Here is a 115343-nt window from a genome sequence, read left to right as displayed (position 1 = left end):
ACACAGGCTCTGCCAGATTGGCGGTGCGGTGGAATCGGTGCTGGGTTCTACGATTGAGGAAGAAGATATCCCGAAGCTGATTGGCTTCTTAAAAAGGCAGGAAGCAAACGGAAAGTTTTTCTCAAAGGCAATGCAGAAAGAGCCAGTTGCAAATACGGAGGAAGTGTAATGCCGGAGGGAGTGGGTTTTCCATTCCCTTCATTGTTTTTTTATGAAGGGCGCATTTATGGACAACCAGAGGTCGTCCGTATAAGTTTGCCACAGGTGGCAACCGGTCTGCGCTTATGCTTGCCGGGCTCGTTCCGTCGGCGGGCATTTCATGCAGACCTGATCATGCCGCAGGAGGCACTCTTCGCCAGAGGGGCGCATTCCATTCAGGCTGTTATGCACAGGGCACTCTTACGCAGAGGGCGTTCCGGCAGATACCATTTTCTTTTAGGAAAACGTTACTTGCCGGAAATCAAAGCCGGATACGGCAGAAAAGGGGAAACGGATCATGGCAATTTTTCATTATACAGTAAAGATTGTTGGACGCAGCAAAGGAAAATCCATCATATCGGCATCTGCTTATCTCAATGGAGATGTGATGAAAAATGAAGAAATAGGCAGAATCAGTTATTACACTTCCAAAAGAGAAGTTGTTTATACCAGCCTGATGATGTGTGAAAATGCACCACAGGAATGGCTGAATGTACCTGCTGAAAATATCAGACGGTTCCAGAAATCTGTCCGATATAAAAGAGCAGATAACAAAGATGCTGCACTGGAAAAATTTAAACTCACTTTTCAGAAACAGCGTTTGTGGAATGAAGTTTTGAAGATTGAGAAGACCTCGGATGCACAACTCGGCAGGTCATTTGAATTTTCACTTCCGAAAGAATGGAGCCGACAGGAACAGATTGAATATACAACGGATTATATTCAGAAAAACTTTATAGACAAAGGCATGTGTGCAGATTGGAGCATTCACGATAAGGGCGATGGAAACCCACATGTGCATTTACTTGTGACGATGCGGCCATTCAATCCAGACCATTCATGGGGAAACAAAGAAGTCAAGGACTGGGATTTTGTCAGAGATGAAAATGGAAATATTGTGGTGGATGAATCCCATTCGGACTGGTGGCAGGATAAAAAGAACCCTGACCGTCATGGAATCCGAATCCCGGTATTGGACGAAAATGGCAATCAGAAAGTCGGTGCAAGGAACCGTAAACAGTGGAAACGTGTATTAACCGATGCTACCGGGTGGAATGATCCAAAGAACTGTGAATTGTGGCGGAGCGAATGGGCGAAAGTCTGTAATGCACATTTATCAGTAGAGCAACGGGTTGACCACCGTTCCTATGCAAGACAGGGGAAATTAGAAATTCCTACAATTCATGAGGGTGCAGATGCAAGAAAAATTGATGAGAAGTTTCAAAATGGACAGGTACAGACAGCTTCATGGAAAGTAGAGGAAAACCAGATCATAAAAAGACAAAATGCACTGTTGAAAAAGATACAGACCAGTTTCGGAAAAGTGTCTGGTGCATTATTACAATGGAAGGAGCGATTGAATGACCTTAGAAGAAAGCCGGGAAGTCATTCCCATGATGGAGTCAATGATAAACCGGATAGAGGAACAGCAGAAGCTTATGGCAGAGATGGTACAGGAATTGCAGGAACGGGACAGACAGCTTCTGTCCTTCCGGGAGCAGAACCAGAGTTTGCAGATATTAAACAGCGAGTTATCCGGGCTGTTGAATCTTTTGCCAGATACAGAAGAACTGCTTTCCCAGATCGAGCAGCTGAAAAACAGAATCGAACAGTTGGAAAACGAGAATCAGCAATGGCAGAAATTAACGCAGAAGCTGAACAGCGAGAACAGCTTATTACTGAAACAGAACAGCGAATTGCTGACCTTAAACAACAGATAGAGAAAGCGAGGGATATAGATGAGAGAATACGTAAACTCAGAGAACGTCGGACAGGTGGAAGAACTTCTGCTGATGACGGAACAGATGCAGGACGAACTGGATCAGAAAGACGAGACGATTATGGAACTGAACAGGCAGCTAAGCAGATCGCTGAGCTTGAACGAGAAATTGAACAGCGAAAACAGAGCCGAGAATATCGAAGCATTGCGGACAAGATTAAGGCAAACAGAGCAACAATTAACCAGCGAGACAGACAGCAGGAAAAGAGCCGACGCAGAAGTCGTGACATGGAAATTTAAGTACGAAAAAGTGGAACAGGAGAAACTTTATGCACAGACATACCAAAAGACGGTAGAGGTAGCTGTTGAGAAAAAAGTGCCTTATGAGAAATGTGAAAAATGTGATCGCACTGCTTACCGGAAAGCAAAAGAGAAATGCGATAACCGAAAAATTCAGTTGGAGAAAAAATATAAAAATATGACGACAGGTTATGAAAGTATCCTGTTCCTGCTGACATGGTACAGCATAGCAACTACACTGTTCGTTGCTATCCTTTCTCCTGCTTTCCTTAACGACTGCATCACTTTTTTCGTTACGATAGGAAAAGGAATTGTAAGCCTGCTTCAAGAGTTTGTGACAGGTGCAGATTCTTTCGGACAATTAAACAATGGAATCTCAAATAGTATCATTTCCGAGATTCTGTACTGGTTGATCATAGCCATTATTATGGGAATTTTATTCCTCATAACGGGATTCCTGATAATCGGGATTGGTTATCAGGTGGGGAAAATCTACCGGAAATATTGCTGGGATATCATCAGTATCATGATGGCAATAATGAGTACAGCTATCGTGATCTATTTCGGTGAATGGATAAAATCTGTTATTCCGATAAACCTTATTGTGCTATTACTTCTTGTGCATGTGGTCTATATCGGAATCCGATGTTATGTGAAAGACTGGCAGGAAGAACGGGGATATTATTAACTAAGACTTCCCATATCTAAAATGGGATTCGCACCTTGAAAATTCAATATTTCAGCTAACAAAATAGTGATTTATGCTGCTACAGACTTAGGATGGAGTGCATTTCGCAGATATTCCGGCAGTCTTGCTTCAAAATCAGCGGTAAAAGCAGTCAGTTGTTCATTGCTGAGCTTTAAAATTTCCTGAAGGCTTGCCATTAAGGCATCACTTTCTGCATTTAACAGGAGTGGAGACAAGACTTTCGGCCAAGGATTTTTATAATAATGCAAAAAAATCTATTCTTACAAAAAATCAGTTCTATTTTGACGCAAGACATGTATATGCAAATGCCAAAAGGAAACTTCCGTGTTTAAAACGCTTGCCGGAATTAACGAATGAAATGATATGTGTTCTAAAAAATATGGAAACCATGACAATTACATATAAACTCAGCGTTACAAATTTGGAATTTACAGGAAGTGTGACAAGAAAGCCAAAACGGTATACTGGGAAAAAAGATTAAGAAAGGAATAAAGAGCTGGTTTCAATTGTAAAATTTATGGGGAACTAACATCAGCTTATTGACATGAATTTAAAAATAAGTATAATAATAGTTGAGTAATTGTTCAACTATTATTATTTGGAGGTGAATATATGCCAAAAACGTCTTATATTTGTAATTGCGATGTAATTCATGAGGATATTGTGAATGATGTGAAATCCAAGATGCAACCCAAAGATGATTATATCCAGTTAGCATCTTTATTTAAGCTATTTGGAGATGGTACCAGAGTACAAATCTTACACGCTCTGGAACAGAGTGAGATGTGTGTATGTGATCTTGCTGTGCTACTGGGGGTAACGAAATCCGCAATCTCACACCAGTTAAAGGCATTGCGTCTTGCGAATCTGGTAAAATTCCGTAAAGAAGCACAGATAGTTTACTACTCGCTGGCAGATGATCATGTGAAAGAGATTATTGACAAGGGATTTGAGCATCTTTGGCAGAAATAATATTTTTTAATATTATAGTTGAGTAATTGAACAATTAAACAAATTATAGAGTAGGGATGCGCTGATTGCTGCAGGTTATGATCCGTGTAAAAAATGCAATCCGTAAAAATGTGTCAGATATTTAAAAAATATGGAAGAGGAAGGTTGTAGTTCTATATTGCAATACTTCTTCTTTGCGCATATTGGATATGTTGTTGAGGGCGACTGTTGCACGCAGAAGATAAGTTGCGCCGGTCTGCGATAATGTGCTGTTTGTATAAGGAAAAGGACAAGGAGTTATGATGAATTTTAGTGGTATATTGATTGGTGTGCTTACCTTTTTTCTGATTGGATTGTTCCATCCTATTGTTATATATGCGGAGTATTACTTTGGAAGCCGCTGTTGGCCGGTATTTTTGCTGGTGGGCATTTTGTGTATGATTCTATCCGTAAGAATGCAGGAAATACTTTGGTCGGTTTCCCTGGGTGTTTTGGGCGTCAGTTGCTTTTGGAGCATTAAGGAACTGAAAGAACAGGAAAAAAGAGTGGCAAAAGGATGGTTCCCGAAGCGGAAGGTGGATAAGCACTAAAGAAGAAAGCGGGGAGATGAGAAGATGGCGGTATGGAGATTACAGGTGAATACTGGAGGAGCGAACGTTGCGGATTATTGCTTGCAAAACCATGTTGCAGCACTTGGGGGCTGGCAAGGTACTTGCTATGGAGCGTTTATCAAGGCAATCTTACACGTTTCTGACGAGCTGATTGAAAAAATCTATATCGACTTCTTCAACAGACTGCCAGAATTCATGCAGAACGCCCTAAGTGAAGACTTCCGGGTGGCGTAAGTGGTATTTTTAGGATCTGAAATATAGAGTTTTCAAGGTACAAATCCCACTATTTATGTGGGAAGTTTAAGTGAGTAATTGAACAATTAAACAAATTATAAGGAGATTATCATGAAACGCATATTTCTATTAAAAGGGTTGGACTGTCCAAATTGTTCTGCAAAAATTGAAAAAGAAGTCGGAGAGTTGGATGGAGTGCAATCCTCAGTGGTAAATCTGATGAAGCAGACGCTTACAATCAATGTTACTCAGATAGCCGCAGATACGATAGCCAGTCAGATTGAAACGATTGTTTATAGTCATGAGCCAGATGTGGAAGTTCAGGAAGAAACCATTATGAATGTTACAAAGAGTTATTCGTTAAAAGGGTTGGACTGTCCGAATTGTTCCGCAAAAATTGAAAAAGAAGTCGGAGAGTTGGATGGAGTGCAATCCTCAGTGGTAAATCTGATGAAGCAGACGCTTACAATCAATGTTACTCAGACAGCCGCAGATACGATAGCCAGTCAGGTTGAAACGATTGTCCACAGCCATGAGCCGGGTGTGGAGGTTCAGGAAGAAACAATTATCCCTGTTACAAAGAGTTATTTGTTAAAGGGCTTGGACTGTCCGAACTGCTCCGCAAAAATTGAAAAAGAAGTCGGAGAATTGGATGGAGTACAATCCTCAGTTGTAAATTTGATGAAGCAGACGCTGACAATCAATGTTGCTCCAGCTGTCGCAAATACAATAGCCAGTCAGATTGAAACGATTGTCCACAGCCATGAGCCAGATGTAGAAGTTTCCAAAATTGCACAGGAATACTATATACCTGCAAAAAAACAGGATACCAATACATCCTATAACAATGAGGATAAGAAGTTGACAGTTCGTTTAGCGACTGGTGCAGCAATCTATGCCATTGGTATGGCATTGACTGTTTTTGCGAAAGTGCCACTGCCTATCGAGTTAGCTTTTCTCATTGTTTCTTATGTTATTCTTGGTGGAGATGTTGTATGGCAGGCTGTGAGGAACATTTCAAAGGGGCGTGTATTTGATGAACATTTTTTGATGAGTGTTTCTACGATTGGGGCTTTTGTCATTGGTGAATATCCAGAAGCAGTTGCTGTTATGCTATTCTATCAGGTAGGTGAATTTTTTCAGTCATTGGCTGTTAAGCGTTCCAGAAAATCTATATCAGACTTAATGGATATACGTCCGGATTGTGCTACAGTCAGAAGGAACGGAGAATTGATTACCATATCTCCTGAAAGTGTTGCCATTGGTGAGATTATTATTGTAAAGCCTGGTGAAAAAATCCCATTAGACGGTGTGGTATTGGATGGAGATTCTATGCTGGATACGAGGGCTTTAACTGGAGAATCGGTTCCGAGAAGCGTTCATAAAGGAGACGAAGCACTTTCCGGTTGTATGAATCAGACGGGTGTCTTAATGATTAAGACAACAAAAGCATTTGGTGAATCTACGGCTTCAAAGATTATTGATCTTGTGGAAAATGCGTCAAGCCGAAAAGCACCAACAGAAAATTTTATTACTACATTTGCACGTTATTATACACCTGTGGTTGTAATCTTAGCAGCTTTTCTGGCGATTCTGCCACCGATCATTCTTGGCGGAGGCTGGACAGAGTGGATTCGCAGAGGATTTGTTTTCCTTGTGGTATCTTGTCCATGTGCATTGGTTATTTCAATCCCGCTGACTTTCTTCGGCGGCATTGGTGCAGCATCTAAACGAGGTGTTCTTGTAAAAGGAAGCAATTATTTAGAGGCACTTAATAATGTCAGCGTTATTGTGTTCGATAAAACCGGAACACTTACAAAAGGTGTTTTCAATGTGACGGATATTCTGCCTGCAAATGGATTTTCAAAAGAACAGGTTCTGGAGCATGCGGCAGAGGCAGAGAGTTTTTCTAACCATCCTATTGCAAAATCCATTCTTGCTGCTTATGGAAAAGAAATTGATCAGTCAGTGATTTCTGATTATAAGGAAATTTCAGGATATGGAATCAGTGTAATGGCAGGGGAAAAGAAAGTTTTTGCTGGCAATACGAAACTTATGGATACAGAATGTATAGAGTACACAACCTGTGAAAACGCAGGTACAAAAGTTTATTTGGCTGTAGATGGTCAATATGCAGGATGTATTTTGATAACAGATGAAGTGAAGCCGGACAGTAAAAAAGCAATTTCTGACCTGAAACATATCGGCGTGGAAAAAACAGTCATGCTTACCGGTGATGATGAAAAAATTGGGAAGTCCGTTGCAGAAGAATTGCAGTTGGATGAATATTATGCACAGCTGCTTCCTGACCAAAAAGTGGAAAAGGTTGAGCTTTTAGATAGTAAAAAGAGACCGGGAAGCAAATTGGCTTTTGTTGGTGATGGTATCAATGACGCTCCTGTCCTTGCCCGTGCAGATGTTGGTATTGCAATGGGTGGGCTTGGTTCGGATGCGGCCATTGAAGCAGCAGATGTAGTTCTGATGACAGATGAACCGTCTAAGCTGGTGGACGCGATTGAAGTAGCAAAAGCGACAAAACAGATTGTCATGCAGAATATAGTGATTGCTCTTGGGATTAAGAGTGTGTTCCTGATTCTTGGCGCTCTTGGTATTGCGGGAATGTGGGAAGCTGTATTTGGTGATGTAGGCGTTACCATAATTGCTGTTTTAAACGCAATGAGAATTTTGAAAAAATAGGAAATGAGGTGGGAATGTGAAACGAAAACTGATTCTGTTAGTTGTTACGATTGTTTTTCTTGCAGGTTTCGGTGCACTTTTGCACTCACCGCCCTCTATGATTGATGCAGTCACAGGAGCAACACCGAAGTCAAAAAAGGCGGCTCAAGCCTCCGCACAGTTGGAAGGCTCTTATGTTCTCGGTATTAATATGATGTCAGATGGTCTCGACAACGAGAACACCCGGAATAAATTAAAAGAATTGGCACTGGACGATTCGGAAACAAATGAAACAGATCTCATGAAAACGGACATTAGTTTTCGGTTATATGTATCTGAGACGGATTATCCGCTTGTCAGTTATGCTAAGAAACTCTGTGACAGGTTGAAACAGGCCGGTTTCTCCGTAGATCTGAAAGAGTACAGTAACACAATGATGCTATCAAGAGTGGTAAGTGGAAAGTATGATGTATTCCTGGCATCGGATGATTTTATTGACGTTACAACGCTAACACAGATGGACTATATGATCATGGACAGCGAAGAAATGAGGTGAGCGGGAATTTATGAGAAAATGGAATACGATTTTGTCTGTTTTAATGCTTCTCATTTTTATGATTCATGGAATCATGGGCAGCTTTATGCTGAACGGAGTTGGAAGTAGTGCAGGGAAACTTCTTGCATGGATTGGTGTTGGTATTCTTGTTGTGCATACGGTGATTGGTGTCATCCTGACAGTTCAGAGTTTACAGACAGCGAAGCAATCAGGAAAAATGTATCTGAAACAAAACGTCATATTCTGGGCGAGACGAGCCAGTGGGATGGCAATACTGATTCTGCTGTTATTCCATATTGGCTTGTTTGGAAAGGTGCAGAATGGGACATATATTTTGTTCCCTTTTACAACTGTAAAGATGGTAACTCAGCTTTTGTTCGTGGCGGCAATCTTTGTTCATATTTTTATCAATATCCGCCCATTGCTCGTATCGCTAGGAATCATCAGTTATAAAGAACGAAGGGGTGATATTTATTTGATTCTTTCGGTGCTCCTTCTGTTTATAGCGGGCGCAGTTATTTTCTATTATATTGGGTGGCAATATCTATGAGTAAGACAATTATTATTATAGGTGCTGGACTGGCAGGACTTTCAGCGGCTTTGCAGGCAGCGGAAAATGGATGCAATGTAAAACTGGTTTCCTCCCTTCCGTCAGAGAGGGCACAGTCTGTTATGGCGGAGGGCGGTATCAACGCAGCTTTGAATACAAAAGATGAAAACGATAGTCCCGAAGAACATTTTACAGATACAATAAAGGCAGCATGTGGTCTGGCAGATCCAAATGCAGTTTGGGGAATGACACAGGCAGCACCGGAGCTGGTGCACTGGCTGTTAAAACTTGGAGTTCAATTTAACATGAGCGGCTATGATGATGTGGATCTGCGGAATTTTGGCGGGCAGAAAAAGAAAAGGACTGCTTTTGCGCAGAGCGATACCGGGAAGCAGATCATGACAGCTATGATAGACGCTGTTCGCAGGAAAGAAGCATCTGGTATGGTAGAACGGTTCAGCCATCATTCTTTCCTAACACTTCGTCTGTGTGACAATATTTGTTGTGGCTGCGTAATCAGGGATGAATACAGTCAGGAGACTGTGGAATTACCGGGGGATGCGGTTATTGTTGCCACCGGTGGTATGCACGGATTGTTTGGAAATACAACGGGTTCGCTGAGCAATACAGGAGAAGTCACCGCAGAATTGTTCCGGCTTGGTGTTCCTCTGGCAAATGGCGAGATGATCCAGTATCATCCGACAACTGTGAAATGTGGTGGAAAACGCATGCTCATCAGCGAGGCGGCCAGAGGGGAAGGTGGCAGGTTGTTTGCCATGAAAGATGGAAAACAATGGTATTTCATGGAGGAAAAATACCCGGAGCTTGGAAATCTGATGCCACGAGATATTACCGCCAGAGAGATATGGAAGGTCAGCCATGAATCAGAGGTATTTCTTGACATGACGGAAATATCGGAGGAGATTATTTCAAATAAGCTATCTGGTCTGGCAGACGATTGTATGACCTATTTGCATAAAGATATACGAAAGGAACCGGTGTCTGTTTTACCGGGAATTCACTATTTTATGGGAGGTATTCTGGTGGATGAGCAGCACAGAACGCCGGTTCAGAATCTTTACGCTGCCGGAGAATGCTGTGCCCAATATCATGGTGCCAACCGTCTTGGTGGAAATTCTCTGTTAGGAGCGTTATACGGAGGACGTGTTGCGGCAAAATCAGCATGCGAACAGGCAGATGTAGTAGATCTATCTTGTGCGACACAGATAGATTTTCCACCAGCGTCTCAAATTTCAGAAATAAAGCAATTAAACAAAGTGATGCAGGAGACTATGGGCGTTGTCAGAAATGAGAATACGTTGTTAAATGGGATTCAAACGGTACAAGCGCTGACAGGAAATCTTCCATTGCTTGGCATGGCAGTTCTAAAGAGTGCTCTTGCAAGAAAAGAAAGCCGTGGTGCACACTGGCGGGAGGATTATCCGAAGAGCAATGACAATGATTACCTTAAAACAACGGTAGCCAGATTTGATGGAAAGCAGATACAGATTTCCTTTGTACCTGTTCCAGAAAGGCGGTGATTCACTTGGTATATAAAATAAAAATCAGGCGGCAGGAGAGTCAGAAATCAGACAGTTATTGGCAGGAATTTGAGTTTGACGGAAGCAAAAACAGCTCTGTTGCCACTGTTCTAAAGGAATTGAACAGTAGAACTCCTTTGAAAGATAACTCAGGAACTATAGTTACTCCCATCAGCTGGGAATGTAGCTGTATGGTGCGAAAATGTGGGGCTTGCGCCATGCTGATTAACGAACGTCCGAGGCTGGCATGCTCTACATTTCTACATATGTTAAAAGGTTCTACAATCACCTTGGAACCTTTAAGCAAATTTCCGCTTGTAAGAGATTTGATCGTTGACCGGTCAAATCTGTTTGAAAATTTGAAAAAACTGAACCTTTGGCTTGAAAGTGAAGCTTATATGAGTTCGTGGACACATGAACCGAGATACCAGTCGGCACGCTGTCTGATGTGTGGCTGCTGCCTTGAAGTGTGTCCTAACTTCTCTGCAAATGGGACTTTTGCAGGCGCTGTTGCTGCAGTCAACGCATTTCGGATTCTGAATGAAGAACAGGAAAGCACTCATTTGAATGAGATTTCTGCTGAATATAAGAAGAAATATTTTGAGGGATGCGGGAAGTCGTTATCTTGTCATGATATTTGTCCGATTGGTCTGCCTGTGGAAGAACTGCTTGTAAGGTCGAATGCAGCGGCTGTTTGGGGCAAATAAAATGGATGATAAAAGCTATAATGAATGTATGAAGAGAATCAAAAACTTGATTCTCTTTTTTAAAACACATACATTGGCAAATATCTATGTATATAGTATATTGAACATAGACAATGATCAATGTGAGGTGTCAATATGAATGCAATGGATGTGGCTTTGATATGCAAGGCTTTGGGCGATGCGAACCGGCTGGAAATTGTACAGATGCTGTCGGATGGAGAAAAGTGCGGGTGTAAACTTTTGGAAAGATTTGAAATTACCCAGCCAACTTTATCCCATGATGAATGTTCCGGAAATATTGTAGCTAATAGTTATTTAAACTGTTGTATTTGTTTAAAAATTAAAAAATATCTAATGAGTCTTCCGCATCTACCCACATCTGCAAATTTCCATCAAGATATAATCTTGCATATTCAAGAGGATCATCAATGGCGAGTGCGTTTAATGCACAGTCTGATCCTGATGTGGTTTTTAAGTCCTTTTCAGCTTCCCAACAGTCAATGCGGAGCATATAGCCAACAGAGGTATAAACATCAATGCTGTTTCGTCCGGGATTGTATTCTGCAAATATTGTTCTCATCGTATCTTATCTCCTTATCGTTCAATCAATTATTTGCTACAAAAATCAGAAGCATTTCAATCAGTTCACCATGTCACTTTTATTTTATGTTATACTATTTTATATAATTTTTTTGCCCTTGTATTTTCCCTTATCAGAGTTCGTAAACACTGGTGGGACGATATAACACAAGGGAAACAATAAGGGAAAGCTCGCCTGTGATAAATTCAGTGTTTTCAAGGGTTTGCGGAGAATTTAATAACAAAATATAACAGTTGTTAAATTGCTTAAAACAGGTGAAATCTCAATCGGAATTTGAAAGGATGATGATATGATGGATAAATTAAAAAAGAACATGGTTTTCTACCTACTGTTGCTGATAGATTTTTATATCGTTCCTTGGTTTATAAAAAACACAGGAAGTGCAATGATTGTTATGTTAGTAATTATTCCTCTAATATGTTTAATAACCTCTGTTTTTTATGGGGTTAGGAATGGTTTTAACTTCTGGTATATTTTGATTGTAGCAATAATGTTTGCGCCATCTATATTTATATTTTATAACTCAAGTGCATGGGTTTATGTAGTTGGATATGCTGTTATTGCATTATTGGGAAATTTAATAGCATTGCCATTAAGAAAAAGATAACTTCCAGTTTGTCAAGCTGAATCCATTTTACAGAGCAGTCCTGCACTACGGCATGCGGCTACCTTTTGGGTGCATTGATTCCCACGCAAAAAGCCGAGAATCATTTGATTCTCGGCTTTTCTTATATTCTCGTTTGTTTTTTATTTCAATTTTTATTCTTTCCCGTTCCAGCAATAGGTACATACCTTTTCTTTAGGCAGACCGATTGCCTCCAGAAGACCATCCAGAGACTGGAATCCAAGGGAAGCGAAGCCAAGCTTTTCACAGATGCGCTTCAGCATGCACTGCCCTCTTTCCGTGGAGGCATCCGCATATTCTTCCAGATACGCATCCCCCTGCAGGCCTTCCAGTTCATGAATGATGCGGCGTGCAAGCAAATCATCCTCACTGCTCTTGCTTGTGAAATTCAGATATTTGCAGCCATACATGATGGGAGGACAGGCAGAACGCATGTGAACCTCCTTTGCATGGGTGCTATAAAGGAATTCAACGGTTTCGCCAAGCTGCGTACCGCGAACGATGGAGTCATCCACAAAGAGCAGCTTCTTGCCTTCAATCAGCTCGGGTACGGGAATCTGTTTCATCTTCGCCACACGGTTTCTGATTTTCTGGCTCGCAGGTGTGAAGGAACGAGGCCATGTCGGGGTATATTTTACGAAGGGGCGCGCATAGGTGTAGCCGCTTTCCTGCGCATAGCCCATGGCATGAGGCACGCCGGAATCGGGGATACCTGCGACATAATCAACCTCAGGGAGTGTTCCTCTTGCCGCTTCATCCCGCGCCATAATCTCACCGTTTTTATAACGCATCACTTCTACATTAACGCCCTCGTAATTGGAGTTAGGGTAGCCGTAATAGCTCCAGAGAAAGGCACAGATTTTCATATCCTCGCCGGCAGGCTGTAAGGTTTTGTAGCCTTCGGGGGTAATTTTCACGATTTCGCCGGGGCCAAGCTCATAATCCTTTTCATAGCCCAGCTTCTGATATGCGAAGGATTCAAAGGAAACGGCATAGCCATCCTCATCCTTCCCGATGAGAACAGGGAGTCTGCCCAGTTTATCTCTTGCGGCAATGATTGCATCATCCTCCGTCAGAATCAGAAGGGTAACAGAGCCTTCGATCGCCTCCTGTGCATATTTGATGCCGCTGATGAGATCGCTCCTCTGGTTAATCAGGCTTGCAACCAGCTCCGTTTCGTTTACGTTGCCTGTGGAACGGGACATAAACTGATGCCCTTTATCAAATTCCGCCTGCAGCAGCTCCTCTGCATTGTTAATCGCACCGATGGTGGTAATCGCGTAGGTGCCCAGATGGGAGCGCACAAGCAGGGGCTGAGGGTCGTTATCGCTGATACAGCCGATGCCGGAAACGCAGCCCTCAAATTCATACAAATCATCCTCGAATTTTGTACGGAAGGGTGTGTTTTCAATGTTATGGATTTCTCTCTGAAATCCCTTTTCCTTACTATGAAGTGCCATACCGCCTTTTTTTGTGCCTAGATGGGAGTGATAATCTACGCCAAAGAAAATATCCAGAACGCAGTCATTTTTACTTGTTACGCCAAAAAAGCCGCCCATGATGTGCCTCCTTATGTATAAAAAACAAACCGTATTATTTTGTAGTCCGCAGAATTTTTCCGCTAGTTTTATTTTAAACGAAAAAAAAAGGTAATACAACCAAAACAACGGCATAGAAACAGAGAAAAATAAAGAGGATTTTTGCCGTATGATAGCAGATTTTCCAAAAAAGATAAGGATTTTTTATCAGTATGATAAGTTTTCCTGATTATGGCTGTTATACGGCGGCGGAAGGATGGTTTTTCCTTGCAAAGCGGCGGCAGATTTGTTATCCTTCTAGGTAGTGACCGAACGAAGGGTTCGGCGTATTCTTTGGATACCGTTTTATGAAAATAAGGAGGAAAAAATTATGGAAAATCGCATTTCCGTTATCAGCATTATCATTGAGGACACAGCGCAAGCGGCAGCAGTGAACGATCTTCTGCATGAATACGGCAGCTACATCGTGGGGCGCATGGGGATTCCCTACAGAGAACGCAAGGTTTCCATCATCTGCATTGTGATGGATGCCCCCGGCAGCGTGACAAGCGCACTTTCCGGCAAGCTGGGGATGCTTGACGGCGTTTCCACGAAAACCGTTACCACAAAGGCAAGCGAAGCCTGAGCAGCTTCAGAAACTATCACAAAAGAGGAATGAAACATGCTTCACCTGATTATTTCAACGCAAAGCTTCGTTTTTCTGATGCTTGCAAGCTTTCTGGCAGGCTTTCTGGATGCCATTGCAGGGGGCGGCGGTCTGATTACCATTCCCGCCTACCTCATCAGCGGCCTGCCCGTTCACATGGTCTATGCCTGCAATAAATTTGCATCCTCCTGCGGCACGGCAATCGCCACCCTGCGGTATTACCGCAACAAAATGGTGGATATCCCCGTGGGGCTGCTGGCGGCGGCAGGGGCGTTTGTCTGCTCCGCGATAGCGGCAAAAATCGTACTGGTGCTGGATGCACATACGCTCAAAACCATGCTCCTCTTGATTCTGCCTGTTGCGGCAGTGATTACGCTCATCAACAAAAACATGGGTAACGATAACCATTCCGACCGATTCGGCAAACGGAAAAAATATGCCCTTTCCGTGCTGATTGGCGGCTTGATTGGGCTGTATGACGGTCTATTCGGACCGGGGACAGGCACTTTTGCACTGATTGCCTTCTGCCTGATTCTGAAATACGATATGCGGACAGCGACAGGAAACGCAAAGTTTCTGAACCTTGCGTCCAACTGTGCTTCTCTGGCAGTGTATATTCTGGCAGGAACGGTATATTGGAAGGTTGCGATTCCCGCGGCAGTGCTGAATATCTGCGGCAATTATGCAGGCGCAGGGGTTGCCATAAAAAAAGGCGCGGCAGTTATCCGCAAGATGCTGATTGTGGTAATCGTACTGCTGTTTATTAAAGTAATTTATGATATGTTTTTTTAAAGAAAAAAGAGATGTGAAACTCACATCTCTTTTTTTCGTGCAAGTCGAAATCCTGATTTCGACTTATAAGTCTTTTTTATTGACGATGGAAAGATAAAATCCACTACAGCAGCCAAGCACCGCCGTGCGGCAGGTGAACTGCTCCCAGCCATTCTCTGTCCATTCGGCTGCGCCCTGCTCCAGATAGGCATTGATTTGCTCGCTGCCCTCCTCTATGGACTGCTCCGAAAAAATATGGATACAATCCTTCAGACTGCCGTCAAATACAAGCTGTTCAGGCAAAGCCTCACCGATGGCAAGCCGCCCCCTGAGCTGATTGGCGGAGAAAACCAGTGCCGGCTCTCCCCCGCCTGCAAGCCACGCCTGCTTGCCTGCGTCATTGCCTAAGCAAATCAGTCTGCATTTTTCAAACATTCCTCTCACCCCTTTGAAGCCTTTACCTTAATCCAAAGCTCGGCAATCTTCTTTTTCAGAATGGGATTATCCTGGAATACCTCATCCTTTTCGTAGCCGGAACGAGGGATATAGGCTTCGTATGCGCCGTACATGCCCTCCTCGCCGCTCAGCTCCAGCATAACCTCCTCATTGGGAGAGCTATAGCCGACATATTCGGAATTCCCCAGTGCCGCTTCATAGGTCAGTGTATAATTGATGAATTCCTGCGCCAGAAGGGGATTCTGTGCGTTTTTGGGAACCACCATGGCATCATACCAGAGGTTTGTGCCTTCCTTGGGCATCCAGTAGCTCATGTCCTCATTTTCGGACTGGACATAGGTTGCGTCGCCGCTGTATACAATCGCGATGTCCTTATTGCCATTCGCCATGCCATCAATAACCTCATCTGTGACGTAGGTCGGGTTCATGGTGTTATTCATATCCAGCAGCCACTCATACGCCGCTTGAATTTCATCAGCGTCGCTTGTATTCATGGAATAGCCAAGCGCCTTGAGCGCTACCATGAAGGCATCACGCTCGGAATCGTACATATAGATATGCCCCTTATATTTCGGGTTGCGCAGGATATCGAAGCCCTGCGCCTCCACCTCGGCAGGGTCTACGTTGTTATGGTTATAGATAATGCCGACGCTGCCCCAGAAATACGGTACAGAATAGGTATTATCGGGGTCATAGGGGAGATTCTTCACCTCAGGGGTCAGGTTATCCAGATTGGGAATCAGGTCTTTATCCAATTCCTGTAGGGCATCATCTGCAAGCATACGCTGAATCATATAATCAGAGGGAACGACAACGTCATAGGAATCCCCTGCCTGCAGCTTCGTATACATCATCTCGTTGGAATCGAAAAGTTCCACAATTACCTTTACCCCATATTCCTTTTCAAAGTTTGGAATCAGCTCCTCGCTCATGTATTCCCCGGGGATATACAGCTTTAAGGTATCAGAGCCATATTTCGCAATGGCATCCTGCGGAGAAGCACCGCCGCCCTTTCTGAGCATGGCAATGCTCACGCCTGTGATGGCAACCACAACCGCCATGCAAACCGCCATGCCGCGCTTGCCGAGGGCTGCACCGCTTTTGCCCTGCTTTTCGCGGATAACGGGAATGACATTCACAACCGTCAGCGCAGCGGTAATCAGCACAATCACCAGAGTGGACAGCGCATTGATGGACGGGTTGACACGCTTAGACATGGTATATACCAGAATAGAGATATTCTGGACACCGTTGCCCGTTACGAAATAAGAAATGATGAAATCATCAAAGCTCATGGTAAAGGCGACCAATGCGCCGGAGATAATACCCGGCAAAATCTGCGGCACAATAACCTTTGTCAGTGCCTGAAAGGGCGTTGCGCCCAAGTCCATGGCTGCATCCGCAAGGTTCGGGTCAAGGGAGCGCAGCTTCGGCATAACAGACAGTATCACATAGGGGATACAGAACATAATATGCGCCAGAAGCAGCGTCACAAAGCCCTTTTTCACGCCAAGGGCGCTGAAAAACATCAGCAGCCCGATAGCGGTTACAATCTCAGGGTTGAGAATCGGCAGATTATTCACCTGATCTACCAGATTGCGCAGAATTTTTTTGGAACGGGACATCCCGATTGCCGCCAGAGTGCCTGCAATCGTAGAAATCACCGTTGCCAGCACCGCAATCACGATGGTATAGACAACAGCTTCCATCATATTGCTGTCCGCGAACATCTTTTCATACCAACGGAGAGAGAACCCCTCCAGATGTGTCAGCGAACGGGAGCCGTTGAAGGAAAATACAATGATATACAGAATCGGCAGATAGAAAAAAATCATGGTCAATGCCAGAAGGACTTTCCCACCGATGCCTGTTTTTCGGTTATCCTGCATCCCTTACGCCCCCTTTCCGTTTGCCGCAGGGTCTGTATCGACCTTGCGCGTCAGCCACATGGAAAGCATAATGATCACTGCCATAATCAAGGAAATGGCAGAGCCGAAGTTCCAGTCGCCGCTGGTTAAGAACTGTGTTTCAATGACATTGCCGACCAGTACATACTGTCCGCCGCCCAGAAGCTTCGGAATAAAGAAGCTGGACACCGCAGGCAGGAACACCAGCGTAATCCCGCTCAGCACACCGGGCAGGGAAAGGGGCAGTGTCACCTTCAGAAAGCTCTGCATGGGCGTTGCGCCAAGGTCGCTCGCCGCCTCCAGCAGGCTTTTATCCATCTTCGCAAGGGAGGAATGAATCTGCAATATCATAAAGGGAATGAAGTTATAGACCATCCCCAGAACAACTGCAAAGGTGGTATAGAGCATGTGGAAGGAGCCAATACCGAGCATCCCCAGAAAACGGTTCACCAGACCATCATCTTGCAAAATACCCACCCACGCATAGGTACGCACCAGCATGTTAATCCATGTCGGCAGAGTAATCAGCATAATCCAAAAGAAGCCGCTGCGTTCAGGTCCCTTGGCAATCGTATAGGCGATGGGGTAGCCTAAAAGCACGCAGACCACCGTTGTCACAACTGCAATCAGCAGGGAGCGCTTCAGTACATCCAGAAAAACCGTATCCGTCAGAAAACGGGAGAAGTTCTCCAGCGTAAAGCGGAAGGTGGTTACCTCATTGCCTGCGGTTGTGAAGGCATATAATAAAATCATCAGCATGGGGACTAAGACCATGATAAACAGCCAGACCACATACGGATAGAGCATATTACGAAATTGTTTCACTTATCACGCCCCCTTTCTTAATAATTGTTCTTCGACATGATATGGATATCTTCGGGTTGGAAGGTCAGCCCAACCTCATCGCCCACCTCGAACTTGTCCGTGGTGTCAATCTTATATTCATACCCCTTTGTGGCAAAGGTCACATCATAAATGCCGGGGGTAATGGTTTCGGGGTCAAAATCATATTTGACATCCGTAATTTCAACAGCTGTGTCATCCTCAAGGCTCCATGCGGAAGCATTCGCCCATGTTTTCAGGTCGGTATCCAGTGCAACCGCTTCCTGAATTTCATCCACCTTCTTAAAGAAGTTCATGGCATAGATTTCTTCCTCGTTTTCGGTGCTTGTCACGCGGTTTTCATCCTTTACAATCATATTGACCGTAACGGAGGTGCCTGCGGCTGTGGAGAAGGTAACGGGATATTTGCCGTTTTCCTTTTTGATATCATAATCCACCTCCTTGATGGAGATAAATTCATCCTCATCGGGATTCCATGCCTGCGCGTCCGCACGGGCAATGATGGTTGCTTCGTCCAGCTCCTCTACGTCCTCCATATCCAGATAGAAATCGTTGGCGGACATTTTTTCGTTTGCCGCTTCATTATAAACGGGGCTGTCGTTGGAAACTGCCATTTTTACGGTGATTTCCGTACCGACCTTTGTTTCCACCATGGTTTCATAATGCACGCCCTTAAACAAAACGGATTTCACAACGCCCTTCAGCTTGCCCTCTCCCCTCGGAACAATATCCAAATCCTCCGGACGGATGACAACATCAACCACCTCATTTTTACCAAAGCCGTTATCCACGCAGTCAAAGCGTCTGCCCTCGAACACAACCTTGTAATCATCCACCATCATGCCTTCAATGATATTGGATTCGCCGATGAAGTTCGCAACGAATTCATTGACAGGCTCGTTATAAATATCGGTGGGACTGCCAATCTGCTGAATTTCGCCCTCTCGCATGACAACGATTTTATCGGACATGGTCAGCGCTTCTTCCTGATCATGCGTCACATAAATAAAGGTAATGCCGACCTCCTGCTGGATTTTTTTCAGCTCCTGCTGCATTTCCTTTCTGAGCTTTAAGTCAAGCGCACCCAGAGGCTCATCCAGAAGCAGCACGCTCGGCTCATTGACAAGCGCACGCGCAATGGCGATTCGCTGCTGCTGCCCGCCGGACATTGCCGTGACGCTTCTGTCCGCAAATTCCTCCAGATTTACCAGCTTGAGCATACGCTTTACCTTCTGCTCAATGATGTCCTTCGGCTCCTTTTTCAGCTTCAAGCCGAAGGCAATGTTATCATACACATTCATGTGGGGGAAAAGGGCATATTTCTGGAATACGGTATTGACCTCTCTTTTATAGGGGGGGAGCTTGGAAATTTCCTGCCCGTCAAACAGAACCTCGCCCTGATCTGCCTGCAAAAAGCCGCCCAAAATACGCAAAAGCGTTGTTTTCCCGCAGCCGGAAGGGCCGAGGAGCGTCACAAATTCATTTTCGTAAATATCAAGGTCAATTCCCTTCAGAACGACCTTGCCGTCCTCATAGCTCTTGACGATATTTTTGAACTGAATCAGCTTTTTCTTCATTTCATATCCTCCTTGTACTCAATACTTAAAACAAAGGCGGCGTGGAAACCCAAAGCACCTTTGCGGTTGTTTTCTTCTCATTTTTCAAATAATGGCGGCTTTTGCCCGAAAGATAGAAGGTTTCGCCCTTATGGACGATATGCTTTTCCTCCCCGACCATAAGGATAATCGCTCCCTCCAGGACATAGCCGAATTCCTCGCCGCTGTGGGGGTCCATCACGAAGGAATCTCCGCCCTGCGGCAGCTCTATCAGAATGGGCTCCATGGCGTTTTTCTGCGTATTCGGCACAATCCAGTTGATGGTGTAGATTTCGCGCTCATCCACAAAAAAATCCTTTTTATGAAAGACAAGCTGCTCCTGCTCCTCCTCCTTGAAAAACTCCGCTAAGGAGCTGCCCAACGCCTCTACAATATCGTTCAGGGTTGCGATGGAGGGCGAGGTCAGCTCTCGCTCCAGCTGAGAAAGAAAGCCCTTTGTCAGCTCGCTGCGGCTGGCAAGCTCCTCCAGCGTCAGCCCCTTCTGTATGCGTAATTGCTTAATTTTCCTGCCAATTTCCACAGCAGTCATCTTCCTTTCCTGTTTTAGTATTGCTAAACTTTCAGAATATTTTTACTAAACCCAGACTATTATATCGAAAATAGGAAAAAAATCAAGAGAAAATAAACAAAAAGTTTAATATTTTAAACTTTTATAGAAAACAGCGAGAACAGAAAGAGGGGTTCGGGGAATTCTTCCCCGAATTAACTCCGCAGGCGGAATTTAGTTCCGCCGAGGAAAACGATGGGTTTCCAGGCTCCGCCGCCGGAACCCATTCGTTTATTCCTCTGTCCCCCAAGTCAAAAACCTGTTTTTGACTTAGCCGCAGGCAAAAAAATACCCCTGAACGGTACTTCAGGGGGGAAGGTAAGTAAATTGTATATATGGAAGCTATTACTTTTAACGTCTACAAGTATAACTAAAATATATTTTAGTGTCAACCAAATAAATGCATAAATTTTCATTGTTAAATAAACTATTTTTTATTGTCAATCAACAACAAGACTGACAAATCTTTCATTTTTCATAAAAAAAAGTGAAAAACCGTTCATTTTTTGACAAAAAGCATCCGCTTCAATTCCTGATAGACTCTGCCAATCGGCAGACCCACCACATTATAGTAATCTCCTGCGATGCGCTTCACATAAATCGCGAAATCGCCCTGTATGCCATACGCACCTGCCTTATCCATCGGGTCGCCGCTTGCAATATAGGCATCCAGCTCCGCATCGGAAATCGGATAGAGGAATACGTCTGTTTTTTCCTGAAAGGTGACGCTTTGGGGATGCGCACCCGTGCGGATAAGCGTGACACCCGTATAGACCTGATGGCAGTCATCGGCAATGCTTCTGAGCATCTGCTTCGCATCCGCCGCGTCCTTCGGCTTGCCCATGATTTTATCGCCTCTGGCAACCACCGTATCCGCCCCGATGATAATGCAATCCTCTGTCTGCGCTGCTGCGATTTCCTCTGCCTTCTGTCGGGATAATTCCATAACAACCGCCGCAGGGCTTTTCTGCGTGATGCGCTCCTCGCCTTTGGCAGGCTGTACCGTAAAGGGCAGCCCGATTTTTTCCAGTAATTCCTTCCTGCGCGGTGAGGCCGAAGCCAATATCAGTTCCATAATATCCTCCTTTTTGCATTGTATCGTAAAGGAGAGAAACGGCTTAAGCCAAGGGATAACAAATCAATTCCTCTCCGTCCAGATTTTCCTTGTGCAGTTCCACTGCCGTAATGCTGTGATTGTCATAGGTCTTATAATAATAAATCCCCTTCTCCAGATTACAGCAGGAGCTGTATATGGTAATCTCATATTTTCCATCGCCCAGATAGCAGCATCCTCTCTGCTGCTCCACTGCGCCGAGAATATGGAAAAACTGGCTGACACTCTCCTTTTCGCCTTCTGCGGAACGAGAGTTTAATTTCACAAAGGCCGCACGCACAAACCGAGAGGCAGAGCTAAGGTCGCCCGGCAGTCCAAACCCACCCATGCCGCGGCTGAAGGGGGAAAGCAGCTCCTGTCCACTAAAGCGATCCTGCGCCGGCTCTGCGGTAACATTCAGATATTGCCTGATATTTTCTCTGTGAAAGGGAAAGGGCGGATTATTCGCCAAAACGCCAATCGGGTTATCATAAAGATGCAGTCCGTCTGCCATTTGTTCTATCACAAGGCATTGCGCCGCATCCGCAAGCATCCAGTGCATCGGGCTGGGCTGTAAGGCCTCGCTGAACGGCTCATCTGTCACTGCAATCCGCTCCAAAAGCTCCCTTGCCTCTGCTACGGTTTCGCATTGCCCCAAAATCCAAGGCAGCAGCGCCCACGAGGGAATGTTGTCCTTCCCCTCCTGCCGCTTCTGATAGACTGCATTGCCCGCGAACAGCAGGCCTGCCATGGCAAGCCCCTTTTCGTTGACCACATCATAATATAACGGCGTTCCCTCGGCAACGTGCGCCATGCCAATCATGGCATACTTTGTCCGAAATTCCGCCCCTTCGGGAAGGCTAAACAAAAAGCGTCTGGGGGTAATCGTCACGCTCTCCCCATAGGAACACTCAAAATCCAGATTTCTGCCGAAATAATGGTCTTTGGTATGATAGCTTACTGCGGTACACATCCGCACTCCCTCCTTTTCTCTTTTGTTTCTCTATTTTTCGTAAAAAATCCTATTTTATGCCTTCTCTTTAAATCTGATATGCAATTTCAAAGGACACCGCACCCGTTGCCGCAGGGGCAATGATGCCGGGGGAGAGATAGAAAACAATGCTGCTATCTGTCAGGTAGAACTGCACCTGATTCAGACTTCTTGCCAATCTGCTTTCCGCATCGCTGTAGAACGCATCCTCGTCCGCTTCAATCAGCGCTGTAAAGGATGCCTTCCAGAGTGCCTGCAAATCTGCCTGACTATCGGAAACCAGTTCACTCAGGGCGCACTCCCTGCCACTGCTCATGGCATAGGTATGAGAGGTATACTGCGCCTGCTCTGTGCCGCCTGCATAGGAGGAAACCGTTCCCAAGAAGGAAGCATAGCCGTTTGTGCTGCGTGTTACGTTATACGCACCCACGCAGTAATAGGGCTGGAAGCCGTTGGGATCATTGGCGTATGCCTGCAGCGCCTGTGCCTTATAGGTCTGCAAAAAGGCTTTGCCTTCGTTGAAGGTAGCCTGTGCCATGGCAGTATTGACTGCCGCCTGCCCCGCAACCTCGTCACATTTCAGCTCCACATGCAGCACCTCTGTGCCGTCCGCCGCAAGGACAGAGGACGTATAGCCGCCAACCTGCGGTGCTTGCTGCTCACTGCCCGTAGGCTTTTTGGAGGTGCCGTCCGAATGGATATCAATGACATATTTCACGCCATCCCACGCAACGGATGCGCCAAGGCTTTCCGCAACGGCGCGCAGAGGCACCAGTGTGCGGTCATTGATAATCTGCGCAGGGACAGACATGGTATAAACCAATTCGCCGTTTTTATACAGACCTGCTTCGCCAATCTGCAGCATAATGATATCCTCATTGTGCATTGCCATAACCGTCTGGTCTGCTTCATCCCAGATTACCTGTGCATCCAGTGCCTCGAAGATTTTCCGCATGGGTACCAGTGTGCGGTCATCCTGAATGATGGGCGGCTGGTCGAAGCTTAACTGTTCTCCATCTACATAAACCGTAATCAACGGATGGGCAAAGGCAGGCACGGTAAGCATCAGTGCTGCCAGAAGCCCCAAAAATACTTTTTTCATCTCAATCACCAAATCTTATGTTCGTTATTACAATATTCCTTTTATATTACGTTATAATTGCTTTTTATTTCTGCGCTTCTTCTGCATATTTCGCCGCCAGATTTGCGCAGTGCATAATCATAGTCATGCAGTTTTTCTTTCTTTCCTTGCATGCGAAATCACCGAAGGGATTAGAAAGCTCAGAGCAGATCAGTGTGCCGTATTCATCCTTGATTTCATTTACCATTTTGCCGACAATGGGATAAATGCCCTGCTGCAATTCGGTAATTCTCTCGCCTACCGTTTCCTTTGCCGCAGGATTTTCTCTGCCCACAATGGCACTCAGCGCCATAACCGCACCCGTAATCGCGCCGCAGGTATTTTTTGTATGCCCCATGCCGCCGCCGAAGCCGGTTGCAAGCTTTACAACCTCCTTGGGCAGCCCTGTGTCAAAATGATTCAGAAATGCCGTCATCACACATTCCGAACAGTTCAGACCCTGCTTGAAACATTCCTTTGCATCCTGCTCCACAATCTCCGCTCTTGTCAATTCTCTATTTTCCTCCATTTGCAAAACCTCCTTAAAATTCCTAAAAAACCCCATAACTCATTTTTTTCATCATACCACAAGCACCGAAAAAAAGAAAGAAATCGTGCAATTTGTCATAAATCTGTTGTAAATCTGTTAAGCATTTGTAACGGATATAACAGATTTGTTTCGTTGCTTTTCGGCATAGAGAAAGGACGCCCCGATTGGAGCGTCCTAACGTGCAAAGCCAATGCTTAACTCAATTTATGTAGCTTGAATTATTTGCCGCCTTTTGCTTTGTATGCTTCGATACCTTTGCCCAGCAGTTCAATACCTCTAGCCATATCTTCAGCTTTCAGGATGTAAGCGATACGCAGTTCGTCTCTGCCCAGACCGGGTGTTGCGTAGAAGCCTTCAGCGGGAGCGTACATAACTGTTTCATTGTTTTCTCTGAATTCGTTCAGCAGGAACAGCAGCAGATCTTCTGTATTTTCAACAGGCAGTTTGCATGTGATGTAGAAAGCACCGCCGGGTTTCTGGCAAACAACGCCGGGGATCTTCATCAGTGCATCATAAGCAACGTCTCTTCTGTGCTCATATTCTGCTCTTACGCTATTGAAGAAGTCAGCAGGCAGTTTGTACATTGCTGTTGCGCCAACCATGTCCAGTGTAGGAACACACAGACGGCCCATAGCAATCTTGAATACCTGTGCCATGAATTCTTTGTTTTTGCAAACCATGCAACCGATACGAGCGCCGCAAGCGGAGAATCTCTTGGAAACGGAGTCGATGATGATAACTCTGTCTTCGATGTCAGCCAGCTGACCGAAGGATGTCATTTCTCTGCCGTCATAAGCGAATTCTCTGTAAACTTCGTCAGCCAGAATCCACAGATCATGTTCTTTAGCGAAGTCAGCGATAACTCTCATGTCTTCTCTGGACAGGATGCAGCCTGTAGGGTTACCGGGGTTAACGATGGAAATCATTTTTGTCTTATCTGTAACAACTGCTTCCAGTCTTTCCTTGATTGCATATTTGTAGCCTTCTTCAGCGTATGTTGTAACGGGTTTTACAACACCGTCAGCAGCCTGAATGAATGTCAGGTAGTTTGTGTAGTAGGGTTCAGCTACGATAACTTCATCACCGGGGTTGATGATGGACAGGAATGTCAGTGTCAGCGCTTCGGAACCACCTGCTGTAATCAGAACGTCGTTTCTTTCCAGATTCATGTCGAATCTCTTGAAGTAATCAACGATTGCGTCCTGCAGCTCGGGCAGACCCCAAGAACCAGCGTAAGCCAGTACCTTCTGGTCAAAGCCTTTCACTGCTTCCCAGAATACGGAAGGTGTTTCGATATCGGGCTGACCGATGTTCAGGTGATAAATCTTAACGCCTGCTGCTTCAGCTGCGTCAGCCATAGGGTTAAATTTTCTAATAGGGGAGTTCTGCATTGCCTGCACTCTGTCGGAAATTCTCATGTTTTTCACTTCTCCTTTTGATATAGATATTTTGTATTTGAAGAACTGCGTACTCTTCTCGGAGGATCTTCGGCTCATTCTGCCGATACGCGCAAACCACATCCTGAAAAAAAGTTCAGCGTGTATCTAATCGCACAATGAATTCCTGAAAATCCCTACCCGAATACAGTATCAGTATACCACTTTTCCTGAGAAAGGCAAGGGGTACTGTGAAATTTTCTACAAACTCAGGTATTTTTGTATAGTTTTTCGTACATTTTTTTGAACGATGTGAAAAAATGTCCAACCGCATCCTGTGAAAAATAGGAAAATAGACTGAAAAATAGTTCATTTTCTCTTTTTTGGGTAAAGTAAAATACGCTTTTATTGGCAAAAATGAAAACTGAACAATATCAGATGAAAAATTTTCCTGCTCTTTGTTTCCTTCGCACAGGAAAAATAAAAAATCGTACTGTTATATTTTTATTCAATTAAACAAAAAATCCCTTTCGTCCGAAAGGGATAAAATTCTGATATAAAATTGTTTTATTTATGCAGTAGGCTTGTCTGCTAAGACCGGTGCCTTTCCCCTGCTGCCGACCGCTAAGCCTAAAATTTCCGCAATATCTCTGGTCTTCAGGTATGTTACGCCGTCCTTGCGGATGAGGCTGACGGTGTATGCCTTATCATTATAAAAAATCGTTTCCTTTGTAACCATTTCGTCCTCCTTTCTTTCATAGGCAATATCCTTCAAGCGGAACCAATGCGTAAAGCCGCTGCCCGCAACAGTGCCGATTCGCACACCGTAGGCACTGCCGTCCGCCGCGATGTATTTTCCGCCGCCGATGTAAATGCCGATATGTCCCTTGCGCCAGACCGCCGCCCCAATGGGTGCCTGCCCGATGGTCGCGATGGGAAATACCGCATCCGCTGTGTCATGATAGCCCTGCGAATTGCGGAGGATGCCTGTCCCCCACGAAATCAGACCGCTGCAATCTACACAAACCTGCCCGATTTTCGCCGCGTCGCTCTCCCAGACCAGCGGCCCAAAAAGGATTCTCAGCCGGTCATACGTCTTTTGCGTCAGCACCTTGCCCTTCATGCCATAAACATAAGGCGTGCCAATCTTTCCTCTCGCAAATGCAACCAATTCATGCCCCGTCATTCCGCATCCCCCTTTTCCTGTGTCACTTCCTGTGTCATGCTTTTCCTGTGCTGTGTGCCGAAATAAAATGCAATCACAATCGAAAAAATATTCAGAAATTGCCCGCCGTCAATACGGCTTGTGACTGCCAGAACGGAAAATACCAGCGTCAGCACCAATGTTACAATACTTTTCACCGTCAGCAGATTTCCGACAGCTTCTTTCCAAATTTCCTTCATTCCATTTCCCCCTTTCATTCATGCGCCGATTGATTCAGATGCTTTTCCAGTCTCTGATAGGCATCACTGACATTGCCGTTTGCGCCAAGCTGCTTGAGCCCGTCCAGTGTTGCCAAAAGCCCGTAGCATATAACGCACTGCTCCTTTTTGATGTTCTCGATTTCCGCCTGCTGCGCCTTCTGCTGCTCCATCCAGCGAAAACTGCGGTAAAGCAGGGCTCCAAGCGTGCCTAATGCTCCCAGAACGGTCGCAAAGCGGATAATCGTGTCCCCTGTAACATACATTTTGCTCTCCTCCTTTCTGTCATGGAGAATAGCAGATGCCAAGTCTCAGGGAGTCTCAAGGTATAAAAAAAGACGTTTCGGGGAATCGAAACGCCAAAAAGCTTCCTATTAATATGATTTGCATTGCGCCACAAAAAAGGGTTCAATTTTGCAAAATAAAAGAGACTATCCTTCGATAGTCTCTTTTCTACGGAGATGGAGGGATTTGAACCCTCGCGCCACGTTAATGACCTATACCCTTAGCAGGGGCACCTCTTCAGCCTCTTGAGTACATCTCCACAAAACGCCTACTGCAATAGTTAGTATACCAAAAACGCCCCCTGTTGTCAAATACTTTTTCGCAAACGGGACAAAAAAATGGCGTTCACCATTTCTGATGAACGCCGAATTGCCTTATCGAGCGGTTTTGATTGTCACTGTTTTGGTTGCATCGTCCCAAGCGACGTTTGCGCCAAGCTCATCTGCCACGAAGCGCACGGGTACGAAGGTACGTCCGTCGATGATAACAGGTGCAACGCCATATTTTTCAAGCGTCTTGCCGATAGTCATCTTGATTTCCTTATCGTTGATGGAGAGCGTAACCTCTTTGGTCGCGCCGTTCCAATCCACCTTGCCGCCCAGAGCCTCGGTGATAATTCTGATAGGCACCAGAGTTCTGTCATTGCGGATGACGGGTGCAGCATCGTAAATCACTGCTTCGTTATCCACGTTAACGATACGGCTGCCGATTTGCAGCTTAATGGTCTTGCCTGCTTCAGCCGCGTTGCTGTCATCTGCCGCATCCTTCTGCACGAATGTCGCATCCACGGAAACCTTGCCGACGGGCATGGTAAATGTGTATTCGTTATTGTTCACCTTTTTCAGCTTTACGGCGCTGTTGTTTTTGTCCTTTACCGTCATCTTGTCCAGCTGATAGCCGCTGTCGGGGGTTGCCTTGATGGTCACTGTTTCGCCGGCTTCTGCCTTCGCGGGGGTAACGGAGATTTCGCCGTTTTCCGTCTTGCCTGTGCTTACGCCGTAGGTCGGGGCAGAAGTGTCAGAGGAGGAAGACGAGGATTTTCTGCGTGTTACGGAAACAACACAGCTTGCAGGTTCATAATTGCCGCCCATGTCTGTTGTAAATGTATACTCCATGGTTGCATTCGGCAAAGAAGCCTTTAAGCCCTCTACCTTAATACTGTCAACGTTGCATACAACCTTTGCTACATCTCCTTCACAAACGCCGTCAACCGTAAATGTAACACTGCCTGCGCCTTTCAATGTGCTATTATCTACAGTTAATTCTACCTTCTTGGGTGCAACTGTAAAAGGAATCGTTTTTGCAGCTTCTTCGCTGTCAGCCCACTTATAATTATCTGCATCCTTCAAGGTTAAAATAACGTCATACACACCGGCATTCTTTCCGCCTCCATTCTTTGTAACATCATAATCAGCTGTTGCGGTTACATCTGCTTTCAATACTGTGCCGTTATAAGTTTGGCTTTCCACCGTAGGCACTGCCACTTCTTTCTTTGTAATGGAAATTGCTGTCGCATTGCTTACGGCTGTTTTCTTTTCTGTATCCGTAATCTTAACGGTATAGCTTCCGCTGTCCGCAACATTTTTCACGGTATATGTGGCATTTGTTGCACCATCAATATTTACGCCGTCCCTCTGCCACTGATATGTAACACCAGAAACAGACGTTGCCGCTGTGAGAGTAACATTCCCGCCGTCATACTGCTTTGTCGCATTGCCTGTTACGGAAACTGTAGGTGCATTCAGCTTCCACTGCGCATAAACGGTAATATCCGCGGTCGTGGGAATAATATCACTAACCGCATAGGCAGTGCCTTTGCCATCTTTCGCTGTGTTCCATCCGGTAAATGTATAACCGGTACGGCTAAAGTTGTTTGCTTTTGCAAGATGCTCATTGCCTTTAATTTCAGCATACGTTTTTGCCGTTACACCACTGATATTCGCATCATAAGTAACTTCAATCGTATTTGTAGAATCATTCAAAGTCCATTTTGCATAATAATTTTCGCTGTCCTTAGGCTTACCTGTATATGCCGTATCGGAAAAATCTGCTTTTTTATGCCATTCCACAGTGTAACCCGGGCGAGAAACAGCCTCAAAACCTGTCTTCGCTGTATCTACCTTCCCACCATTTGTCACAAAAACAGCATGTTTACAGACATTGGTATTTGCCTTTACAGAATCCGCGGCACCACTGTTGCTTATATAAATATATTTAAAATCATCTTTCCAGACCGGTTTTTTCTCTTCTGCAGAGTACCAGTTGTTAATCACATTCTGACCAACCGTCATATTTTCAGTAAGCACATCACTCATATCAAATACAGTGATAGGTGTTCTGTAGAATGCACATTCACCAATAGATGTAACATCTTGGGGGATGTACATTTTTGTTAATGCAGTATTCTGAAATGCATATTCACCAATAGACTGCAAATTGGAATCCTTGGAAATCTTCACCTCTGTAAGTGCCGTACAATCTCTAAAGGCACGATCAGGCACTGCCGTTACTGCGTCAGGTAAAGAAACACTCGTAAGCTTTGCACAACCATCCGCAAATCCTACAGGAATCTCTGTTACGCCATCACCCAAAGTAATCATTTCAATACTTTCTTTCTGGTTATTCAATGCGAACTTTATCTTACCGGCACCAATTTCCAGTGTTTTTAACGGTGCGGCACTGTGCCCTGTCTCCCAAGTGCTGAATGTATTTGATGGATATGTAGTATCAGAAGTCCCTTGGATTTTAACTGCTTCCAAAGCGGAACATCTCGCGAACGTATTCTCTCCCAGAAATTCAACCTGTCCAAGTTCAATTTCCTTCAGACCAAAGCAATCCGCAAAAGCCGCCTTCCCAATGGAAGTTACTGTGGAGGGGATATTGATGCTTTCAAGAGCACTGTTCGAATAAAACGCGTTTTCCCCTATTTCTTTCAGCTGAGCTCCATTTTCAAATTCAATGGTAGTCAGGTTTTCCGTACTTGTGCAGAAAGACGACGGCAGCTTGGTCACTTCTTTCGAAATGATGAGCTTTTCAATACCACCGCCTACAATGACGTTATTCCTTCCTTCCTCATTCGTGCTATAGAAATCGACATTGCCGGGGTAAGTAAATTCTTTCATCTTGGCAAGACCGGATATTGCATAACCGCCAACAGCGCGAATATGCTTTAATCCATCAGAAAAATCAACGGTATCGAAAGCTGTACCACGGAATGCGGCAACGCAAATAGTTTCAATGTTTTCTGGCAACACTAATTTACCGGTATATTTCTCATCATCAATAATGCAGGTATCCAAACTTGTGCATCCGTCAAAAAAGGCATACGGTACTGCACGACTTTCCTCTTGATAATTTTTTGCCCACCCATCCTTGATGTTCTCGGGCTTAAAGTTTGTCCAGTCAACAGCCTGAATCAAGGCATCCTTTGCAAAAACGCCATCACCATAAGAATGAACATTTTCACTAAATGTCACTGTTCCCGTCAAGGCCGTATATGCAAACGCACCGGAACCGATACGAGTAATATCTTTTCCAATCTCAACTTTTGTAATTGGAACAATTTCCTGTGTTGTACGTTCCGCATTTGTATCAGAAAGCAACGCTCTGCGCCAAGGTGCAATGTCACCTTCAAACTCTGCCGCACGCTGCACATTTTGTGCATAATAATCCTTCATATCACCGAAACCCGAAATGGTCAAAGTATAGCCATCCACCTTTTCGTATTCGTCCTCGGGTGTTGTTGCGTAGGAATATCCGTTTTCTTCCGCCTTGCGGTATAATGTATCGTCATTCTTTACCAGTTCCCACGAAACCTCATCTTCTTCGGTTGCACCGCAGTCCCCTTTTGCAAAAACTTCCCCTTCTGCAACGGCAGTTTCTTGGTCATCATCAGAAGCTGCGGAAATTCCATCTTCTATCTTTTCTTCCTTTACGAACTGCTCGGTCTTTTCCTGCTCTTCCTTCGCAGATTTTTCCCCTTTCTGCTCGTCCTGCTCCACCGTTTTCTCCTGTGCCTGAGGGTCGTCCGTCCCCTCCGCCGCGAATGCCGGCACAGAAACCATACTTGCCGCTACGGTCAGCGCAAGTACCTTCGCATAATAATTTTTCTTCATATTTTTTCCTCCCTTTATCTGTACTTTCTTTATACCCAATGCGAATAAATTCCTTTTTTCTTCACAAACAGAAAAAGCACCGCCCCTATCCGGCAATGCTCGTTTTTTTGCAGCTGGCTGCCAGTTGAAAGGCCCTGTAGCTTTGCGTCATAGGCTTTCGCCTACTTTGCCGAATTATGCTTGTTTTCTGCGGAATTTATTATTTTATGCAATTTGAATTACAGCAAAAAGGGATTTCTATTACAACCTTAATTTATAAAAAATATCCTGATTTGTAATATTTTTTCGTAAGAGGGGGGTTTTGTTTCGTTTAAAGGCACTACAATAAAAAAGAAGGCAACCCATTTGGATTGCCTTTTCATGAGAGATATCTTATTTATTTAAGCCTCCTGCAGCAGCTGCTTCAAATCCGCCTCCGGAGTCGTGATTGGTGCAATCCCGAAATTCTCCACAAGGTACTGCAGCACATTGGGCGAAACAAATGCCGGCAGAGTCGGGCCAAGGCGAATGTTCTTGATGCCCAAATACAGCAGGGTCAGCAGGATACACACCGCCTTCTGCTCATACCAGGAAAGCACCATGGACAGCGGCAGATCATTCACGCCGCAGCCGAACGCATCGGCAAGCGCAACGGCAATCTGAATCGCACTGTAAGCATCATTGCACTGCCCGATATCCATCAGACGGGGCAGACCGCCAATGGTGCCAAGGTCAAGGTCATTGAAGCGGTATTTGCCACAGGCAAGCGTCAGCACAACCGTATCCGCAGGGGTCTGCTTTACGAACTCCGTATAATAATTGCGCCCGGGACGCGCCCCGTCGCAGCCTGCAACAAGGAAGAAATGTCTGATTGCGCCGGCTTTCACAGCCTCGATGACTTTATCCGCCACCCCAAGCACCGTGCCGCGTGCAAAGCCTGTCATCACTGTATTGCCGCCATTGATGCCTGTAAACATTCTATCCTCGGCATAGCCACCCAGCTCCAGCGCCTTTTCAATCACAGGGGTGAAGTCCTTATCCGCGCCGATATGCGTCATTTCGGGATAGGATACCACCTCTGTGGTAAATACGCGGTCGGCATAGCTTGCCTTCGGCGGCATCAGACAGTTGGTGGTAAACAGCACCGGCGCAGGCAACTCTGCAAATTCCTTCTGCTGATTCTGCCATGCTGTGCCGAAGTTGCCCTTGAGATGCGCATACTTTTTCAATTCGGGATAACCATGTGCGGGCAGCATTTCGCCATGGGTATAAATATGGATGCCCTTCCCCTCGGTCTGCTCCAGCAGCAGCTTGAGATCATGCAGATCGTGACCGGAAATCACAATAAACGGCCCCTTTTCCACAGTCAGCGGAACGGTAACAGGTGTGGGTGTGCCATAGCTTTCGGTATTTGCCTGATCCAGAAGCGCCATGCACTTGAGGTTTTTCTCACCGACCTCCATCACGATGGGCAGCAGCTCCTCCATGCCCCAATCCTCGCCGACAGCAAAAAGCGCCTTTGCGAAGAAATCGTTCACCGCATCATCGGTATAGCCCAGCACCAGGGCATGATGCGCATAGGCCGCCATGCCGCGCACCCCGAACAGAATCAGGGATTTCAGGCTGCGGATATCCTCCTGCGCATTCCAGAGCCTTGCCATATCGTAATCGGCAGCGCGACCGCACGGAGCAGCACAGTCCGAACAGTCAGGCACAAGCCTTGCCTTTTCCGCATGTACGCGGTCAATCAGCTCGCGCAGTGTCTTTTCGTTGAAGCTTACATTTGTAACGGTGGTAAATAATCCCTCAATCATCAGCCGCCATGTGCCGTCATTCACATCGGGGGCATTGTCCGTTGCGCGCGCAAGCCCAATCAGCGCCCCTGTCAGCTCATCCTGCAGCTGTGCCACATCAGCAGTTTTGCCGCAAACGCCTGCATTTCCCATACAGCCGGTACATCCTGCCGTCTGCTCACACTGAAAACAAAACATTTTGTTGCCCATTTGAAACCCTCGCTTTCTTCTTTGTCCTCTTTTTAATCCAGAATTCTGCCGTCTGTGGAGATGGTCACAACCTGCCATGGAATAAATTTCCCACTCTGCTGTAATGCCGTTTTTGCCGCAAATTCCAGACCGCCGCAGCAGGGAACCTCCATGCGGACAATGGTGACGCTTTTGATATCATTCTCACGAATGATTTCGGTCAGCTTCTCGGAATAATCCACACTGTCCAGCTTCGGACAGCCCACAAGGGTGATATGCCCCTTGATGAATTTTTCGTGGAAGGCGGCATAGGCATACGCGGTGCAGTCTGCGGCAATCAGCAGCTTTGCGCCGTCAAAATACGGTGCGCGTGCAGGAACCAGCTTAATCTGCACAGGCCACTGGGACAGGCGGCTGACCGCCTCTGTATTGCAAGCCGCGGCGGATTCTTCGTGTGCGATTGTTCTGGACTGGCTTCCCGGACATCCGCAGGGGAGTGTCATCCCTTCTGTCTGCATTTTTTCCTGTAGCCTTCTACGCTTATTTTCCTCCACAGCCTTTTCATCATACGCTGCCGCTTCGCGCTCCACAAAGGTAATCGCGGCAGTGGGGCAGGTAGGCAGGCAATCGCCCAGACCATCGCAGTAGTCATCGCGCATCAGCTGCGCCTTCCCGTTTACCATAGCGATTGCGCCTTCGTGACAAGCGGCGGCACAAGCACCGCAGCCATTGCATTTATTTTGATCAATTTCAATGATTCTTCTTTTCACAATAAAAACCTCCTTGCTTTTTTGTTTTCATTATAGTATGCTAAATTCAACAAGTCGGTTGAATTTTCAACGAAAAGAGGGTTTTTATGAAAGAATTTTTTCCCATCATCCGTTCCTCTCAGCTTTTTTCGGGCGTTTCCGAGGAGGAGCTGACCGCAATGCTCTCCTGTCTGGAAACAAGAAAGGAAAGCTTTCCCAAGGATGCCCTGCTGCTGCGCATCGGGGATACGGCAGATGCCATCGGTCTTGTGCTGTCGGGCAGTATTCTAATCATACAGGAGGACATCTGGGGCAACCGCAACATCATTTCCAAGGCAGGGGTGGGGCAGACCTTTGCCGCCGCCTATGCCTGCGCGCCCGGCTCTGTGCTGAATGTAAGCGTTGTGGCAGAAACAGCTGTTACGGTGCTGTATTTGAACATAAAGCGTGTGCTGCATGTGTGCTCCTCCGCCTGTGCGCATCATAGCCATATCATCCGAAATCTGCTTGGCGAGCTTGCAGAGAAAAACCTGCGCTTCAGCGAAAAGCTGACGCACATGGGGCAGCGCACAACGCGCGCAAAGCTGATGTCCTATTTTTCCGCAGAGGCACAGCGGCTCGGAAAATATGAATTTGATATTCCCTTTTCCAGACAGCAGCTTGCGGATTACCTCGCGGTGGAGCGCAGCGGACTTTCTCTGGAGCTTGGGAAAATGCGGGATGAGGGTCTGCTGGATTTTCATAAAAACCATTTCGTTTTGAAGGTATAACGCCAATAAAAAAGCAGAAACTCCTTTTTCGCAGGAGCTTCTGCTTTTTGTTTGCTTATTTCATTCCGTTTTCAGCGAAGCGGTGGAACAGCGCCGCAAGCTCGGCACGCGTAGCAGTGCCCTTCGGATAAAGGAGATTGCTGTCGCCCTTTACAAGACCGGTATTCACCGCCCACGCCATAGCGCCCATTGCATAATCGGAAATGCTCTCATAATCGTCGAACTCCCGAATTGCCATGCCGCCCTGTGTGGTATCATAGCCCTTATACTGCGCGTAGCGATAGAAAATCGCCGCAAGCTGTTCACGGGTAATCGGATCATTCGGGGCAAAGCTGCTGTTGTCGTAGCCGCCCATAATGCCGTTTTGCTGTGCCCATGTCACCGCATCATAAAACCATGCCGTACCGGAGCCACGCACAACATCGGTAAAGCTGTTTTCTCCCTCGACAGCAGGGCTGCCCTCCATGCGATAGAAAATTACCGCAATCTGCGCACGGGTGGTGTTCGCATAAGGCGCAAAGGCTGCCGCATCCATGCCGGACATCAGTCCCTTTTCGTAGCTAAACAAAACATCCTGATAAAACCAATCGCCCGCATTGACATCCGCAAAGGGATTCTTCACTGCGTCCGGCTCTCTCTTTTTCCAGTCTGCATAAACCGTTTTGCTGCCGCTCAGCTTGATTTCCGTAATCCTCTGCGTCAAATCCTTGTCGGCATACCAGCCGCCGAAGTCATAGCCGTCACGCATCGGGGTATAGGCGGAAAGGTCAAGCGTTTTGCCGCGGGCGGCGCGGATTGCCTGCATGCTGCCGCCGCCGTTGGTTTCAAAGGTCAGCGTGTAGTAGGTCGTGCCGCCGCCACCACCGCTGCCGCTACTGCTTGAACTGCCGCCACTCGAACTCCCGCCGCTTGGACTGTCGCCGCTGTCTTTTTTCGGAATACTCTCACCTGTCGCAATCTTGGTATTGCACCCCTTACAGTAGGTGTCACCCGTATAGCCGTCCGCACTGGTGGTGGCCTCAACTCTGCCGCGCACCTCAGTGCCGCCCGTATGATTGCTTGCGTTTAATTCGCCGTAGGCTGCATTGCAGATTTCGCAGACAGCCTTCTCCGTACAGGTAGCCGTACCGCCGGAACAGTCGCCCGTTTCGGTGTGACTGCTGTTGTTCGAGCAGGTGCGGGTATGCGTCCCATTGCCGTTGGAAGTCCATTCGCCCCAGTTGTGGATACATACTGTCGGAGGCTCGGGGTCCGGTATCACTATGATCAGTGTCCAGTTGGCGTAAAGCACCACATCCTCCGTAACAGGGAAAACGTCACCCGGGCAGCCCGCTTTCTTTCCGTCAGAACTCTCCAGTGCCCAATATTCAAAAGCAGCCGTATCATATGTAAAGCCACAATCCGGAAGGGTATAATCTCCGGATGTCCCAACCGGTTGCATGTAGCCAGATGCGTTACCGCCGTCAAAAGAAACGGTGTAATTTTCGCCCTGTACATTCCACTCACCCCATGCCCCATTTGGATTGCTTTTAAAATTGTCCTTATACCCGTCAGGAACATATATCACTCGATTCTCGGGCCAGGAATCCCCATACTTATAAAATACGAATAATCCAAAGTTGATTTCATACGAATTCTTCCAATGGGTATGAACCTCCGTAAGTCTTGTGCATCCAATAAATGCGAACGATCCCACAGAATTGACGCTGTCAGGAATATCAATTTGCGTAAGAGCAGTACAGTCCTGAAAAGCAGAAATCCCTATCTTCTTGACTGTTTTGGAAATATGTACCTCGGCAAGTTCCGAGCATCCACGAAATGCGCTTTTACCAATATTGGTCACGCCTTCCTCTATAATTACCTTTTTAATCTTTTGCTTTTCGTTCTCCCACGGGCAAACCGGATCGCCAGTACCTTCAAAATCAGGCATTGCACCCTTACCTGATATGGTAAGCGTCCAGTCCGTAAGCACCCCGTCCTCGTATTGGCTGATCATCCATTCAACATCTGTTCCGGGGATAGGTATAGGGACACCCAAAAACGGCCCATATAGCACAGCAGCAACTTTCCTATAACGTGATGTATCAAGTTTCCTCTGTTCCTCGGCGGTAAGCTGCTGCATTGCATCTACAACGGCTTGAAACTGCGTCCTCACTTCCTCGATATTATCGTCATCGATATCTTTCGCATCCGGCAAAGCGTCAATCATAGCCTGTACGCTTTCCACGGTAACGACTCCCTTTGTATTTAACAGGGCAGTCATTTCCCCCTGCTCCGTTTCTGCCGCCGATACCGGCACAGAAGCCGTAGAAAACAGGAAGCAGGTGCAAAGCAGTGCCGTGTAAATCCGTTTTCTTTGTTTTTTCATTCGTTTTTCCTCCCTCCATTGCTGTCATGTCATTTCCTTTTCCGTGTCCCGCTCCTTCCTTTTTTCTGTGCCATGCAGACACCGCAGAAAGAGCCTTTCACTTATATAGGTACAAAAAAACAGAAAAACTCTCACCTAAAAATCAAATTTTTTTAAAAAAAATAAAAAAATCAGCTTGCCTGCCGCCAGAATCCCCACAGGCAAAAGATACGCGATATACTGCGCTGTGCCGCCGTAGGCAATCAGCAGGTTATAAATTGCGTGAAAGGTAATCGCCGCCCCAAGCAGTCCGCAGGTTCCGGCAATTTTCAGCCACGTCCGCCGCCATACATACGCAAGCCCGCCGCCGACGATGGCTCCGCAAATCACATGCATTGCTCCCGTTCCGATGCCACGGAAGAAAATAAAGGAGAAATGCGCGGCTCCGTTTTGAATCAGATAGCAGATATTTTCAAAGGTCGCAAAGGAAAGCGCAGTAATCACTGCGGCAATCCCAATCTGCCGTGCCTGCGGCTCAAATACCAAAAGATAAAAGAGCAGCGGCAGCAGCTTCATCCCTTCCTCCACCACAGGCGCAATCTCCACAGTGGCGGCAAAGGCATCCGCCCCATACAGCGCCGCAAGAAAGGTATTGAGATATGCAGAAAGCAGGCACATGCCCATTCCCGCAAAGCAGAACAGAAAAGCCCCTGTATGCCGTTTTCCCATGCACAGGGCGGCAATCAGCAGAGGCGATGCCATGCAGATAAAAATATTTTCCATATATGTCATGCCTGCACCGCCCTTCCTGTGGCAGGCAGCAGAGCGAATACGCAGCCCGTCAGCAGAACATCAAACCCGTAATAGAGGAAGGAAGCCAAATCCCCCTGTCGGAAGCAGCCGGAAGTCCAAAGGATATATTCCGCCGCCACATAGCACAGCACCCCGATATGGAAATATCGCAGCTGCCGCGCCGCTCCCGTCTGCGTCCGCGCATAAGCAAGCCCCCGTATCGCATAATAGGAAACAGCAATCATCATGCCGCACCAAAGCAGATTCGAGAGAATATCCCCAAAGGTGCAGTAAAATATACATAAGGGAACGCCTATCAGGAAGGCAATCCGCGCCCTTCGGCACACAAAGCCTCTTTCCTCCGCGGAGGAAAGGGAGTATTGCAAAATAGAAAGAAAAATAACGCTTGCCACCCAGCCAAACTCCGACACATAAAAAACCTGCGGCGTTTTTGAGAACAAAAACAGATGCAGCGTCCAGTACAGGGAGCCGAGCGCAAAACAGCCATAAAAGCAGGTCAGCAGAAAATACGCCTGCTTTCTGCCCTTCAGATATCGCATCCCGCTCAGGCAAAAGCCCAGCAGGGTAACAGAGAATTGCACAAAGTTATCGGCAAGTTCCATTCGCATTGTCCCCCTTTTGCTCCTCCGACTGTTCGTCCTTATGCAGCAGGCAGATACGGAAGCACGCGATTGTCACACATACACCAAGGACAAAGGCGAGCAGTCCGGTCACGATATATCCAAGCGCAGCACTGCCGCCCAGCATTGTTGCCGCTGTTCCAAAGCCGGAGGACATGCCCGGCTCCATTCGATTGACCATATCGGGCATAAAAAGAGAAACCCCAACGATTACCGCAAGGCACGCCGCCACGCCGAAAACGGCGGCAATCCGTTCCTGCTGCTGCCTTCTCCGACGCTCCTTTTCCGCAATCCGCCGTTTTACCTCTGCAATTCGTTCCTCATGACTCCGCATTTGTGATTCCCTCCCGTTCCAGTAATCCGCGCAGACGGCCCTTGCCCCGATACACCATATTGGTAATCTGCTTCTCGCTTTTCCCCATGACCTCAGCAGCCTGCAAATAGCTCATGCCCTCAAAATAGACCAGATAAAGCGCCTCTCGGTAATCCGGATTTAACGCAGCCATGCAGAAATGCAGAATCCGATCCCGCTCCTTTGTGCGGACAACCTCCTCCACCAGTGTCTGTCCGTCCGGCTCCTCGGTCAGATTATCCAGGCTGAAGAAAAGCCGCCGTCTGCTTCTGCCGCGTAAAGCCATGTGCCGTGCCGCTTTATACAGATAGGCCTTTAAGCCGCCGTCTCGAATACGTGGCTTTTTCGTAAATAAATAGGAAAAGACTTCGATCATCAAATCCTCCGCTTCGTGAACGTCATGCAGATAGCCGTTGATATATAAGGTCAGCGGATTGCCGTATTTTTTCATCAATGCCACAAGCCCCGCTTCATCGCCGCAAAGATATTGCCTGTAAAGCTCTTCATCCATCGCCATGCCGTTCACTTCCTTTCCATCGCATCCTCTCAGCACAGAAAGGCATTGCGCCGCAAAAGGATGTCCTCTGTCTGAAATACTATCTCCAGTATATGCGAACATCCGCATAAATTCAAGATTTTCGTCATCAATCGCATCTGCATGCTGTCGGCAGATTTTTCTAAGATGCTCCGATGCGGAAATCTGCATCTTCTCCCCCGATCCCGTCAGAAATCCATAAAACCGCGGACTGACTGCAACCAACTTGCTTTTCTCGCAAAAATCCTCTATGATAAGCTTAAATCAGCCATTTTCTCGCAAAGGAGGAACCTTCTATGGATAAGGATTTCTTGAAATTTATGTCATTCGTTGCCTTTATGGAAGCGAAAAAAGAAGCGGAACGGGATTGTTCTGCCGAAGATACCGGATGGCAGGATACCATCCCTACTATCAGAAGAAAGCCCGACCCTGCTACAGAAGCGCTTCTTCTCAGCCGCATCCGGATGCCCGAAAAGCCGGTAAACAAAATGGGATCCGGCGAAAAGGTTTTTATGGGTATCGGCATCATTGGTCTGTTTGATGCCGCTTTCGGTCTCTTTCTGATGGACGCTTTTTATTTTCTTGTCGGGCTTGTTGTCGGTGTTTCCTTTATCATCATGGCAACCTCAAATGCAAAAAAGAGATATGATGAAAAGCTGGCAGAATATGAGCTGGCACAGAGGGACTTCCCTGCTTATCAGAGAAAAATGCTCGCTAAGCAGAGGCTCGGAAAATAAACGGAATGATTGGAGGGGATCAGATAATGTCACAAAAAAGGAGTACCATTCTTATCTGGGCCGCGGTCATTTTTATTCTCATTGTCACATGCTTGATTACCGACCGCAACAATCTTGCAGAAAGAACGCTTTATTCCTCACAGGAGGAAATGCAGTCCGCCCTACAGGATACCTTTGTATATTACACCGCGAGAGGGGAACGACAGGCATGGAGCATCCATGGCGATACCGCAATACAAACCTATGAAAACGGCGCAGTATTTTCGTATACCATCACGAAATGGCATCCGCACCGCGGTGCGCTGACGCTCACACTGGACACCACAGCACAAAAGGAAACGCTGTTTGTTGCACTTAATGGCTCTCTGTTTGATCAGCATAAGCATGTCTTTCGTCCGGAAGCACAGCTTGCCTCCTCCGACAGAAGCGCGAGGCGCAAGCCTGTTTCCGGGCAGAATCAGCCTGCTGCGCAGAATAAACCCTCCGAGCAGAGTAAATCTTCCGAGCAGAGTAAGCCTGCTGAAACAACTCCCACCCCCGTATATACCGCCCCCAAATCGCAGAAAAAGCCCGAACTGCCCGATTGCGGCGATTATGAAAGCTATGAGGATTTCATGGATGACTGGGATGGCTATATGCCGGATGGCAGTGATGCAGAGGATTACTGGGAGGATTGGTAAGAACGGTATGCAGAAAGGGAGTATGCACATGAATGACAGAAAGATGGTCTTAGATGGCATGATGGGACTGGTGGTCGGGGACGCATTGGGGTGTCCCGTTCAGTTTCTCAACAGAGAGGAGCTTCGGGAGCGTGGAGCCGTCACCGAAATGGAGGGCTACGGCACCTATAACATGCCCCCCGGCACATGGACGGATGACAGCAGTATGGCGCTTGCAACCCTCGCGAGCATCAACGAAAGGAACGGCATCGACCTGCGCGATATCATGGAACGCTTTCTCGATTGGGAATTTCATGGCGCATATACCCCCTTCGGCGAGGCGTTTGATGAGGGGAATACCTGCAGCAACGCCATCTATAAGTATCGTGACAGCCACGACCTCGCAACCTGCGGCGAAACGGGCGAATATTCCAACGGCAACGGCGCATTGATGCGAATTCTCCCTGTCTGCCTGTATTTCATTCAGAAGGAAGATATTTCGGATGCGGATGCCCTTCGGCAAATCCATCTGGCAACAGGGCTTACGCATAATCATCTGCGGTGTCATATCGCAAGCGGATTGTATTATTTTATCGCAAAAGCCATCGTCACAATGGCACCAAAAAATGCCGATTTGAAAACCTGTATCCAATACGGCTTAGAAAAAGGCTTTGCATTTTATCACACGCCCGAAAGCCTTGCGGAGCTGATGTACTTCCAGAGATTACGCGACTTAAATGAATTTTTCTCCCTGCCCGAAGATGAAATCCAAAGTGACGGCTATGTTCTGCATGCTTTGGAGGCGGCAATCTGGTGTCTGCTTCATACCAATCGCTTTCGGGACTGCCTGCTCCGCGCAGTCAATCTCGGCGATGATACCGATACCATAGCCGCAATCGCAGGAGGGCTTGCAGGGCTGTACTATCACTATGAAGCCATGCCGGCAGAATGGCTGGATGCAATTCAGAAAAGGGATTGGATTGAAAATCTGTGTTTAAATAAATAGTGGACTTGCGGATTTGACCTCAATCGGAATCAACTGTCCATCACGCTGAATGATAAAATCAATTTCAGCACCACACACGCTCTGGCATCTCGCCGACCGCCAGATACTAACGGTAAAACTGTTATAACAGATATTCGCGTAAAAATCTGCGAAATTTTATCTGATTTTCGCACTAAACTACACGAATATTTCCGACAATTTCACACTTTTCTGCGCGAATACTGCGATTTCTAACCATAAGCACAAAGAATAGCCCTCTCGATTTCAATCGAGAGGGCTTTCTTATCCAATCCGTTTAAATATTTACAGACTGCGTTTATTTTGTAATCGTCACTGTTTTTGTTGCATCGTCCCAGGCGACAGCCGCACCAAGCTCATCCGCCACAAAGCGAACGGGTACGAAGGTACGTCCATCAATAATGACAGGTGCAACGCCGTATTTTTCAAGCGTCTTGCCGATTGTCATTTTGATTTCCCTGCCGTCAATCGTCAGCGTAACCGTTTTTGTGATGCCGTTCCAGTCAACCTTACCACCCAGAGATTCTGTAATGAATCTGATGGGTACCAGAGTTCTGTCATTTCTGATCACAGGAGCCGCATCTTTTTCATAAACCACGCCGTTCACAGAAAGATTTTTGCTGTCAATCTGCATTTTTACAATCGTCTGCTTTATGCCATCCTCCTGTTTTGTTCCATCTTCCTGCTTTGTGCCGTCATCAGAAGCGTCTGCCTTACCATTATCGGTAGAAGGTGTTTCTAAAACAGTGCTATCACTATCATCGGAGGAAGAAGGACGCTTCCGAATCTGCAACGTACCATTCTCGTAAACAGCCTCATAGTTTGCATTGATGTCTACCACGCTAGGAATAATTTCCGCTGTGCCAACCTTGCCTGTGTCAAGGTCACTGCTGTAGCTTAATGTAATTTTGCCGCCAAGCACATCATCGCCAATCAGACCTGTCACTTCATAATCCGTTCCTTCAACAGGGTTTGATAAATCAGGGGCAGCATTGCCTTTCCGTATGCTCTTATCCAGAGCCTTAATGGTAACCTTCGCTTTATTGATTGTAAAGGTTGTTTCGCCGCTTACAGTGTAGTTTCCGCCTTCGCCATCAACCACAATCACTCTGCCTGTGCCTGCATTTATATTATCTTTGTAGGATAAGGTATACTCATTTTCAGGAATATTCTCTTTTACAACTACTGTGGGCACGATTGCACTGCCTGTATAGGTATAGGTACCCGTAACCTTCAAAGTAGCTGTCACAGGCTTTGGCGTAATGCTCCAATTTACAGTAACCTCACCTGTATAGTTATTGCCGTTTGCCGATACTGTTACCGTATATGTTCCTGCATCAGATCCATATGTAATCTCAGAGCCGTAGTCCGGTCCAAGTACCAATGTTCTTCCATCAAGAACAACACTCTTTATCTCAGGATATTGATTTTTACCGTTGTATACAAAACTGTCATGGTCAAGATTTATCGTTGCACCTGAAATATCCTTACGTGCAATACTTACGGTAATACTGCCTTCTTCCGTATCATTGTGGTTGTTGTCGCCTACGGATTTATAGAATACTGTGTATTCTCCTGCATTTGCAGCCTTTGGAAGTTCTGCCGCATATGTTCCGTTTTCACCGATTTTATACTGCATCTCGCCTGTACTGCTTAATCCTGCATTAACAAGTACCTGTTCATTACCGTTATAAACAATATTTTCTATTGCTGTAGGTGCGGTTGCTTTGCCTTCTGCTTTTTCTATTGTGAATGTTTCTTCAATTCGATTTACTTCATAGTTTCCACCATTATTATCGGTAACGATAATTTTCCCCGTACCTGCGTTTGTATTGCTTTCGTAGGAAACATTATATTCACTTTCAGGAATAACCGTTTCACCGTCTTTTAAAACAACTGTCGGTTCTATTGCAACGCCTGTGTAAGTAAATGTTTTTGTAAATTCAATATTTGCCGAAACATTCTTTCTTGCAATTTCAAATGTCTTTTGGATACTTCCGCTGTAATTGCCTTTGAATGTTATATCCGCATTGGCAGTACCTGCATTCGTGTTGTTTGAATATGCAACATCATAATCTGTACCTTTTACCAATTTTTTACTGCCGTCTTTTATTGTTATTTCAGGTTCTATGTTTTCACCTGTATATACGTTTCCGCCTGCAACCGTTGCGTCGGCGTTTGTCATATCCTTTGCTGTAATGCTCCAAGGGACTTCAACAGTACCTGTATAGTTATGGTCATTTGCCAATACTGTCAATGTATACGCTCCTACATTCATTTCCGTATTGACGGCATATCCGTAATCATCATTAATTCCCTGTGTCAGTGTTACTCCGTCGAGAACTACGCTTATTACTTCCGGCAGCTGTTCTTCACCGTTATATACAAAGCTGTCATGGTTAAGTTTTACTTCTGCACCTTCAATACTCTTAGGATATATTGTAAATGCTTTTGTTCCCTTATAGAGATAATCCTTTGTTTCATAACTTATAGTTACGGTATACTCTCCTGCATCTGTAGGAACACCGTTAAGAGCAGTACCGTCCTTCTTCGCATACGAAACAGCATATGTACTTGGTATCCAATCTTCTGATGCCACAGAAAGCAGAGGTTCTTTCGGTTTTTCGCCATAAGTCCAGCTGTCCATAGTTATATAGTTACTGTTTATAGTTTTTTCAGGCTTACTTTCTGTTTTAAAATAAATATCCGTAGACAGTATTTTATAGTTTGTAGTCTTAAGATTTAATTTAATATTTCCTATTGATGTCGAATCTTTATAATTCTTCATCGGTATAGCGGTAAGTATCAGCTTTCCGTTTTCAATTTTTGCTTCTTTAAAACAGCCTGTGTTTAAAGTTATAGCGTCAAAATAACCAACATATGCTTCAATTTTATCATTTTCCGTTATACCTTTAACATCTTTAAGAAGATCTCTTAAATCAATCTCGTATGTTCTTTCCACACCTGTTATAAAAACAGTTTTATCGAATGTCGGAGCAGTGTCGTTATAACCTTCTGCCGGATTGATTGTAAAGCCAAACTGGCTTGTTGCTTCTTGTATTCCGTCTGTTTCATCAAATACAGCCTCTACAATATAATCTCCCGCATTTACAGGATTGCCTGCCAAAGCTGTTGCACTTGTTTTCTTATAACTTCCGTCAGACTGTTTTTCGGCAGGATAGTAATTAAACTTAATATCCTCAAGTTTATAGTATGTATTGCTGTAATCCGTCTTAACGGTATCGTTTACTTCATTGCTGTACTCTATTGTCAATCCGTTTCCTTCACTCGGACTTTTTATTGCCGTACCGTCATAAGTTTTTCCGTAAGGATAACCTCTCCATCCGGAGCTTGTGACATTCGGTACCAGCTTCACAATTTTAACTTGTATAACATTGTCTGCTGTCTGTGTGTCAGCCATATTTTCATTGCCTGTGTATTTTACTCCAAATTCAAGTTCGCCTATACCCAAATCCGAAGCCGGTAAGGATATACGGAAATTTCCATTGTCGTTTACGGCAAATTTTCCGTAAGTGGTTTCTCCGGCATAAAGTTCCACATAATTAGATGTAAGTGTATCATCTCCGCTGTAAGTGCTTATATTGTTTGTATTTGTACTGGTTGCCGCTGTTCCTGTAGTTTCAACCCTGCCGTCAACATAAATTTGGTCGAAATATGTAACTGCCGAAGAATATGAATCTATACTAATATTCGATTCTGACTGTGAAACAGTAAATGTATATGTCCTGTTTATTGTGTATCCGTCATATGTAGCGGATACAGTAAGGGTATGCTCGCCTGCCGGAAGATTCCACAGTGCTGTTTCCGTAGAAAGGTCAATACCGTTACTTGTTACTTCTTCTGTAACTTCATCATAGTTATCAATTTTATATTTTAAGGTAACACCGCTTTTCGAAAAAGCAAATGTTAATAATCCGCTTTCTGCTGTGCCGTATACAATACTGTCAAGATCATTCTGTGTCGGTTCGCTCGTAATATAAAGCGGTATTTCCACTATTTCCACAGCAGAACCTATTACCGAACTGTTAAGCTGTGCTTCTGTTGCATATGTTCTGTCAACTTTCATTGCCGCACCGAAAACAAGCATTGAACCTATAGGCTGAGTAGCATCAATCTTGCTGTATTTTGTACCTATACCGAGAGTTACTTTCGCCTGTCCATTAAAAATCGTAAGATTTAAAACTTCTCCCGTTGTTTCGGCAGTATTTGTAATATTTACAGTACCGCCGATAATTCCAACACTGTTTATTTTCTTTCCGTTCAAATCCAAATCGAAATTTCCGGAATTTATTGTTAAGCTGTTGCCGTTATCATCTTCAAGAAGTTTCAGTGTACCGCTTGTTCCTGATGTAACGGCAGAATCGGTTAATGCCGTTTTTAAATCCTTGAAATATTTTGTTGTACCGTCTATCGATTTCCATTCTACGGATACATCTAAAGTTTCGTTGCAGTATTTACATACTTTTGTATCTATGTCAATCTCGTTATGGTCGCATTGTACTACATAAAATACAGGATATTGGCTGTTTGACATATACAGCTTCTTTGCAGTTGCATACTCAATCCAGTTGCCTTTTTTATCTTTATAAGCATATCCGTCTGCCAAGAAATCAGTAATTGGTTTATTTGTATTATCAATATTACTTATAACTACCTGACCGCCCGAAAGTGTAATATCACCACCGCTGCTGAAAATATATCCAATGGTTCCTGATGACTCCGGTGCAAAAATCAATGTACCGTTTGTACCTACATAAATAGTACAACTGCCGTTTCCTACACTATCAATAATAGTTACTTTTCCTCTGTTTCCGTTGCTGTTTGCAACCTTTCCCACGTATAAATTACTACCTAATCTTTTTCCGTTTAAATCAAGAGTAATTCCTGTTTCTTCTGTATATATATAATGTGAAACGTAAGCGTCGCTTTCATCCTTTAATACAGTAACAACACTTCCGCCTGCAAGCGGAGTATCTGTAAATATCTCTGCAAGTGTAGCGTAATATGTTGTTGTATCTCCGATTGTCAGCTTTGCCCCTGCCTCGGTAATATTGAGTTTTGCTTCGGCATTGACCATAGTATTATTTATTTCGTGTACGTATACCTTATATTCTCCCGCCTTTACTCCTTCGTCTGTTGTAATCGTAACAGTATATGTATTTTCGCCGCTGTTTTCTATTGTTGCAGTAATATTTACAGTTGCATCATTTTGAACATAAGCTGTCAAATCATCTGTTCCGTCATAGTTTACGGTAAATGTAACGGAGTTTCCCGCAACAACGTTTTTGTTTTCGCTGTCAGCGGCAAAAGAAATGGTACTTTTTACAGGCGGTGTTACCTGTCCGCCAGCTGCATTGGTAATCTTTTTGGCAACTTCTTCGCCTACTTTGTAAGTTCCGTCAGAAAATACTGCCTGTGATACATCACCGTCAACTTCCGTTGAACCGTAGATAATAATTGAAGACGGACTTAATGTCGGTTCTTTTGTCAGCTCTACAGCCTTGTCCGTTCCCGAAATTGTTATGTTATCATCTTCGGTAGAAATATATAATGTACCCTTTACACCGACTTTCGCACCGCTGATATCCGCAGAACCTTTTATAATCTCCAAATCACCTGTAATTGCCGCATCTGCCTCGGAAGGTGCAGTCATAACAAATTTCCCGTTTTCATTGGTAGTTTCTACTCTTACATTGCCTTCAACTGTACCGTTATTTAATGTAAGGTCATAACCTGCGGTAATATCACTTTTAATTGAATGACCGTTCATTTCAATTATTAAAGGAGAATATGTATTTTCATCATCATCAAGAGTTGCGTCCTTTAACAATGTAATTGTAGTTACACTTTCTTCTCCGGAAACATCAGAAATAGCATCATCTAATGTGTCATATTCCGTATCACCGATTTTAGCCACAGCTTCTTCTGTTGCATATACGGCTGTTTCGTTTTCCGCTGTCAAGGTAACTGCTTCCTGTGCAGGCTGTTTTTCTTCTTCCTGCTTGTTGCTTTCGTCAGCAGAAGGTGTTTCGGAGTCTTTTGTTTCGTCCTTAGTTTCCTCCTGCTTTTCCTCAGGCTTGCTTTCTTCTTCCTGTGTATCGCCTTCTGAAGTGCCTTCCTCCTGTTCTTCCGCATCGACCCTTTCGGTTTCCTCGGCTTTGACTTCCTCTGTCGGCGTACTTTCCTCGGAAGCACTTTCCTCTGTCCGTTCTTCGGCTTCAGATACCGCCTTAATGTCCCCCCCCCGAGGACTTTCGCTTTCCGCCAGTGCCGTTGACGGCACAGAATTCAGACACATCGTCAGCGCAACGACCGCACCTGTCACTTTCGCGCCTGTCACCTTTTTCATAGACCTTCCTCCTTTTGTATCTTTTGTCATTCCTGTAAAAATACGTTCTTCTCGCAGGAATAAGTAACGTTCTCCCGAAAATGCCACTACGACAAAATTCTACATAAATTATATCAAACCACACCCGAAATGTAAATCATACCAAAGTATGATAAATATTCCATGAAACACTCTTCTTCCTTCCAAATGCTACCAAAATGAAGAAAGGTGCCAAAAATCTGACACCTCTGCTCTATATAACTTATTTCATCCTGTAATTTCCCCCTGCATTTCCCCCAGCATCCGAATCATCGTCTCCTTCAGTCTTTCGTTATACGGTGAACTGGGGTCAAAGCACAGTTCGATAAACTGCTGTAGTTCCTTATTATCCGCCAAAGATTTCGGCTGATGTGCATACAATTTTCCTTCGGGGTTATCCGTGCGAGCAAAGATGTAATCCATAGACACGTCAAAATAGTCCGCATATTTTCTCAGATTTTCAACCGTTGGTGTTGCTGTTCCCTGCTCATAGCGGTTAATACTGGGCTGTTTCAATCCCAAAATCTCCGCCATTTTCATCTGTGACAGCCCCATGCTCTCTCTTAGCCCCTTGAGCCGCTTTCCCATTTCTTTCACGCGCATCCTCCTCCCCGTATTCCATGACACGAAAGGCGCTCACCGTTTTCCGATGAACGCCCTCGGTTATTCTTTTTCCGATTTATTTTTCAATTTTCGTGATTGTCACTGTCTTTGTTGCATCGTCCCAAGCGACGGTTGCGCCAAGCTCGTCTGCCACAAAGCGAACAGGTACGAAGGTGCGTCCATCAATAATCACAGGTGCAACACCGTATTTCTCCAGTGTTTTGCCAACTGTCATCTTGATTTCCTTGCCGTCGATGTGCAGTGTAACCTCTTTTGTTGCGCCGTTCCAATCAACCTTGCCGCCCAGAGTTTCTGTAACGATTCTGATAGGAACCAGAGTTCTGTCATTGCGAATAACGGGTGCAGCATCGTAAATCACTGCTTCATTATCCACGTTGACAATGCGACTGCCGATTTGCAGCTTGATTACCTTGCTCTTTTCAGCCGCGCTGTTCTGGTTAGCATCTGCCGCATCCTTCTGTACGAATGTCGCATCAACGGAAACCTTACCCTTCGGCATTGTGAAGGTGTATTCATTATCGTTTACCTTCGTCAGCTTCACGTTGCTGTTGTCTTTATCCTTCACAGTTACCTTATCCAGCTGATAGCCGCTGTCAGGTGTTGCTTTGATTGTTACCTTCTCGCCTGCTTCTGCCTTTGCAGGAGTAACGGAAATCTTGCCGTTCTCTGTCTTGCCTGTGTTAACGCCGTAGGTCGGTGCGGAGGTATCAGAAGAGGAGGAAGATGATTTCTTGCGAGAAACGCTTACTGTGCAGGAAGCAGTGCCTTCACCGTAGTTGCTTAAATCCCCATCAATCTGTGCCGTAAAGATATATGTTTTGGTTGCATTAGGCAAAGATACAGAATATGTACCATCTTCATTCTTTGTAGGTTTGATACTGTCATCACTGCATACAATACCTGTTACTTTAATTTCATCAACTGTACTGTCTGCAGTAAGTTTAACTGTGCCTGCACCTCTCATTGTTTCTTTATCGGCAACAACAGATACCGGGTAATCTGCCGCCGTAATTACAAGACCACCTGTAATTGTCTGGCTGAAAGCCTCATAGGTATCATCTTCGGCACGCGTAATAATTACATCATAGGTGCCGACTGCCGTAGGAGCTGCTACTGTTTCTTCGCCTTTCTTATAGCTGATTGTAAATCCTTCAAGCTCGCTGGTTAAAGTATATGCTTTTCCTGTTCCGTCATATTTACTGCTCTGAACAGCATTTTCACCGGAATCAAATGCAGGGATTGTTTCCTTCTTTGTCCATACAGCATATAATGTGACATTGCCGTTATTTTCCGCAGTTAAGTTCTTAACAGAAACCTTATCAGGATATTCAGAAGTTTCCCCTTTTGTCGTAGACCATCCGGCAAAATTATATCCTGTCCTTGTATATTTATTTTCAGAAAGTGCATCAGATGTATCATAGGTCATTGTCTGCACTTTCATAGCGCCGTCTGTGCTGCCATTGCCATCAAATGTTACGGTATATTTATTAGGTATAGCCGCAAGAGATACTGTTTTATTTTCGTCTACATTTTTAATCTCAATACTTGCAGATTTTTTATCTTCGCTGAAAGAAGAATAAGTTGTCCTATCAGGCGCTGTTTCAGGAAGCGTATAGCCTGTGTCTGCTATAATTGTAGCAGTATAATCTTCACCTTGCTTAATTTGCGTTACAGTTGCACCTTCTACTTTTGCATGGGACAGATTCAATGTGACCTTATAATAGTTCTCATCGCTGTAAGCCAATTTCAAATAGTTTCCTGTTTCATCAGCCGCTACAATCGTGTTCTCTGTATCAGGAACAAAATATTTTGCCGAATCTTTATAATATTTTGTATCCGTTTCCGCTGTAGTTATCTGAACGGTACGTCCTTTCTGGAGTTGCGTTTCTGTTGTTACCCCTATGGAAGCACCGTCTTTCAGTTGCCCCAGATGAATTGTCTGACGCTCTGCATACGCATCTCCTAATTCATTTCTATTATTAAGAGATAAATAGATATTATTTTCCGCTGTAGCAGCTGAGGTATCAACAGTGTATACATCACCAGCTACATTCACTTTAGCACCTTTTTTATTATTGGCAATAACAGGAGAACCACTTATGGTAACAGTCTGGTCATAGACAGAATCTCCCTTTTTTCTTGCAGATGTCATATTTATTGCTCCGCCTTCTCCGCCTGTTACATAGTTTCCAACAATTTTGCCACCTGTAATATGAACTGTCCCACGATTATAAGGACCATAATGGAATGCTATTGCACCGCCTCTATGGGAGGTATTATTCGTTATTGTACCTCCATTGATATTTAACGTGCCTCCTAAAACATAAAATGCACCGCCGCCGATTGTACGATTCTCTGCATTTTCTGCTGTACATGTATCAATATTTCCGGAAACTTCGCCACCATTCATTGTAAATGTCCCACTTACAGATGCTGCTGCGCCACCATTCCACGAACCATCTTTTATATTATCGGAAATCTTACCGGAATTAAGTGTGAACGTCCCTCCGACAGCAATACCGCCGCCATTTGTTTGGCTTGTCGGATTGATAACATGGTTGCCAGAGATTTCACCGCCGTCCATCGTAGCAGTAACACCTTTATCCAAATAAATACCACCGCCAGCAACTGTGCCATAATTCTCTTTAATCTGACAGTTCTTTAAAGTTAAAACTCCGGTAGAAGTTTCCTCCTTCCAAGCTCGTGCAGCACAGATACCTGCACCACTTCCGGACTCACTTTTGTTTCCTTGAATCAAAACATTTTCGAGCGAAACATTATATTCGTAATCCTTTGTTCCCGGGATACAGATACCGCCACCATTTGTTGCTGCTGTATTACCTGTAATTTTTAAATTTGAAGCAGTAAAAGAAGATTTTCCATTTGCATAAATACCGCCACCGCTATTGGACTGGTTATTTTCTATCGTACCGCCGGTTATATCAGCTACACTTCCTACTGTTAAATTTAAACCGCCGCCATTACCTGTAGAATCATTTGTACTTACTGCCGTATTTTCCGATATTGTTCCGCCGGACATTCTCAAACAGGAACTATATACATTGATCCCACCACCTGTTGTTGCTGCTGCGTTGTTTTCAAATGTACCACCCTTAACATAAAGTATTGAGTAACCATCTGCACATACAGCGCCACCTGCACCATCAGACTTATTATTTGTAAAATTACCATCGGAAATTGTACAATAAGAAGCATCCGAAGCAGTATAATCTTCTCCTGTATCATTTTTAACGCCGGACAGATAAATTGCTCCGCCATCACCCCAGCCATTTCTTGCATAGTTGCCGCTTATCGTACCACCGGTCATTTCAATCTTGCCATAGCTTGCAATACCTGCACCACGCCAGCCAACATTGTTATTGCGAATTGTACCACCGGAAATTTTCATCAAACCGCCATTTAACACAGCACCGCCAAACCGAACTTTATCCGTAACAGATGGGAATGTATATTCTCCTGTTTCTTCATCTTTCATTGCAATAGCACCACTGGTTGTTGTGTTATCGTTGTTTTCCAGAATTGTGCCACTCTTAACTGTAAGTGTACCAAAATTATAAATCATTGCACTGGTAGCTTCTACGCCGCCGTTTTCTGTTCCTCGACCAAGCGTTGTATCTTCAGAGCCTTCCCATACAGCGCCACCATCAATCTTAACGTCTTTCAGCGTAAGAGAACTTCCTTCAGGAACAACTATCATATAATCTTTAAACGCTTCACCACGCTTGATTGTGCCGCCGGAAATGGTTACATCACCGGAAATGGTCACCTGACCTTTCAGTGTCAAAGTTTTTCCTTCTGCAATCGTTAAATCCTCAGAAAGTGTGGTTGCATCTGTCCATTCTGTATCTTCACTAATTACGCTGTCTTCACTCTGCAGTGCAACGGCTGCCGCTTCGTCCCCTGTTGTGCCATGTGTTTTCGGCGTTTCTGTAGGTTCTTCTTCCTCAGGCTCTGCCACAACCACAGGTTTTTCCTCATCTAACAGCGGCAGTGTCGCAATGCCCTTCTCCGCATCTGCCTGCAATGTTGCCGCGTCATTTTCTTCCGCCGCAAACGCCGGCACGGAAACCATGCTTGCCGCTACGGTCAGCGCAAGCGCCTTCGCGTAATAATTCTTTTTCATAACCATCTTCCTCCTTTTTCATTGCCAAATAAAGCCCCATGTTTTTGTAAAAAACAAAAAGGCACTCCCCTCTCGGCAGCGCACTTGTTGCAGCTGGCTGCCATTTGAAAGGCCCTTTAGCTTTGCGTCACAGGCTTTCGCCTGCTTTGCCATCGTTTTCATTTGCATTTGTTGCCCCTAATTTTTGTAAAACACCCCCGATTTTCTCTCACATAATACGGACTACACATTCTGTCCTTTATCCGCCGTCTTTTCATTGTGAAAAAGAGAAAATTTTTCAAAATGCGACTGCCACTATTGATTCTCTCAGACGCGAGATGGCAGAAAAAAGGAATTTCTGCATAAAAAAGGCACACAAAAGAAGCTGGCAAAAAAGAATCCTTTTACCGGCTTTTTTCGTGTACTGAATTTTGTAAAATTATGTAGGACTTCCTTGAATAATGTTTCTTTTGGTGATATACTGAAAAAAATACATGGCGAATTCATGCTTTTTTCCGAAAAATCAGTGTTGAATTTTCCATATACGAAACAGAATGTGTAGTTTGTCCTAAATATACAACCGCATTCGCTCAATCTGGCGGATATGGCTTTCCGCCGATTCCATCACATAAATACGGGTAGTTTCGATGCTGGCGTGTCCCAAAAGATCCGCCAGCTTTGCTATATCCTTCTCCAGACGGTAAAAACTCACCGCGAACAGATGGCGAAAGTTGTGCGGAAAGACCTTCTTTGCCTCGACACACGCCGCCTTGCATAGCCGCTTCATCTCTCCCCAGACGTTTGTACGGCTGATAGGCTTTCCGGTCCTTGTAATAAACACTGCCCCCGATGTGATGCAGTTCTTCTTACAATAATTCTGCAATTCCTTCCGCAATTTCTGCGGCAGAAGCACCTTTCTCTGTTTTCCCTTGCAATTCACAATCGCTGTCCCCGTCCGCACCGCTTCCGCAGTAATAAACTGCAATTCGGAAATGCGAATTCCCGTATTGCATAAGGTTTCCATGATATAAAATAATCTCTGATTCCCCTTTTGCTTTGCCGCCTTTAATAGAGAAAGATATTCCTTTTCCGACAGCTCCCGCTCCTTATCCCGAAAAATGCATCGTTGCTGTTTGAACGGCTTTACTCTGCAATCGCACCACCCTAAAAACGAAAATAGCCCATTCAACGCCACCAGTATCGCATTTGCCGTGCTTATGGCATACTGCTCCGCAAGGCTTTCCTTATACGCAATCACTCTTTCCTTTGTAAACACTTTCCCCCTCGGCAAATGTTCATAAAACCGCCAGATGTCGTGCAGATATTTCTGTATCGTACTGCTACTCTTCTCTGCCAGCCGCAAGTGCTTTTCGTATTCCCTCATCATTTCCCATGTCAAAATATGCTCCATCCTTTTCGCCTCCCTGATTTTAAAGATAATATCCCCATGATTTTAGAAAAATAATGCGGAAATGGCAAAAAGCACACAAAAAAGCCTGTAGGTCTTTTCACCTACAGGCTTTGCCTTTTATTCTCTATTTGCATCCAGCATCTTTTGCACCTCTTTATCGAAGTCAGAACGCAGTTTCTGTGTTTTATTAAAAATATCATACTCGATGTCTGCTTTTTCCTTTGCCATTTTACTCGAAACACCGCCTCTATCCTTCAGAATTTTATAGCGGCGAAATGCCAGAAACTCATTAACACTGGCAGCAAACTCTTCCATAGTGAATGTATTTTCTCTCTCAATCAGATCTTCGATATAATCGAAATAACCACTGACCACCCTTTCTAACTGGCGAATCTGCTTCTCATCCAGATAGTTTTTTGCAATGCGTGCATCGGACTTCAGAATTCTGCCTTCCGGTGCATGTTTCCATGTTGTCAGCCACATATGTTCCTTTTCATGATCTGCTTTGGTATATACAATCTCTGCTGCCGTCTGCCCCACGATAGCATAATGGAACTTGTTCTGCACCATCGCATAAAAGTCCTTTGTTGTGGGAGATTGTCTGTCATAGTCAATGCTGCATTCTGCAAAAATATCTGTGATTTGCTGCCAGATGCGTCTTTCACTCGCACGAATCGAGCGAACACGCTCCAGCAGTTCTTTAAAATAATCCTTACCAAAGGCTGTCCTGCCCTGCTTCAAACGCTCATCGTCCATAGCAAAGCCTTTGATCATATACTCCTTTAAAACACTGGTTGCCCAGATACGGAACTGTGTTGCTCTGCGGGAATTTACTCTGTAACCAACAGAAATGATGGCATCCAGATTATAAAAATCCATCTTACGTTTGACTTGTCTATTGCCCTCAGTTTGAACTGTTTCCATTTTGGAAACAGTTGCAGCTTGACTTAATTCGCCATCTGCATAAATGTTGGCAAGATGCTTTGAAATTGCAGGAACTTCAACTGCAAATAATTCTGCCATTGCTTTCTGTGTCAGCCAGATGCTTTCATCTTTTACGAGCGCATTCACAGAAAGGTCTTCTTCAGCGGAACGATATATTAAAAAATCTACTTGTCTATTCATATTTTTACCCCCTTTGCACAGAATGGAACTATCCAGAGTATAACGAAAAAAAAGTAGTAATTCAACCATCACCGTATGAAAAACTTCTCCCGTCAGGTGTGTCCCAATAAGAAAACATGAAGATAATAAAATACCCGAAAGCCCACCAGACTTCACTGCATCCTGAAACAATTAAAAAGAATTGAATCGATTCCCTTTTGTATCGGTGCGTTTATCTCCACGCATAAATGCGCCAACCCAAAAAGCACCTGCATTTATCATGCAGGTGCTTCGGATTTCATCTGTGAAATTGGTGGTAAGTTGGTGGTAAATCAGTCATTCCCGAATTTTCCACTATCTCAAAGCCCTTGATTTTCCACCATTTTCCGACTCATCAATCGTTAATGGGCTTCATTGTCGGGATTTCACATCAATTTAATTTACATTGACGCTTTTTCCTTTAATAAAGCCTTTTTCGGTGTTCCAACATTATTATAATAACATATTTATGCTGATTACACCACTCGAATTTGTCGTACTCTTGTCGTATGGCACACATTTTGTCGTACTCTCGTCAGTCCATGCCGGACTCTTTCCTAAAATACATCTAAATTGTGTGCTAAATTTTGAATTGCTTCCTGCTTTTTAGTATCGGTAACTTCCGCATAAATATCCATGGTTGTTTCGATATTTGCGTGTCCCATAATAGACTGAATTACCTTTAAGTTTGTTTCATTTTCGCAAAACCTTGAACAAAAGGTATGTCGCAAATGATGACATGAAAAATGTGGTATTATCACAGGCTCTCTGTGCTGTTTTGCAGCTTTTACCACTTCTTCTGCATTGTGTGCTTCATATATACGCTTGATTGCTCTGTTTACAGCTTGCGGATTATGGATATTGCCAAAACGATTCATAAAGATAAATCCTTTCATCCCATCAATCACTGTTTCATTAAATCCATGTTCCTTCTGGTCATCCAATTCCATCTGGAGTGCATCATAAACCGTATCCATCATCGGAATCGTGCGTATACCAGCTTCTGTCTTTGGAAGAGATACAGCAAATGAACATATCGGATGTTCTTTGAACTCTCTACTGTAATAAACCACGCTATGATTGATACTGATCGTCCTTTTTTCAAAATCAATGTCTTCCCATCGGATACCGATTGCTTCTCCAATTCGACAACCTGTTCCAAGTAGGAACTTAAAAAATGATGCCCAGTGGTAAAATGTAGGACTTTCATCAATATAGCGTATAAAGGCTCTCTGTTGTTCCACTGTCAAAGCGTGTCTCACACCATGATTTTTCCCCGGTTGCTTTTTAATCTGTGCCATTACTCCATCGCTTGGATTAACACGAATGATGTTATCACGCACAGCAAGCTGAAATGTCGGGTGTAAAACAGTATGAATTGTTTCTAGCGTATTTATCTGCATTTCCTTTTCTTTCAACAAATGCTGATAGAACTGCAATACATCAGAATACTTCACAGCGGCAATTTTCTTCTTGCCAAATCCACCTCGTATAAAGCGATCATACATATATTTATAGTTCCGCATTGTTGTTTCCCTCAACTCTGCCTTTGTCGATATATATCTGTCAAAAACAAAATTGATTGTAGATGTTCCGGCTGCATACGCATCCAACCCATCAAGCTGATCTTTCATCAGTTTAACTTCTCTCTCCCGCAATTCCATGATGTCCTTAGAATAGATGCTCCGGCGCTTTCCTTCCGGATCAACATAAGTATATACATACTTACCATCGCAACTGCGTTGAGTTTCGCCTTTTCTTAATACTCTCCCTTTGTTATCCTTTCTTGATTTCGCCATCTCGTCTCCTCTCTCAAGGAAAGAGATTTTGTACTAGCTACTCAGCCGGTTTATCCATTGCATACTGCATATCAATACCTCTTTGTAGCACCTGTGTTATGGTCATGTCATGTTTGGACGCATATCCTTTCAGTCTTGCAGCTTCTTCCTCCGTCAGTTTTAATCCGATAAGAGTTTTTTTAGGATTATCAGACTTCGGTCTACCTGTTCTAGCCACAATATACACCTCCATCCATTTCATAATCATTATACTTTCTGTTTAACCAAAAGTCAAGTGAATTTTGGTTAAACCAAAATCTTTTTCCTTGTCTGCAAAATTTATTTCACCCGAAATGACTCAAGATATTGGTCAAACACATCAAGGTCTACTAACACCATTCTGTCTATCTTCAGAATTGCTCCCGCATCTTTGGCAAGAGTCTGAAATTTATTCATACCCATGCTGTACATTTCTGCCCCTTCCTTATATCTGACCAGTCTTTTTTTATTTATTACCTTTGGCATCCTCTGCATTACTCAAATCCTCCTTAAATTTAACACGCATTTTATCTGCCAATGACAACCTACAATTCACTTGCCGGCTCTCATAGGCAGATAAAAATGCAATACAGGTGACAGATCATTACTCTGCCCACATCGGTCTTGCACCGTCATTCAAATTGACCGGACTGCAAATTTCCTTACAATCCGGAAGTATCATTATCACGGATATGCTTCATCGCCCTGTGTTACTGCCACACATTTTGTCAGATCATCTCGCTCCATACCTTTACTTCAATGTAATGTTTCAACATTTCCTCACATTCACTCCTAGCAAAGAGCAGGTACATCTTGGCGAATCTACCTAGTGGCTCCACATATCCTCACGTCCTGTATGCAAAAAATATTCAGTTGTCAAGGTACAGGGTGCATACGCAGCAATCAGCGAATGGAAAGGGACAATGCTAACCGCCTGTTATGCAACTTCAAAAGCCAATATCTTTGTGATCAGCTTTGTTTCTAATCTGCGACGCAGAGTTTCATCAATGCAGTAGTGTACCTGTCCACTTTCGTCATACAGCTTTCTTGTGGACAATTTGATTATGTACCCTTCATAATGTTTTAACACGGCATTGATTGCACTCACATCGCCCTCTGATGCTGCCTTTATAATATGGAAAGGCAACAAATTTTCTTTATTTCTGGTTTTAGACATCTTTTTCATCTGCTATTCCTTCCATGATCTTTCTCAAAATTTCCAGTGAGCGTGTTCTGTGTTCATGAATGGTACTGCGAACCAGATTCATTTCTCTTGCAATATCTGCATCGCTCATCTCCATGAAATAGGAAAGTAAAATAACATTCCTTTTTCTTTCCGTAAGTTCTTTTAATGCTTCCGCAATCAAAGTATTTTTTACTTCAATATCATAGCCATGCACTTCAAAATGATGATTTTCTGTTCCGTACTCATCCATAGTAAATAATTTGCTCAGCTCCTTTTCTGACAGTTCAGAGAATGTGACTTCGTGTTTTCTGCGATAGTCCATGTGCTTGTAATAATTGACAGCTTCGCCTTTTAATGCCATCTGGCACAAACGGTCAAACTGATGCCTGACGGTCATTTCATCCTTAGAAGAAGGTTGCCCCATACGAGTTCACCTCCTCCCGTTCCGAATGACAAGGCACTTGCCTTTTTCCCTTCCGGTGTATCTCCCAAATGAAACCGGGGAGATGTTCGGGTGGATTGAAAAATTTTTATAGAAATTTTTCTGTATACAAAAAACGTCCTCGCAGGCACACACCCACAGGACGCTGTTCATATCTGATATTAAATTTTCTCCACACTCTACGAGTGCGTATAATGCACTTTCAACTGTAGCATCTGCCGCATTACTTAAAATGCGACCTATTTACCTGCCCTTTCACGCACGAAACGGTACAGTATTTTCCAAATACAAAAATATCCTTTCAACGGTTCAGAATACATAACTCTCCCAAACACATTCAAAGGATAAAAAAGCATGTGAAAAAACCTTTGAACATTGCGTTTTTTTATATGCAATATCCAAAGTTTCTTATTTCATTAAAGTGTACTATATCCCTCTGTTTTAGTGCGTTATTAGTTCATTTCTTTTTCAAATCGTGAACTATACACTATATACGGAGGTGCATGATATGGCTAAATCTAAGAAAATTGATAAAGACATGGGTTTTCGCCTGAAGAAAGCCAGATTAGACCAAAAGCTGACTTATGATGAGTTATCCGAAAAATCCGGTGTCTCATCAAGATATATCAAAGAGATTGAAAATCATGGCAATGTTCCAAGTCTTGAAAAACTCGGACAACTCATTCGTGCTTTACATATCTCTGCCGATCCGTTTTTTTATCCGGCAGCTCCAACCGATAATCTGGATTACCAAAGGCTACTGATTTATCTTTCAGAATGTACGGACGATCAGATCACCACTATTCTTGCACTTGTGGAAGCCTATCTTCGTACATATAAAACCCATGAGACAGAATAGCAGAAAGATTTCGATTTTTTCTGGATTATTTCTGAATTATTCTGAAGAAAAACAGGGTGGTCAGCTTCCCGGTAAGCCATCCACCCTGTTTGAACTATTTTTTGATATGCATAAGCACTTCTTTCACTTTATTTCTTTCCTTTAAAATCCCCAATCCGTCAAATATCTGCATTACATCTACCATCCCCTGATAGTAGGCTCTTTGTTCTTCTTGAAAATGAGCGTGATCCACTATATCCATATAATTTTCAAAAAATTCTCTGTGCTCTGCTGAAAGCTCAGCCAACACCGTTTCATATTCCCGATTCGCCTTTTTCAATGCTTTATCTGCATTTTCCGATTCGTTTGTATGAACAGAATACTCTCGTTCTTCTGCTTCGCTTCTAAGCTCCTCCAATACCTCTGCTACTGTTTCAAATACTTCGTTCATTTTGTATCCACCTTTCCATATAAGTATTGCATTTTGCAGTCAGTATTATCAATCCCAATATTACATCAAATAAATTTATTTTCTTATACTTCATCTTTAGAAGTATATTATCAACATTATTCCGTAAAATCAATCATGTAGCACTTCATCTTTAGAAAGTTGGTATTTGAATGAAGATTTAGGTCATTTTACAAGGAACTACACGCAGACCGTGAAACGGGCTGCTGACAACAAACAGGCGCTATGCTCCCGGCAAGGGGCATAGCGCCTGTTTGTTGTGGGGGTATCCAAAGGGGGCAACGCCCCATTTGGCACACGACTTTGCGAAGCAAAGTGTAGTGTGTTATACGCTCTGTCGGCGTTGCCGTGAAAATGCCGTTGCCGCCGGGGAGGGCAAGGGCATTTGAAGCGGCAGGAAAACAGGGCTTTGTTTGGGGCTGGGAAGCCGGAAACAAAGGGCTGGTTTCAGCAGCAGACAGGGCGTATATGAAAGCCCTCGTCCACCGTCCTCAGCCTATGGGACAAAATGTCCCAAACCTTTAGACACCGTGACTATATGTGTGGCCACACTCATTTATTTTAGTGGTCGTTCTTTTCTCAAAATTGAAATGGGCGGGAAGCCATTTTAGGGCTTTCCCGCCTTGATTGCCCATCAGCAAAGGCAGGCGGGGCTGTCAACGGCGGCGCATTTGTGCGCCGTTCATCTTGACCGTTGACTGGCTCGGCTGCCTTTGCTATCTCCCCCGATAAACTGAAAGTTTTAGATTAGTCCCACACGATTTCCAAACAATCGAAGTTATCTGGAATTGGTGGTACGCACGAATAAGTATTTAATTCAAATGCCTCTATTGTAATTACTCCATCAGAGCATAGCCATTCGCAATTTACTAATTTTTCTAATTCCGCAGGCAAAATGGTTGTGCAAATCACGATTGTATCTCCTGCAAGAACTAATTCTTCTTTCCCATTGTTTTCTACGATTTCTGTATCATCGTGGAGAGCAACACGCACCCATGCTATGTCAGGCATTAACTCAATCTTTTGTAGCATATTTCGTATTTCAGAAAGCGTTGGACGGCCAAATTCCCATTGGTTCGGAGCAATGGAATCCTCCTCTGTGTTTCCATCGAAAAATTCATCAAGCGTTAGTAATGGCAAGCGTTCTTCATTTTCTTCCAATATTTTTTTGAATGTATTCAACTCTATCATAGTCACAATTCTCCTCGCAAATCAGAATTAGTTGATTTTATCCTCTCCCCGGATTTTCTTGTTTTTCCGTTCTTCTAACTCCGCAATTTGGTTCATCAAGCAATCTGAAAAAGTCCCCTCAATCGGTGTAGCTTCTCCTGTTGTGTAGTAGTCAAGAAGGACTATGTTATTATTCTTGTCAAAACAAAATATTTCATCACCATTCCCTATAATGGACAAGAATGGGATAAAATCAGTAAAACCTTCATCGTGTAGTTCTTTCGTTTTTTCACGAATATCCAAAAAATCGGGTATTCCATTGGCAATTCCATAGACTATAATTCCTCGACAGAACGACCAAAATGGACCTATGTCATATTGTTTCGCTTGTGGCCATATTTCTTCTCGAACCTCCATATAAAGCCCACCTAATGGGGACATAGTGAACTCTCTAAAATCAGCAGGAAGATTTATCCCATACTGATTTTCAAAATCCTTTATATCCTGCTCCGATGGCTCATTTCCCATACAAGCTACAACCTGATAAGTCTGCTTATCATAATTATGGAAATAATCATAAACTTTTTCCAATGACATAATATACCTCCTACAAAATGCGATTTTTTATTTTCTTACTTCCGTCCCCGTTGTGGGGTTGGTTTTTTCAGCAAGTCCGACTTCTGTGCAATCTTTTTCAGCCACTTCTTTTCTTCCCCGGACAGCTTCTTAAAGTTCAGCCGCAGCCGTTTGCAGATAAACGCCAAAAACGCTTGCTCCGGGTCACTGTCTGGGTTGGTAATTTCGGTAGCGGCTTCCAATAATCCTTTCAGTGGGTTATCCTCCGGGACGCTGAAAAAATCCTCCCTGTGGGCTTCCCGCAGGCCGGCGGCTATCTCGTCTATGTCCTGCTGGATTATGTAACGGCAAAAGCTGTCATCATCAATATGGGCAGCGATAAGCTGTCTTAACTGCGGGTCGGTCAATCCGGGATTGTGCTGTTTCATAATCATTGCGCTCATAGCGTCCACAATGGCGTTTGCGCTCTGTACCTGCTTCACCGCCGTTCCGTTCACATAGATTTCAAGGTCGGCCATCAGCTTGATAAAATCCGGGTGCGCCGCCAATTCGCACAGCAGAGCATTGTCCACCTGCCCGCTTTTCAGCAGGTCAATCATTCCGTCACTCAAACGCAGGTCTGCAAGATCAGCGTTTGGGTGACGCTTCATTTCAGACAGCCCCAGCAGATAGTCGGTGGTCACGCCGTAAAACTTCGCCAGCTTGATAAGAGCATAGTGGCTGATGTCCTTAAAATCGTCCGCTTCATAACTGCCCAACGCAGACTTGGAGAGGTTCGTCTGCTCTGCAAGCTGTTCCAGCGTCAAGCCACGCTGCACACGCAGGTCTTTCAAGCGTTCTTGAATGGATAAAGACATTTTCTCGCCCTCCTTGTCTGTTCGATAAATCGGAAGTTAGTGAATCGGTAATAATTCCATATTTTTTGCCCGCTTTAGATTTATTTTAAGGTCGTCATATCCAAACGGCTTGCCATGTCCCGGATATATTAGATTTGGTCTAAGTGCGATGATTGTTTCCCAAGATTTTAGGAAATCCGTTTTATCCTCCGCCCAAATAGTTATTCTGTGTAAACTTGGCAATCCGTTCATAGCAGCGTCGCCGCAGAATAGAGAACCGTCATTAGTTAAAAGAGATATGGAATCGGCGGTGTGACCGGGAGTATCAATGATTTTTCCTTGCAATAAAAGTTCCACTTGCTTACGGTTTTGTTCGGTCACTTGAATACATCTACATGAATATTCTTGCGTTATTGGAGGAAACAAATGCTTGCCCTTGCCAACAAATTTCATTAAGAAACAAAAGAGCAAGGCAATCTTGGTTGTGCAACCGCCATGAAAAGAGTTTTGCCCTTTATATAATCTTTCTAACGCCTTGTCACTCATAACGATTTGAATGTCAGAGCATTCCGAGAGTATTTCATTCAAATAGCCTGCATGGTCATCGTGAGCGTGTGTCAGAAAAATATATCGTATCTGTTGAGGGGCTATTTGCATCTTTGCCAGTTGCTTTTTGAAATGTGCAAATCCTCTTTCATACCCTGTATCAATCAGTACATAGCCGTTGTCAATAGGATATATCCAATTATTTACTATCCTGCTTCCTGCATTGAGCATAGATGTTCTCTCTTTTCATTTATTTTCATCGGCGTCAACTTTCAATTTACTGTTCTGTATTTTCCCATTATACCACAATTCCGAGAGCGTGGAAATAGCGAGTTTTCCGGGCTGATTTCCTACCTCTTGGATATACGGCACAGGCAATCAAAAAAGTATACACTTGAGATAGTTCATCGATGGACAAGCCTCTTGAAAACTAAATGACCGTCTGAAAAGGAATACCCCGGCTGGGGAAGTGTGCTGTGACCCCGCTTCTGGACACCGTGACCAGAGAGGGTGAGCGTACCAACGCCGGAACACGCCGCAGGAATGGGGCAGGAAGCCTTTTCGGGGAAAACGGCAGCAAGAAGAACAACGGAGGGAGTGCATGAAAGAAAGACCCTATCAACATTTGCCACCGCTGGAACACAGGCCGGACAGCTTCCCCTACCGCATGACCCCGGCGCAGAGGAAGCGGGCCAGCAGCCTGATCCGCCGGGAGTGCTGCAACTGTGGCGGTGGAAACTGCTTTGCGCTGGACGATGGCGACACCTGCACCTGTCCGCAGATGATTACATTCTCCGTCTGCTGCAAGTGGTTCCGCTGGGCGGTCTTGCCGCTGGATAGGACGCTGGAAGCGGAGATTTACCGTGACTGTGCTTTGAAACGCTGCTCGGTCTGCGGAAAGCCCTATGTGCCAAAATCCAACCGGGGCAAATACTGCCCGAACTGCGCCGCCAGAGTACACAGGCGGCAGAAAACAGAAAGTGAACGGAAAAGGAGGTCTGCTGTGGACAGTTAAGGCGGGGAAAAGCCTTGATTTGCAAGGCTCCGCAAGCCCAAAACCGGGGCGGGCGGTATGTTTTATCGCCCACCCCGGAAAACGGGCTTCTAACCGTCCACAAAACACGCTATGACAAACACGATTTACATTCACCAGCCGGAGAAAGCCATCAGCTTCACCCGGCTCCCCAATTTCCTTTTTGAAGCCCCATCATTCAAGCCCCTGTCCAACGAAGCGAAGGTGCTGTACGCCTTTATCCTGCGGCGGGCGGAGTTATCCCGGAAAAACGGGTGGGCGGACGAATATGGGCGGATTTACCTGTATTACCCCATCTGCGAGGTGGTCGCCATGCTCCACTGTGGGCGGCAGAAGGCGGTGAATACCCTGCGGGAGTTGCAGTATGCGGGGCTGGTGGAAATACAGAAACAGGGCTGTGGAAAACCCAACCGCATTTACCCAAAATCCTATGAAGCGGTTCCAAACACCGACTTCAAGAAGTCCGGCTGCGGTACGCCGGAGGGATGAAAACCGTACCCTACAAGTACGAAAATCAATCCTCTTGGAGTACGGAAACCGGACGATATATAGAAATACAGAGATTAAAACCATCTATTTATATCGATTCCATTCCAATCCTATCAGAGATATTTTCGGCGGGAAAACCCGCCGGAAAGGAATGGAATGGGGAAAGGAGTTCAATGGCGCAACACGCAATTTTGCGATTTGAGAAACACAAGGGCAACCCGGCAAGACCGCTGGAAGCCCACCACGAACGGAAAAAGGAGCAGTACGCCAGCAACCCGGACATTGACACCAGCCGGAGCAAGTACAATTTCCATATCGTCAAGCCGGAGGGGCGCTACTACCATTTCATTCAGAGCCGCATTGAACAGTCTGGGTGCAGAACGAGGAAAGACAGTACACGCTTTGTCGATACGCTGATAACCGCCAGCCCGGAGTTTTTCAAGAAGAAATCCCCGGAGGAAATACAGGCGTTTTTCAAAAGAGCGGCGGACTTCCTCATTGACCGGGTAGGCCGGGAAAATATCGTGTCGGCGATAGTACACATGGACGAGAAAACGCCCCACCTGCATTTGACCTTTGTTCCGCTGACGAAAGACAACCGCCTGTGCGCCAAAGAAATCATAGGCAACCGGGCCAATCTGACAAAGTGGCAGGACGATTTTCACGCCTATATGTTGGAGAAGTACCCCAGCTTGGAGCGTGGGGAGAGCGCAAGCAAAACGGGAAGAAAGCATATCCCCACCCGGCTTTTCAAACAGGCGGTTTCCCTCTCCAAACAGGCGAGGGCGATTGAAGCCACGCTGGACGGTATCAATCCAATTAACGCCGGAAAGAAGAAAGAGGAAGCCCTCTCTATGCTCAAAAAGTGGTTTCCGCAGATGGAGAACTTCTCCGGGCAGTTGAAGAAATACAAGGTCACGATAAATGACCTCTTGGCAGAAAATGAAAAACTGGAGGCAAGGGCAAAGGCCAGCGAAAAGGACAAGATGAAAGGCGTTATGGAACGGGCAAAGCTGGAAAGCGAGTTACACAACATTCAACGGCTGGTTGACCGTATCCCGCCGGAAGTGCTGGCAGAGTTGAAGCGGCAACCGAACTATGGAAAGGAAAGGTGATTTTATAACGAATATCAGATACAAAAAGGAAACAGAAATCGTGACTTTTCAAGGAAAGGAAATCACGCTGGAAAATCTCTCCCCGGTATTTACACCGGAGCAGGAAGCGGCCAAACGCCGGGAACTGGAACAGCAGCTTTATGAGGTGTTCCGCAAGTACGCCGACAAGCGGCAGAAAGAGGAAGCCGGGGCGTAAGTTTTTCCAGCCACATCATTGATTTACGGGGCTGTTGGCGGTATAATAAGACTGTCAGCAGCTCCGTTTCTTTTTTAAGAAAAGGAGCGACAATATGAATAATCGGATAGACGCAATCTATGCAAGACAATCGGTAGACAAAAAGGACAGCATTTCCATTGAAAGCCAGATTGAGTTTTGCAAATACGAATTGAAAGGCGGTAGTTGCAGGGAATACACAGATAAAGGATACAGCGGCAAAAACACAGACCGCCCGAAATTTCAAGAGTTGGTGCGGGATATTAAAAAGGGCCTGATAGCAAAAGTCATTGTCTACAAACTTGACCGTATCAGCCGTTCCATTCTGGATTTCGCAACCATGATGGAGCTGTTCCAGCAGTACAATGTGGAGTTTGTTTCTTCCACGGAAAAGTTTGATACTTCAACCCCGATGGGCCGGGCCATGCTGAATATTTGTATCGTGTTCGCACAGTTGGAACGGGAAACGATACAGAAGCGGGTGACGGACGCTTACTATTCCCGCAGTCAGCGGGGCTTCAAGATGGGCGGGAAAGCCCCCTATGGCTTCCATACGGAGCCTATCAAGATGGACGGTATCAATACAAAGCGGCTGGTAGTGAAGCCGGAGGAAGCGGCAAATATCCGGCTGATGTTTGAAATGTACGCCGAGCCGACAACTTCCTATGGGGACATTACCCGGCACTTTGCGGAACAGGGCATTTTATTTAATGGCCAGGAACTGATGCGCCCCACGCTGGCGCAGATGTTACGCAACCCCGTCTATGTGCAGGCGGACTTGGATGTGTACGAGTTTTTCAAGAGCCAGGGGACGGTGCTTGTCAATGACGCCGCCGACTTCACGGGCATAAACGGGTGTTATCTCTATCAAGGCCGGGATGTGAAGCCGGGCAAGGCCCAGAGCCTGAAAGACCAAATGCTGGTGCTTGCGCCCCATGAGGGGATTGTCCCCTCGGATATATGGCTGACCTGCCGCAAGAAGCTGATGAACAACATGAAAATCCAGTCCGCCCGGAAAGCCACCCATACATGGCTGGCGGGGAAAATCAAGTGCGGGAACTGCGGGTACGCCCTTATGAGTATCTTCAATCCCTCCGGCAGACAGTACCTCCGCTGTACGAAACGGCTGGACAACAAAAGCTGTCCCGGCTGTGGGAAAATCATCACGGCGGAACTGGAAGCGGTGGTGTATCGGCAGATGGTGAAAAAGCTGGACAGCTACAAGACACTGACGGGCAGGAAGAAAGCGGCAAAGGCCAATCCCAAAATCACCGCCCTGCAAGTGGAACTTGCCCATGTGGATAGCGAGATTGAAAAGTTGCTGGACAGGCTGACAGGCGCAAATAATGTGCTGCTCTCCTATGTGAATGTGAAGATAGCCGAACTGGACGGACGCAAGCAGGAACTTCTGGCGAAGATGGCGGAGTTGACCGTGGAAGCCATCAGCCCGGAACAGGTCAGCCAGATTTCCGGCTACCTCGACACTTGGAAGAACGTATCCTTTGACGACAAGCGGCGGGTGGTGGATTTGATGATTACCACCATTGCCGCCACAAGCGACAGCTTAAACATCACATGGAAAATCTGACGGGCATATCAGCGCCCGTCAGACCGTTACCCTGTGTAGTCCCTTGTAAACTGTACTTTACTGGAATAAAGAAAACAATTCCAAAAACCTTATTGGACAACGTGTAAAAGAATTACGAGCCGAAAAGCATATATCACAAAAAGCATTAGCTGAACAACTCCAACTTGCCGGATATGAATTTAGTGATTTGACTGTATTACGCATTGAACAAGGAACACGCTTTGTACCGGATTATGAAGTGGTTGCCCTTGCTGAATTTTTTCATGTATCTTGTGAATATCTCTTGGGTGTTAAAAAAGAAAAATAAGCAGTGATCTGAATTATAACTCACAGACCACTGCTTAAATTTTTATTAAAGCGATACCCTACTCCCCATACAGTCTGTATGTAAATTGGTTTACTTGGATTATCTTCTATTTTTCCACGCAGGTTGCGGATATGGCTCATGACAATATTATAATCGCCAAAATATGGCTCTTTCCAAACAAGATTATATATTTTCTCCTTGCTAAATACCATTCCAGCATTTTGCGCTAACAGTAAAAGAATCTCAAATTCTGTAAAAGTAAATTCTATTTCTTTGTTTCCTTTTACCGCCAACCGTTTTTCAGCATTTATTGTTAATCCCTGAAATTCTAAGCATTTTTTTATGTTCCTATTTTCACATATTTTCATTTGCTTATTTTCTAATATGCTTAATATCTCGCTAATAACATCATCTTCACTATTTTCAAATGACAACAGCAACATTTTCCCCATAACTTTCCACCTCCTCAAATCTTACTTATGTAATAATTCAATTATTACATAAGTAAGATTTACAGTCAACTATTTTTCCAAAATTGACATTTCAACAAATACAGAATATACTATTTTTATTACAGGCGTAAGATTTAAGGAGTGATTTACATGAAGAATTTACCACAAATTTCGGAAGCAGAATTTGAAGTTATGAAAATTGTATGGAAATATGCCCCCATTAACACCAATGAAATAACAGAAAAATTACTACAAACAACAAGCTGGAGTCCCAAAACTATCCAAACGCTCATTAAGCGTCTTGTGACCAAGGGTGTTCTCACTTATGAAAAACAAAGTCGTGTTTTTGTTTACACACCGTTAGTAAAAGAGTGTGAATATATTAGTCAAGAAAGTAATTCTTTCTTGAATCGCTACTATAATGGTGACATTACCTCTATGCTATCTGCATACATAGAAAACGATAAACTGTCTGAAACAGAAATTGAAACACTTCGCTCCCTTCTTTCCAAGAGTTCCAAAAAAGGAGGCGATTAACATGGCTAATTTCATGATACGCTTTTTATTATGCAATGTATTTATCAGCGGTATCGTTGGAATTCTTTTGATAGCCAAATGGGTATTCAGAAACAACTTGTCCAGCCGGATGCAGTATAATCTATGGTTGCTGTTACTCGGACTTTTAGCAGTGCCTTTTATCCCCTTCCGTCTAATTAGTTTTCCGCAAATTTTCTCATGGCTCAGTAGCGTAAGAAACTCTTCCGCTTCTCATGCCGATGTTGGTGCAAATAATGTTATGGATACCGGTTTATCTGGTACTACAAATTGGATGAATGACTTTGCCCTTTCTGTAAATAAAGACACGCCATCCGTTACCGGATATATTTTATTAGGTATATGGATTGTGGGAATGCTTGCGATGATGATATTGGTAATCAAATCTTCTCTTCGTTTACGCATAATAAAGAGATCTGCGCTCCCCCTTCAGAACCCAGAGGTTCGCAGACTGTATAACAAATGCTTGAATGAGATGAAAATAACAAGGAATATTCCTGTGTACAGTACCGCTTTTTTGAAATCACCTATTATCGTAGGATTTTTGAAACCATGTATTTATCTGCCAATTCATTTAATCTCAGATTATCATGAATCTGATATGAGATATATGCTATTGCATGAACTGCAACACTACAGACATAAGGATGCCATTGCCAATTATCTTATGAACTTTGCCGGAGTGCTTTATTGGTTTAACCCCTTTGTCTGGTTTGCACTAAGAGAAATGCGTAATGACAGAGAAGTTGCCTGTGACACTTCTGTTCTGAAAATGCTGGAAGAAGACGATTATGAGAATTATGGAAATACGCTGATTAACTTTATAGAAAAGGTCTCCATTTCTCCTTTTCCGTTTGCTGCCAGCCTTAGCGGAAACATGAAACAAATAAAGCGTCGCATTATCAACATCGCTTCTTATGAGAAACCAACGTTTTACAAGAAGTTAAAAGGCATGACTGCTTTTATACTGACCACAGTTCTAATAATGGGACTTACACCTTTTATTTCTACATACGCAGCAGATGGAAGCCACTACCAATGGGATTCCTCTTCTGAGAATATTTCCTATGTAGACCTCTCCACATACTTCGGAGAATACAAAGGCAGCTTTGTTTTATACGATTTGGAAAACGATGCATGGAGTATACATGACATGGAGCATGCCACCTTACGGGTTGCTCCAAACTCCACCTACAAGATATACGATGCTTTGTTCGGATTGGAAGAAGGCGTCATTACACCGGAAAATTCGTTCATTGCATGGAATGGAGAAACCTATCCATTTGAAGCATGGAACGCAGATCAGACCTTACAGTCTGCAATGAACTCCTCTGTGAATTGGTATTTTCAAGCAGTAGATGAACAGCTTGGAGCCTCTGACGTTTACAGCTATGTTCAAGAAATCGGATATGGTAACGAAAACATGAGTGGCGATTTCTCCTCTTATTGGATGGAATCCTCCTTGGAAATCTCTCCAATAGAACAGGTCGAACTTTTAACCAAGCTGCAGAATAACAGTTTCGGCTTCGCCCCTGAAAATATCAATGCAGTAAAAGATGCCATCTGCCTTTCAGCTTCCGATGCCGGAACATTCTACGGAAAGACCGGAACTGGCCGTGTGAATGGACAGGATGTAAACGGATGGTTCATCGGTTATATCGAAACTGCAGATAATACATACTTTTTTGCCACCAACATTAGTGCAGACAGCGATGCTACTGGCGGCAACGCAACTGAAATAACCATGTCTATCTTATCAGACATGAATATCTGGGTATCACAGAAATAACAAAAACGAGTAAAGGTTAACTGTAGAATTAACTTTTACTCGTTTTTTCGAGGCTTATAAATATTAAATGTTTTTTCTTTTTTTAATTACTACTTTTTGCAATATTCATAAATATTAAATGGTTCTTCTCTTTTTTCAAATAAGATATCAGCTTCTTTAATAATCTTAATAAGTTCTTCTGTCTCTACACCTACTGTTTTTAGTACAAGTAACTTCTTTTCATTCGTTATGAGAAAGAAAAAACCTTTGTACAAAAAGACTCTATCTATTTCTTTAAGTTCACAGATCTTTTTATCTTCTAATTTTATTCCCTGAACATCAATTTCCACTTTGTTATATCTTGATTTATTCCATACAAATTCATGGACATTATTTTCAAATTTTTTTCCCTTAGATTGAAACCAAATAATCCAAATCAATGCAATAATAGAAATCCCCATTCCCACATAAAACATCGGATAACTCTTTACAAAATAGCAGCCGATTGATAACAAAAATAATACTGGTGTCATTATATAAATAATTTTCCTTCTATTATTTTTTGTCTTAAGTAATTGATATGGCATAGCATATTCTAACGAAAGCATATACTCTAATGCTTTTCTATCTTCATCGGTCATAATAGACTTTATAATCATTTTTACTCCATCCTTCCCTTAAATACGTTAAGAGATTCCTATTCAAAAAGGAATCCCCCAATCGTTAATTATCCTCTCCGTATCCTCTTCTAACTTCTTCCTTCTTGAAACCAACCAAACAATAACTGCCGCTGTAAAACCTACTGTACAAATAACTACTCCGAAAAAATGACTTCTAATGCTTCCATATTGGCATAAATGCCATAATTGGCACAATAGAAATATGTAAAATATGAAGCTACTGATTTTACTGATTTTGGAAATATATTTCATAATTCATCTTGCTCCTTTTTAGTGTCCACGTATATCCAATTCATCCAATAGAGAATTTCCACTTCCCCAAGAATATACAATGTAATAACCCCTGTCCTTTATTTCTTCCGCAAATTGTAGTGTCCCGTGATCAATCCCCTCAATGGACTGCCCTTCCTGAATTTTCACCAAACATTCCCACTCATTACTTCTGTACCTTGAATAGTAAGCATCCAATTCTTCCAAAGACAAGTCACTTCGAATTAGAATTGCTCCGAAATACTGCATTCCATTTCCGTTTCCTGTCAGCTTCCCTGCTTGTGACAGTGACTCTATCAATTCCGTTTCCTCTGGCAGCGGAATTTCACATAATGTCTTTTCCACCTTATAGGCTGTATGGTTATTTATAAGCGGAATTGAAACAACTCCTCCTATTAATACAACTGCTGCCAATATTCCAACTACTTTTAATTTTTTCATGTGTCCTCCTTCCTTTTCTTACGCCTGTAAGATTACCACAAAACACAACTATTATCAAATCATTCTTTAATTCGATATTGGTAGTCTGGTATGTGCATAATTCCGTCATTTAGGATTTCATTCCCCAAATACTGAAAACTGCCATCCTCTGCAAACCTTACCGTAAGTTCATGGGTTATGACTGCATCATCACAAATGACCATGTCGCAAACCGCCTCAACTGTTAATGTGATTGTCCCATCCTCATTTTCTTTGATGTCGATAACCTCCGGCAGAGAAGTTCCAAAGAAAGTCGGTGCATAATTAAAGCATCCAAGTCGCGCCCAATAATACGTTTGGTTTTTCTCATCAAACACCGCATATTCCCGTATCTGCTCTGCCGTCACCGGAAGATACTCCATAATTAAATTTTCAAATTCCTCTTTTGGTATTCCATTTGGATAATCCTCGGCATCAAACGCCTTGTGATATTTCATGGCAAACAGATATTCATACATTCCATTATAATCCAGTTTTTCCATATGGTCAGCATCCCAATTCGAGCATAAAAGATTATTTCCCTGATACCCCAGACCTTGTACACATTTTTCTGACATTTCCCTTTGTTCCTTAGTCATTGGTTTTATTCTTACCAAACAACTTCCATCAACAATCTCGGTAACTTCCGGTGGTTCTGGAACACATAACTCATACCCAAACCATCCTTTCTCTGTATACTTCCACTCTTTTATCCTTGCATAAGATATATAGGACATTCCGTAGGTATCATTGCTGTTCCATGTAGCACATGCACTTATTAAATACATATCTTTTCCATCAAAAATAAATTTATCTCTGCCAATGCCTCCGTCCGAATGTAACTCATAAAGCACTACCGAACCTGCCTTCTCGTCCTGACAGTTTTTAAGAAACGCTTCAACTCTTTTATAATTTTCCATTGCTGCATATGCTTTCATCGTTGTAACCGGATATCCTTTTTCTTTTATGCGATCCTGCATTTTATAGATTGTCTTATCATCCAGAACTGGATTGACTGCATCCCCTTTATCTGCCAGAATATAAATATCAGAAATAAGCACTAAAACCTTTTTACACTCATCCTCTGCTTCTTTTCTTTCTGTCTCATTTATTGGAAGGTCATAACCTTTTTCCCACTGTTCTGTAATATCTTCTTTGTTGTTCTCATTTTCTTCCGAAAAATCAACCTCTCTACTATCCATCAACTGACTGTCCAATGTCCTACCTCGTCTTATACATCCACATAATAAACAACTGATCAGCACAATGAACCAAATACGCTTTTTCATAAATATCGTCCTTTCCTTCCAGCCACATTAAGGATTCATTCTTGCTATGACTGGCAATTCCAATTCTCTTTGTTCAATAGAATTGGCTAAATATCTAAAAGTTCCATCTTCAAATGGCTGAACCACAATTCGATTTGTAAATGCGCAGTCGGAATTATAATCTGCCCATACTCCATCTACAATCAGAGTAATCGTTCCATCAGAGTTTTCCGTATAATCAACCACTTCTCCAAACGGTGGATATGGGCTGGCAGAAATCATGTCATATTCATAGCTATTACTTTTTTCGTTATATTTACAATATTTTCTTAGTTGTTCCGTGGATACCGGGAAATATGTAGTCATTATTTTCTCGTATTCTTCTGCTGGAATCTCCCCATTGTCCGTTTTTAAATTTTTCCCTGTATAAATTCGATAAATATCCTCAAACATGCAAGGCATCAATATATCTTCCACATTGCTGCTATCCCAGTTTACAACCAGCATATTATAATTTACATAACTAAGACCAGCTATATATTTTTCTGTAAGTTCTCTGCATTTTTCTGGAAGTAACTTTACTCTCCAATATTCTCTCAATCCTGCATGCGCAACTGGATTTTCAAACGTATAAATAAAATATCCTTTTTCAGTAAATTTAATTTCTGACAAATCACTTACCGAAGTTCCAAGTATCTCTGGTTCTCCGTCCTCTCTCCATCGAATACCTACATAGTAACTTTGCAACTTTTCATTTCGATAGACAAATGTCTGTGCGCCAAGCAATCCATCAGCTTGAACCACAAATACTGTTATCAATGTATCCTGACCAATAAGATAACTTTTATAGAAATTTTGCAATTTATCATAATTTTGCATCTCTATATTTTCTTTAACGCATACATATCCACTTTTTCCAAGTATTTTTATAACCTGTTCTCCCTGTTCATTTGTAAAACCATCAATTCCAGAAGCATAGGCAGGTACATCATCTATAATTACAATATCCTTATATACCACCTTCACCAGTTCTGCCGCAGTTAGTGCTTCATTTTGGATATTTTTGCTCTCTTCTTCAGACAGTAAACTTTTTGACTGAGGAATAATCCAATACGGCGAATTATCTTCATTTTCCCTCTCGTAATCAGACTCCTCCTGCCAAAACTCTATATCTGATATCTGTACTGGCTTTTCCCATGTTTCCTCTGCTGATGATTTTCTCACGTTCTTCTCAAAAAAGATTCCTACACTTACAATCATCACCAAGAGGATAACAAAAATGATTCCAAACTTTTTTATAAACCATTTTATATCTTCCATTACTGTCCTCCATATATATCATTCCATTCATCTTCGGTTAAGCGTGGCGTATGCCATGTAATGTTGTTATTTTCTTCCTCTGAAACAATGTAATTTGATACATACTGTACTCTACCATCAGATAACGGTCTGACCGTAACATCATGCATATATACATCAGAATCTCCTGCATACGGATATACTACATGAACATTGAGCGTAATCGTTCCATCCGAATGTTCCGTATACCCAACCACCTCGGAATATGGATATTCTGGATACTCTATCTCATAAAATCCTCTTGGTTTATATTCGTATGTTTGAGTTTGATAATCGTAAATAGTTTTTTTCTGCAATTTATCACTGTCGATATTAAAATATTCCATAATTACATTTTCAAACTCTGTTTTAGGAATATGATAAACTGCACCTATGCCTAAGTTATCATCTGCTACATATGGAAATTTTTCATTATGCAACTTTGGATACAACAAATCAAACATATCATAGAAATTCAGTTCTCCAAAATCATCCTCATTCCAATCCACTAAAAACATATTATTTAACTCATATCCTATTGGCAAAAGATATTTTTCATTTAATTCCCGACACTTTGCATCCAATGGCAGTATACGAAATGCTACATGCTCTTCTGCAGAACTTAATGTTAATACATACAATTCTTCTGAAAAATAAGTTCCAGAAAACATCAGATATCCATCATCGGTATATCTCCAATAATCGGTTTGATATTCACCTTCATCCTCACTTTTCATAATCCCATCTTTGTATCCGTAATAGCATCTTTTCACATGAACCACTCCTTTTTCTGTCTGTAAATGGTAGACCGAAAATCCTCCCAGACTGCTCACTTGGAGTATTGTCACTTCTGCTTTTTCTTGTTTTTCCACCGAATCACAAAAATCTATCACATTTTGTATTTGTGTCATATCAACTCGATTTTCACAATCAACTGCCGCATATCCACATTCCCCAAATCTTTCTACAACTTTACGTACTGTTTCCATATCCTTCAGCTTATTTTTTGTTGTGGCTTCCGCATAAATATCTATCGGAATATTTATAAAATTGTCATCCATTCCTTTCTCACTGACAATTTCAATAGGTTCAGAAGATACTGGTTCTTCTGTATTCCCTTTACATCCCGAAATCCCCATCGAAAAACCTATACTAATTACCAGAAAACCACTTTTCAAGAACCTGACTATCTTTTTTGACAACATAACCGCTTCCACCTCTTCCTTTTACGTCTTCTACCATGCTGACGATCATAATAGGACGCTCCATATTCTTGTCCGTTGTAAAAACAGAAAACCATCCCAATTCAGTCCCCGTTGTATCATCTTTTGATGCTTTGATTTCTGCAGTTCCCGTTTTTCCGGCTAATATAATATCCGTTCTATGTGCTGCATAGCCAGTTCCATGAGGATTGTTTATGACTTCTTTCGTATCCTCCAAAACAGTTTGCGCCACATCCTTTGTAAATGCTTCTTTAATCCAGACATCAGGCATTGCATCTTCCTTATATGTAAGATATGGTTTTATCATATTTCCTTCATTGCAAAATGCAGAATACATACAAGCCATATGCAAAGGATTCACAAGAATCTGACCTTGTCCATAGCCACTATCAGCCAACTGTACCTCTTTTTCAATTTTTTCTGTATTGGAAAACTGCGATTTTGCCATCTTAATATCAAATGGAAGTACATCATTGAATCCCAGTTTTGTTAATGAACTTTCCATATCGTTTTCCCCAATTTTTAATGCCGCCTTTGCAAAATAAATATTATCCGAATAAATTAAAGCATTTTTTAAAATAACTGGCTCATAGGCATGAAGCGTCGTTACATGATAAGACCCCCATGATGAATCTTTCTGCCAGCTCAAACCTTCATTTCCATAATCCTCGTTAGGATCAATCGCCCCCGTTGTTAATCCAATAGCAGCTATGATTGGCTTAAACGTAGAGCCTGGACACCAGACCTGTCGAAAACGATTATACATAGGTTTGTTCTCATCTTCATTCAGCGCATTCCACTTTTCACTTGACATGCCCCTAATAAAATCGTTGTTATCATATGAAGGTGTACTGACTAAAGCCAATACTTCTCCCGTATACTGATTCATAGCAACTGAACAGCTCTTATCATCTTTAAATTGTTCATATAATTCTTTTTGCAAATTCGAATCTATCGTTAGTTTTATATCTTTTCCATTTTCTACAATCGTGCTTACTATGATTTTTTTCTTATTGCCATTTGAATCAACAATAGTAATAGAACACCCATTCTGTCCCTTTAATTCTTTTTCAAATAATCCTTCCATTCCACTTTTTCCAATAACACTGTTCGATGTATATCCTTCCCCGTCATGTTCTTCTAGATCTTCTGCTGTAACGTTTTGAACATATCCTACTAAATGTGCAGCAGCCTCCCCCAGTGGGTATTCCCTTACAGTGATATCTGAAATTTTCACACCTGGAATCTCTAATAATTTCTCCTGTCTGTCTTTCTCTGCCAATGTTTCCTGATCTGGCTCAATCGACATCAGTTTTAATTCATTCACCTTTGGAGCTGTTTTTAATGGTACAAATGAATCATCTTTTACCCATTTTGCTGCTAATTTTTTTTCTATATCTTCTGTTTTCATTTCCAATAATTCTGCCAACTGACTGATAGCATCATTCTTATTCTCTAATTTTCCGGGAACTACGCCTATAGAAGAAGCCACTCCCTCGCCTGCAAGCATGTGACCATTTCGGTCTATAATCTGCCCTCTTTTAGCACTTGTTGTAGACACTTTTACCTTATCTGTGGAATCCAGCTCTGGAAATATCAAAGAATCATTCCATATCAGCTTATATTTGCCTTTTTCCAGTATAAATGATGCCTTATTTTCAAAAGTTACGTTTCCTGCAACAGTATCCATAGATGTTTCATAACAGATTTCTTTTTGTTCTTTATCATAAGATGTGATATGAACTTTCATATTATCTACATCAATTCCCTCATAAATAGCAGAATTACGTTTTACAAAATCTTCCTGACTGATATTCCCAGATATTCCTGCATCAATCATTTCATACATTTGTTCATATTCTCGATTTGAAATATGAGCCATATATGTTTTAAGAACCTTCTCCGGTGATACATCAGGTACACTTTCATACCATACAAAAAAGGCAACCACAGCTGTAATCAAACATAAATTCATGAGCCATATAATGTATATCCTACTTTTTTTCTTTTTCCTTTTTTTCGTCATAGCATCTCCTTTTTCTTACAGTTGTAAGATTTCAATTTAAAAAATTTTCCCATTGTATTTCAAAAATTTGAATCTATAAATTCCATCAAATTTCCTATGTTAATTATAATAATCATCTGGATCACCATATTTCAAAACTGCCTCCTGCAATTCATCATCACTTAACGTTCTCATGATTAACCAGTTTTCTTCATACATATAATGCGGATATCTAAATCTGGTTCTTACAAATGTATTATTCACATATAAAGCGATATGTTCATCATATTGCTCTACTTTTTCATCAAACTTAAAACTATATATCAACCAATTCCATGCGAGAAACAAAACAAGACAAAGAGTACCGGAAACGGTTACTATCGTCATCATCATTTTGACTACACCATGAAAAATCTTTTTAATCCGCCTTCCTAACAGACATGCCACTGTTATCAATGCTATCTGCCAAAACACGCATAACATCAAAGCAATCATAATTGCACTCTGCGGTATATAACATCTCCCGTCCCCCAGCAATTTCTCAACTAAAAAGAAGATAATTGTAATCATGCCCATCATACCAAGTACAAATATCAATATATAGTTCCATATTTTTCTCTGTATCTTCATGTGCCTTCCTCCATTCCTTTTTAAAATTTGAAATTGATATCACCCTATATCTTACGCGTGTAAGATTTAAACGTCAAGTCTTTATTTACTTTTTCTAAACTAATGAAGCATTCGGCACACCCTCCAGGAGTGCCAAAAACAACCTTAGCAAGCACTGCCTGTGTCATGACACAGGCGAAATCCCCCACACTTTCCTATCGTCTGTGTGGTTGAATTTCCATAGGGAAGTATCCCTAACCCTCTCTTGATTTTTCTTCGGTTTTCCGGTGGAATACCTTGACCTTTCCTACCGTCTTTGCTACAATTTGCTATGGGTAATTACACCCAAAATTGAATAAAACATGAAACAGACTGTTGTAAAAATCGAACATTTTACAGCAGTTTTTTTGTACCCAAATTTAGAAAGGACGTGACTCAATGGCAAACAGAAACCGCACCAATCCGGTGCAATTTTATCTCAGTGATGATGAGCAGTACATTCTCAATACCAAGTTCAAAGCATCCGGCATGAAAAGCATGTCAGCTTTCTTACGCAAGCTGGTTTTATATGGATATGTGTATGATGTCGATTACAGTTATCTGCGAAATTATAATACAGAGCTTGGACGAATCAGTTCCAGTCTGAACCAGATTGCAAAGCGGATAAACAGTACCGGAAACATCTATCAGGACGATATGAATGAAGTAAAGGAGTTGATGAATGAAGTATGGCATACACAAAAATCCATGCTATCAAAGCAACCATTGATAAAGCAATAGATTACATCTGCAACCCCGACAAAACTGATGAGCAAATCTATGTTTCATCTTATGCGTGTGCGCCAGAAACAGCAGCGATTGACTTTAAGTACACCCTTGACCATTGCAGGGAAAACAGTCCTAACAAAGCCTATCATCTGATACAGGCTTTTGCTCCGGGAGAAGTCAGTTATGAGGAAGCTCACCGCATTGGAAAAGAACTTGCTGACAAGGTTTTAGAAGGGAAATATTCGTATGTTCTCACCACACACATTGATAAAGGACATATTCATAATCACATCATATTTTGTGCTGCTGATAACATCGAGCATAACAAATATCACGACTGCAAACAGTCCTATTACCACATCCGGAATCTGAGTGATGAGCTGTGCAAGGAACACAATCTTTCCGTCATCATTCCGGGTGCGCAGCGTGGCAGAAAGTACAAAGAATGGCAGTCTGAGCAGAACGGTTCTGCATGGAAAACGCAGATCAGAAAGGACATCAATTTCTGCATCAAGTCGGCTTCCACTTACGAAGAATTTCTGCTTCTGATGAGAGCCAAAGGGTATGAAATCAAAGGGGAAACTTTTGAAGAAGGAGCTGCCAAATACATCTCATTCCGCCCTCTTGATAAAGAACGTTTTGTGCGTGGCAGTGCGAAGTCTTTGGGTAAGGAATACACAAAGGAGCGTATCCGGGAACGCATCGAAATGAAGCATGAGCGAAAATCTGTCATTCCGAAAAAAGACTACTCTGCCCGCAGGCTCATTGATACCTCGGATGAAAAATTTCAAAACAGTCCCGGACTTCAGCAATGGGCAACTATCGAGAATTTGAAGATTGCTACACAAAGCTATAATGAAGTTGGTTCTCTCTCCGATCTGAAGCATCAGATTACTGTGAAAACCGAAGCCGGAAAATCTGCCAAACAGAGCGTTGTGAAACTGGAACACCACATGAAAGACCTTGCAGAAATCATCAAATATGCCGAGCAGTACAAAACCAACCGCTCCTATCACATCGCCTACAAAAAGTCAAAGAATCCAGACGCATATTTCCGCCGATACGAAAGCCAGCTCATTCTATATGGCGGTGCACGACGTGTACTTGAGCAGACTGGGATAAACTTAAAAGGATTGAATGTTGATAAGCTAAAAGCGGAATATCAGGAACTAATGAAACAGAAAAATGAACTGACTTCCACCTACAAGAACTGTGAAAAAGAGGTTCAATCATTAAACCGAAAACTGGAAAATCTGAATCAATACCTCGGTCAGACACAGCCCGATTTTACCTCAGAGCAGTCCAGGAAAAAGAATAATCCCATCTTGTAGCTTGTTAATGTTTAACGCATGTATTATACTTAATTTATTATTACAAATGTTTAGGAGAGACTATGGCAAATACAGATTATAAATCACCCGATGCTTTAATGCGGCATCTTAGGGATAATGGAATTTCCATCTCAGGAAGTTCACAAAAACAACAGCTCATCAATACCGGATATTTTCATGGATATAAAGGATACCGTTTTTTTGTATCTTCCTCTAACAGACTTCCATTCACTTCATATAATGAGATTAACGCAACCATTCAATATGATACAAAATTAAAATCTCTTTTATATGGAAAAATGATGTTTATAGAAACTGCGCTTAAAAATATTGCTTTGAACACCATTATGTCAGAAATTGATTCCAGCAGTATCTATGATATGTACGATAAAGCAATCAGCAGCTACAAAAATGCACCAGCCGGAACCCGTGAAGATATAAAAAAGAAATACCAGAACAACAAACTAAATCTTCAAGGCTCCATACAAAATGCCATTGCTGCTGCATACCGAAAAGAGAATCCGAAAATCACTCATTTTTACAATAATGTCAATTACAATGAAGTTCCTTTATGGGCAATATTTGAAATTCTCACTATGGGCGATTTTGGATATTTGCTTTCATGCCTGACCATTGATATGCGTGAAAAAGTATCCCGTGCAATCGGCATCAATCTATCAAGTGATACTTACCGGGAATTACTTTATAAATATGTATATGCCTTAAAAGATTTAAGAAATGCCATTGCTCACAACGATGTGGTATATGATACCCGTTTCAAAAAAATGGACCCTTCAAGACCAATGAAACAATGCCTGATTTTAGAAATGGGGATGCCGTACATAAATTTCAAAACAATCGGCGATTACATCATCCTTATCTGTTACTACTTAAAATTACTGAAAGTCTCTAAAACAGAGATCAAATCATTCATCCGTGAATTTGAAAAGATTACAAGAGAATACGAATCTTCTGTAAACCCGAATGTTTCAGCTATTTCGATTCATCCTGATTTGTTCTCTCGCTTAAACATCTTAAAAAATTCCATATAATGCTTGCATATTTTACCTGCCTATAGTATATTATAGATAGCAATTGGGGTATGTGTTTGCGGACACATACTTGGAGGAGTCGGAGTGATCCGGCTCCTCTTTAATTTTTAACAAAAAAACGGTAGTCAAAAGGGGCACCTAATGACTACCATATTTTTATTCTGCCGCTTCCAACACTAATCTGGCATATTCTTCATCACCTATGCTTTCCAGTTTTCCTGCCACACGCACCGACAATTCTAAAAGTTCATCATCGTCGATATGTTTCATTGCCTTATGAATGCCCTCTATAACCTTTGCCCTGCTGTCACTCTGGAAAATACATATCAAATTCGTTTCTTCTACCGTAAATAGATTATTCATATTCCTATATCTCCTCCCTGTTCGTTTTTTTAGTCTTATCCTGCTCTTTAGCATCTTTATTCTTTCCTTGTGCTACTTCCTTCTGCTTGGCTACAAGCCGCTCCTTTAAGGAAGAACGTGCCTGCGGTTTTTCCTGCTGTTCTTTCTTTTCTTCTTCACGATTGAATTTCTCCACACCATTATTAAGCCTGTCATCAATCATGTTATAATTCTGCTCCTCCAGCTCCTCGATCTTGGCAAGCGGCTTATATTCTGCCAGCTTAGCAATCAGCTCTTTTGCCTGTCTTTCACTGTCCTCGTCAATTCCCCCATCAATAGATGTCTGCAAAAAAATCTGTAATGGCTTCACATTGCCGCTTCTTATATCATTTGCAATCATCTGAACCTGTGCTTCCCTGTCCGGTACCAAGTCTCTATATTCAAAAGTGTCAATATCATAGGATAACTGATCAAGTTCTGCCGCAAGCGTCTGTATCTTCGTTTCTTTTGTCTCCCGGTCATTGACCTCTTTCTCCGGATATGCCGCAATCAGTTTTTTAAGTGCATCCTGCACTGTGGGAGTATCCCGAAGCTCTGGTGTGTAATTCAGAAAATCCACATCTATGCAATTCCCTCTGACAATATCTGCTTCCTCATCTTCCCATTCTTCTGTCCCCTCAATGTGCATATTGACACCAATCGAAGGAATCCCATGCATACGGGACGGATCAATAGCATTATAAAGTTTCATTGCTTCCTCTATCGTTTCAATGCCCTCATGGTATTCACCCATATTATGAAATTCTCCACACTCCGCAACCGTAAATGTGATATGGACTGTCTCTGGTTCAATTACAGGCTCTTTTTCCAGTTCAGAAAGCACTTTTTCTTCTGATACAAGTGCGTTTTGTTCCTGCACCAATTCTCTCCCCTGCGTGACAAGCTGATTGTTGATCTGCTCCTGCTGTGCCTTCTCCTGCAGGTAAGTTTCCACCTCCGGAAGATAAGTCTCCAATGTTCCGGTTCTGCCCTCTGTAATCGGGTTAATATCTACCTGTATGCCTGCAATATAAATGCTGTCCTCATGAAGCATATTGAAAAGGTCATCTTCTCTGGTGGAGCCTGTGTATTCCACAACCACATCCAAATCCGAATTTTCCTTTTCGATACCTCTGCATCGGCTCCCGGCTACCACTACATCCACGATTTTCGCATCCAGACCGTATTCATCAATCTGCGACTGCACATAAGCATACACTGTTTTTTCTATATCGTCCGCACTCTGTCCGTCCAGACTATGAAACAATTCTTCTGTCTTTGCCCGGAAATCTGCAACCACATCCGGATTGTTCTCTCTGAATTCTGCCTGCTTTGCTTCCAAATCTGCCCGTTCCACTTCCTCCGCTTTTTCTGAAAGCTCCTCATAATCTACAATCTCCGCTTCGGAACCTGCATACACCTCGCCCTGCAAAAATTCATCACGATAATACTGCTCTGTAACCGCTGAAAAGCGTGGTTCTTTCAGGTCTGCAATCACCATATCCATTGCACGCTGAATGGTAATATCCGGGTTGTCATAAACACCGCCATCTAGTAAATGATACTGCTCATTCAGAATGGAGTAATCATATCCCTCATCACATTCATGCATAAGGATATAACGGTCTGCGATATGTACCGCAAGCTCTGTCTGTATTTCGTTCTCCTTGCCTTCCAATGTCAGCATAAACTTCGGCAGTTCCGTAAATCCAAAAGAATCAACAAAGTGTGCGCTGTTCTCGCCATCCTCATGCAATACTACAATGTCGCTGACTGAAAGCGAATGAGCCTTATAATCTGCCGGGTGGTCAATATTGAACTTTGTATAGATTGCTTCCAATGTTTCCGACTGTGTCTGTCCCTGCAATTCCGTCAGTTCTCCCATATACACGAGCTTATAATTTTCCGGCAATACAGCATCAAAATTATCTTTGGTTATTCCCATACGCTTCAGGCTTTCCGTTCCTTCAAAGCGAAACTTATCCAGTTCAGGATCATCCTTCAACTGATAAATACCATATTTATCGGTATTTCCATACAAAAGCTGTGCTTCCCTGTTGGAATCACTCTCTGAAAGTTCTTCCTGCATCATCTGGAGCTTTCGTTCATTCAGCCAGTCCCCTTTTTCAATGCCACACATCCCGTCATGTTCTGTAATCTGTTTTCTATCGGATACAGTAGTCTCGGAACCGTCCGTATGCAGAAGATACACAGGCAAATCATGATCAAATAGTTCTATTGCCCTTTCCTGTGTCAGAGGAAACATTTCATTCCATGTATAGCCATATTCCTGCATTTCAGATACACCTACCATGCTATCCGGAAGTGCGTCGATTTCCGCCTCTGCATCAATCATTGCTAATGCAACATCCTGATTTCCATCCACTTCCTGTGCATAGATATGTTCTGCAAGCTCCCTGGTTTTTTCAATGTTCCCCAGCTTGTAGGCATAATTTACAATCAAATTTCTTTCAGCCTCGGAAAAGGCAGGCTGTCCATGTTCCAATCGGTTAATAATATGCTCTGCATGTTGCATGACAGACAGTTCCTCCACATCCGTCAGACCTGCATCAAAATCGTATTCATAATCCCAAAAATCCGGCATATTTCCATTTAATCCCTTACTACTGGACGCAAGTAACGTGATTTTCGCTCCCTGCTTTTCCATATATGAAAGGTAATTGCCATCCCATTCATTTTCATAAAGAGAAGCCATATCTTTAAGAATTTTCCCGACATCTTCCCTCGACATATTTGTGATTTTCAAGACCTCCCATTCGCTTTCAAAGGCGGAAGCGAACTTAACAACCACATCATCGGCATTGATCGGCTCCATTGCCTTATCATAGACCGCCTTTCTCTCCTTCATATCAATCAGCTCATCTGTATCTGTGTTATAACGCACATCCAGATGATACTCTCCGTACTCTCTGGAATCCTGATTGCCGATTTCCGTTGTCCATGCACCCCTGCTTTCCAAATATGCCTGTATGCTCAACTTGTCATCGTCTGTCATTTCTGACAATGCCTGCATCAGTTCCGGTCTGTCCATGCCATATACATCAAGCAGACTGAACTCTGAAAGGTCCGTATTCTGTATGAGGAGAATACTTTCCTTTGTCTGTTCCTGTGATACTTCCCTGTTCCTTTGTAATTCCTGTAATTGTTCCTCTATCCCGGTAATCAGCTCCGAAGCTGTCCTCCGTATCGTATCCATGGAAGCTCTCAGTTCCTTGGTATCTCTGCCACTGCTCCATCCGGCAATATATCCAAAGGAATAATCGGAAGTGTCCACTCCAAAATGCTGACATACCGTATAAGCTATGCTCTCCGCTTCCACCTCTTTAGTGTTGCGGTCTTTTCGCATCTGCTCATCCTGCTCCACTTCCTTGCTGTGCAGCTTGGAATGAGCCACCTCATGAATCATGGTCTTTAATGTCTGGCTCTCGCTCATGTTTTCCTGTACCGCAATCCGCTTTGCTTCCCTGTCATAGTAGCCTTTGGAATCTCCGGCTATCTCCTCCAGTTCAATCGGTACTGGTGAAATGGCTTCTACTGCACGAATCATATCCTGATACCCTTCCACATCTGAAAGAAGCTCCTTTGCCGCAAGTTCCGGTATCGGCTTTCCGTCTGTCTGCGCCACATCAAAAACAGATACTGCCCGGAATGCCGGAATTGTTATCTCGACTTCCTCTTTCTGCGGATTTCCGTCTTTATCAAGTAAAAGTTCTTGTGTGACCGGATCAATCTTGTCCCTCTCCTCTTTGATTTTATAGGGTGCAGGTGCAAGGATACGGATTGCCTTTTCCCCTTTATTTACATGACGCTCAAAATTTTTCTGCCAAGCCTTGTATCCGGCCACTAACGTAGCGTCAGGCTTTTGCATCGCAATTAAGAGCGTGTTGTTAAAACTGTAATTATGAAATTTTGACATTGTACTAAGATAATTGCGGTAACTATCGCTGTTGAATAAGTCCTGCAATCCCTGCTCCAGTTTGTCCGTAAGCTCCTGCACACGCTGTTTTTCTGTATTGTTGTCTGCCATAAACGACCTCCATCTTGTACGATAAAAAGCAGCCACTACGGACTGCCATTACATAAACTGCTATAACACTTTTTAATATTCCCAACCCAAATAATGCTGACAGGTTGGGAATAAACTTAGGAATAAAATAGATTTTCCTATAAAATTTCTTCTTTTTTCTTTGTCTTATCCGCTGCATCCCTTCCTGCAGGTGTCCCGGACACCCTTGCCTTCATTGCTGCGAGTTTTTCTTGCAATGAAGTCCGTTCTGCCGGTCGGTCTGACAGCTTACCACCCATAGCCGTTTTCCCAAGATTACTCTGCTTTGCTGGCATATCTGCGACCTCGTCCCTTTTGTTATCCACTGTTTTCACAGTTTCCTGTGGTTTTTCCGGTTCTGCGGCTTCATCATCCATACCAATCGCATCATCGCCCTTTTCATCCATGTTGAGTAAAGAATTAAGCTCTGCAAGACGTTCCAGCTTTTCAGATAGCTCCGCTTCCTGTGGAAATGGCTTATCTACCTCCGCTTTTGCTGTTTCAAGCTGATGTTCCACATTGGATAACTTCGTCTGTGCTTCCTCAAGCTGTGTCGGCATTGCTTCCAGTACATTGTTGATTCTTGTGATATTTCCAAGCGGATCAGAGCCGACTTCCATCGGGTGGCTCATGGCACCTTTAACATTCATCACAAACTTATTGTTGAAAGAATCAAAGGTTACATTCAGCTTAAATCCAAGATATTCACCTACATCCGCACTGGCATTGATACCTTTGATTTCCTTACACATGGCTATGATTGCAGTTCCCGCTTCCTTCTTGTCGGTGTATGGCTTTCCACCCACCTGCATAAAGAACTGCTCCTTATCCTCCGGCTTATTTTTCGCATATTTTTCCATATCAGCAGTAAAACCTTCGATACGTTCTTTGTAAACAGCGATCTGGTGCGGATAATGCTGTGTGATGTTATCCTCCAGCCTGTACTTCTGACTGGTATGATTTGCCTTCATCAGCTTTAACTTCGATACCTGAATATCAAGATCCATTTTTTCCTTTATGTAGGGATTACCTGTGGCAAGTGCCTTGACTTCTGCATAGGAAAGTGCCGCTTCGTCCACATCCTCACAGCTTCGCACCGGGGATTTACTGGTCATGATCTGTCCGATGAATTTCTGCTTATTCTCAATGAGCTGCCATGAATAACTGTCAAACGTACCTTCCGTAACATAACGAAATATCTTTACTTTATCATTCTGGTTGCCCTGTCGTAAGATTCTTCCCTCCTGCTGTTCAATGTCAGAAGGTCTCCAAGGCACATCCAGATGATGCAATGCAATCAGTCTGTCCTGCACATTCGTACCGGCTCCCATTTTGGCTGTGGAACCTAATAAAAAACGAACCTGTCCGCTTCTTACCTTTGCAAACAGCTCCGCTTTTCTAAGTTCTGTATTGGCATCATGGATAAATGCGATCTCCTGCTCCGGCACTCCCTTTTCCATGAGCTTATTTTTTATATCCTCATACACATTGAAAGTGCCATCGCCCTTCGGTGTGGAGAGGTCGCAGAAGATTAACTGTGCCGACTTCTGCTCTTTGGTGTTCTCCCATATCTCATAGGCTTTCTCCACACAGGTTGCCGCTTTGGAATTTTCCTCATCCGGCAACATATCATTGAGCAGCCTCTGGTCAAGTGCCAGCTTTCTTCCGTCATTGGTAATCTTTAGCATATTGTCCTCGTAAGGCTGCACCTGTCTGTCCCGGACTGCTTCAGCACGTTCCGCAAGAGAAGCCACCATTTCTTTCTGAAATTCACTCGGCTTTAATACCACATTTTCATACTCTGCTTCCGGCACAGGAAGTTTTAACATATCCGGTGTCTGAATGTCCGCACTCTCCTTGAAAAGTGCAATCAGCTCCGGAAGATTGAAAAACTTCGCAAATCTTGTCTTTGCCCGGTATCCGGTTCCCTCCGGTGCAAGTTCTATGGCGGTCTGTGTTTCCCCAAAAGAAGCCGCCCACGCATCGAAATGTCCCAGTCCCAGCTTCTGAAGCGTACCATACTGGAGATAACGCATATTCGTATAAAGCTCCGTCATGCTGTTGGAAATTGGCGTTCCGGTCGCAAAAGTTACACCCTTGCCGCCTGTGATTTCATCAAGATACTGGCACTTGGCAAACATATCAGATGACTTCTGTGCTTCTGTCTGTGCGATGCCTGCCACATTCCTCATTTTCGTATAAAGGAACAGGTTCTTGTAATTGTGGCTCTCATCCACAAACAGCCTGTCTACACCCAACTGCTCAAAAGTCACGACATTATCCTTACGGCTCTGGTCATTTAACTTGTCAAGCCGCACCTGCAATGCTTTCCTCGATTTTTCCATCTGCTTAATGGTATAACGCTCCCCGTTGTCTCTTTTTGCCTGATCAATAGCAAGCTCAATCTCATCAATCTGTTTTTCGATTGTGGCTGCCTGTCTTTCCTGTGATAACGGGATTTTTTCAAACTGACTATGCCCGATAATAACGGCATCATAATCACCTGTTGCTATACGGGAACAAAATTTCTTACGGTTGGCGGGTTCAAAATCCTTTTTCGTTGCCGCAAGGATATTTGCTCCTGGATATAACCGTAAGAAATCACTTGCCCATTGTTCAGTCAGGTGGTTCGGCACCACGAATAATGACTTTTGGCATAGTCCCAGACGCTTGCTTTCCATTGCCGCCGCTGTCATTTCAAAGGTCTTTCCGGCACCAACGCAGTGTGCAAGCAGGGTATTATCCCCATACAGCACATGGGCAACCGCATTTTTCTGATGCGGCTTTAATTCAATATCCGGTGTCATGCCCGGAAATTTCAGATGCGAACCGTCATATTCTCTTGGTCTGGTGGAATTGAAAAGCTCATTATATTTTGCCACAAGTGTCTGCCTGCGCTCCGGATCACGGAATACCCAGTCCTTAAATGCCTCCCTTATTGCTTCCTGCTTCTGGCTTGCAATCATGGTTTCCTTTTTATTGAGGACTCTCTTTTCCTTTCCATCCTCCTCAATGGTGTCATATACTCTCGTATCTTTGAGGTTCAGGGAATCTTCCAGTATCTTATAGGCATTTACCCGGCTTGTACCGTATGTCATGTTGACAAGCGTATTGCCATAGTCCGCATTTTTGCCCTTTACATTCCACTCTCCGGTTACACCCGAAAACTGCACACCTATCGTATCCCTGCGGAATAAATGTTCCGGTGTCTGGAAAATATCACGCATAAAATCATTGATATACTTTGGATCAATCCATGTGGCACCGATACGTACCTCGATCTCCGATGCGTCCAGCTCCCTCGGCTGTACCTGAGTAAGAGCCTGCACATTTGGAGCATATTCCGGATGATTTTCCGCATAAGTGGCTGCTATGGCAAGTTTCTCACGCACATTGCCGCTGAGATACTGGTCTGCTGTCTCCCACACATCCGTAAGCGGATTCTGGAAAATAACACCATGAAGTTCCTCGGTAAGTGTATCCTTATCTCTTCCGGTAAGCTCTCCCATATAATCAAGGTCGATTTTGGCTTTCTCTGCTAAAGATACTGCCAGCGCTTCACTTGCGGTATCCACACTTGTGACAACCTCTGCCCTTTTAATGGTACGCTTCGTGAACATATCCGCCTTGCCTTTGAAATTGCCCTCATCATCAAGTTTTTCCAAAGAACACAACAGGCAATAACTGCTGTCCTGATTAAAGGCTCTCTTATTCGTCTGTGAATTGATCAGACCATATTTCTTAGAGAAATTATCATACAGGCTATTAAGTTCTGTCTGCTTTTCCTTAATTGTTACATCGGAGTATTCCTCAAGCTGCATATCAATCAGTTCCTGCGTACAGTTACGGATTGCCACCATTCCCTTGATACGTTCTTTTGCGGTGTCTGATACTTCCACCGGCTTCATGACAGAGTTTTCACGGTAATATACCTCATTATCGACTACGGTATAACTGAAATTCTTGACGGACGGATCAGCAGGAATACTCTGCCTGCTCATTTCATCCGCAAGCTCCTCATCCAGATCAATCGTATCAATCTGTCCTATAATGTTTTGAAGTGCTTTCGCTAACTGCTCCTCAAATGGTCTGCCATCATCTGCCTTGCAGGTGCTTTCCATGCCATAAGGACCGGATACCATTTCCATCTTTCCTACGATCTGCTCCGGGTGCTCTGCAAAATAAGCGTTCATTGTAATGCCATTTGCGTCCTCTCCCAGATGTACCCAGTCCGGCTCACGCTCCACCATGCGGTCACGCTTCTGGAAAAATAAAATATCCGAAGTGACTTCGGTTCCTGCATTTGCCTTAAATGCGGTATTCGGAAGTCTGACTGCACCAAGCAGGTCTGCTCTTTGTGCAAGGTATCTTCTGACCTCCGGACTTGCCTTGTCCATGGTTCCCTTACTTGTGATAAAAGCAACTACACCTCCGGGACGCACCTTATCCAACGTCTTTGCCAAAAAATAATCATGGATCAGGAAATTATTTTTATCATACTGCTTATCTGCCACCTTATACTGACCAAAAGGTACATTTCCGATTGCCACATCAAAGAAATCGTTCGGATAATCGGTCTTTTCAAAACCTTTGATCTGCACATCTGCCTGCGGATAAAGCTGCCTTGCAATGCGTCCGGTAATGCTGTCAAGCTCTACTCCGTAAAGCCTGCTTTCTTTCATGGAATCCGGCATCATACCAAAAAAGTTGCCGATACCCATGGAAGGCTCCAGTACATTTCCTTTGGAAAATCCCATTTTCTCCAATGTTTCGTACATCTGGCGGATAATAACCGGACTTGTATAATGGGCATTCAAGGTACTCTCCCTTGCCATGCGGTACTCCTCCGGCGATAGCAGTTCCTTTAACTGGTGATATTCTGCTGACCAGTTTGATTTGCTCTCGTCAAACGCATCGGCAAGACCGCCCCAGCCGACATACTGGGATAAAATCTGCTGTTCTTCCGGTGTAGCATATCTGTTTTCGCCCTCAATCTGCTCCAACAGCTTGATTGCTGCAATATTTGTCTGGAATTTTTCTTTTGGAGAGCCTTCACCCAATCGGTCATCGCTGATATGGAAATTGACAGCGTTACTTTTATCTGGTGCTGATACCGACCTTTCTTGTGCTGATTGCCTTTCTGATGCAGGCTGTTTTTCCTCTGACGAAGGTGTAAGCGGCTCCCAATCTCCGGTAAGCACCTGCGACAACATTTCCTCTGTCTGTCGGTCTGCTTCTCCATTCTCCAGACGCTCACGGGCAGACTGCGTATCTATGCTGTCCAGTTCATCGGCTTCCTGCTCAGCCTGTTCCCTTTCACCAGAAAACTCCGCCTCTGCTTCCATGCCACTTTCTGCAAGTTCATTGCCCCAGTCCATTGCTTCCTGCAAAGTCGAAAATGTCTCCAATGCCGGACGGGTAATGTCTGCCGTATCATAAATCGCATATCCATCCGCTTCCTTATCAATCCAAAGGAATACTCCCTCTGATAAGGTGGCACTCCATTGTGTCGGATTGCCATATTCATCATCTGCATCATGTACCACATGCCATGATAATTTCTGCGATTTCTCTTGTGAAAATTCTTGTTGTGGCTCAGTTTCATCCGGCTCTGCGATACCATCCGTCCCCTCAAAGCGTGAAAACACTTCTGCTTCGTGCCTGTCAATATCTTCCTCTGCAATGGCATTGATATAATCGTCCTCTACTTCGCTACGCTCCGGCTTATGGTCGTATTCAAAGGTTTTCCCATTGACCTGTGCATAATAAAAACTGCTGTCCTCTATGTTATTTCCAAGCAGGTATTTCTCTTTTTCACTGCCCCACTCATCAACCAGAACACACTCATATCCATCAATCGTGATTTTTTGCTGTGCTTCCTTTTCTTTTTCCCGAAGCACATTGATATATCTTCTCGCCTGATTGGTAAATCCGTCCAATACCGCCGGATGTGAGCTTAGAATCAGATCATTGTTCTGCCACTCATTTTCCGCAACAATGCCCTTTGCCCAGTCCTTATTGTTCTGCGAAAAACGACCGTCATAATCAAAATGCGTAACCGTATTTGCAAGAACAAATTCCACACAGTCAATGCCATATTTATCTATGATCTCATCTGCGGTATTCCTCGGAAGAACAAAACCATTGAATTTCTCAGCAATCAGTGCATCAATGTCTTTCTTACACTCTAACCGCTGTCCATGCTCCAGACGAGAAAGCTCACGCTGTCTTGCTTTTTCTGCCTGTTCTTCCTTGTAAGCCTTATAGTTTTCCTTTCCCTGTGGAGATAAGTATTTGTCCTCTTTGATCAGCTCACGAAGCCTTTTCTCTACAACATTCCAGTTCAGAAGCACTTTTGCATACGGATTGCCATAACTGCCTTTCTCCAGACGGATACCTTTTCCATCATGTTCATTATGAGAATCATCATTACCCGGCAGTCCGCCGGAACCACCACCAATGCCATATTCATTTTTCAGAAAAGCAACTGTTTCTTTCTGGTCATGTCCTTCCATGAAATACTCATAAATGCGGAAAGCTCCATGCTCATAGCCGCTTCCTCTGCCAAGTGCATAGTCGATTTCATCCTGTGTGATAAAATCTTCCTGTGCTACCTCCACCGCATCCGGCAATGGAAATTCCAGTCTCTCCCTGTCAAGGTCTGCTATCTCCGATAACAGATATTCCGGTGATTTCACATGCCGCCATTTTAATTCTGCTTCTCCAGAAGCAAGGCGGTTTGCCGCATCTTCCAAAATATTTTTAAGCTGTTCCCTGCCCTCATGGGTGGAAAGAAACTCCATGAGTTTTGCTTCACTTTCCGGATAATTTCCTGCTTTTAAGCCAAGCTCCTCCGGCATTTCATCCATTCCATCTCGCAGGAAGAAATAGATCTGATTGGCAACACGATTTCTCTCCTGTGTCTCTACAAGAAATGCTTCACTGGCACTCATATAAGTACCATTTTCAATCATGGAACGGATATGGCTCTCCACATCTTCCCAATCCATCGTGACAATCGGTGTTTCCCTTGCCTGTGTTCCATAGCCGACACTCATACCATGCTCATCGAACCACACTGATACTGGATTTCCATTGATTTCAAAACCTTTTCCGGTCTGTCCGTACTCATTTTTCAGAAAATCCACCATCTGCTCGGCATTTCTGCCCTCTGTGTACTTTGCGAAAATACGCTTCCTGCTGTGCTGTTTTCCTCCGCCACTCCTTAAAATGGTTTCAAGTTCATTCTGTGGCAAAGAAAAAGCAGCGGGCATGGTATATTTCATACTTGCTTCCGCTGCTGCGACTGTTCCAACCTGCTCCTCAAAAGAAGGAAACAGGCTAAGTTGTGTAAAGGTGGGTTCCGGTGCGTCTCCCCGGAGAAGATCATCGGTATCTGTTACAGGCTGTAAACCAACTCGCCCAGAACTACTTCCTCTGCTCGGTTCCGGATGCTGTTCATCTTCGCTACCCAGAGCATCTGATCGGCTTCCTTGAGCTGTTCGGTCACTCCCTCTGTTGCCGCCATCTGGCTTATCAGTTTCTCCATTCTCTCCTCTGCCTGCTTCTGGATCGTCAGCAGGTGTTCTTTCAATGTCCCTTTCAGAAGAAACGCTGAGTACACGCCCCTGTGGTTCTCCTTCAGATAAGTCTCCCTCATCATTCCGTACTTCGTTACCGTTCCCTCCGGCTGAATGTCCGCCTGTAATGTCGGGATCAGATAATCCCCGTTCTTTTCGTATGTCAGATTCATTGCTATTGCCCCTTTCTACGCTATTTTGATTGTTGTCAATATATTCCTCATGTCCGCTCTCGCTTTCACGCTTTAACGCATTGTAGTCTATTTTAGAAGTATTTGCAAGTCCTTTCTGCGTTAAATTTTGCGATTGTTCCTGTTCGTGGCTCCTGTTATATGCCCTTATGGTTCTTCCAATCTCTAAAAGTACCGGTTTTGCAAGCTCATTGGCTGCATCACCAAGTACTGCAAGGGTATCCATGGAATTAAATTCGTGAATAAAATCAAAAGCAAACTCCGAACCATACTCCTGCATATCTGCACCGCAGGCAGATAAAAGTGTAAAGGAAATGCTGTCCGATAATGTCTCCCTCAAGCGGATACCGACATTCTGCTCGTCCAGTCCCTCTAAAAAACTGCCCTCGATCATGTACTGCAAATCCGGCAACAATTCCTCATAATAATCTGCTGCAATCCTGTCAGCTAACTCCATAAGTCTTTCTTCAAATAGCTTCTTATCATCGGTAGCACCATAAGTCTGCTCCAGACGCTTAATTACATCTTCCTTATGTTCCTCATGTAATTCCCATAGTTCCGGATACCGTCCGATTCTCCTTGCCGCATGGACATCTGAAACATCAAATACATATTTCAGACGCTTGCCATGTGCATCATCCTCGTCCAAAAGTGCGATACCTTTTGCCCCTTTGTTTACCCAGCAGTGCATACGCTCATTCCACAGCTCTATGGAAGCACACGCTGTTGCGTCCGGTCTTTGTGCATAGATTAAAAGCTGTTCCCGGAACGGATACTTGTATAATCTCGCCGCTGTAGTAAGGTATTTCATCCATTCCTCACGATTTTTGACAACCTCGGCTGCTGTCTCCTTTGCCAGAGCCGATATAAAATCATATTTTCTCACGCAGTTCTCCTTCCTGTCATAGATACGACAAAAAGGCAGCCACATACACTACATGACTGCCTTTCCTTTATTTCCCGTTACATTCCTATTCTGTTGTACCAAAGCTGAAAGTCTTACTCTCAGCCGTTTTCTTAGGCGTAAACCTTGCCTTAATTTCCGCAACCCTCCCCTCTAATGCCTGAAACATAGCGTCTACTTGTTCCTGTGTATATTCATAGGAACCTCGATTTGCAAGATTCTCCAATCTTCCAATGGCATCCACCGCCTTATTCATGCGGTACTCGCCAATACGGATAAACTTCTCCGCCTTTGTCTCATTTTCCTTTGCTGCAGGTTCGCCCTGCATTTCCTCTGCTGTCATTGTTACATTTGTTTCTTCCATGTGATTTTCCTCCATTTTTGATAAAAAAAAGAGCGTACAGGTTTTCCCATACGCTCTGACGCTGTGTTGTTAAATTTTATTCATTACAGATAACTATCATATTCTGTCCGATATTATTTTTGATTCACTCATAACAATATTTCTCGATTCTGAGATAATCTTCCGATTTATAACCTTCACATCACTTGATGTAATTTCATAAAATTTTCCACTTCTATTTCCTGCCAACTTATTTCCTATAAATCTAATACAATATTGCGGAGTTACCGGGAAAATCATTTCAGCTTTAAATGTTCCTTCCATTCTCATTACTACACATGGTTTTGTAGATGTTATAAATGAAGTTCCCTCTTCAGCCTTTAATAAATCAATAACATAATTTTGTTTAATTGAATCCATATGCTTCTGGAGTCTTTTTTTGTCACCTCGTGCAGCATCTAACAATGCCCCATAAAAATACGATTCAGGTGCTAATAGTCCCTCATTTTTCATTTTATCTAATTCAGAATCTTCATATCCCATAGATGAAAACACATCCCTAAAAATCCCCAGCGTCGGCTTAATATATTCTTCTATAACCCCCTCTAGCCTAAGATATTGGACAATAAAAAACTCTAACATATCATCTTGATGTACTAAAGCAAAATCATCACCCGAATTTCTTTGAATTTCAATTTCCGACTTTATTACATTCCACTTAGGTTCTAATTCATTTGCAAAGTAGTTTTCTTCAATAATTTTTCCTACTTTACCAAACAAATATGTACCTAAATCATTTTTGAAAGCATCAACTGTAACATTGTTTCCATCAGAATCCTTAATTATCCATGAATCCATGCGTTCACGACAATACATAAATTTGCTATAATCTTTTATTTCAATAACTGGATAATTAGGGGCACTATCTTCAGCATAAGTATCCTCGCACTTAATACTATATGGACTATTAGATAAAAATTCTTCAATTTCATTTTGAAGCTTATATGCCAACCCTGGCATATTTTCAATATCTAAATAGTAAAAATTTTCTTCCATGAAAAATGAATGTTCCTGAGTTATCTTGTCAACGTCCTTGTAACTCTTGCTTTGTCCTTCACTATACAATTTATCTTTATAAAAGACGTAAAAACTATGTTTCGTTCCCGGAATCTTCCATGAAGCATAGTATGTCGCCGGTACTTTATGCGCTTTCATCAAATCACTCCTATACAATTTTTCATCTATACATTGCTTTATAAATTATACCATAGCAATAACCTCTTTCCTACCCCTGCTTTCCCTTCGTCGGTGGAAATTCCATCTTAAATTTATACTGGAATCCCTTGATTTCTTTACCGTCCTTCGTGTAGGAAAACTCCTCTATACTCTCTGGAATCAAATAAGCATCATAGCTGCCTTTCTTGCCCTTCAAACCTTTTACAAGTATCTTCTTCCCTTGAAGCAGGCTCTTGACCTGTGCATCTGAAAGTGTAACCCCAAGTGCCTTACCAACATTCATACCACATTTCCCGGTACAATACGCTCCGAATTTTCCCTTGACTACATCAGCACCACACTTCGGGCATTTGCCTAGCACTTCCTGCCCACCCTTGCCTGTGCCAAACATGGCTTTATGTTCATCACTAACGCTGTGATAGGTCTTTACAAGATCAGTTACCATTGCTTCAATACCTGACATAAACTGTTCTGCAGCAACTTCTCCTTTGGATACAAGAGTAAGCTCATTCTCCCAGTCAGCGGTCAGCTTCGGAGATTTTACTACATCCGGAAGTATCGTGATCAGCTTCATTCCGTCCTCTGTCGGGATCATCTGCTTTTTCTCACGTTTCACAAATCCGTCTTTTACCAACTTTTCTATGATATCGGCTCTGGTGGCAGGTGTGCCAAGTCCTTTTCTCTCCACCTCATCACCCATATCCTCTGCTCCGGCTCGCTCCATAGCAGACAGTAAGCTGTCCTCTGTGTAATGCTTTGGTGGCTGTGTGAAATGCTCGGAAACTCTTGTCTGCTCCACTGCAATCGTCATGCCCTCACGAAGCTCTGGCAGCTTCTTTTCTTCCTCGGTATCTGATTTATCTTCTGTGGTTTTATAGGAACTCTTGAAGAAATCCTCAAATTCCTTCCATCCATTCTTCCATACTTCCTTGCCGGATACCTTAAATACTGTATCATTGCAGGTAAGCTCTGCCTTTGTGGAATTATAAATGTGCTTCTCCCCGGTCGCACACAGCAGACGGTTGGCACACAGGGAAAGTATCTTCATCTCACTCTCCGGTATTGCTTTTAAATCCTGTTTGATGATCTCCATGGTCGGAATGATTGCATGATGGTCTGTCACTTTCTTGCTGTTCAAAATTCTTTTTATATCCGGATTGAACATGACATTCTGCTCAAACAACAGAGAATTGAAAATCGCTTCGATCACATTTTTCGCTGTTCCCTCCATGTCATTGGAAAGGTACTGGCTGTCCGTTCTCGGATATGTAACAAGTTTCTTTTCATAAAGACTTTGGGTATATTCCAATGTCTGCTTGGCAGTAAAACCAAACAGACGGTTTGCATCCCTCTGGAGTGTGGTAAGATCATAGAGCTTCGGTGGTGCTACCCACTTTTCTTCCTTTACCACGGAAGTGACAAGAGCCTGTCCGTTTTCACAGGCTCCTGCAATCCTCTCTGCTTCCGTTTTATCACTGATATGCTCTGATACCGCATCCAGACCATTTCCCATGATGTAAGCCATATAATAGGCTTCTTTCTTGAAATTCATGATTTTACTTTCACGATCCACCAGCATGGCAAGTGTCGGTGTCTGCACTCTGCCAACCTTCAATGCCTTACCGCCATATAATACCGTAAAAAGTCTTGTTCCATTGATACCCACAAGCCAGTCTGCTTCCTGCCTGCATAATGCTGAATGATACAAGTTATCATAGTCGCTGCCTGGGCGAAGATTATGGAAGCCGTCACGGATAGCACTCTCCTCCATAGAAGAAATCCATAAACGCTTCATCGGTTTTCTGCATCCTGCCATGTTGTAGGTCAGGCGGAAGATCAGCTCACCCTCCCTTCCGGCATCAGTAGCACATACAACGGCATCTACCCTGTCATCATGCATGAGCTTTTTCAAAATCTGATACTGTGCTTTTGTATCACTTTTCACTTCATGCTGCCATTCCTGCGGAATGATCGGAAGGCTCTCATAGCTCCATTTCTTCCATGCTTCCTCATAGCTTTCAGGCTGTGCCAGTTCTACCAGATGTCCCACACACCATGATACCAGATACTCATTGCCTTCCAAATATCCGTCCTTACGCTGTGTGGCACCAAGAACTGCCGCAATGCTCTGTGCCACACTCGGCTTTTCTGCAATAACAAGCTCCATCTCTATTCCTCCCCATTTTCTTCATCATTATTGTTGTTATCTTCATTGTCATATTCCGTATTGTCCTCTGATTCTGCATCGCTCACAGTATCATCTCCACCATTTAGGAAAGCTTCGTCGGAACTCTGCTCATTTTCTTCCTCGTTCTCATAATCATAGTCCTCGTCAAGTTCGTCCTCATCTTCATCCTCATCAATAAAGTTTTCCTTTTTCTTCTTGGATTTGACAACATATACCACGCCGATCACAGCTACCGCAGCAATGCCCATTAAAATATATGTAAAGCCGGAACCATCTGCTTTTGCGGTATCCTCTTTCGGCTCACATGTATCTTCCGCGCTATCTTCGGTGCTGTCCTCAACACTTTCTGCTCCCTGTGTTTTATCTCCTGTGGTATCAGCATTATTGTTTGATAATGCGCTGTCTTTGGTAGGGATTGCAGATTCCAAAGCCGCAGAGTTTTTCGGAAGTATCTCGCTGTTATCCGTTGTGGTATTCAGCAGGTCGTTTTCACTGACTTCTGTAAGGAAATACACCTTTTCATCTTCCCCATCACGATCAATCACAAGATAAAATACCTTTTCTGATGCAGTCTGGATTGTGTAAAATTCCTTGCCTTTTTCTGTGGTCTGGCTGTCACTGCTCTGGTCTGCATCCTTAGAAATATCTCCCGTACTTGGAGATTGCTTTGCTGTTGCGGAACTGCTTGAAGTTGTTCCACTGCCTGTCTGGGAAACTGTATTTCCATTCCCATCCGTTTTCGTATGCTCTGTGACTTGTGCGGTTGCAGAGCTTGGCTTGGTTGCAGACGCATCCACCGGAAGCTGCTGTGCCGGATCTTTTTCACTGCTGTCCTTATTCTCCGGATCGGTGTAATACGGATTGGCTGTTTTATAGATTTCAGAGGTATTTCCTGCATTATCCATGGCAGAAATCGTGAAATACTGATACCCTGCATCGAACTGTTGCAGACGGATATTCAAGGCTCCATTCGTATGCTCTGTAAACTCATAGCCATTGACATAGATTGCCTTGATACCGGAATCCGTATCATGTGCCTGAATACTCAATAGACCATCGCTGACTGCCGCATTTAAGGTAGGCTTGGTAAAATCAAAGCACTTGATGTAGCGATTTTTCTCGTAGGTCTTGCCCTTCTGGTCTGTGACCTGCACATAAATGGTGCTGTTTTCGGAAATCTCTATGTACATATCCTCGGTAATGTCTGTCCAGCTTCCATTCTGCCCGACTTTTGCCTTTACTGTCTGAATGGTAAAATTGCCGGATACAATAGTATCCACCACCTTGACTGTTACTTTCGTGGTATCGTTATGCCACCCAGAAGGTGTATTGATTGTAATTTTCACACTCGGATTGATATAGGCACATTCCTTGTAATCCTTTGCACACACCTCACAATCTTCATCTACTGCATACTGACTGCATTTTTCCTTGCAGGTGCATTTTGCGGCAGGCTGTGTCTCCTCAGTTGTGCCTTCTGTGGAATTTTCTGTTGTATTCTCCGTGGACTGCTCTGTATGATTTTCTCCACTACCGGAACTGTCCTTGTTATCAGTGCCGAACGCTGTGCTTTCTGCACTGCCTTCCTCTGCCGCACTCTCTGTTTTCTGCTCTGCAGTATCCTCCGCATGAACCTCTATCGTATTTGTCCTGTTGGCAAAAAATGCCCCAATCGGCATACAAAAAAGTATTGCCGACAGCATAAGGGACACTACCGCCCTAGCCGATAATTTCCTGTTTTTCATTGATTGAAACCTCCTTTTCCTGTTCCCGTTTCTGTAATAAATTTCTGACTTCATCCTCACTGAGCTTGTTTAACATCTGCAAACGCTCCGATGAGATTTTATATTTTCGTATGATCTTCATGGCTTCGGCATCCTCCGCCATCTGTTTCTGTTCTGCAAGGTCTTTTTCCTTTGCCTGTAGCTGTGCTATCTGCTCTCTGACCTTTTTAAGCTGTGAATTGATTCGTTCTACTGACAAAAATAATTCCTCCCTTCGCTAATTCAATCTTCCAAAACCATAGAAATGGCTCTGCCAGTAAGAAGTATTGATTGATGTGTACTGAATTGGATCACCGCAATGCACCATCGTACCGTTTCCACAGTAGATACCAACGTGTGTAACCGGACGTCCTGCATTATAGGTTCCTGTAAAAAATATAATGTCCCCTGCCTTTGCATCTGCCGCTGATACCGGAGTACACTGGTCATAAATGCCCTGTGCTGTGGTCCTTGGCAGGTTATGTACGCCACTGTTTGAAAATACCCAGCATACAAAACCGGAACAGTCAAAACTAGCCGGAGCTGTGCCGCCAAAAGTATATGGCATTCCCAGATACCTGTTTGCTTCACGCATAAGCGTCTGTACGGTTGCATCATCATAGGATTCCGGCGGTATCACATTGCTGGTTCCTCCTCCGGTGCCGCCCGTTGTTTCTCCATAAATGGTCTGTTCTCCTGCTTCAAAATAAAATAACGGGTTATAATACACCCCGTTATACAGACATTCAATATGAAGGTGGCTTCCGGTACTGCTTCCTGTATTTCCGCTTTTGCCTATATTGTCACCCTTTTTTATACTCTGCCCTGCGGATACATTTAAGCTGTCCATGTGGGCATATTTTGTGGTATATCCCTTGCTGTCCGTAATCACCACATAATTCCCATAGTATGAATCGTAAGCCGCTTCCGTAACCGTTCCGTCATGGGCTGCATACACGAGCGTTCCTGTCGGTACTGCTATGTCCACGCCCCTGTGAAGCTCCTCTGCTCCGGTGTTCGGATTCTTCCGGTATCCATAATAACTGCTGATATAGTAGTACCAGTAGTAATCCACGGGTGTTCCAAATACCTGTAACCCGCCTTTTGTCTCCGTATAGGCTCCAAAAATTTCCGTCTGTTCGCTGTCCATGCGTCCGGCTACAATGCTCTCAAGCGGTGTGACCGTAAGTGTGACACGAAGAATTGTTACGGTATATTCTTCTTCCTCCTCATACTCGTATTCCTCGGTACGGGTAGTCCCGTCCGGATTTGTTACTATTCTGGTTCCGGTCTTTGTGACTGTCCTTGTCCGTGTTTCCTCTACTTCCTCGGTAGTGAGTGAATACATGGCATCAAATAATTCCTGAATCTCACTCTCTATTCCTGCGGCAGTAAATTCCGTATGGACTGCGGAAAGATAACTGATCAGTGTGTACGGATCATGCCCGATTGCACCAAGGTTATAATCGTATTCATCATATCCCGGATAATCAGTTTCAATCCGGTCAATCTTATTTTGCAGTTCCATTTCCTTTTCTGTAAAAGATAAATCTGCTGCATCAATCTCTGCCGGAAGGCTAAGATATGTGCTTGCCATCGTTGTTGTCACAGTTCCGGTAAACATGGAACCGCAGCTTGATAGTGCCGACATGATCATAATGAGCAAAAGTGCAAAAATACCCACTGTGATAATCAGTGTTTTATTTTTCGTGGCAATTTCCTGTAACTTCTTTGCAATCCCGGTTGCAGCATTGGCTGTCTTTGTAAATGTTTCCTTTGCAGTCTTGGCTTCTGCTCCTACCCGCCTTGCCTTGGCATACTCACGCTTGATGCGCTGTTTCTGTAACTGCCTTTGCAACTGCTTCTTTGGACTGTTGCCCTTTAGATGTGGATTTTCACTGATGAATTTCTCATACTCCAGCTTCATATCCGCTGTAACCTGTTTTTTGTGCAATCGCTCTAAGCGGTCACGCTTTCTCTGTGCCTTGCTCTTGCGGTGATACTTCATATAGTGGTAAATATCCTCGGCTCGCTGTTCCGTCTTGTGTGCGCCCTCCACAGCAGAATTATCCTTTTCTGTCTCTGCAATCTTGCGATGCACAAAATACATATTTTCGGTCTGGAGCTTGTGAACCGCAGTTTTTCCCAGTCCATCCGGTTTAAATGGCTTCTCCACATCCACCGGAACCACAACATACTTTGCTTTTCCGGTCTGTTCATCAAAGACACGCTTCATCTCATACTGCCGCTTTGTCGGCATCTTGTCCTTTGCTTTCTGCAACTTTCGGCGGTTCTTTTCCGACTTATCAAAAGCCTTCTGTACTTTTTGGTCTGTAAATTCGTCCGCCTGCCCCTGCGAAAATGTGGCGTCCTTTGTCTGAAGATCTCCATAATCGGACTGCTTTGCATTTTCTGACTTTGCACGCTCTCTGTGTGCGTGTTCTCTCTGCACACGCCTTTTGTGATATTTTCCTTTTTCCTCAGACCGTTGGTAGGTATTTCTAACGTGGTAATTGTCCTGAAAACTGTCTGCGTCCTCTGTATGGAAATTTGTAGCATTACCGTTTTCCACATTGATAAAGCTGTTTTCCTTTAAGAATGTCTTTTCCGCTTCGGCTTCCGACTTCTGGACATTGTGACCAGAAGTGTCCTGTTGTTGCTGTCGGTAATATTTTTTCTTATTATTTTTCCTGTATTCTGTCCCAGTATTAAACTCTGACTTCTGGACGCTGTGACCAGAAGTTGCATTTCCTGTACGACTGCCATGGTTTGCATCCCGTGGCAGATTGCTCACAGGCTTCTCGCTGGCACTAAACTGGTTTTCCACAGAAAAGGTGTTGTCCTGCCTGTATTCTGTATGATTTGCTCCAGTCACTTCCTTATCCTTGGAAAATGTCTCTTTTTCAAATGCCTTTACTGCCTGCTTTTTTTGTCTCTTTTCTGCCATTTACACTGCGTCCTCCTTCTGCACCGATTCCTCCGGCTTGGTATTCATAATTCTGTAGGTCTTGGTGTCTGTCGGGTATTTATCCACGAATGGAATAACCACATTATCAAACAGTATCAGACCGCTTCCCGGCTCAGAGTTGGTGACATAGGATAACTGCTTATCCGATAATCCCAGCTTATCAGCGAGGATTGCCTGATCTTTGGCATTCTGATTTAACAGATATACAAAGTCGCTGTTACCCAAGATACCTTCAATCTCCTCTGAACGCAAAAAATCACCCACGTTCTGCGTCAAGCCTGTCGGTATTCCGCCCCATTTTCTGAAACGCTTCCAGATTTCCACAGAGTAAATAGCGGTCTGCTTCTCCTTCAGAAGAAGGTGGAACTCATCACAGTAATAACGGGTAGCAATCTTTCGCTCCCTGTTCTGCGATACCCTGTTCCAAACCGCATCCTGCACGATTAACATACCCAGCTCTTTCAACTGATTTCCCAAGTCTCTGATGTCAAAGCACATGATACGGTTGCCGCTGTCCACATTGGTATGGTGGTTGAAGTAATTCTGTGAACCATGCACATACAGCACAAGGCTGTTTGCGATACGCTCTGCCTTTGGATTTTTGTGTGCTAACAGGGCATCATATAAATCCTCCAACAGCGGCATATTTTCCGGCACCGGATTTTCAAAATACTTATCATAAATATGACGGATACATTCGTCAATGATGCCTTTCTCATCGTTCTCCAGACCGTCCTTGCCACCTGCGATCAGGTCACATAATGTTATGATAAAATCCGATTTCAGTTTTAATGCTTCCTTATCCCCCTTATGGCTCAACTGAATATCCATCGGGTTCAGATAGTCTTTGGAATTGGTGGCAAGTTTTACCACCTGTCCATGTAGTGCCGCTACAAGTGCAAAATACTCGCCCTCCGGATCGCAGATGATAATATCGTCCTTCGTGATAAGGAAACAGCTTAAAATCTCACGCTTTGCACTGAAACTCTTACCACTTCCGGGAGTACCTAAGATAACCCCGTTTGGTGTACGGAGCCTTTTTCTGTCTGCCATGATCATGTTGTTGCTGAGTGCATTTAATCCGTAATAGATTGCCGGTGCAGGCATAAATAACTCCTGTGTGCAGAATGGTACTAAGATTGCGGTACTCTTTGTGGAAAGGGTACGCTCAATGCCAGTCTCATTGCAGCCAATCGGCGCAGATGCCATAAGGCCCTGCTCCTGTAAATACTGCAAACAGCGTAAGTCACAGTTTGCCTGCTGAATGATACCGGACACCCTCTGCATTAAACTCTCCAGTTCCCGCTTGGTTCTGCCATAACAGGTAATGAGAAATGTCATGTTGATCATCTTCTGGTTGCTCGTATTCAAGTCATCGAGAAATTCCAGCATGTCCTTTTCATAGGTCACAATATCCGTTGGAAGAATATCCATATCGTAACCGCTCCGGACTGCCTTTTTCTGTTCCTCAATCTTCATTTTTTGAATATTGGAAATAACCGCTTTTAACTTCTTGATTGCCTTTACCGGATCTTCCGTCTGCATGTGCATGGAAATCGTAAGATTAGCATCAATATCCAGAAGATGCTTGATCAGCTCGTCCGTAAACTTCGGTGCGATAATATCCAGATAGGACACGCAGCCATACATATTTCCCGACTTGAAGCGGTTCGGATAGCGGAAATCAAATCCCGGTGGTGCAATATAGTCCTTGACCGACTTACCGGATTCAGCCAGATCCTTAAACGAAAAACGGAAAGGCTCCATGGTATCCTGGTTAAAATACTCATGCAGGATGCGCAGTCTTTCCTTTCCGTCCAGTCCCCTCGCAAGGGTTCCTATATTGTTTAAGTTTCGTATGACATCTTTTTCAATGTTGTTAAGGCGGCTCTTGGCTTCCTTGTATCCATTGCTCTCCACACCAAAAATCAGATATTTTGATTTGATGATGCCATTATTTCCCTTTGCCGCCTGCTTCTTTAACATTTCTGTATATTCTTCACGAATGTCATTAAAATCATCTTCCTGCCACGGAATGTCAAACTGTTCCGTAAGCATCTGTTCGTTGACCTGCCTGTTGAAAAGCACCAGTTCAAACTTCACAGACGGATCAAAATAATTGATGAGCTTGCTGTACTGTGCCAGTATATCCGCCTGCTCGTCCACTTCCAGTAGCGAATAGTTTATATCAAAAAATTCCACCATCTTTGTATAATAACGGTGGCTGACCTGACAGATACCGTCCCGGAACATCTTTTCAAAAGTGATCGTCCTTTGTGCGGTAGTCGGCTTTTCTTTCTCATTGCTCTTTCCCGATAAAATGCGCTTCAACTGTATAAGACGCTTCTTTTCTGAAAAGGTAAGACCGCCACCGCTGTTATTTCTGCTTTTATTTACAGCTTTACCTTTTGGATGTCGTTCCGGTTCTGCCTTTTGCTTTTTCTTCAAGATAACGAACCTCCCTTCGTAATTTCTCTTTTTCTTCCAACTGCTTGTATAGGTTTTCCGACCTGTATGGTCTGATGCCCGGTGTGAGTATCTTCTGCCGGAGCATAAAATATAAAATTTTCTCTGCCGGAAACCCGTTTTTCTCATACATCGCAAAAAAGAAGAACGGAAGCATTGCTCCCATCATAAGAAGTGATGCGGCTGATGTTCCAATCAGTCCCTTGGTTAAAAAATACAAGGGGATTCCAGCTACTGCCGCACCGCTGAAACAGATGATCTGTCTCTTTGTCAAGTTCAGTGCCACTTTTGTCTTGATACCGGACAAATCCTTTGGCACCTGCACGGATATTGCCATATCGTTCCTCCCTTAGTGCGCATTCCAAATAGATTTCGATAATGAACCAGTCTTAAAGAGTGAGAAGCATAAGATAACCGTATATGCTGCCACCGACCAGAGTGCCGTATGCAGGTTGTCGGCTACTGCCACACCTGCCACCAGCACCGCATAGATTGCGACGCATACCATCATAAAAAATCCCTGAAATGCAAGGGCACAAAGTCCCTTAAAATAATTGGTTCCTATTGTTCCCCATTCCCGGTTGGTTACGGTTGCACAGGGAACAGGTGCTACTGATACATAAAGATATATTTCAATCATTCGCCCATAAAGAATGACGGTGATAAGGACTGACATGATTTTCATACATAAACTGACGATCATGGTCTCCATCCCCAGTCCTAACAGCTCGCCTATGCTCATCTCCGAAAACTGCTCATTGAACATCGTCTGCAGCGTACTTGAAACATCAATACTGGTTTCCCCGCTGATTGCTGCCGCTGCGGAATTGACGATGTGGCTTCCCACATCAAATACCGCCATTACAATGTCAAAAGTCTTGCTAAGAAGCATGACTGCAATACATGCTTTCATAAAAAAGCGGATAAAGATTGCTGTATTGAAGTCATGCAGGTTGTTTTTATCAATGACCATGGAAATAAGCTCATAGACGAGTACAAAGCTGATGATCATACCCGCTATGGGAATCATCACGTTGTCGGACAAGGCTTTTATCATATCAAAAATACCGGAGTTCCATGTGCTGGGGGTTTTGCTGACCTCCCCTGCAATCGTGCCTACCTTGTCATTGACATCGGTAAACATGGTTTCAAAGTTGGTCAGAACCCACCCCTGCAACAGTTCCTTTATGAATTCAGTAATCTTATCAATGATCCCGCCCATGAATTATGAGAACAGAGTGGTAAGCTGTGGAATTACCGTCTGTGCCACAATGATGATACCACCGCCACTCATAAGCTGCTTCATGCCCTGGGACTTTATTTGTGTGTGATAAAGAAGCAATAGAAGTGTAAAATTTTTTTGCCGTTCCCATCCGGCACTTAGCTACTGTGTCGGATAGGTCGGGCATTATTCGTCGGGAAGTTCTACCTTGCCGACAAAGCTGTAATAAATATCAATGTCCTGTCTGCGTGTGCCGTTCTCGTCATAGCTGCACTCATGGACAACGATTTTTTCAATAAACTCCCGCAGCAGGGTATGGGTCAATTCCTCAAAGCTGGTGTACTTGCGGACAACTTTCATAAACTTTTCCGCATTAACCGTGGCTTCCTGTGCCTTTGCCAGTTCCGCTTGCAGTTCGGCGGCACGGCTCTTGACCTGTTTCTGTTCGGCTTCATAGTCTGCGGAAAGTTCCGCAAAGCGTTCATCAGAAATACGCCCGGTCACACTGTCCTCATAAAGCCGCTTGAAGATAGCGGACAGCTCCGCAATCCGCTTTTCGGCTGCGTCCAGTTCCTTTCGCTTGGCAGCGTTGCGGCGTTTGCCGCCGTCCTCGTTCTGCTCGATCAGCAGCTTCATAAACTGCTTTTCATGCTTGGCTGCATAGCTTGTCACTTTCCGCAGATTGGCGGTCACACCCGCAGTCAAAAGGTCGGTGCGGATAAAATGTGCGCTGCAATCGTGGGTACGCTTCTTGTAGTTGCCGCAGATGTAGCAATCCTGTTTTCGGGTTTTGTTCTCGTATCTCTGCTGATAGAGGACGCTCCCACAATCGGCGCAGAACAGCAAGCCGGAGAACAGACCGACTTCATCATAGCGGTTTGGACGCTTGCGCTGCTTGCGTAATTCCTGCACACGTTCCCATGTGGCAAGGTCAATGATTGGCTCATGGGTATTCTCGAAAATGACCTGTTTTTCTTCGGGATTTTCCACGCTTGATTTGACCTTGTAGGACACTTTCTCGGTCTTGAAGTTTACCGTATGCCCCAGATATTCCTTGCGTTCAAGGATATGGACAATCGTGTTGGTCGCCCACTTGTAGGGATAATCGGGGTAGTAACGGCGTGTGCTGCCTGTCCTGCGGTATTCCAATGTACCCGGTGTTGGGATTTGCTGCTCGGTCAATACACGGGCGATTTTGGTCGGACCGTTCCCGGCAAGGCACAAGCTGAAAATCTGCTTGACGACCGGGGCAGCTTCTTCGTCCACGATAAAGCGTCCGTCCTCGCCTTTGAGATAACCATAGACCGGCTGACTTGTGATAGGCTTGCCACTCATGCCTTTGCTGCGGAAAACTGCCTTGATTTTCTTGCTCGTATCTCTCACCATCCATTCGTTGAAGATATTACGCAGAGGGGCAAAATCATTGTCGCCCTGTGCGCTGTCCACTCCATCGTTGATAGCGATAAAGCGAACGCCCCTTTGTGGGAAAATCATGTCACTATTATAGACAAGAGCACAAAAAGGATAGGTACGGTGGGGATTAACCCGTCAGATTTTCCATTCAATTTCTACCTTTTCATTTGTTGCCCGGATGACCGTTATCAGTGCGTCCACCACCTGCCTCTTGTCCTCAAAGCTGACATTCTCCCAGTCATCCAGATACCCGGAAATGCTTTCCATCTTCTCCATCGGCACAGCGTCCGCAGAGAGTTTTGCAATCTCATTGGCAATGGACTGCCGCCTTGCGTCCAGCTCCTCAATTTTGCTGTTGGCATAGGAGAGCAAAACAGGGCTTGCGCCCGTCAGCGTGTCAAGCAGCTTTTCAATCTCGCTTTCTACCTGTGCCAGTTCCAGCCGCTTTGCAGTCAGTTTCGGGGAGATTTTTGCAGCCTTGTTCCGACCTGTCAGCGTCTTAAAATCTTTCAGCTTTTTAACCATCGCCCTATAGACTACCGCTTCCAGTTCGTGCAGCTTCACGCACCCGCAGCCGGGACACGCCTTGCTGTCCGCATGGACGGTGCAGCGCAGGTAAAGAATACCGTTGGAGTGCGCCGACATGAGCGCATAGCCGCATTTCCCGCATTTGATTTTTCCCGCCATCCATGTGTTCCGGGCTTTCCTTGCGGGCTGGTAAGTGTGGCTGGCAAGCAGCTTCTTCCGGCATTTCAGCCACAGCTCCGATGGGATAAACCCCTCATGTGGAGCCAGTACCAGCGTCTGTCCTTGCAGGTGCTTGTGCTTGTCCTCTGTATTCCCCTTGCCCTGATAGTAATAGCAGCCGTTTGTCCCGGCAAAGTCGGCGGCATCATTGTAAATATCCGTTCCCTGGCTTTTGTAAAACTCGTATATGTCGAGGTCAGCCATGACATAAATCGGGTTTCGGAGAATAACGCTCAAAGTAGCCCTTGACAGCGGCCTGCCATGATAAGTACGCATACCGTCCGCCGTCAGCTTCTTTGTAATGTCATGCAGCGATACCTGCGGGTCAGCGTACATCTCATACATCTGCCGGACAAAGGCCGCTTCGGTTGGCTCTATTACCAGCTTCTTTGTGCGCACCCCGTCCATCACATAAGGCTCTGTCCGAAAGCCGTAGGGCGTTTTACCGCCCATTTTGAAACCACGCTGGCAACGGGAGTGCCATGCGTCCTGCACCCGCTTCTGTATGGTTTCCCGTTCAAGCTGGGCGAACACGATACAGATATTCAGCATCGCCCGCCCCATCGGGGTGGAGGTATCAAACTTTTCCGTAGAGGACACAAACTCCACTTCGTACTTTTGGAAGAAGTCCATCATCTTCGCAAAGTCGAGAATGGAACGGCTGATGCGGTCGAGCTTGTAAACCACCACTTTCCGCACAAGGCCGCTTTCAATATCCCGCATAAGCTGTTGGAATTGGGGACGCTCCGTATTTTTCCCGGAATACCCTTTGTCCTTGTACTCTTTGCAGTTCCCGCCTTTCAATTCGTATTTGCAAAATTCAATCTGGCTTTCAATGGAAATGCTGTCCTTTTTGTCTACCGATTGCCTTGCATAGATTGCGTCTATTCGATTATTCATTTTGTCGCTCCTTTTCTTAAAAAAGAAACGGAGCTGCTGACAGTTCTATTATACCGTCAGCAGCCCCGCAAATCAACGATGGCTTCGGAAAACCTTATGCCCCGGCTTCCTCACTCTGCCGCTTGTCGGCATACTTGCGGAACACCTCATAAAGCTGCTGTTCCAGCTCCCGGCGTTTTGCCGCTTCCTGCTCCGGCGTGAACACCGGGGAGAGATTTTCCAGCGTGATTTCCTTTCCTTGAAAAGTCACGACTTCGGTTTCTTTCTTGTATCTGATATGCTCCATAGTACCTCCGTATTTAATTTTCAAGGTGCAGTTCCGCCATGCTGCGGCGTGAAATGTTTTCTGTCATCAATCACCATTCCCTTGTGTGCCGCTGCTGCCGTTTCAGTTCTGCCAACACCTCCGGCGGGATACGGTCTACCAGCCGCTGAATGTCGTGCAGCTCGCTTTCCAGCTTTGCCCGTTCCATCGTATCTTTCATCTTGCCTTTTTCGCTGGCTTTGGCTCTGGCTTCCAACTGTTCATTTTCCGCCAAAAGGTCGTTTATCGTGACCTTGTATTTTTTGAGCTGCCCAGAGAAGTTCTCCATCTGCGGAAACCACTTTTTCAGCAGGGAGAGGGCTTCCTCTTTCTTCTTTCCGGCATTCAGCGGGTTAATGCCGTCCAGCGTGGCTTCAATGGCTCTTGCCTGTTTGGAGAGATTGACCGCCTGTTTGAACAGCCGAGTGGGGATATGCTTCCGGCCTGTTTTGCCGGCACTCTCCCCACGCTCCAAAGCCGGGTACTTCTCCACCATGTAGGCGTGAAAATCGTCCTGCCACTTTGTAAGGTTGGCTCTGTTCCCGATAATCTCCTTTGCACACAGGCGGTTGTCCTTTGTCAGCGGGACAAAGGTCAAATGCAGGTGGGGCGTTTTCTCGTCCATGTGTACCACCGCCGACACGATATTTTCTTTCCCTACCCGCCCGATTAAGAAATCAGCCGCCCTCTGGAAAAACGCCTGTATCTCCTTTGGGGATTTCTTCTTGAAAAACTCCGGGCTGGCGGTTATGAGCGTATCTACAAAACGGGTGCTGTCCCTGCGGGTACGGCAGCCTGCCTGTTCAATACGGTTCTGTATAAAGTGGTAGTACCTGCCCGACCGCTTGACGATATGGAAATTGTACTTGCTCCGGCTGGCGTCAATGTCGGGATTGCTGGCGTACTGTTCCTTTTGCCGTTCGTGATGGGCTTCCAGCGGTCTTGCCGGATTGCCCTTGTGTTTTTCAAATCGCAAAATTGCGTGTTGTGCCATGAAACTCCTTTCCCCATTCCGTTCCTTTCCGGGACTTTTCCACAGGAAAATCCCGCAGAAAATATCTCGGATAGGATAGGAATGGATAAGATATAAATAAAATCGTTTTAATCTCTGTATTTCTATATACCGTCCGGTTTTCGTACTCCAAGAGGGTTGATTATCGTACTCCATGAGTACGGTTTTCAGTCCTCCTGCGTACCAGAACGGGATTTCTTGAAGTCGGTGTTTGGAACCGCTTCATAGGATTTTGGGTAAATGCGGTTGGGTTTTCCACAGCCCTGCTTCTGGATCTCCACCAGTCCGGCATATTGCAGTTCCCGCAGGGTGTTGACCGCTTTCTGCCGTCCGCAGTGGAGCAGCTCCACTACTTCGTTGATGGGATAGTAGAGGTAAATCCGCCCATATTCATCTGCCCAGCCGTTTTTCCGGGACAGGTCTGTCCGGCGCAGGACAAAGGCATACAGTACCTTTGCTTCGTTGGACAAGGGCGTGAATGTGGGGGCTTCAAAAAGGAAATTGGGAAGCCGGGTAAAGCTGACCGCCTTTTCCGACTGATGGATATAAATGGTGTTTGTCATATCGTGTTTTGTGGACGGTTAGAACCCCGTTTTCTGGGGCAGACGGTAGTTTCTATTGCCTGTCCCTGTTCTGTGCTTGCAAAGCCTTGTAAATCAAGGACTTTTCAGCCCCTAACTGTCCACACAAGACCTCCTTTTCCGTTCACTTTCTGTTTTCTGCCGCCTGTGAACTCTGGCGGCACAGCCGGGACAGTATTTCGCCCGGTTGGACTTTGGGACGAACACGCCGCCGCAGACCTCACAGCATTTCAAGTCCTTTTCCCGGAAAATCTCTGCTTCCAGCGTACCCGCTTGTGGTAAGACAGACCAGCGGAACCACTTGCAGCAGACCGAGAAAGAAATGGCCTGGGGGCAGGTGTGGGCGTCCCCATCGTCAAGGAGCATACAGTTCCCGTCCTCATAATTACAGCACTCCCGGCGGATCAGGGCGTTTGCCTGCTTCCTCTGTGCCGGGGTCATGCGGTAAAGGGAACCGTCCTGTCTGCGCTCTATGGGCGGCAGTCGTTTATATGGGTTCTCTCTCATGTGTTCCCTCCATTTTTCCTTTGCCGTTCTCCCCGAAAAGGCTTCCTGCCCCATTCCTGCGGCGTGTTCCGGCGTTGGCACGCTCCCCGGACTTCGGGACATTTTGTCCCGAAGTGGCTCGTTGCGGTGCTTCCCCTGCCGGGGTATTCCTTTTCGGACGGTCATTCTGTTTTCAAGGTGCAGCTCATCGATGAACTACCTTAAGTCTACACCTAAAAGACCGCCCGCCCCGTATATCCATAAGGTCGGAAATCAGCCCGGAAAACTCTCTATTTCCACGCTCTTGGAATTGTGGTAGAATAGAAGAAATAGAATGGCAAATCGAAATTTCACGGAGGTATATTATGGGACTGTTTTCAAAGAAGAAAAATGAAGAAGTGGCTATTGATGAACTAACACCACAAATAAAAACTAAGTTAGATGAATTAGCCCAAAAAGGCAATCAGTTTGAGGAAGAAGAACAATATGAGGAAGCTATACAAGCATGGAAAGAAGCTCTTAGCCTAATCCCAGAGCCACAGCAATTTTACAGTGAAACCATATGGTTTTTAGCTGCCATTGGCGATATTTATTTTCAAAAGAAACAATACGAAAAAGCACACGAATGCTTTGACAAAGCAAGGGGGAATTTGAGCGGCGAGGGATATGGAAATCCGTTTGTTATGCTTCGATTAGGTGAATGTTGTTTAGAAATAGGGGACGAAAAAAACGCCACAGAATATTTGCTTAGAGCCTATATGTTTGAAGGAAGGGAGATATTTGAGCCTGACGAGGACGGTAATGATGATGGCAAAAAATATTTTGATTATTTAAGAACTCATGTTGAAAACATTGAGTGAAGATTAAGATAACACAGTTCCCATTTATCGAGCAGACAAGGAGGGAGAGCATGGAACTATCCATACAAGAACGATTGAAAGATTTGCGTGTGGAGCGTGGGCTGACGCTGGAGCAGCTTGAGGAGCAGGTAAATCTCTCCAAGTCTGCGCTGGGCAGCTATGAAGCAAAGGATTTTAAGGACATCAGTCACTATGCTATTATCAAGCTGGCGAAGTTTTACGGTGTAACCGCCGATTATCTACTGGGGCTGTCCCAAACAAGAAATCACCCAAACGCTGATCTTGCAGACCTGCGTTTGAGTGATGATATGATTGAACTCTTGAAAAGTGGGTTGATAGATAATTCCCTCTTGTGTGAACTGGCAGTACACCCGGATTTTCCCCGGCTGATGGCTGACCTTGAAATCTATGTAAACGGTATCGCAGGAAAACAGGTACAGAGTGCAAACGCCATCGTGGACACCATGAGTGCAACGATTATGAAGCAGTACAATCCCGGCTTGTCCGACCCGCAGCTAAGACAGCTTATCGCCGCCCATATTGATGATGACAGCTTTTGCCGCTATGTGATACAGCAGGACATAAACAAGATAGCCCTCGACCTGCGGGAAGCCCATAAGGACGATTTTTTCAGCGTTCCGGGGGACAACCCACTGGAAGATTTCTTGCAGACCGCCGAGGAAACTGCCAGTCCAGACAGCGACCCGGAGCAAGCGGCTTTGGCGTTTATCTGTAAGCGGCTCAAGCTGAATTTGAAAAAGCTGTCCGAGGAAGAAAAGAAGTGGCTGAAAAAGATTGCACAGAAGTCGGACTTGCTGAAAAATCCGAACCCACAGCGGGGGAGGAAATAAGAAATTGATAAAATTGAATTTACTTTTTTAACAGGAGGATTATACAATGAGTATGGATTTGAATTTTTGGAAGTACAAGGAAGATACCGCACATGACCATTCAACCGTATATCAGACAGCGTGTTGTGATGGCGAGGTAATGGAAGTATTGGAAGTTCTTCCGATTGACGAGATTTTGAAAAAAGTGGCTGATTCTTTTTCTGACTGGAATATACAAGGTGGAGGCAAAGATTTTGAAAAAGAAGGACATGGAGCATTTCAGGTTTTTACAACTTCGCAAATCGTAAGGTTTGATTGCTATGGTATGCAAGAGGCTGATATGAACGCTCTCATGGATATTTTACTTGATTTTGGTTGCCCTCTATACGACCCACAAATTTCAACGAGATTCGATTCTTGGACAGATAGATAACAAATCCCATTTATCGTGGAGATAGCAAAGCCAGCCGAGCCAGTCAACGGTCAAGATGAACGGCGCATTTTATGCGCCGCCGTTGACAGTCCCGCCCGTCTTTGCTAATAGTCAATCAAGGCGGGAAAGCCTTAAAATGGCTTCCCGCCCATTTCAATTTTGAGAGAAAAATCCGTCTGTTTTTTCGTAAGTGTGGCTATCCGTGTGGGACGAGGGACGGGGGCTTTCATATCCGCCCTGTCTGCTGATGAAACCAGTCCTGCGCTTGCGGCTCCACGCCACGCAATCACAGCCCTGTTTTCCTGCTGCTTCAAATGTGCTTGCCCTTCCGGGCGGCAACCTCATTTTCGCAGCAACGCCGACAGAGCGTATAACACACTACACTTTGCAAGCAAAGTCGTGTGCCAAGGGGCAATCCCCTTTGGAAACCCCGGACAACAAAACAGGCTGAATATCCCGCACTTTCCCGGTGCTTGATACTCAGCCTTTATTTGTTGTCAGCAGCCCCCGTTTCGTGGTCTGCCTTTTGTGTCCTTGTCCATAATGTTTCCGTA

100 protein-coding genes, 1 tRNA gene, 3 pseudogenes and 2 riboswitches (1 of these 106 cut by a window edge) are annotated in these 115343 nt (G+C 44.1%); of the genes and pseudogenes, 37 read left to right on the top strand and 67 right to left on the bottom strand.

The genetic code is table 11. The annotated features are described in order from the left end of the window. The 4 genes in view from GPK49_RS09080 to GPK49_RS09065 are tightly spaced (each overlapping or abutting the next) and all read left to right on the top strand, a layout consistent with a single transcriptional unit that may run on beyond the window. Positions 1-169, top strand: partial view of a DUF3847 domain-containing protein gene (locus tag GPK49_RS09080; RefSeq protein WP_215677536.1) — the 3' portion only. It extends 146 nt beyond the left edge of the window; 169 of the gene's 315 nt are visible here — the last part of the coding sequence; its start codon lies beyond the left edge, outside the window; its stop codon occupies positions 167-169. Further along, complete coding sequence (locus tag GPK49_RS13195) at positions 169-597, top strand: hypothetical protein (protein WP_215677534.1); 429 nt, start codon at positions 169-171, stop codon at positions 595-597. The genes GPK49_RS09080 and GPK49_RS13195 overlap by 1 nt, the downstream gene beginning before the upstream one ends. Continuing rightward, the gene (locus GPK49_RS09070) at positions 497-2218 is read left to right on the top strand and encodes a MobA/MobL family protein (protein ID WP_215677532.1); all 1722 of its coding nucleotides are present in this window, start codon (positions 497-499) and stop codon (positions 2216-2218) included. Before GPK49_RS13195 ends, GPK49_RS09070 begins: the two co-directional genes overlap by 101 nt. Beyond that, the gene (locus GPK49_RS09065) at positions 2202-2906 is read left to right on the top strand and encodes a DUF6040 family protein (RefSeq protein ID WP_215677530.1); all 705 of its coding nucleotides are present in this window, start codon (positions 2202-2204) and stop codon (positions 2904-2906) included. Before GPK49_RS09070 ends, GPK49_RS09065 begins: the two co-directional genes overlap by 17 nt. A 71-nt stretch (positions 2907-2977) precedes the next feature. On the opposite strand, the gene GPK49_RS13030 is transcribed toward GPK49_RS09065, so the two are convergent. Next, positions 2978-3103, bottom strand: coding sequence for a hypothetical protein (locus GPK49_RS13030; RefSeq protein WP_255647162.1), 126 nt, complete (start codon positions 3101-3103; stop codon positions 2978-2980). A gap of 29 nt (positions 3104-3132) precedes the next feature. Here GPK49_RS13030 and GPK49_RS09060 point away from each other — a divergent pair, with 29 nt between their 5' ends. The 10 genes and pseudogenes from GPK49_RS09060 to GPK49_RS09015 form a co-directional block, all read left to right on the top strand. Then, a complete protein-coding gene (locus GPK49_RS09060; protein WP_318283888.1) occupies positions 3133-3408 on the top strand; it encodes a PBECR4 domain-containing protein in 276 nt (91 codons plus the stop codon). 131 nt (positions 3409-3539) lie between these two features. Then, complete coding sequence (locus tag GPK49_RS09055) at positions 3540-3899, top strand: ArsR/SmtB family transcription factor (protein WP_005330964.1); 360 nt, start codon at positions 3540-3542, stop codon at positions 3897-3899. A gap of 278 nt (positions 3900-4177) precedes the next feature. Continuing rightward, positions 4178-4468, top strand: coding sequence for a DUF4491 family protein (locus tag GPK49_RS09050; protein ID WP_015552777.1), 291 nt, complete (start codon positions 4178-4180; stop codon positions 4466-4468). Positions 4469-4492: 24 nt separating this feature from the next. Further along, positions 4493-4723, top strand: coding sequence for a hypothetical protein (locus GPK49_RS09045; protein ID WP_118360373.1), 231 nt, complete (start codon positions 4493-4495; stop codon positions 4721-4723). A gap of 111 nt (positions 4724-4834) precedes the next feature. Further along, positions 4835-7420: a heavy metal translocating P-type ATPase gene (locus GPK49_RS09040; protein WP_215677528.1), complete on the top strand. Its 2586-nt coding sequence runs from the start codon at positions 4835-4837 to the stop codon at positions 7418-7420. A gap of 16 nt (positions 7421-7436) precedes the next feature. Then, a complete protein-coding gene (locus GPK49_RS09035; RefSeq protein ID WP_215677526.1) occupies positions 7437-7955 on the top strand; it encodes a DUF6921 family protein in 519 nt (172 codons plus the stop codon). A gap of 10 nt (positions 7956-7965) precedes the next feature. Continuing rightward, a complete protein-coding gene (locus tag GPK49_RS09030) occupies positions 7966-8505 on the top strand; it encodes a pilus assembly protein PilX (RefSeq protein WP_176923163.1) in 540 nt (179 codons plus the stop codon). Next, entirely contained in the window at positions 8502-10046 is a 1545-nt protein-coding gene (locus GPK49_RS09025) for an FAD-binding protein (RefSeq protein ID WP_215677524.1), read from the top strand. The genes GPK49_RS09030 and GPK49_RS09025 overlap by 4 nt, the downstream gene beginning before the upstream one ends. Then, positions 10043-10753, top strand: a complete 711-nt coding sequence (locus GPK49_RS09020) for a succinate dehydrogenase/fumarate reductase iron-sulfur subunit (protein ID WP_330377146.1) — start codon at positions 10043-10045, stop codon at positions 10751-10753. Before GPK49_RS09025 ends, GPK49_RS09020 begins: the two co-directional genes overlap by 4 nt. Positions 10754-10888: 135 nt before the next feature. After that, positions 10889-11020, top strand: a pseudogene (locus tag GPK49_RS09015) (ArsR family transcriptional regulator); the annotation flags it as partial. A 73-nt stretch (positions 11021-11093) separates the two neighbouring features. Here the strand turns inward: GPK49_RS09015 and GPK49_RS09010 are convergent. Next, positions 11094-11333 carry a DUF6061 family protein gene (locus GPK49_RS09010; protein ID WP_005608569.1) on the bottom strand — a complete coding sequence of 80 codons (240 nt, stop codon included), beginning with the start codon at positions 11331-11333 and terminating at the stop codon, positions 11094-11096. A gap of 310 nt (positions 11334-11643) precedes the next feature. Here GPK49_RS09010 and GPK49_RS09005 point away from each other — a divergent pair, with 310 nt between their 5' ends. Continuing rightward, on the top strand, positions 11644-11961 hold the full coding sequence (locus tag GPK49_RS09005) for a hypothetical protein (protein ID WP_318283887.1): 318 nt from the start codon (positions 11644-11646) through the stop codon (positions 11959-11961). Positions 11962-12113: 152 nt separating this feature from the next. On the opposite strand, the gene GPK49_RS09000 is transcribed toward GPK49_RS09005, so the two are convergent. Beyond that, on the bottom strand, positions 12114-13538 hold the full coding sequence (locus GPK49_RS09000; RefSeq protein ID WP_215677522.1) for an amidophosphoribosyltransferase: 1425 nt from the start codon (positions 13536-13538) through the stop codon (positions 12114-12116). Between the two features lie 349 nt (positions 13539-13887). Here GPK49_RS09000 and GPK49_RS08995 point away from each other — a divergent pair, with 349 nt between their 5' ends. Then, positions 13888-14142 (top strand): TM1266 family iron-only hydrogenase system putative regulator, encoded by a 255-nt coding sequence (locus GPK49_RS08995; RefSeq protein ID WP_016407323.1) that lies wholly within the window; start codon positions 13888-13890, stop codon positions 14140-14142. Between the two features lie 36 nt (positions 14143-14178). Beyond that, positions 14179-14955, top strand: a complete 777-nt coding sequence (locus GPK49_RS08990; protein WP_215677521.1) for a TSUP family transporter — start codon at positions 14179-14181, stop codon at positions 14953-14955. Between the two features lie 63 nt (positions 14956-15018). Here GPK49_RS08990 and GPK49_RS08985 read toward each other — a convergent pair whose 3' ends face one another. The 17 genes and pseudogenes from GPK49_RS08985 to GPK49_RS08905 all read right to left on the bottom strand — a co-directional run bounded on the left by GPK49_RS08985 (position 15019) and on the right by GPK49_RS08905 (position 33986). Then, positions 15019-15369 (bottom strand): hypothetical protein, encoded by a 351-nt coding sequence (locus GPK49_RS08985; RefSeq protein WP_016407321.1) that lies wholly within the window; start codon positions 15367-15369, stop codon positions 15019-15021. 5 nt (positions 15370-15374) lie between these two features. Further along, positions 15375-17279: an extracellular solute-binding protein gene (locus GPK49_RS08980; RefSeq protein WP_215677519.1), complete on the bottom strand. Its 1905-nt coding sequence runs from the start codon at positions 17277-17279 to the stop codon at positions 15375-15377. A 3-nt stretch (positions 17280-17282) separates the two neighbouring features. Then, complete coding sequence (locus GPK49_RS08975) at positions 17283-18122, bottom strand: ABC transporter permease (protein ID WP_118581303.1); 840 nt, start codon at positions 18120-18122, stop codon at positions 17283-17285. A 527-nt stretch (positions 18123-18649) separates the two neighbouring features. Then, positions 18650-19717: pseudogene (locus tag GPK49_RS08970) on the bottom strand (ABC transporter ATP-binding protein); the annotation flags it as partial. Between the two features lie 25 nt (positions 19718-19742). Then, complete coding sequence (locus GPK49_RS08965) at positions 19743-20276, bottom strand: helix-turn-helix domain-containing protein (RefSeq protein WP_118581514.1); 534 nt, start codon at positions 20274-20276, stop codon at positions 19743-19745. A gap of 526 nt (positions 20277-20802) precedes the next feature. Beyond that, positions 20803-21378, bottom strand: coding sequence for a Maf family protein (locus GPK49_RS08960; RefSeq protein ID WP_444876951.1), 576 nt, complete (start codon positions 21376-21378; stop codon positions 20803-20805). A 43-nt stretch (positions 21379-21421) separates the two neighbouring features. Further along, a complete protein-coding gene (gene bsh / locus GPK49_RS08955) occupies positions 21422-22369 on the bottom strand; it encodes a choloylglycine hydrolase (protein ID WP_215677515.1) in 948 nt (315 codons plus the stop codon). A gap of 67 nt (positions 22370-22436) precedes the next feature. Then, a complete protein-coding gene (locus GPK49_RS08950) occupies positions 22437-23489 on the bottom strand; it encodes a stalk domain-containing protein (protein WP_215677513.1) in 1053 nt (350 codons plus the stop codon). Between the two features lie 64 nt (positions 23490-23553). Beyond that, on the bottom strand, positions 23554-24036 hold the full coding sequence (locus tag GPK49_RS08945) for a C-GCAxxG-C-C family protein (RefSeq protein WP_016407313.1): 483 nt from the start codon (positions 24034-24036) through the stop codon (positions 23554-23556). Positions 24037-24275: 239 nt separating this feature from the next. Beyond that, entirely contained in the window at positions 24276-25475 is a 1200-nt protein-coding gene (locus tag GPK49_RS08940) for a pyridoxal phosphate-dependent aminotransferase (RefSeq protein ID WP_118581309.1), read from the bottom strand. Positions 25476-26004: 529 nt separating this feature from the next. Then, positions 26005-26619: an NlpC/P60 family protein gene (locus GPK49_RS08935; RefSeq protein ID WP_215677511.1), complete on the bottom strand. Its 615-nt coding sequence runs from the start codon at positions 26617-26619 to the stop codon at positions 26005-26007. Continuing rightward, positions 26616-26837, bottom strand: a complete 222-nt coding sequence (locus GPK49_RS08930) for a hypothetical protein (RefSeq protein WP_215677509.1) — start codon at positions 26835-26837, stop codon at positions 26616-26618. The genes GPK49_RS08935 and GPK49_RS08930 overlap by 4 nt, the downstream gene beginning before the upstream one ends. Positions 26838-26851: 14 nt before the next feature. Next, the gene (locus GPK49_RS08925; protein ID WP_016407309.1) at positions 26852-27121 is read right to left on the bottom strand and encodes a hypothetical protein; all 270 of its coding nucleotides are present in this window, start codon (positions 27119-27121) and stop codon (positions 26852-26854) included. A 190-nt stretch (positions 27122-27311) separates the two neighbouring features. Further along, positions 27312-27399, bottom strand: a tRNA-Ser gene (locus GPK49_RS08920). Between the two features lie 115 nt (positions 27400-27514). Next, positions 27515-31255, bottom strand: a complete 3741-nt coding sequence (locus GPK49_RS08915; protein WP_215677507.1) for a leucine-rich repeat protein — start codon at positions 31253-31255, stop codon at positions 27515-27517. A 105-nt stretch (positions 31256-31360) separates the two neighbouring features. Then, a riboswitch (cyclic di-GMP riboswitch) is annotated at positions 31361-31436 on the bottom strand. Positions 31437-31635: 199 nt separating this feature from the next. Beyond that, complete coding sequence (hcp, locus tag GPK49_RS08910; RefSeq protein WP_215677505.1) at positions 31636-33237, bottom strand: hydroxylamine reductase; 1602 nt, start codon at positions 33235-33237, stop codon at positions 31636-31638. A 32-nt stretch (positions 33238-33269) separates the two neighbouring features. Beyond that, positions 33270-33986, bottom strand: coding sequence for an ATP-binding protein (locus GPK49_RS08905; RefSeq protein ID WP_118581327.1), 717 nt, complete (start codon positions 33984-33986; stop codon positions 33270-33272). An 86-nt stretch (positions 33987-34072) separates the two neighbouring features. Between GPK49_RS08905 and GPK49_RS08900 the strand changes: the two genes are divergently transcribed. Continuing rightward, the gene (locus GPK49_RS08900; RefSeq protein ID WP_016407305.1) at positions 34073-34735 is read left to right on the top strand and encodes a Crp/Fnr family transcriptional regulator; all 663 of its coding nucleotides are present in this window, start codon (positions 34073-34075) and stop codon (positions 34733-34735) included. Positions 34736-34790: 55 nt separating this feature from the next. On the opposite strand, the gene GPK49_RS08895 is transcribed toward GPK49_RS08900, so the two are convergent. The 5 genes from GPK49_RS08895 to GPK49_RS08875 all read right to left on the bottom strand — a co-directional run bounded on the left by GPK49_RS08895 (position 34791) and on the right by GPK49_RS08875 (position 39573). Next, on the bottom strand, positions 34791-37103 hold the full coding sequence (locus GPK49_RS08895; protein ID WP_215677503.1) for an S-layer homology domain-containing protein: 2313 nt from the start codon (positions 37101-37103) through the stop codon (positions 34791-34793). 135 nt (positions 37104-37238) lie between these two features. Next, positions 37239-37874, bottom strand: coding sequence for a PrsW family glutamic-type intramembrane protease (locus GPK49_RS08890; RefSeq protein ID WP_215677502.1), 636 nt, complete (start codon positions 37872-37874; stop codon positions 37239-37241). Further along, positions 37871-38497 (bottom strand): histidine kinase, encoded by a 627-nt coding sequence (locus GPK49_RS08885; protein ID WP_215677500.1) that lies wholly within the window; start codon positions 38495-38497, stop codon positions 37871-37873. The genes GPK49_RS08890 and GPK49_RS08885 overlap by 4 nt, the downstream gene beginning before the upstream one ends. Then, positions 38481-38849: a DUF4179 domain-containing protein gene (locus tag GPK49_RS08880; RefSeq protein WP_215677498.1), complete on the bottom strand. Its 369-nt coding sequence runs from the start codon at positions 38847-38849 to the stop codon at positions 38481-38483. Before GPK49_RS08880 ends, GPK49_RS08885 begins: the two co-directional genes overlap by 17 nt. Further along, complete coding sequence (locus GPK49_RS08875; protein ID WP_318283886.1) at positions 38836-39573, bottom strand: RNA polymerase sigma factor; 738 nt, start codon at positions 39571-39573, stop codon at positions 38836-38838. The genes GPK49_RS08880 and GPK49_RS08875 overlap by 14 nt, the downstream gene beginning before the upstream one ends. A 125-nt stretch (positions 39574-39698) precedes the next feature. Here GPK49_RS08875 and GPK49_RS08870 point away from each other — a divergent pair, with 125 nt between their 5' ends. The 3 genes from GPK49_RS08870 to GPK49_RS08860 are packed head-to-tail and all read left to right on the top strand — an operon-like array spanning position 39699 to position 41804. Further along, positions 39699-40139 (top strand): hypothetical protein, encoded by a 441-nt coding sequence (locus tag GPK49_RS08870; RefSeq protein WP_016407299.1) that lies wholly within the window; start codon positions 39699-39701, stop codon positions 40137-40139. Between the two features lie 26 nt (positions 40140-40165). Beyond that, on the top strand, positions 40166-40819 hold the full coding sequence (locus GPK49_RS08865) for a hypothetical protein (RefSeq protein WP_215677496.1): 654 nt from the start codon (positions 40166-40168) through the stop codon (positions 40817-40819). Between the two features lie 28 nt (positions 40820-40847). Next, positions 40848-41804: an ADP-ribosylglycohydrolase family protein gene (locus GPK49_RS08860; RefSeq protein ID WP_318283885.1), complete on the top strand. Its 957-nt coding sequence runs from the start codon at positions 40848-40850 to the stop codon at positions 41802-41804. Positions 41805-42120: 316 nt separating this feature from the next. Here the strand turns inward: GPK49_RS08860 and GPK49_RS08855 are convergent, their stop codons facing one another. The 10 genes from GPK49_RS08855 to GPK49_RS08810 form a co-directional block, all read right to left on the bottom strand. Then, the gene (locus GPK49_RS08855) at positions 42121-48192 is read right to left on the bottom strand and encodes a copper amine oxidase N-terminal domain-containing protein (protein WP_215677495.1); all 6072 of its coding nucleotides are present in this window, start codon (positions 48190-48192) and stop codon (positions 42121-42123) included. Between the two features lie 246 nt (positions 48193-48438). Further along, positions 48439-48798, bottom strand: a complete 360-nt coding sequence (locus GPK49_RS08850; protein ID WP_318283890.1) for a helix-turn-helix domain-containing protein — start codon at positions 48796-48798, stop codon at positions 48439-48441. A 91-nt stretch (positions 48799-48889) separates the two neighbouring features. Next, a complete protein-coding gene (locus tag GPK49_RS08845) occupies positions 48890-52978 on the bottom strand; it encodes a stalk domain-containing protein (protein WP_215677490.1) in 4089 nt (1362 codons plus the stop codon). Between the two features lie 85 nt (positions 52979-53063). Then, positions 53064-53139: riboswitch (cyclic di-GMP riboswitch) on the bottom strand. A 386-nt stretch (positions 53140-53525) separates the two neighbouring features. Then, a complete protein-coding gene (locus tag GPK49_RS08840; RefSeq protein WP_215677488.1) occupies positions 53526-54368 on the bottom strand; it encodes a tyrosine-type recombinase/integrase in 843 nt (280 codons plus the stop codon). Positions 54369-54485: 117 nt separating this feature from the next. Continuing rightward, entirely contained in the window at positions 54486-55493 is a 1008-nt protein-coding gene (locus GPK49_RS08835) for a virulence RhuM family protein (RefSeq protein WP_215677486.1), read from the bottom strand. 575 nt (positions 55494-56068) lie between these two features. Then, complete coding sequence (locus GPK49_RS08830; RefSeq protein ID WP_118592505.1) at positions 56069-57310, bottom strand: tyrosine-type recombinase/integrase; 1242 nt, start codon at positions 57308-57310, stop codon at positions 56069-56071. Between the two features lie 37 nt (positions 57311-57347). Beyond that, positions 57348-57527, bottom strand: a complete 180-nt coding sequence (locus tag GPK49_RS08825; protein WP_227700698.1) for a hypothetical protein — start codon at positions 57525-57527, stop codon at positions 57348-57350. Between the two features lie 101 nt (positions 57528-57628). Further along, positions 57629-57823, bottom strand: coding sequence for a DUF6462 family protein (locus tag GPK49_RS08820; RefSeq protein WP_215677484.1), 195 nt, complete (start codon positions 57821-57823; stop codon positions 57629-57631). Between the two features lie 442 nt (positions 57824-58265). Continuing rightward, positions 58266-58514 carry a helix-turn-helix domain-containing protein gene (locus GPK49_RS08815; protein ID WP_117831456.1) on the bottom strand — a complete coding sequence of 83 codons (249 nt, stop codon included), beginning with the start codon at positions 58512-58514 and terminating at the stop codon, positions 58266-58268. Then, a complete protein-coding gene (locus GPK49_RS08810; protein ID WP_186867622.1) occupies positions 58498-58938 on the bottom strand; it encodes a sigma-70 family RNA polymerase sigma factor in 441 nt (146 codons plus the stop codon). The genes GPK49_RS08815 and GPK49_RS08810 overlap by 17 nt, the downstream gene beginning before the upstream one ends. A gap of 526 nt (positions 58939-59464) precedes the next feature. On the opposite strand from GPK49_RS08810, the gene GPK49_RS08805 reads away from it, so the two are divergent. Next, a complete protein-coding gene (locus GPK49_RS08805; protein WP_215677482.1) occupies positions 59465-59815 on the top strand; it encodes a helix-turn-helix domain-containing protein in 351 nt (116 codons plus the stop codon). 94 nt (positions 59816-59909) lie between these two features. Here GPK49_RS08805 and GPK49_RS08800 read toward each other — a convergent pair whose 3' ends face one another. The 5 genes from GPK49_RS08800 to GPK49_RS08780 form a co-directional block, all read right to left on the bottom strand. Next, a complete protein-coding gene (locus GPK49_RS08800; RefSeq protein ID WP_055061318.1) occupies positions 59910-60245 on the bottom strand; it encodes a hypothetical protein in 336 nt (111 codons plus the stop codon). Positions 60246-61010: 765 nt separating this feature from the next. Then, positions 61011-61454 (bottom strand): hypothetical protein, encoded by a 444-nt coding sequence (locus tag GPK49_RS08795; RefSeq protein WP_016304742.1) that lies wholly within the window; start codon positions 61452-61454, stop codon positions 61011-61013. A 27-nt stretch (positions 61455-61481) separates the two neighbouring features. Beyond that, a complete protein-coding gene (locus tag GPK49_RS08790; protein WP_016304741.1) occupies positions 61482-62030 on the bottom strand; it encodes an SMI1/KNR4 family protein in 549 nt (182 codons plus the stop codon). A gap of 35 nt (positions 62031-62065) precedes the next feature. Next, positions 62066-62866, bottom strand: coding sequence for a helix-turn-helix domain-containing protein (locus GPK49_RS08785; protein WP_215666380.1), 801 nt, complete (start codon positions 62864-62866; stop codon positions 62066-62068). A 36-nt stretch (positions 62867-62902) separates the two neighbouring features. Then, positions 62903-63622, bottom strand: a complete 720-nt coding sequence (locus tag GPK49_RS08780; RefSeq protein WP_016304739.1) for an MBL fold metallo-hydrolase — start codon at positions 63620-63622, stop codon at positions 62903-62905. Between the two features lie 245 nt (positions 63623-63867). Here GPK49_RS08780 and GPK49_RS13020 point away from each other — a divergent pair, with 245 nt between their 5' ends. The 7 genes from GPK49_RS13020 (at position 63868) to GPK49_RS08750 (ending at position 68137) form a co-directional block, all read left to right on the top strand. After that, positions 63868-63996: a hypothetical protein gene (locus GPK49_RS13020; protein ID WP_256377095.1), complete on the top strand. Its 129-nt coding sequence runs from the start codon at positions 63868-63870 to the stop codon at positions 63994-63996. Then, positions 63993-64406, top strand: coding sequence for a cysteine-rich VLP domain-containing protein (locus GPK49_RS08775; RefSeq protein ID WP_016304738.1), 414 nt, complete (start codon positions 63993-63995; stop codon positions 64404-64406). The genes GPK49_RS13020 and GPK49_RS08775 overlap by 4 nt, the downstream gene beginning before the upstream one ends. 111 nt (positions 64407-64517) lie before the next feature. Then, complete coding sequence (locus GPK49_RS08770) at positions 64518-64913, top strand: replication initiator protein A (protein WP_215666381.1); 396 nt, start codon at positions 64518-64520, stop codon at positions 64911-64913. Between the two features lie 173 nt (positions 64914-65086). After that, complete coding sequence (gene mobV, locus GPK49_RS08765; RefSeq protein ID WP_066534335.1) at positions 65087-66028, top strand: MobV family relaxase; 942 nt, start codon at positions 65087-65089, stop codon at positions 66026-66028. A gap of 4 nt (positions 66029-66032) precedes the next feature. Continuing rightward, complete coding sequence (locus GPK49_RS08760) at positions 66033-66224, top strand: hypothetical protein (protein ID WP_430981912.1); 192 nt, start codon at positions 66033-66035, stop codon at positions 66222-66224. 94 nt (positions 66225-66318) lie between these two features. After that, positions 66319-67830 (top strand): recombinase family protein, encoded by a 1512-nt coding sequence (locus GPK49_RS08755; protein WP_215666382.1) that lies wholly within the window; start codon positions 66319-66321, stop codon positions 67828-67830. Positions 67831-67921: 91 nt separating this feature from the next. Next, entirely contained in the window at positions 67922-68137 is a 216-nt protein-coding gene (locus GPK49_RS08750) for a helix-turn-helix domain-containing protein (RefSeq protein ID WP_215677542.1), read from the top strand. A 20-nt stretch (positions 68138-68157) separates the two neighbouring features. Here the strand turns inward: GPK49_RS08750 and GPK49_RS08745 are convergent, their stop codons facing one another. Further along, positions 68158-68589 carry a winged helix-turn-helix domain-containing protein gene (locus GPK49_RS08745; RefSeq protein ID WP_215677480.1) on the bottom strand — a complete coding sequence of 144 codons (432 nt, stop codon included), beginning with the start codon at positions 68587-68589 and terminating at the stop codon, positions 68158-68160. Positions 68590-68739: 150 nt separating this feature from the next. Here GPK49_RS08745 and GPK49_RS08740 point away from each other — a divergent pair, with 150 nt between their 5' ends. Both GPK49_RS08740 and GPK49_RS08735 read left to right on the top strand, forming a co-directional pair. Next, on the top strand, positions 68740-69126 hold the full coding sequence (locus GPK49_RS08740; protein WP_186900558.1) for a BlaI/MecI/CopY family transcriptional regulator: 387 nt from the start codon (positions 68740-68742) through the stop codon (positions 69124-69126). A 1-nt stretch (position 69127) separates the two neighbouring features. Then, positions 69128-70933 (top strand): BlaR1 family beta-lactam sensor/signal transducer, encoded by a 1806-nt coding sequence (locus tag GPK49_RS08735; protein ID WP_215677478.1) that lies wholly within the window; start codon positions 69128-69130, stop codon positions 70931-70933. 89 nt (positions 70934-71022) lie between these two features. Here the strand turns inward: GPK49_RS08735 and GPK49_RS08730 are convergent, their stop codons facing one another. The 7 genes from GPK49_RS08730 to GPK49_RS08700 all read right to left on the bottom strand — a co-directional run bounded on the left by GPK49_RS08730 (position 71023) and on the right by GPK49_RS08700 (position 78785). Continuing rightward, positions 71023-71571: a hypothetical protein gene (locus GPK49_RS08730; protein ID WP_118770490.1), complete on the bottom strand. Its 549-nt coding sequence runs from the start codon at positions 71569-71571 to the stop codon at positions 71023-71025. Positions 71572-71862: 291 nt separating this feature from the next. Continuing rightward, a complete protein-coding gene (locus GPK49_RS08725; RefSeq protein WP_118770488.1) occupies positions 71863-72303 on the bottom strand; it encodes a hypothetical protein in 441 nt (146 codons plus the stop codon). Positions 72304-72362: 59 nt separating this feature from the next. Continuing rightward, the gene (locus GPK49_RS08720; RefSeq protein ID WP_444876950.1) at positions 72363-73538 is read right to left on the bottom strand and encodes a DUF6070 family protein; all 1176 of its coding nucleotides are present in this window, start codon (positions 73536-73538) and stop codon (positions 72363-72365) included. Between the two features lie 99 nt (positions 73539-73637). Continuing rightward, on the bottom strand, positions 73638-74909 hold the full coding sequence (locus GPK49_RS08715) for a DUF6070 family protein (protein WP_215677475.1): 1272 nt from the start codon (positions 74907-74909) through the stop codon (positions 73638-73640). Beyond that, a complete protein-coding gene (locus GPK49_RS08710) occupies positions 74909-76132 on the bottom strand; it encodes a DUF6070 family protein (RefSeq protein ID WP_148884844.1) in 1224 nt (407 codons plus the stop codon). The genes GPK49_RS08715 and GPK49_RS08710 overlap by 1 nt, the downstream gene beginning before the upstream one ends. Next, the gene (locus GPK49_RS08705) at positions 76080-78176 is read right to left on the bottom strand and encodes a penicillin-binding transpeptidase domain-containing protein (protein WP_215677473.1); all 2097 of its coding nucleotides are present in this window, start codon (positions 78174-78176) and stop codon (positions 76080-76082) included. Before GPK49_RS08705 ends, GPK49_RS08710 begins: the two co-directional genes overlap by 53 nt. A 99-nt stretch (positions 78177-78275) precedes the next feature. Next, entirely contained in the window at positions 78276-78785 is a 510-nt protein-coding gene (locus tag GPK49_RS08700) for a hypothetical protein (protein WP_215677471.1), read from the bottom strand. Between the two features lie 417 nt (positions 78786-79202). On the opposite strand from GPK49_RS08700, the gene GPK49_RS08695 reads away from it, so the two are divergent. The 3 genes from GPK49_RS08695 (at position 79203) to GPK49_RS08685 (ending at position 81915) form a co-directional block, all read left to right on the top strand. Further along, complete coding sequence (locus GPK49_RS08695) at positions 79203-79544, top strand: plasmid mobilization protein (RefSeq protein WP_215677470.1); 342 nt, start codon at positions 79203-79205, stop codon at positions 79542-79544. Next, positions 79493-80863: a relaxase/mobilization nuclease domain-containing protein gene (locus tag GPK49_RS08690; protein ID WP_215677469.1), complete on the top strand. Its 1371-nt coding sequence runs from the start codon at positions 79493-79495 to the stop codon at positions 80861-80863. Before GPK49_RS08695 ends, GPK49_RS08690 begins: the two co-directional genes overlap by 52 nt. Positions 80864-80925: 62 nt before the next feature. Beyond that, positions 80926-81915, top strand: coding sequence for an Abi family protein (locus GPK49_RS08685; protein ID WP_117831463.1), 990 nt, complete (start codon positions 80926-80928; stop codon positions 81913-81915). Positions 81916-82071: 156 nt separating this feature from the next. Here GPK49_RS08685 and GPK49_RS08680 read toward each other — a convergent pair whose 3' ends face one another. From GPK49_RS08680 to GPK49_RS08590, 19 genes and pseudogenes are all read right to left on the bottom strand, one after another. Then, complete coding sequence (locus GPK49_RS08680; protein ID WP_215677468.1) at positions 82072-82278, bottom strand: transposon-transfer assisting family protein; 207 nt, start codon at positions 82276-82278, stop codon at positions 82072-82074. Between the two features lie 4 nt (positions 82279-82282). Next, positions 82283-86344, bottom strand: a complete 4062-nt coding sequence (locus GPK49_RS08675; RefSeq protein ID WP_215677467.1) for a YodL domain-containing protein — start codon at positions 86342-86344, stop codon at positions 82283-82285. Between the two features lie 137 nt (positions 86345-86481). Then, positions 86482-94944, bottom strand: coding sequence for a DUF3849 domain-containing protein (locus GPK49_RS08670; protein WP_444876952.1), 8463 nt, complete (start codon positions 94942-94944; stop codon positions 86482-86484). 160 nt (positions 94945-95104) lie between these two features. Beyond that, a complete protein-coding gene (locus GPK49_RS08665) occupies positions 95105-95401 on the bottom strand; it encodes a hypothetical protein (protein ID WP_118512081.1) in 297 nt (98 codons plus the stop codon). A 96-nt stretch (positions 95402-95497) separates the two neighbouring features. Beyond that, positions 95498-96595, bottom strand: coding sequence for a DUF4238 domain-containing protein (locus tag GPK49_RS08660; protein WP_215677465.1), 1098 nt, complete (start codon positions 96593-96595; stop codon positions 95498-95500). A gap of 70 nt (positions 96596-96665) precedes the next feature. Beyond that, entirely contained in the window at positions 96666-98783 is a 2118-nt protein-coding gene (locus tag GPK49_RS08655; RefSeq protein ID WP_215677464.1) for a DNA topoisomerase 3, read from the bottom strand. 2 nt (positions 98784-98785) lie between these two features. Continuing rightward, positions 98786-100549 carry a CD1107 family mobile element protein gene (locus tag GPK49_RS08650; RefSeq protein ID WP_215677463.1) on the bottom strand — a complete coding sequence of 588 codons (1764 nt, stop codon included), beginning with the start codon at positions 100547-100549 and terminating at the stop codon, positions 98786-98788. After that, complete coding sequence (locus GPK49_RS08645) at positions 100524-100787, bottom strand: DUF4315 family protein (protein WP_055264214.1); 264 nt, start codon at positions 100785-100787, stop codon at positions 100524-100526. Before GPK49_RS08645 ends, GPK49_RS08650 begins: the two co-directional genes overlap by 26 nt. A gap of 18 nt (positions 100788-100805) precedes the next feature. After that, positions 100806-103514, bottom strand: coding sequence for a CD1108 family mobile element protein (locus GPK49_RS08640; protein ID WP_118772849.1), 2709 nt, complete (start codon positions 103512-103514; stop codon positions 100806-100808). After that, positions 103515-105983 carry a VirB4-like conjugal transfer ATPase, CD1110 family gene (locus tag GPK49_RS08635; RefSeq protein ID WP_118592193.1) on the bottom strand — a complete coding sequence of 823 codons (2469 nt, stop codon included), beginning with the start codon at positions 105981-105983 and terminating at the stop codon, positions 103515-103517. It lies immediately after the preceding gene. Further along, positions 105937-106338, bottom strand: a complete 402-nt coding sequence (locus tag GPK49_RS08630) for a PrgI family protein (RefSeq protein WP_118512093.1) — start codon at positions 106336-106338, stop codon at positions 105937-105939. Before GPK49_RS08630 ends, GPK49_RS08635 begins: the two co-directional genes overlap by 47 nt. A 12-nt stretch (positions 106339-106350) precedes the next feature. Next, positions 106351-107223, bottom strand: coding sequence for a VirB6/TrbL-like conjugal transfer protein, CD1112 family (locus GPK49_RS08625; RefSeq protein ID WP_118592192.1), 873 nt, complete (start codon positions 107221-107223; stop codon positions 106351-106353). A 3-nt stretch (positions 107224-107226) separates the two neighbouring features. Then, positions 107227-107295: a hypothetical protein gene (locus GPK49_RS13010; RefSeq protein WP_208913923.1), complete on the bottom strand. Its 69-nt coding sequence runs from the start codon at positions 107293-107295 to the stop codon at positions 107227-107229. A 114-nt stretch (positions 107296-107409) separates the two neighbouring features. After that, positions 107410-108723, bottom strand: a pseudogene (locus GPK49_RS08615) (DUF4368 domain-containing protein); the annotation flags it as partial. Positions 108724-108771: 48 nt separating this feature from the next. Then, positions 108772-110283 (bottom strand): recombinase family protein, encoded by a 1512-nt coding sequence (locus GPK49_RS08610; protein ID WP_009251523.1) that lies wholly within the window; start codon positions 110281-110283, stop codon positions 108772-108774. A gap of 94 nt (positions 110284-110377) precedes the next feature. Further along, entirely contained in the window at positions 110378-110569 is a 192-nt protein-coding gene (locus GPK49_RS08605; RefSeq protein WP_002566025.1) for a hypothetical protein, read from the bottom strand. Positions 110570-110639: 70 nt separating this feature from the next. Beyond that, complete coding sequence (gene mobV / locus GPK49_RS08600; protein WP_009251524.1) at positions 110640-111581, bottom strand: MobV family relaxase; 942 nt, start codon at positions 111579-111581, stop codon at positions 110640-110642. Positions 111582-111766: 185 nt separating this feature from the next. Beyond that, positions 111767-112162, bottom strand: a complete 396-nt coding sequence (locus GPK49_RS08595) for a replication initiator protein A (protein ID WP_215677459.1) — start codon at positions 112160-112162, stop codon at positions 111767-111769. Between the two features lie 111 nt (positions 112163-112273). Continuing rightward, positions 112274-112687, bottom strand: a complete 414-nt coding sequence (locus GPK49_RS08590) for a cysteine-rich VLP domain-containing protein (RefSeq protein WP_318283884.1) — start codon at positions 112685-112687, stop codon at positions 112274-112276. A gap of 344 nt (positions 112688-113031) precedes the next feature. Between GPK49_RS08590 and GPK49_RS08585 the strand changes: the two genes are divergently transcribed. The 3 genes from GPK49_RS08585 to GPK49_RS08575 are packed head-to-tail and all read left to right on the top strand — an operon-like array spanning position 113032 to position 114789. Next, positions 113032-113526: a tetratricopeptide repeat protein gene (locus GPK49_RS08585; protein ID WP_004462512.1), complete on the top strand. Its 495-nt coding sequence runs from the start codon at positions 113032-113034 to the stop codon at positions 113524-113526. 50 nt (positions 113527-113576) lie between these two features. Next, positions 113577-114377: a helix-turn-helix domain-containing protein gene (locus GPK49_RS08580; protein ID WP_044931530.1), complete on the top strand. Its 801-nt coding sequence runs from the start codon at positions 113577-113579 to the stop codon at positions 114375-114377. A gap of 46 nt (positions 114378-114423) precedes the next feature. Next, positions 114424-114789 (top strand): hypothetical protein, encoded by a 366-nt coding sequence (locus GPK49_RS08575; protein ID WP_008398421.1) that lies wholly within the window; start codon positions 114424-114426, stop codon positions 114787-114789. The last annotated feature ends 554 nt before the right edge of the window (positions 114790-115343 follow it).

The organism is Clostridium sp. MCC345, from assembly GCF_018785345.1.
Classification (GTDB): domain Bacteria; phylum Bacillota; class Clostridia; order Lachnospirales; family Anaerotignaceae; genus Anaerotignum_A; species Anaerotignum_A faecicola.
This window is presented reverse-complemented; position numbering and strand designations above follow the sequence as displayed.

Coding starts and splice junctions, on each gene's coding strand:
- GPK49_RS13195 (WP_215677534.1), top strand. CDS start 169: ATGCCGGAGGGAGTGGGTTTTCCATTCCCTTCATTGTTTTTTTATGAA.
- GPK49_RS09070 (WP_215677532.1), top strand. CDS start 497: ATGGCAATTTTTCATTATACAGTAAAGATTGTTGGACGCAGCAAAGGA.
- GPK49_RS13030 (WP_255647162.1), bottom strand. CDS start 3,103: ATGGCAAGCCTTCAGGAAATTTTAAAGCTCAGCAATGAACAACTGACT.
- GPK49_RS09055 (WP_005330964.1), top strand. CDS start 3,540: ATGCCAAAAACGTCTTATATTTGTAATTGCGATGTAATTCATGAGGAT.
- GPK49_RS09050 (WP_015552777.1), top strand. CDS start 4,178: ATGATGAATTTTAGTGGTATATTGATTGGTGTGCTTACCTTTTTTCTG.
- GPK49_RS09045 (WP_118360373.1), top strand. CDS start 4,493: ATGGCGGTATGGAGATTACAGGTGAATACTGGAGGAGCGAACGTTGCG.
- GPK49_RS09040 (WP_215677528.1), top strand. CDS start 4,835: ATGAAACGCATATTTCTATTAAAAGGGTTGGACTGTCCAAATTGTTCT.
- GPK49_RS09030 (WP_176923163.1), top strand. CDS start 7,966: ATGAGAAAATGGAATACGATTTTGTCTGTTTTAATGCTTCTCATTTTT.
- GPK49_RS09025 (WP_215677524.1), top strand. CDS start 8,502: ATGAGTAAGACAATTATTATTATAGGTGCTGGACTGGCAGGACTTTCA.
- GPK49_RS09010 (WP_005608569.1), bottom strand. CDS start 11,333: ATGAGAACAATATTTGCAGAATACAATCCCGGACGAAACAGCATTGAT.
- GPK49_RS09005 (WP_318283887.1), top strand. CDS start 11,644: ATGATGGATAAATTAAAAAAGAACATGGTTTTCTACCTACTGTTGCTG.
- GPK49_RS09000 (WP_215677522.1), bottom strand. CDS start 13,538: ATGGGCGGCTTTTTTGGCGTAACAAGTAAAAATGACTGCGTTCTGGAT.
- GPK49_RS08995 (WP_016407323.1), top strand. CDS start 13,888: ATGGAAAATCGCATTTCCGTTATCAGCATTATCATTGAGGACACAGCG.
- GPK49_RS08990 (WP_215677521.1), top strand. CDS start 14,179: ATGCTTCACCTGATTATTTCAACGCAAAGCTTCGTTTTTCTGATGCTT.
- GPK49_RS08985 (WP_016407321.1), bottom strand. CDS start 15,369: ATGTTTGAAAAATGCAGACTGATTTGCTTAGGCAATGACGCAGGCAAG.
- GPK49_RS08980 (WP_215677519.1), bottom strand. CDS start 17,279: ATGCAGGATAACCGAAAAACAGGCATCGGTGGGAAAGTCCTTCTGGCA.
- GPK49_RS08960 (WP_444876951.1), bottom strand. CDS start 21,378: ATGGAACTGATATTGGCTTCGGCCTCACCGCGCAGGAAGGAATTACTG.
- bsh (WP_215677515.1), bottom strand. CDS start 22,369: ATGTGTACCGCAGTAAGCTATCATACCAAAGACCATTATTTCGGCAGA.
- GPK49_RS08950 (WP_215677513.1), bottom strand. CDS start 23,489: ATGAAAAAAGTATTTTTGGGGCTTCTGGCAGCACTGATGCTTACCGTG.
- GPK49_RS08945 (WP_016407313.1), bottom strand. CDS start 24,036: ATGGAGGAAAATAGAGAATTGACAAGAGCGGAGATTGTGGAGCAGGAT.
- GPK49_RS08940 (WP_118581309.1), bottom strand. CDS start 25,475: ATGAGAATTTCCGACAGAGTGCAGGCAATGCAGAACTCCCCTATTAGA.
- GPK49_RS08935 (WP_215677511.1), bottom strand. CDS start 26,619: ATGACGGGGCATGAATTGGTTGCATTTGCGAGAGGAAAGATTGGCACG.
- GPK49_RS08930 (WP_215677509.1), bottom strand. CDS start 26,837: ATGAAGGAAATTTGGAAAGAAGCTGTCGGAAATCTGCTGACGGTGAAA.
- GPK49_RS08925 (WP_016407309.1), bottom strand. CDS start 27,121: ATGTATGTTACAGGGGACACGATTATCCGCTTTGCGACCGTTCTGGGA.
- GPK49_RS08915 (WP_215677507.1), bottom strand. CDS start 31,255: ATGAAGAAAAATTATTATGCGAAGGTACTTGCGCTGACCGTAGCGGCA.
- hcp (WP_215677505.1), bottom strand. CDS start 33,237: ATGGGCAACAAAATGTTTTGTTTTCAGTGTGAGCAGACGGCAGGATGT.
- GPK49_RS08900 (WP_016407305.1), top strand. CDS start 34,073: ATGAAAGAATTTTTTCCCATCATCCGTTCCTCTCAGCTTTTTTCGGGC.
- GPK49_RS08895 (WP_215677503.1), bottom strand. CDS start 37,103: ATGAAAAAACAAAGAAAACGGATTTACACGGCACTGCTTTGCACCTGC.
- GPK49_RS08890 (WP_215677502.1), bottom strand. CDS start 37,874: ATGACATATATGGAAAATATTTTTATCTGCATGGCATCGCCTCTGCTG.
- GPK49_RS08885 (WP_215677500.1), bottom strand. CDS start 38,497: ATGGAACTTGCCGATAACTTTGTGCAATTCTCTGTTACCCTGCTGGGC.
- GPK49_RS08880 (WP_215677498.1), bottom strand. CDS start 38,849: ATGCGGAGTCATGAGGAACGAATTGCAGAGGTAAAACGGCGGATTGCG.
- GPK49_RS08875 (WP_318283886.1), bottom strand. CDS start 39,573: ATGCAGATTTCCGCATCGGAGCATCTTAGAAAAATCTGCCGACAGCAT.
- GPK49_RS08870 (WP_016407299.1), top strand. CDS start 39,699: ATGGATAAGGATTTCTTGAAATTTATGTCATTCGTTGCCTTTATGGAA.
- GPK49_RS08865 (WP_215677496.1), top strand. CDS start 40,166: ATGTCACAAAAAAGGAGTACCATTCTTATCTGGGCCGCGGTCATTTTT.
- GPK49_RS08860 (WP_318283885.1), top strand. CDS start 40,848: ATGAATGACAGAAAGATGGTCTTAGATGGCATGATGGGACTGGTGGTC.
- GPK49_RS08855 (WP_215677495.1), bottom strand. CDS start 48,192: ATGAAAAAGGTGACAGGCGCGAAAGTGACAGGTGCGGTCGTTGCGCTG.
- GPK49_RS08850 (WP_318283890.1), bottom strand. CDS start 48,798: ATGGGAAAGCGGCTCAAGGGGCTAAGAGAGAGCATGGGGCTGTCACAG.
- GPK49_RS08845 (WP_215677490.1), bottom strand. CDS start 52,978: ATGAAAAAGAATTATTACGCGAAGGCGCTTGCGCTGACCGTAGCGGCA.
- GPK49_RS08840 (WP_215677488.1), bottom strand. CDS start 54,368: ATGGAGCATATTTTGACATGGGAAATGATGAGGGAATACGAAAAGCAC.
- GPK49_RS08835 (WP_215677486.1), bottom strand. CDS start 55,493: ATGAATAGACAAGTAGATTTTTTAATATATCGTTCCGCTGAAGAAGAC.
- GPK49_RS08830 (WP_118592505.1), bottom strand. CDS start 57,310: ATGGCGAAATCAAGAAAGGATAACAAAGGGAGAGTATTAAGAAAAGGC.
- GPK49_RS08820 (WP_215677484.1), bottom strand. CDS start 57,823: ATGCAGAGGATGCCAAAGGTAATAAATAAAAAAAGACTGGTCAGATAT.
- GPK49_RS08815 (WP_117831456.1), bottom strand. CDS start 58,514: ATGAAAAAGATGTCTAAAACCAGAAATAAAGAAAATTTGTTGCCTTTC.
- GPK49_RS08810 (WP_186867622.1), bottom strand. CDS start 58,938: ATGGGGCAACCTTCTTCTAAGGATGAAATGACCGTCAGGCATCAGTTT.
- GPK49_RS08805 (WP_215677482.1), top strand. CDS start 59,465: ATGGCTAAATCTAAGAAAATTGATAAAGACATGGGTTTTCGCCTGAAG.
- GPK49_RS08800 (WP_055061318.1), bottom strand. CDS start 60,245: ATGAACGAAGTATTTGAAACAGTAGCAGAGGTATTGGAGGAGCTTAGA.
- GPK49_RS08795 (WP_016304742.1), bottom strand. CDS start 61,454: ATGATAGAGTTGAATACATTCAAAAAAATATTGGAAGAAAATGAAGAA.
- GPK49_RS08790 (WP_016304741.1), bottom strand. CDS start 62,030: ATGTCATTGGAAAAAGTTTATGATTATTTCCATAATTATGATAAGCAG.
- GPK49_RS08785 (WP_215666380.1), bottom strand. CDS start 62,866: ATGTCTTTATCCATTCAAGAACGCTTGAAAGACCTGCGTGTGCAGCGT.
- GPK49_RS08780 (WP_016304739.1), bottom strand. CDS start 63,622: ATGCTCAATGCAGGAAGCAGGATAGTAAATAATTGGATATATCCTATT.
- GPK49_RS08775 (WP_016304738.1), top strand. CDS start 63,993: ATGAAAGAAAGACCCTATCAACATTTGCCACCGCTGGAACACAGGCCG.
- GPK49_RS08770 (WP_215666381.1), top strand. CDS start 64,518: ATGACAAACACGATTTACATTCACCAGCCGGAGAAAGCCATCAGCTTC.
- mobV (WP_066534335.1), top strand. CDS start 65,087: ATGGCGCAACACGCAATTTTGCGATTTGAGAAACACAAGGGCAACCCG.
- GPK49_RS08755 (WP_215666382.1), top strand. CDS start 66,319: ATGAATAATCGGATAGACGCAATCTATGCAAGACAATCGGTAGACAAA.
- GPK49_RS08745 (WP_215677480.1), bottom strand. CDS start 68,589: ATGGGGAAAATGTTGCTGTTGTCATTTGAAAATAGTGAAGATGATGTT.
- GPK49_RS08740 (WP_186900558.1), top strand. CDS start 68,740: ATGAAGAATTTACCACAAATTTCGGAAGCAGAATTTGAAGTTATGAAA.
- GPK49_RS08735 (WP_215677478.1), top strand. CDS start 69,128: ATGGCTAATTTCATGATACGCTTTTTATTATGCAATGTATTTATCAGC.
- GPK49_RS08730 (WP_118770490.1), bottom strand. CDS start 71,571: ATGATTATAAAGTCTATTATGACCGATGAAGATAGAAAAGCATTAGAG.
- GPK49_RS08725 (WP_118770488.1), bottom strand. CDS start 72,303: ATGAAAAAATTAAAAGTAGTTGGAATATTGGCAGCAGTTGTATTAATA.
- GPK49_RS08715 (WP_215677475.1), bottom strand. CDS start 74,909: ATGGAAGATATAAAATGGTTTATAAAAAAGTTTGGAATCATTTTTGTT.
- GPK49_RS08710 (WP_148884844.1), bottom strand. CDS start 76,132: ATGTTGTCAAAAAAGATAGTCAGGTTCTTGAAAAGTGGTTTTCTGGTA.
- GPK49_RS08705 (WP_215677473.1), bottom strand. CDS start 78,176: ATGACGAAAAAAAGGAAAAAGAAAAAAAGTAGGATATACATTATATGG.
- GPK49_RS08700 (WP_215677471.1), bottom strand. CDS start 78,785: ATGAAGATACAGAGAAAAATATGGAACTATATATTGATATTTGTACTT.
- GPK49_RS08695 (WP_215677470.1), top strand. CDS start 79,203: ATGGCAAACAGAAACCGCACCAATCCGGTGCAATTTTATCTCAGTGAT.
- GPK49_RS08690 (WP_215677469.1), top strand. CDS start 79,493: ATGGCATACACAAAAATCCATGCTATCAAAGCAACCATTGATAAAGCA.
- GPK49_RS08685 (WP_117831463.1), top strand. CDS start 80,926: ATGGCAAATACAGATTATAAATCACCCGATGCTTTAATGCGGCATCTT.
- GPK49_RS08680 (WP_215677468.1), bottom strand. CDS start 82,278: ATGAATAATCTATTTACGGTAGAAGAAACGAATTTGATATGTATTTTC.
- GPK49_RS08675 (WP_215677467.1), bottom strand. CDS start 86,344: ATGGCAGACAACAATACAGAAAAACAGCGTGTGCAGGAGCTTACGGAC.
- GPK49_RS08670 (WP_444876952.1), bottom strand. CDS start 94,944: ATGAAATACCTTACTACAGCGGCGAGATTATACAAGTATCCGTTCCGG.
- GPK49_RS08665 (WP_118512081.1), bottom strand. CDS start 95,401: ATGGAAGAAACAAATGTAACAATGACAGCAGAGGAAATGCAGGGCGAA.
- GPK49_RS08660 (WP_215677465.1), bottom strand. CDS start 96,595: ATGAAAGCGCATAAAGTACCGGCGACATACTATGCTTCATGGAAGATT.
- GPK49_RS08655 (WP_215677464.1), bottom strand. CDS start 98,783: ATGGAGCTTGTTATTGCAGAAAAGCCGAGTGTGGCACAGAGCATTGCG.
- GPK49_RS08650 (WP_215677463.1), bottom strand. CDS start 100,549: ATGAAAAACAGGAAATTATCGGCTAGGGCGGTAGTGTCCCTTATGCTG.
- GPK49_RS08640 (WP_118772849.1), bottom strand. CDS start 103,514: ATGGCAGAAAAGAGACAAAAAAAGCAGGCAGTAAAGGCATTTGAAAAA.
- GPK49_RS08630 (WP_118512093.1), bottom strand. CDS start 106,338: ATGGCAATATCCGTGCAGGTGCCAAAGGATTTGTCCGGTATCAAGACA.
- GPK49_RS08625 (WP_118592192.1), bottom strand. CDS start 107,223: ATGGGCGGGATCATTGATAAGATTACTGAATTCATAAAGGAACTGTTG.
- GPK49_RS08610 (WP_009251523.1), bottom strand. CDS start 110,283: ATGAATAATCGAATAGACGCAATCTATGCAAGGCAATCGGTAGACAAA.
- GPK49_RS08605 (WP_002566025.1), bottom strand. CDS start 110,569: ATGGAGCATATCAGATACAAGAAAGAAACCGAAGTCGTGACTTTTCAA.
- mobV (WP_009251524.1), bottom strand. CDS start 111,581: ATGGCACAACACGCAATTTTGCGATTTGAAAAACACAAGGGCAATCCG.
- GPK49_RS08595 (WP_215677459.1), bottom strand. CDS start 112,162: ATGACAAACACCATTTATATCCATCAGTCGGAAAAGGCGGTCAGCTTT.
- GPK49_RS08590 (WP_318283884.1), bottom strand. CDS start 112,687: ATGAGAGAGAACCCATATAAACGACTGCCGCCCATAGAGCGCAGACAG.
- GPK49_RS08585 (WP_004462512.1), top strand. CDS start 113,032: ATGGGACTGTTTTCAAAGAAGAAAAATGAAGAAGTGGCTATTGATGAA.
- GPK49_RS08580 (WP_044931530.1), top strand. CDS start 113,577: ATGGAACTATCCATACAAGAACGATTGAAAGATTTGCGTGTGGAGCGT.
- GPK49_RS08575 (WP_008398421.1), top strand. CDS start 114,424: ATGAGTATGGATTTGAATTTTTGGAAGTACAAGGAAGATACCGCACAT.